General features: G+C 68.8%; 113 protein-coding genes and 1 tRNA gene (2 of these 114 running past the window's edge). 43 read left to right on the top strand and 71 right to left on the bottom strand.

All coding sequences use genetic code 11. From position 1 onward, the window contains the following. From FHW84_RS14715 to FHW84_RS14650, 14 genes are all read right to left on the bottom strand, one after another. A protein-coding gene (locus FHW84_RS14715; RefSeq protein ID WP_167256720.1) for a protein phosphatase CheZ crosses the window boundary here: on the bottom strand, positions 1-597 show its 5' portion. 36 nt of this gene lie to the left of the window's left edge; 597 of the gene's 633 nt are visible here — the first part of the coding sequence; it begins with the start codon at positions 595-597; its stop codon lies beyond the left edge, outside the window. After that, positions 594-1,001, bottom strand: coding sequence for a chemotaxis response regulator CheY (cheY, locus tag FHW84_RS14710; protein WP_167256719.1), 408 nt, complete (start codon positions 999-1,001; stop codon positions 594-596). Before cheY ends, FHW84_RS14715 begins: the two co-directional genes overlap by 4 nt. Positions 1,002-1,049: 48 nt before the next feature. Continuing rightward, on the bottom strand, positions 1,050-1,847 hold the full coding sequence (locus tag FHW84_RS14705; protein WP_167256718.1) for an RNA polymerase sigma factor FliA: 798 nt from the start codon (positions 1,845-1,847) through the stop codon (positions 1,050-1,052). Next, positions 1,844-2,806, bottom strand: a complete 963-nt coding sequence (locus tag FHW84_RS14700) for a MinD/ParA family protein (protein WP_243868124.1) — start codon at positions 2,804-2,806, stop codon at positions 1,844-1,846. The genes FHW84_RS14705 and FHW84_RS14700 overlap by 4 nt, the downstream gene beginning before the upstream one ends. Continuing rightward, positions 2,803-4,152, bottom strand: a complete 1,350-nt coding sequence (flhF, locus tag FHW84_RS14695; protein ID WP_167256717.1) for a flagellar biosynthesis protein FlhF — start codon at positions 4,150-4,152, stop codon at positions 2,803-2,805. The genes FHW84_RS14700 and flhF overlap by 4 nt, the downstream gene beginning before the upstream one ends. 32 nt (positions 4,153-4,184) lie before the next feature. Beyond that, positions 4,185-6,284, bottom strand: a complete 2,100-nt coding sequence (gene flhA / locus FHW84_RS14690) for a flagellar biosynthesis protein FlhA (protein WP_167256716.1) — start codon at positions 6,282-6,284, stop codon at positions 4,185-4,187. A 21-nt stretch (positions 6,285-6,305) separates the two neighbouring features. Continuing rightward, positions 6,306-7,439, bottom strand: coding sequence for a flagellar biosynthesis protein FlhB (flhB, locus tag FHW84_RS14685; RefSeq protein WP_167256715.1), 1,134 nt, complete (start codon positions 7,437-7,439; stop codon positions 6,306-6,308). Positions 7,440-7,454: 15 nt separating this feature from the next. Next, the gene (gene fliR, locus FHW84_RS14680; RefSeq protein ID WP_167256714.1) at positions 7,455-8,225 is read right to left on the bottom strand and encodes a flagellar biosynthetic protein FliR; all 771 of its coding nucleotides are present in this window, start codon (positions 8,223-8,225) and stop codon (positions 7,455-7,457) included. After that, entirely contained in the window at positions 8,222-8,491 is a 270-nt protein-coding gene (gene fliQ / locus FHW84_RS14675; protein WP_167256713.1) for a flagellar biosynthesis protein FliQ, read from the bottom strand. Before fliQ ends, fliR begins: the two co-directional genes overlap by 4 nt. A 184-nt stretch (positions 8,492-8,675) precedes the next feature. Next, positions 8,676-9,416, bottom strand: a complete 741-nt coding sequence (gene fliP / locus FHW84_RS14670; RefSeq protein ID WP_167256712.1) for a flagellar type III secretion system pore protein FliP — start codon at positions 9,414-9,416, stop codon at positions 8,676-8,678. Further along, positions 9,416-9,787 carry a flagellar biosynthetic protein FliO gene (fliO, locus tag FHW84_RS14665; RefSeq protein WP_243868123.1) on the bottom strand — a complete coding sequence of 124 codons (372 nt, stop codon included), beginning with the start codon at positions 9,785-9,787 and terminating at the stop codon, positions 9,416-9,418. The genes fliP and fliO overlap by 1 nt, the downstream gene beginning before the upstream one ends. Beyond that, positions 9,787-10,074, bottom strand: a complete 288-nt coding sequence (gene fliN, locus FHW84_RS14660; protein WP_231504260.1) for a flagellar motor switch protein FliN — start codon at positions 10,072-10,074, stop codon at positions 9,787-9,789. The genes fliO and fliN overlap by 1 nt, the downstream gene beginning before the upstream one ends. A gap of 59 nt (positions 10,075-10,133) precedes the next feature. After that, positions 10,134-11,150 carry a flagellar motor switch protein FliM gene (gene fliM / locus FHW84_RS14655; RefSeq protein WP_167256711.1) on the bottom strand — a complete coding sequence of 339 codons (1,017 nt, stop codon included), beginning with the start codon at positions 11,148-11,150 and terminating at the stop codon, positions 10,134-10,136. Between the two features lie 7 nt (positions 11,151-11,157). Further along, positions 11,158-11,673, bottom strand: a complete 516-nt coding sequence (locus FHW84_RS14650) for a flagellar basal body-associated FliL family protein (RefSeq protein ID WP_167256710.1) — start codon at positions 11,671-11,673, stop codon at positions 11,158-11,160. Positions 11,674-11,928: 255 nt separating this feature from the next. Here FHW84_RS14650 and FHW84_RS14645 point away from each other — a divergent pair, with 255 nt between their 5' ends. Continuing rightward, complete coding sequence (locus tag FHW84_RS14645; protein WP_167256709.1) at positions 11,929-12,183, top strand: type II toxin-antitoxin system HicA family toxin; 255 nt, start codon at positions 11,929-11,931, stop codon at positions 12,181-12,183. Next, a complete protein-coding gene (locus FHW84_RS14640; protein ID WP_167256708.1) occupies positions 12,180-12,521 on the top strand; it encodes a type II toxin-antitoxin system HicB family antitoxin in 342 nt (113 codons plus the stop codon). Before FHW84_RS14645 ends, FHW84_RS14640 begins: the two co-directional genes overlap by 4 nt. A gap of 9 nt (positions 12,522-12,530) precedes the next feature. On the opposite strand, the gene FHW84_RS14635 is transcribed toward FHW84_RS14640, so the two are convergent. From FHW84_RS14635 to flgB, 26 genes are all read right to left on the bottom strand, one after another. Beyond that, positions 12,531-13,553, bottom strand: coding sequence for a flagellar hook-length control protein FliK (locus FHW84_RS14635; RefSeq protein WP_167256707.1), 1,023 nt, complete (start codon positions 13,551-13,553; stop codon positions 12,531-12,533). A gap of 31 nt (positions 13,554-13,584) precedes the next feature. After that, complete coding sequence (gene fliJ / locus FHW84_RS14630) at positions 13,585-14,019, bottom strand: flagellar export protein FliJ (RefSeq protein WP_167256706.1); 435 nt, start codon at positions 14,017-14,019, stop codon at positions 13,585-13,587. Continuing rightward, positions 14,016-15,374 (bottom strand): flagellar protein export ATPase FliI, encoded by a 1,359-nt coding sequence (gene fliI, locus FHW84_RS14625; protein WP_167256705.1) that lies wholly within the window; start codon positions 15,372-15,374, stop codon positions 14,016-14,018. The genes fliJ and fliI overlap by 4 nt, the downstream gene beginning before the upstream one ends. Continuing rightward, a complete protein-coding gene (locus tag FHW84_RS23405; RefSeq protein ID WP_167256704.1) occupies positions 15,371-16,012 on the bottom strand; it encodes a FliH/SctL family protein in 642 nt (213 codons plus the stop codon). The genes fliI and FHW84_RS23405 overlap by 4 nt, the downstream gene beginning before the upstream one ends. Further along, positions 16,012-17,001 carry a flagellar motor switch protein FliG gene (gene fliG / locus FHW84_RS14615; RefSeq protein WP_343203607.1) on the bottom strand — a complete coding sequence of 330 codons (990 nt, stop codon included), beginning with the start codon at positions 16,999-17,001 and terminating at the stop codon, positions 16,012-16,014. The genes FHW84_RS23405 and fliG overlap by 1 nt, the downstream gene beginning before the upstream one ends. A gap of 7 nt (positions 17,002-17,008) precedes the next feature. After that, entirely contained in the window at positions 17,009-18,709 is a 1,701-nt protein-coding gene (fliF, locus tag FHW84_RS14610; protein ID WP_167256702.1) for a flagellar basal-body MS-ring/collar protein FliF, read from the bottom strand. Positions 18,710-18,761: 52 nt separating this feature from the next. After that, positions 18,762-19,088: a flagellar hook-basal body complex protein FliE gene (gene fliE / locus FHW84_RS14605; protein WP_167256701.1), complete on the bottom strand. Its 327-nt coding sequence runs from the start codon at positions 19,086-19,088 to the stop codon at positions 18,762-18,764. Between the two features lie 552 nt (positions 19,089-19,640). After that, entirely contained in the window at positions 19,641-21,122 is a 1,482-nt protein-coding gene (locus FHW84_RS14600; RefSeq protein ID WP_343203605.1) for a sigma-54 dependent transcriptional regulator, read from the bottom strand. 368 nt (positions 21,123-21,490) lie between these two features. Continuing rightward, positions 21,491-22,054, bottom strand: coding sequence for a PilZ domain-containing protein (locus FHW84_RS14595; RefSeq protein WP_167256700.1), 564 nt, complete (start codon positions 22,052-22,054; stop codon positions 21,491-21,493). Positions 22,055-22,274: 220 nt separating this feature from the next. Beyond that, positions 22,275-22,553 carry a flagellar protein FliT gene (locus tag FHW84_RS14590; protein ID WP_167256699.1) on the bottom strand — a complete coding sequence of 93 codons (279 nt, stop codon included), beginning with the start codon at positions 22,551-22,553 and terminating at the stop codon, positions 22,275-22,277. Continuing rightward, positions 22,550-22,969, bottom strand: a complete 420-nt coding sequence (gene fliS / locus FHW84_RS14585) for a flagellar export chaperone FliS (protein ID WP_167256698.1) — start codon at positions 22,967-22,969, stop codon at positions 22,550-22,552. The genes FHW84_RS14590 and fliS overlap by 4 nt, the downstream gene beginning before the upstream one ends. Positions 22,970-22,984: 15 nt before the next feature. Further along, positions 22,985-24,376 (bottom strand): flagellar filament capping protein FliD, encoded by a 1,392-nt coding sequence (fliD, locus tag FHW84_RS14580; RefSeq protein WP_167256697.1) that lies wholly within the window; start codon positions 24,374-24,376, stop codon positions 22,985-22,987. Between the two features lie 63 nt (positions 24,377-24,439). Further along, positions 24,440-25,576 carry a flagellin gene (locus FHW84_RS14575; protein ID WP_167256696.1) on the bottom strand — a complete coding sequence of 379 codons (1,137 nt, stop codon included), beginning with the start codon at positions 25,574-25,576 and terminating at the stop codon, positions 24,440-24,442. Further along, positions 25,567-25,791, bottom strand: a complete 225-nt coding sequence (locus FHW84_RS14570; RefSeq protein ID WP_167256695.1) for a hypothetical protein — start codon at positions 25,789-25,791, stop codon at positions 25,567-25,569. Before FHW84_RS14570 ends, FHW84_RS14575 begins: the two co-directional genes overlap by 10 nt. Positions 25,792-25,852: 61 nt before the next feature. Beyond that, positions 25,853-26,995: a flagellin gene (locus tag FHW84_RS14565; RefSeq protein ID WP_167256694.1), complete on the bottom strand. Its 1,143-nt coding sequence runs from the start codon at positions 26,993-26,995 to the stop codon at positions 25,853-25,855. Positions 26,996-27,242: 247 nt separating this feature from the next. Further along, positions 27,243-28,433, bottom strand: coding sequence for a flagellar hook-associated protein FlgL (gene flgL, locus FHW84_RS14560; RefSeq protein ID WP_167256693.1), 1,191 nt, complete (start codon positions 28,431-28,433; stop codon positions 27,243-27,245). An 11-nt stretch (positions 28,434-28,444) separates the two neighbouring features. Then, positions 28,445-30,322 (bottom strand): flagellar hook-associated protein FlgK, encoded by a 1,878-nt coding sequence (gene flgK, locus FHW84_RS14555; protein ID WP_167256692.1) that lies wholly within the window; start codon positions 30,320-30,322, stop codon positions 28,445-28,447. A 48-nt stretch (positions 30,323-30,370) separates the two neighbouring features. Beyond that, complete coding sequence (flgJ, locus tag FHW84_RS14550) at positions 30,371-31,348, bottom strand: flagellar assembly peptidoglycan hydrolase FlgJ (protein ID WP_167256691.1); 978 nt, start codon at positions 31,346-31,348, stop codon at positions 30,371-30,373. Between the two features lies 1 nt (position 31,349). Continuing rightward, a complete protein-coding gene (locus FHW84_RS14545) occupies positions 31,350-32,453 on the bottom strand; it encodes a flagellar basal body P-ring protein FlgI (protein WP_167256690.1) in 1,104 nt (367 codons plus the stop codon). A 224-nt stretch (positions 32,454-32,677) separates the two neighbouring features. Next, entirely contained in the window at positions 32,678-33,364 is a 687-nt protein-coding gene (gene flgH, locus FHW84_RS14540) for a flagellar basal body L-ring protein FlgH (RefSeq protein ID WP_167256689.1), read from the bottom strand. 9 nt (positions 33,365-33,373) lie between these two features. Then, positions 33,374-34,159 carry a flagellar basal-body rod protein FlgG gene (gene flgG, locus FHW84_RS14535; protein WP_167256688.1) on the bottom strand — a complete coding sequence of 262 codons (786 nt, stop codon included), beginning with the start codon at positions 34,157-34,159 and terminating at the stop codon, positions 33,374-33,376. 43 nt (positions 34,160-34,202) lie between these two features. Further along, positions 34,203-34,943, bottom strand: a complete 741-nt coding sequence (gene flgF / locus FHW84_RS14530; RefSeq protein WP_167256687.1) for a flagellar basal-body rod protein FlgF — start codon at positions 34,941-34,943, stop codon at positions 34,203-34,205. Between the two features lie 113 nt (positions 34,944-35,056). Further along, the gene (flgE, locus tag FHW84_RS14525) at positions 35,057-36,277 is read right to left on the bottom strand and encodes a flagellar hook protein FlgE (protein WP_167256686.1); all 1,221 of its coding nucleotides are present in this window, start codon (positions 36,275-36,277) and stop codon (positions 35,057-35,059) included. A 63-nt stretch (positions 36,278-36,340) separates the two neighbouring features. After that, a complete protein-coding gene (locus FHW84_RS14520) occupies positions 36,341-36,994 on the bottom strand; it encodes a flagellar hook capping FlgD N-terminal domain-containing protein (RefSeq protein WP_167256685.1) in 654 nt (217 codons plus the stop codon). Positions 36,995-37,007: 13 nt separating this feature from the next. Next, positions 37,008-37,427 carry a flagellar basal body rod protein FlgC gene (flgC, locus tag FHW84_RS14515; protein ID WP_167256684.1) on the bottom strand — a complete coding sequence of 140 codons (420 nt, stop codon included), beginning with the start codon at positions 37,425-37,427 and terminating at the stop codon, positions 37,008-37,010. Continuing rightward, the gene (gene flgB, locus FHW84_RS14510; RefSeq protein ID WP_167256683.1) at positions 37,427-37,825 is read right to left on the bottom strand and encodes a flagellar basal body rod protein FlgB; all 399 of its coding nucleotides are present in this window, start codon (positions 37,823-37,825) and stop codon (positions 37,427-37,429) included. The genes flgC and flgB overlap by 1 nt, the downstream gene beginning before the upstream one ends. Before the next feature lie 238 nt (positions 37,826-38,063). Here flgB and FHW84_RS14505 point away from each other — a divergent pair, with 238 nt between their 5' ends. The 7 genes from FHW84_RS14505 to FHW84_RS14475 all read left to right on the top strand — a co-directional run bounded on the left by FHW84_RS14505 (position 38,064) and on the right by FHW84_RS14475 (position 45,926). Next, on the top strand, positions 38,064-39,809 hold the full coding sequence (locus FHW84_RS14505; RefSeq protein WP_167256682.1) for a ShlB/FhaC/HecB family hemolysin secretion/activation protein: 1,746 nt from the start codon (positions 38,064-38,066) through the stop codon (positions 39,807-39,809). A gap of 102 nt (positions 39,810-39,911) precedes the next feature. Continuing rightward, positions 39,912-41,531, top strand: coding sequence for a filamentous hemagglutinin N-terminal domain-containing protein (locus FHW84_RS14500; RefSeq protein ID WP_167256681.1), 1,620 nt, complete (start codon positions 39,912-39,914; stop codon positions 41,529-41,531). Between the two features lie 207 nt (positions 41,532-41,738). Next, complete coding sequence (locus FHW84_RS14495) at positions 41,739-43,049, top strand: methyl-accepting chemotaxis protein (protein ID WP_167256680.1); 1,311 nt, start codon at positions 41,739-41,741, stop codon at positions 43,047-43,049. Then, positions 43,046-43,732: a flagellar basal body P-ring formation chaperone FlgA gene (gene flgA, locus FHW84_RS14490; RefSeq protein ID WP_167256679.1), complete on the top strand. Its 687-nt coding sequence runs from the start codon at positions 43,046-43,048 to the stop codon at positions 43,730-43,732. Before FHW84_RS14495 ends, flgA begins: the two co-directional genes overlap by 4 nt. Positions 43,733-43,817: 85 nt before the next feature. Next, positions 43,818-44,126 (top strand): flagellar biosynthesis anti-sigma factor FlgM, encoded by a 309-nt coding sequence (flgM, locus tag FHW84_RS14485; RefSeq protein ID WP_167256678.1) that lies wholly within the window; start codon positions 43,818-43,820, stop codon positions 44,124-44,126. After that, entirely contained in the window at positions 44,123-44,566 is a 444-nt protein-coding gene (locus FHW84_RS14480; protein WP_167256677.1) for a flagellar protein FlgN, read from the top strand. Before flgM ends, FHW84_RS14480 begins: the two co-directional genes overlap by 4 nt. Before the next feature lie 94 nt (positions 44,567-44,660). Further along, positions 44,661-45,926: an HDOD domain-containing protein gene (locus tag FHW84_RS14475; protein ID WP_243868122.1), complete on the top strand. Its 1,266-nt coding sequence runs from the start codon at positions 44,661-44,663 to the stop codon at positions 45,924-45,926. A 105-nt stretch (positions 45,927-46,031) separates the two neighbouring features. Here the strand turns inward: FHW84_RS14475 and glpK are convergent, their stop codons facing one another. From glpK to rsmD, 10 genes are all read right to left on the bottom strand, one after another. After that, a complete protein-coding gene (glpK, locus tag FHW84_RS14470) occupies positions 46,032-47,531 on the bottom strand; it encodes a glycerol kinase GlpK (protein WP_167256676.1) in 1,500 nt (499 codons plus the stop codon). A 12-nt stretch (positions 47,532-47,543) separates the two neighbouring features. Continuing rightward, on the bottom strand, positions 47,544-48,392 hold the full coding sequence (locus FHW84_RS14465) for an MIP/aquaporin family protein (RefSeq protein WP_167256675.1): 849 nt from the start codon (positions 48,390-48,392) through the stop codon (positions 47,544-47,546). A gap of 58 nt (positions 48,393-48,450) precedes the next feature. Further along, entirely contained in the window at positions 48,451-49,938 is a 1,488-nt protein-coding gene (gene glpD / locus FHW84_RS14460; RefSeq protein WP_167256674.1) for a glycerol-3-phosphate dehydrogenase, read from the bottom strand. 82 nt (positions 49,939-50,020) lie between these two features. After that, positions 50,021-51,046 (bottom strand): TMEM43 family protein, encoded by a 1,026-nt coding sequence (locus tag FHW84_RS14455; RefSeq protein ID WP_167256673.1) that lies wholly within the window; start codon positions 51,044-51,046, stop codon positions 50,021-50,023. Beyond that, entirely contained in the window at positions 51,043-51,897 is an 855-nt protein-coding gene (locus FHW84_RS14450; RefSeq protein WP_167256672.1) for an MBL fold metallo-hydrolase, read from the bottom strand. The genes FHW84_RS14455 and FHW84_RS14450 overlap by 4 nt, the downstream gene beginning before the upstream one ends. Positions 51,898-51,969: 72 nt before the next feature. Next, positions 51,970-53,706, bottom strand: a complete 1,737-nt coding sequence (ggt, locus tag FHW84_RS14445) for a gamma-glutamyltransferase (protein WP_167256671.1) — start codon at positions 53,704-53,706, stop codon at positions 51,970-51,972. Next, on the bottom strand, positions 53,703-53,960 hold the full coding sequence (locus FHW84_RS14440) for a YfhL family 4Fe-4S dicluster ferredoxin (RefSeq protein WP_167256670.1): 258 nt from the start codon (positions 53,958-53,960) through the stop codon (positions 53,703-53,705). Before FHW84_RS14440 ends, ggt begins: the two co-directional genes overlap by 4 nt. A 130-nt stretch (positions 53,961-54,090) precedes the next feature. Next, on the bottom strand, positions 54,091-54,594 hold the full coding sequence (locus FHW84_RS14435; protein ID WP_167256669.1) for a hypothetical protein: 504 nt from the start codon (positions 54,592-54,594) through the stop codon (positions 54,091-54,093). 330 nt (positions 54,595-54,924) lie between these two features. Beyond that, entirely contained in the window at positions 54,925-55,428 is a 504-nt protein-coding gene (gene coaD / locus FHW84_RS14430; protein WP_026636784.1) for a pantetheine-phosphate adenylyltransferase, read from the bottom strand. 53 nt (positions 55,429-55,481) lie between these two features. Further along, positions 55,482-56,042, bottom strand: a complete 561-nt coding sequence (gene rsmD / locus FHW84_RS14425) for a 16S rRNA (guanine(966)-N(2))-methyltransferase RsmD (RefSeq protein WP_167256668.1) — start codon at positions 56,040-56,042, stop codon at positions 55,482-55,484. A 104-nt stretch (positions 56,043-56,146) separates the two neighbouring features. Between rsmD and ftsY the strand changes: the two genes are divergently transcribed. From ftsY to FHW84_RS14365, 12 genes are all read left to right on the top strand, one after another. Further along, complete coding sequence (gene ftsY / locus FHW84_RS14420; protein WP_167256667.1) at positions 56,147-57,292, top strand: signal recognition particle-docking protein FtsY; 1,146 nt, start codon at positions 56,147-56,149, stop codon at positions 57,290-57,292. 15 nt (positions 57,293-57,307) lie between these two features. Then, a complete protein-coding gene (locus tag FHW84_RS14415; RefSeq protein WP_343203604.1) occupies positions 57,308-58,393 on the top strand; it encodes an AsmA family protein in 1,086 nt (361 codons plus the stop codon). Between the two features lie 11 nt (positions 58,394-58,404). Then, on the top strand, positions 58,405-59,436 hold the full coding sequence (mutY, locus tag FHW84_RS14410; protein WP_167256779.1) for an A/G-specific adenine glycosylase: 1,032 nt from the start codon (positions 58,405-58,407) through the stop codon (positions 59,434-59,436). 12 nt (positions 59,437-59,448) lie between these two features. Further along, on the top strand, positions 59,449-59,727 hold the full coding sequence (locus tag FHW84_RS14405; protein WP_167256666.1) for an oxidative damage protection protein: 279 nt from the start codon (positions 59,449-59,451) through the stop codon (positions 59,725-59,727). A 73-nt stretch (positions 59,728-59,800) separates the two neighbouring features. Further along, positions 59,801-59,876, top strand: a tRNA-Phe gene (locus FHW84_RS14400). Positions 59,877-60,163: 287 nt separating this feature from the next. After that, positions 60,164-60,340 carry a type II toxin-antitoxin system HicA family toxin gene (locus FHW84_RS14395; protein ID WP_167256665.1) on the top strand — a complete coding sequence of 59 codons (177 nt, stop codon included), beginning with the start codon at positions 60,164-60,166 and terminating at the stop codon, positions 60,338-60,340. 18 nt (positions 60,341-60,358) lie between these two features. Further along, positions 60,359-60,787, top strand: coding sequence for a type II toxin-antitoxin system HicB family antitoxin (locus FHW84_RS14390; RefSeq protein WP_167256664.1), 429 nt, complete (start codon positions 60,359-60,361; stop codon positions 60,785-60,787). 55 nt (positions 60,788-60,842) lie between these two features. Beyond that, positions 60,843-61,088, top strand: coding sequence for a 2-hydroxyacyl-CoA dehydratase (locus tag FHW84_RS14385; protein WP_167256663.1), 246 nt, complete (start codon positions 60,843-60,845; stop codon positions 61,086-61,088). Positions 61,089-61,122: 34 nt separating this feature from the next. Continuing rightward, a complete protein-coding gene (locus FHW84_RS14380; RefSeq protein ID WP_167256662.1) occupies positions 61,123-61,497 on the top strand; it encodes a DUF4180 domain-containing protein in 375 nt (124 codons plus the stop codon). Positions 61,498-61,850: 353 nt separating this feature from the next. Further along, positions 61,851-62,279 (top strand): PepSY domain-containing protein, encoded by a 429-nt coding sequence (locus tag FHW84_RS14375; RefSeq protein ID WP_167256661.1) that lies wholly within the window; start codon positions 61,851-61,853, stop codon positions 62,277-62,279. A 376-nt stretch (positions 62,280-62,655) separates the two neighbouring features. Then, on the top strand, positions 62,656-64,308 hold the full coding sequence (locus FHW84_RS14370; RefSeq protein ID WP_167256660.1) for a M28 family metallopeptidase: 1,653 nt from the start codon (positions 62,656-62,658) through the stop codon (positions 64,306-64,308). Between the two features lie 173 nt (positions 64,309-64,481). After that, on the top strand, positions 64,482-64,745 hold the full coding sequence (locus tag FHW84_RS14365) for a hypothetical protein (RefSeq protein WP_167256659.1): 264 nt from the start codon (positions 64,482-64,484) through the stop codon (positions 64,743-64,745). 164 nt (positions 64,746-64,909) lie between these two features. Here the strand turns inward: FHW84_RS14365 and ybaL are convergent, their stop codons facing one another. The 3 genes from ybaL to FHW84_RS14350 form a co-directional block, all read right to left on the bottom strand. Then, complete coding sequence (gene ybaL / locus FHW84_RS14360; RefSeq protein WP_167256658.1) at positions 64,910-66,568, bottom strand: YbaL family putative K(+) efflux transporter; 1,659 nt, start codon at positions 66,566-66,568, stop codon at positions 64,910-64,912. Between the two features lie 323 nt (positions 66,569-66,891). Then, on the bottom strand, positions 66,892-68,703 hold the full coding sequence (recQ, locus tag FHW84_RS14355) for a DNA helicase RecQ (RefSeq protein ID WP_167256657.1): 1,812 nt from the start codon (positions 68,701-68,703) through the stop codon (positions 66,892-66,894). A 95-nt stretch (positions 68,704-68,798) separates the two neighbouring features. After that, positions 68,799-69,140 carry an MGMT family protein gene (locus FHW84_RS14350; RefSeq protein ID WP_167256656.1) on the bottom strand — a complete coding sequence of 114 codons (342 nt, stop codon included), beginning with the start codon at positions 69,138-69,140 and terminating at the stop codon, positions 68,799-68,801. 111 nt (positions 69,141-69,251) lie between these two features. On the opposite strand from FHW84_RS14350, the gene FHW84_RS14345 reads away from it, so the two are divergent. Next, positions 69,252-69,656: a hypothetical protein gene (locus FHW84_RS14345; protein WP_167256655.1), complete on the top strand. Its 405-nt coding sequence runs from the start codon at positions 69,252-69,254 to the stop codon at positions 69,654-69,656. 4 nt (positions 69,657-69,660) lie between these two features. Here the strand turns inward: FHW84_RS14345 and FHW84_RS14340 are convergent, their stop codons facing one another. Both FHW84_RS14340 and FHW84_RS14335 read right to left on the bottom strand, forming a co-directional pair. After that, on the bottom strand, positions 69,661-70,779 hold the full coding sequence (locus tag FHW84_RS14340; RefSeq protein WP_167256654.1) for an inorganic phosphate transporter: 1,119 nt from the start codon (positions 70,777-70,779) through the stop codon (positions 69,661-69,663). A 10-nt stretch (positions 70,780-70,789) separates the two neighbouring features. Next, positions 70,790-71,419: a pit accessory protein gene (locus tag FHW84_RS14335; protein WP_167256653.1), complete on the bottom strand. Its 630-nt coding sequence runs from the start codon at positions 71,417-71,419 to the stop codon at positions 70,790-70,792. Positions 71,420-71,573: 154 nt separating this feature from the next. Between FHW84_RS14335 and FHW84_RS14330 the strand changes: the two genes are divergently transcribed. Further along, positions 71,574-72,896 (top strand): hemolysin family protein, encoded by a 1,323-nt coding sequence (locus FHW84_RS14330; protein ID WP_167256652.1) that lies wholly within the window; start codon positions 71,574-71,576, stop codon positions 72,894-72,896. Positions 72,897-72,906: 10 nt separating this feature from the next. On the opposite strand, the gene FHW84_RS14325 is transcribed toward FHW84_RS14330, so the two are convergent. Then, entirely contained in the window at positions 72,907-73,668 is a 762-nt protein-coding gene (locus FHW84_RS14325; RefSeq protein ID WP_167256650.1) for an RNA methyltransferase, read from the bottom strand. Positions 73,669-73,806: 138 nt separating this feature from the next. Between FHW84_RS14325 and FHW84_RS14320 the strand changes: the two genes are divergently transcribed. Then, complete coding sequence (locus FHW84_RS14320) at positions 73,807-74,610, top strand: inositol monophosphatase family protein (protein ID WP_167256648.1); 804 nt, start codon at positions 73,807-73,809, stop codon at positions 74,608-74,610. Positions 74,611-74,719: 109 nt separating this feature from the next. Here FHW84_RS14320 and hda read toward each other — a convergent pair whose 3' ends face one another. The 4 genes from hda to FHW84_RS14300 form a co-directional block, all read right to left on the bottom strand. Continuing rightward, positions 74,720-75,415 (bottom strand): DnaA regulatory inactivator Hda, encoded by a 696-nt coding sequence (gene hda / locus FHW84_RS14315; protein WP_167256646.1) that lies wholly within the window; start codon positions 75,413-75,415, stop codon positions 74,720-74,722. Further along, the gene (locus FHW84_RS14310) at positions 75,412-76,587 is read right to left on the bottom strand and encodes an AI-2E family transporter (protein ID WP_167256645.1); all 1,176 of its coding nucleotides are present in this window, start codon (positions 76,585-76,587) and stop codon (positions 75,412-75,414) included. The genes hda and FHW84_RS14310 overlap by 4 nt, the downstream gene beginning before the upstream one ends. 88 nt (positions 76,588-76,675) lie before the next feature. Next, a complete protein-coding gene (locus FHW84_RS14305) occupies positions 76,676-77,236 on the bottom strand; it encodes a CDP-alcohol phosphatidyltransferase family protein (protein ID WP_167256642.1) in 561 nt (186 codons plus the stop codon). A gap of 25 nt (positions 77,237-77,261) precedes the next feature. Further along, positions 77,262-78,239 (bottom strand): DUF2066 domain-containing protein, encoded by a 978-nt coding sequence (locus FHW84_RS14300; protein ID WP_167256641.1) that lies wholly within the window; start codon positions 78,237-78,239, stop codon positions 77,262-77,264. 94 nt (positions 78,240-78,333) lie between these two features. Here FHW84_RS14300 and purM point away from each other — a divergent pair, with 94 nt between their 5' ends. The 3 genes from purM to FHW84_RS14285 all read left to right on the top strand — a co-directional run bounded on the left by purM (position 78,334) and on the right by FHW84_RS14285 (position 80,875). Further along, a complete protein-coding gene (gene purM, locus FHW84_RS14295) occupies positions 78,334-79,362 on the top strand; it encodes a phosphoribosylformylglycinamidine cyclo-ligase (RefSeq protein WP_167256639.1) in 1,029 nt (342 codons plus the stop codon). Positions 79,363-79,437: 75 nt separating this feature from the next. After that, positions 79,438-80,103: a phosphoribosylglycinamide formyltransferase gene (gene purN, locus FHW84_RS14290; protein WP_167256637.1), complete on the top strand. Its 666-nt coding sequence runs from the start codon at positions 79,438-79,440 to the stop codon at positions 80,101-80,103. A gap of 58 nt (positions 80,104-80,161) precedes the next feature. After that, complete coding sequence (locus FHW84_RS14285) at positions 80,162-80,875, top strand: DUF3108 domain-containing protein (RefSeq protein WP_167256635.1); 714 nt, start codon at positions 80,162-80,164, stop codon at positions 80,873-80,875. An 84-nt stretch (positions 80,876-80,959) separates the two neighbouring features. On the opposite strand, the gene murA is transcribed toward FHW84_RS14285, so the two are convergent. After that, on the bottom strand, positions 80,960-82,219 hold the full coding sequence (murA, locus tag FHW84_RS14280; protein WP_167256634.1) for a UDP-N-acetylglucosamine 1-carboxyvinyltransferase: 1,260 nt from the start codon (positions 82,217-82,219) through the stop codon (positions 80,960-80,962). A 40-nt stretch (positions 82,220-82,259) separates the two neighbouring features. Beyond that, positions 82,260-82,499 carry a BolA/IbaG family iron-sulfur metabolism protein gene (locus FHW84_RS14275; protein ID WP_026636810.1) on the bottom strand — a complete coding sequence of 80 codons (240 nt, stop codon included), beginning with the start codon at positions 82,497-82,499 and terminating at the stop codon, positions 82,260-82,262. A gap of 248 nt (positions 82,500-82,747) precedes the next feature. On the opposite strand from FHW84_RS14275, the gene FHW84_RS14270 reads away from it, so the two are divergent. The 12 genes from FHW84_RS14270 to ptsP all read left to right on the top strand — a co-directional run bounded on the left by FHW84_RS14270 (position 82,748) and on the right by ptsP (position 92,953). Continuing rightward, positions 82,748-83,761, top strand: a complete 1,014-nt coding sequence (locus FHW84_RS14270; RefSeq protein ID WP_167256632.1) for a KpsF/GutQ family sugar-phosphate isomerase — start codon at positions 82,748-82,750, stop codon at positions 83,759-83,761. 112 nt (positions 83,762-83,873) lie between these two features. Beyond that, the gene (locus tag FHW84_RS14265) at positions 83,874-84,419 is read left to right on the top strand and encodes an HAD family hydrolase (RefSeq protein ID WP_167256630.1); all 546 of its coding nucleotides are present in this window, start codon (positions 83,874-83,876) and stop codon (positions 84,417-84,419) included. Further along, positions 84,416-85,018 carry an LPS export ABC transporter periplasmic protein LptC gene (gene lptC, locus FHW84_RS14260; RefSeq protein ID WP_167256628.1) on the top strand — a complete coding sequence of 201 codons (603 nt, stop codon included), beginning with the start codon at positions 84,416-84,418 and terminating at the stop codon, positions 85,016-85,018. Before FHW84_RS14265 ends, lptC begins: the two co-directional genes overlap by 4 nt. 4 nt (positions 85,019-85,022) lie before the next feature. Next, a complete protein-coding gene (lptA, locus tag FHW84_RS14255) occupies positions 85,023-85,610 on the top strand; it encodes a lipopolysaccharide transport periplasmic protein LptA (RefSeq protein ID WP_243868121.1) in 588 nt (195 codons plus the stop codon). 3 nt (positions 85,611-85,613) lie between these two features. Continuing rightward, on the top strand, positions 85,614-86,333 hold the full coding sequence (lptB, locus tag FHW84_RS14250) for an LPS export ABC transporter ATP-binding protein (protein ID WP_167256624.1): 720 nt from the start codon (positions 85,614-85,616) through the stop codon (positions 86,331-86,333). 149 nt (positions 86,334-86,482) lie between these two features. Then, positions 86,483-87,943, top strand: a complete 1,461-nt coding sequence (locus FHW84_RS14245; protein WP_167256622.1) for an RNA polymerase factor sigma-54 — start codon at positions 86,483-86,485, stop codon at positions 87,941-87,943. A 145-nt stretch (positions 87,944-88,088) separates the two neighbouring features. Continuing rightward, positions 88,089-88,415 carry a ribosome-associated translation inhibitor RaiA gene (gene raiA, locus FHW84_RS14240; protein WP_167256620.1) on the top strand — a complete coding sequence of 109 codons (327 nt, stop codon included), beginning with the start codon at positions 88,089-88,091 and terminating at the stop codon, positions 88,413-88,415. Between the two features lie 154 nt (positions 88,416-88,569). Further along, positions 88,570-89,520, top strand: a complete 951-nt coding sequence (hprK, locus tag FHW84_RS14235; protein ID WP_167256618.1) for an HPr(Ser) kinase/phosphatase — start codon at positions 88,570-88,572, stop codon at positions 89,518-89,520. A gap of 5 nt (positions 89,521-89,525) precedes the next feature. Continuing rightward, positions 89,526-90,428, top strand: coding sequence for an RNase adapter RapZ (gene rapZ, locus FHW84_RS14230; protein ID WP_167256616.1), 903 nt, complete (start codon positions 89,526-89,528; stop codon positions 90,426-90,428). A 37-nt stretch (positions 90,429-90,465) separates the two neighbouring features. Beyond that, positions 90,466-90,858 carry a PTS fructose IIA subunit family protein gene (locus FHW84_RS14225; RefSeq protein WP_167256615.1) on the top strand — a complete coding sequence of 131 codons (393 nt, stop codon included), beginning with the start codon at positions 90,466-90,468 and terminating at the stop codon, positions 90,856-90,858. Then, positions 90,851-91,120 (top strand): HPr family phosphocarrier protein, encoded by a 270-nt coding sequence (locus FHW84_RS14220; RefSeq protein ID WP_167256613.1) that lies wholly within the window; start codon positions 90,851-90,853, stop codon positions 91,118-91,120. Before FHW84_RS14225 ends, FHW84_RS14220 begins: the two co-directional genes overlap by 8 nt. A gap of 102 nt (positions 91,121-91,222) precedes the next feature. Then, positions 91,223-92,953, top strand: coding sequence for a phosphoenolpyruvate--protein phosphotransferase (ptsP, locus tag FHW84_RS14215; protein ID WP_167256611.1), 1,731 nt, complete (start codon positions 91,223-91,225; stop codon positions 92,951-92,953). Between the two features lie 104 nt (positions 92,954-93,057). Here ptsP and FHW84_RS14210 read toward each other — a convergent pair whose 3' ends face one another. Continuing rightward, complete coding sequence (locus FHW84_RS14210; RefSeq protein ID WP_167256609.1) at positions 93,058-93,939, bottom strand: LysR family transcriptional regulator; 882 nt, start codon at positions 93,937-93,939, stop codon at positions 93,058-93,060. Positions 93,940-94,026: 87 nt separating this feature from the next. On the opposite strand from FHW84_RS14210, the gene FHW84_RS14205 reads away from it, so the two are divergent. Further along, positions 94,027-95,052, top strand: a complete 1,026-nt coding sequence (locus tag FHW84_RS14205) for a putative sulfate exporter family transporter (protein ID WP_167256607.1) — start codon at positions 94,027-94,029, stop codon at positions 95,050-95,052. Here the strand turns inward: FHW84_RS14205 and tsaB are convergent, their stop codons facing one another. Beyond that, entirely contained in the window at positions 95,053-95,742 is a 690-nt protein-coding gene (tsaB, locus tag FHW84_RS14200; RefSeq protein ID WP_167256605.1) for a tRNA (adenosine(37)-N6)-threonylcarbamoyltransferase complex dimerization subunit type 1 TsaB, read from the bottom strand. A 222-nt stretch (positions 95,743-95,964) separates the two neighbouring features. On the opposite strand from tsaB, the gene FHW84_RS14195 reads away from it, so the two are divergent. The 3 genes from FHW84_RS14195 to FHW84_RS14185 all read left to right on the top strand — a co-directional run bounded on the left by FHW84_RS14195 (position 95,965) and on the right by FHW84_RS14185 (position 98,320). Next, complete coding sequence (locus tag FHW84_RS14195; RefSeq protein ID WP_167256603.1) at positions 95,965-96,396, top strand: YciI family protein; 432 nt, start codon at positions 95,965-95,967, stop codon at positions 96,394-96,396. A gap of 30 nt (positions 96,397-96,426) precedes the next feature. Next, positions 96,427-96,849 (top strand): VOC family protein, encoded by a 423-nt coding sequence (locus tag FHW84_RS14190; protein WP_167256601.1) that lies wholly within the window; start codon positions 96,427-96,429, stop codon positions 96,847-96,849. Positions 96,850-97,060: 211 nt separating this feature from the next. Next, entirely contained in the window at positions 97,061-98,320 is a 1,260-nt protein-coding gene (locus FHW84_RS14185; protein WP_167256599.1) for an RNA polymerase sigma factor, read from the top strand. A gap of 65 nt (positions 98,321-98,385) precedes the next feature. On the opposite strand, the gene FHW84_RS14180 is transcribed toward FHW84_RS14185, so the two are convergent. From FHW84_RS14180 to hrpA, 7 genes are all read right to left on the bottom strand, one after another. Beyond that, complete coding sequence (locus FHW84_RS14180) at positions 98,386-100,311, bottom strand: ATP-dependent DNA helicase (RefSeq protein ID WP_167256597.1); 1,926 nt, start codon at positions 100,309-100,311, stop codon at positions 98,386-98,388. Between the two features lie 80 nt (positions 100,312-100,391). After that, on the bottom strand, positions 100,392-100,916 hold the full coding sequence (locus FHW84_RS14175) for a tetratricopeptide repeat protein (RefSeq protein ID WP_167256595.1): 525 nt from the start codon (positions 100,914-100,916) through the stop codon (positions 100,392-100,394). 2 nt (positions 100,917-100,918) lie between these two features. Next, positions 100,919-103,246, bottom strand: a complete 2,328-nt coding sequence (gene mrcB, locus FHW84_RS14170; RefSeq protein ID WP_167256593.1) for a penicillin-binding protein 1B — start codon at positions 103,244-103,246, stop codon at positions 100,919-100,921. Between the two features lie 115 nt (positions 103,247-103,361). Beyond that, the gene (locus FHW84_RS14165; RefSeq protein ID WP_167256591.1) at positions 103,362-104,207 is read right to left on the bottom strand and encodes an NAD-dependent epimerase/dehydratase family protein; all 846 of its coding nucleotides are present in this window, start codon (positions 104,205-104,207) and stop codon (positions 103,362-103,364) included. Positions 104,208-104,218: 11 nt separating this feature from the next. Then, positions 104,219-105,931, bottom strand: coding sequence for a hypothetical protein (locus FHW84_RS14160; protein ID WP_167256589.1), 1,713 nt, complete (start codon positions 105,929-105,931; stop codon positions 104,219-104,221). An 86-nt stretch (positions 105,932-106,017) separates the two neighbouring features. Next, a complete protein-coding gene (locus FHW84_RS14155; RefSeq protein WP_167256587.1) occupies positions 106,018-108,153 on the bottom strand; it encodes a bifunctional (p)ppGpp synthetase/guanosine-3',5'-bis(diphosphate) 3'-pyrophosphohydrolase in 2,136 nt (711 codons plus the stop codon). Positions 108,154-108,203: 50 nt separating this feature from the next. After that, positions 108,204-109,991, bottom strand: the 3' end of a protein-coding gene (hrpA, locus tag FHW84_RS14150) for an ATP-dependent RNA helicase HrpA (protein ID WP_167256585.1). It continues 2,274 nt past the right edge of the window; only the last 1,788 of its 4,062 coding nucleotides appear in the window; its start codon lies beyond the right edge, outside the window; the stop codon is at positions 108,204-108,206.

Genomic DNA, 109,991 nt, shown 5'->3' with positions numbered 1-109,991 from the left:
GTCCTGGCTGTTCACCTTGGCCGCGGCCACCGGCGCTTCGCCGCCGGCCAGCGCGCCGGTGAGGCGCACCAGTTCCAGCAGCGAGGACTCCACGCTGCCGATAAAGGTGGACACTTTCTTGATGCGCTGGCCGGACAGGTCCTGCCACGACTGAGCCATCACCATGTCCGACAGCCCTTCGCGGCACTGCCCGGCAAACTGCCGCGCCTGCGTCGCCAGCTCCGCCGCTTCGCCACCGCCGGCCAGCACGGCATCGGCGCTGCTTTCCAGCGCGCTGGCCTGCGGGCGCATGCGCTCGGCGAAATCGATGCTGCGATGGGCGGCCTTGGCGCTCATCTCCAGCACGTCGTGCAGATGCTGGCGCGCGTCGGCCACGCTGCCGGGCACGCCTTCCTGGGCCAGCTCGCCGCCGAGGCGGCGCACGGCTTCGTGCAGGTCGCGGGCCAAGAGGCCCAGCGCGCGGAACAGGTGCTGCTCGCGCTGGCGCACCATGGTGTCCAGCGCCATCTCGAAGGCGGCGCCGTCGGGGCTGGCCAGCAGCTCCTGCACTTCCTGCGGCAACGCCGCGCTCATGGGGGTAATCATCACGGCGCTCATGCGCTTGCTCCTTGCGCGGCGAGCCGCTCGAAGATCTTGTCCAGCTTTTCCTTCAGCGTGACCGCGGTGAAGGGCTTGACGATGTAACCGTTCACGCCGGCCTGGGCGGCGGCGATGATCTGGTCGCGGTTGTTCTCGGCGGTGACCATCAGCACCGGCAGGCCTTTCAGCGCGGGCTCGGCGCGGATCGCGCGCAGCAGGTCGATGCCGGTCATGTTCGGCATGTTCCAGTCGGTCACCACCATGTCGAACGACTGCTGCTTGAGCACCGCCATGGCATTGACGCCGTCGTCGGCTTCCTGGATCAGCGCATTGGTGAAGCCCAGCTCCACCAGCAGGTTGCGCACGATGCGCCGCATGGTGGAGAAGTCGTCCACCACGAGGATTTTCATGTTCTTGTCCAACGTCGGCTCCAGGGGTCCTAGTGGGGTTTGAGGGGTGTGGTTCGGAGCTCAGCGCGTCGCCGCGGCCGCGGACTTCGTGCCGCCGCGGCGCCCGCCGCCGGCGCCCTTGGCGTCTTCGGCTTCGCGCCAACCGGTCATCCGCGCCCGCAACCGGATCAGCGCCTGCCCATGGATCTGGCACACCCGCGATTCCGTCACGCCGAGCACGGCGCCGATCTCCTTCAAATTCAGTTCCTGCTCGTAGTACAGCGACATCACCAGCTGCTCGCGCTCCGGCAACCCGCCGATCGCTTCCACCAGCGCCCCGCGCATGCCTTCCTGCTCGAAGCGGTCCTGCGGCCCCAGGCCTTCCTGGTCGGCCACGTCGAGCGCGGCGCCGTCCTCGTCGTCCTCCGGCGCGGAGAGGCTGAGCAGGCGCGCGCTGGCCGCGTCGGCCAGGATCTGGTGGTACTCCTGCGCGTCGATGCCCAGCCGCCGGATGACCTCGGCGTCGGTGGCGTCGGCGCCCGTTTCGTTCTCGATCTGGCGCACCACCTCCGACACTTCGCGCAACTTGCGGTGCACCGAGCGCGGCGTCCAATCGGTCTTGCGCAGCTCGTCCAGCATGGCGCCGCGGATGCGGATGCCCGCATAGGTCTCGAAGCTGGCCATGCGGTCGGTCGCATAGTTCCGCGCCGCTTCCAGCAGGCCGATCATGCCGGCCTGCACCAGGTCGTCCACGTCCACGCTGGGCGGCAGCCGGCCCATCAGGTGATAGGCGATACGGCGCACCAGCGGAGCGTGCCGGCGCACCATCTCCTCCGTGCTTTCGCGTTGCAGTTGCAGATATTCGGAAGCCACGCTCATCTCACACCCCCCTCGCGTACCGGGTCCGGCGCCATGGCGACCTGCCCTCCAAAAAAGGCGATGCGGTCGCGACCCGTGCGCAGGGGTTCTCCCCATGTATCGACCGCACCCGCCATTTGCTTGAATCCCCGTGCGGACCGGCTGGCCGGCCACAGATCCACCACCGCGCCCTGGCGGCGGATGGCCTGGCGCAGGTGTTCGTCGTAAGGAACCGCGCCCATGAAATCCAGCGCCACGTCCAGAAACCGGTCGCACACGCGGGCCAGCTTCTCGTACAGCTGCCGCGCCTCGCCGGCGTGGCGCACCATGTTGGCCACCACGTGGAAGCGCCGTACGCAGAAGTCGCGGCTGAGCACCTTGGTCAGCGCGTAGGCGTCGGTGAGCGAGGCCGGCTCGTCGCAGACCACCAGCACCACGTCGTCGGCCGCCGCGGCGAACATCACCACGTTGTCGGCCACGCCGGCGGCGGTGTCCACGATCAGGAATTCCGGCGGATCGGGCAGTTCGTCGAAGGCGCGGATCACCGCGGCGTGCTCGCGCGTATCCAGCTGGGCCAGGCGGCGCGCGCCGGAGCCGGCCGGGATCACCTTCAGCCCGTGCGGCGCCGGCAGCATCAATTCGCCGAGCGAGCAGCTGCCGTCCAGCAGGTGGCCGATATGCCGCGACGGCTGCAGGCCGAGCAGCACGTCCAGGTTGGCCAGGCCCAGGTCCGCATCCAGCAGCGCCACCTCGCGCCCGGCCATGGCCAGCGACATGCCGAGGTTCACCGCCACGGTGGACTTGCCCACGCCGCCCTTGCCGCCGGCCACGGCGATCGCGCGGCAGCGGCGCGGCGGAGCGGCGGGCAGCGAATGGCCCGCGCCTGCGGAGAGCGGGCGCACGTCATCGTTGCCGGAAGAATGAAAAGCCGAGAACAGATTGCTCAGGCCCCAGGCCTGGTCCATCGCCAGCGTGGTCATCGTGCACCCGCCACGGCCAGGCCGAAGCGCTCGGCCATATAGCCTTCGTCCACCGCCGGCGCATTGCCCTTGAGCACCTGCGCGGCGCGGCAGACCAGCACGCGCGCATCGGCGGTGGCGAGGTCTTCGGGCACGCGCTGGCCGTCGGTGGTGTAGTCCAGCGGCAGCCGGTGGCGGATCAGCGCGGACAGCGCGCCGCCCAGGCTGGGCGCTTCGTCGAGCTTGGTGAGGATGCACGCCTGCGGCTGCTGCGGCAGGAAGGCGCGCACCATGTCGTCGATCGCCTGTGCCTGCGCATTGGCGGCCAGCACCAGGCAGGTGCGCAGTTCGCCGGCGGCGCGCAGCAGTTGCATCTGCTGCTCCAGGCGCGGATCGCTGCCGGCCACGCCGGCGGTGTCGACCAGCACCACGCGGCGGCCGCGCAGCACGTCGAGCACTTCGCGCAGGCTTTCGGCATCGTGCGCGGGAAACACGCGGGTGCCGAGCAGGCGGCCGTAGTGCTCCAGCTGCGCGGCGGCGCCGATGCGGTAGTTGTCGGTGCTGACCAGGGCCACCTGCGAAGCGCCATGGCGCAGCACGGCGCGCGCGGCGAGCTTGGCGATGGTGGTGGTCTTGCCCACGCCGGTCGGTCCGACCAGGGCCACCACGCCGCCGCTGGCGGCGACGTCGTAGCCGGTGACGGCGAGGCTGCGGCTGAGCACGCCCAGCGGCAGATAGCGCGCCTGGTCGGCGCTGAGGCGGTCGGGCAGTTCGTCGGCGAGGCGGCGCGCCACGTCCGGCTCGATGCCGATGCGCGTCATGTCGCGCAGCACGCGGCCGCGCAGCGGATGGCGGCGCTGCAGGTCGTTCCATGCGAGCGAAGCCATCTGAGATTCCAGCAGTTCGCGCAGGCTGCCCAGCTCGGCGCGCATGCGCGCGGTGTCGAGCGCGGCCTGCTCCACCATCGGATGCAGCGGGGCCGGTTCGGCGGGTGCGGCGGCGGGTTCGGGTTTTGCCGCGGCGACCGGTGCGGCGGCGACGGGCGCGGCAACCGGCGCTACCGGTGCACGCTGCGCGGGCGCGGCAACGGGAGCCACCGGCGCGGGCGCCGGCGCACGCCGCGGCTTGGGCGGCAGCACCGGCGGTTCCGCCGCGCGCTCGCGCACGATGCGCACTTCGGTCGGCAACGGTTCGCCCGAGCGCGCGGCCTCGCGCACCAGGGACTCGTCATAGTCGACGGCGGCAATGATCTCCACGCCCTCGTCGAGACGGCGCGTGGAAAGAATGACCGCGTCGGGGCCTTGTTCCTCGCGCACTTCGCGCATGGCCTGGCGCATGTCCGCAGCTACGAAACGCTTGATCTTCATCGGTCGGTTCGATCCCTAGTTCCAGCGCCGGATCAGCGTCCCAGCGCCTGCACCAAACGCACCCGACGGTTGTCGGGCACCTCGTTGTAGGCCAGTACGTGCAGGTTCTGTGCCACGTGGCGGGTGAAGCGCGCGAGCCACGGCCGCAGCTGCGGCGCGACCAGCAGCACGGCCGGTTCGCCGCCCATTTCCTGGCGGCGCGCGGCGTCGGCGACGCCGCTCTGCAGGCGGTCGGCCAGGCCCGGTTCCACCGCGGCGCCCGCCACGCCGCCATTGGCCAGCGAACCGAGCAGGATCTGCTCCAGTTCCGGCGCCAGCGTGATGACCGGGATCTCGGTGCCCAGGCCGGCGATCTCCTGCACGATCTGGCGGCCCAGCGCCACGCGCACGGCGGCGGTGAGCGCGCCGGGATCCTGACTCTGGCCCGCGTGTTCCGCCAAGGATTCGACGATGGAACGCATGTTGCGGATCGGCACCCGCTCGGCCAGCAGGTTCTGCAGCACCTTCACCACCACGCCCAGCGACATGCGCTTGGGCACCAGGTCTTCCACCAGCTTCGGCGCGGCGGCGGCGAGGCGGTCCAGCAGCTGCTGCACGTCCTGGTGGCTGAGCAGTTCGTGCGCGTGGCCCTGCAGGATGTGCGACAGATGCGTGGCCACCACGGTGGCGGGGTCGACCACGGTGTAGCCCAGCGCCTGCGCGTTGTCGCGCTGGCCGGATTCGATCCACACCGCTTCCAGGCCGAAGGCCGGATCGCGCGTGGCGATGCCTTGCAAGCTGCCGTGCACGCGGCCGGGATTGATCGCCAGCAGGCGCTCGTTGTGCACCTCGGCCTCGCCCATCGGCACACCCATCAGGGTGATGCGATAGGTGTTGGGGCCCAGGTCGAGGTTGTCGCGAATGTGCACCGGCGGCACCAGGAAGCCCAGCTCCTGCGACAGCTTGCGGCGCACCGACTTGATCCGCCCCATCAGCTCGCCGCCCTGGTTCTTGTCCACCAGCGGGATCAGGCGATAACCCACTTCCAGGCCTACCGGATCGACGCCGGCGACATCTTCCCAGCCCAGCTCCAGGCGCTCGGCCGGCGCCGCGGCGGGCGCGGCTTCGGCGATGGCTTCCTCGGCCAGCCTGGCGCGCGTCTCGCGCTCGCGCTTGAGCATCATCCACGCGGAGCCGCCGCAGATCGCGCCCAGCAGCAGGAAGGCGATGTTCGGCATGCCGGGCACCAGGCCCATCACGCCCAGCACCACGCCAGCCACCGCCAGCGCGCGCGGCTGGCCGAACACCTGGCCGAGCACCTGCTTGCCCATGTCCTGGGCGCGCGAGACGCGGGTGACGATCACCGCGGTGGCGATCGACAGCATCAGCGCCGGCACCTGCGCGACCAGGCCGTCGCCGATGGTGAGCAAGGTATAGGTCTTGGCCGCGTCGCCGGCGCTGAGGCCGTGCTGCATCACGCCGACGAAGAAGCCGCCGACGATATTGATCACCAGGATCAGGATGCCCGCCGTGGCGTCGCCGCGCACGAACTTGGAGGCGCCGTCCATCGAGCCGTAGAAGTCCGCTTCCTCGCGCACTTCCTGGCGGCGCTCGCGCGCCTGTTCCTGAGTGAGCAGGCCGGCGTTGAGGTCGGCGTCGATCGCCATCTGCTTGCCGGGCATGGCGTCCAGGGTGAAGCGCGCGGTCACTTCGGACACGCGCGTGGCGCCCTTGGTCACCACCACGAAGTTGATGATGGTGAGGATGGCGAACACCACCAGGCCCACCGCGAAATTGCCGCCGATGACGAACTCGCCGAAGGCCTCGATCACCTTGCCCGCCGCGCCCGGGCCGTTATGCCCGTGCAGCAGCACCACGCGGGTGGAGGCGATGTTCAGCGCCAGGCGCAGCAGGGTGGCCATCAGCACCACGGTGGGAAACGCGGCGAATTCCAGCGGCCGCATCACGTAGATCACCGCCAGCAGGATCACCAGCGACAGCGCGATGTTGAAGCTGAACAGCATGTCCAGCAGGAACGGCGGCATCGGCAGCATCACCATCGCCAGCGCGGCCAGCATCACGATGGGCGCACCGGCCCCGCGGCGGGTGATCTGCTTGAAGGTGTCGAACGCGCTTGCGCTTGCGGCAGCCATGGAGCGGTGTCCTGGAAAGAATCAGCGGTAAGGGCCGAGCAGGTCCGGATCGACCTGCGGCGAAGGAGGCACGGGCGGCGCGTCGCCATGCGCGACGGCCTGGCGCAGCTGGAACACATAGGCCAGCACCTGCGCCACGGCGACGTAGAGCGCGGCGGGAATCTCGCGGCCGAGTTCCGTGGTGGCGTAGAGAGCACGCGCCAGCGGCGGCGCTTCCACCATCGGGATGCGGTGCCCGGCGGCGACCTGGCGGATCTGCATGGCCAGCACGTCGGCGCCCTTGGCGACCACGCGCGGCGCGCGCATGCGGCTCTCGTCGTATTTCAGCGCCACGGCGAAGTGGGTGGGGTTGGTCACCACCACGTCGGCCTTGGGCAGCTCCTGCATCATGCGGCGGCGCGCCAGCTGGTGCTGCACCTGGCGGATGCGGCCCTTCAGTTCCGGATTGCCTTCGCTTTCCTTGTTCTCGTCGCGCAGCTCCTGCTTGGTCATGCGCAGGCGGCGGCCGTGGTCGTAGCGCTGGTAGGCCGCATCGATGCCGCCGATCAGCGCCAGCATGGTGCCGAACAGCAGCGCGGCATGACCCAGCTGCGACAGCGACAGCGCGATGCCTGCGCCGACCGTGCCGCGCCCGGTGGCCTGCATGGCGTCCTGCCGGTGCCACAGGAACCAGGCCAGCGAGGCGCCGATAAACACCAGCTTGAGCAGCGATTTCGCCAGTTCCACCGCGCCGCGCATCGATACAAGACGACCGAGGCCGGCGATGGGATCGAGCCGGTCGAATTTCGGCTCGAGCGCCTGCGCACTGAAACTGAGGCCGCCCAGCAGCAAAGGGGCGGCGAACGTGGCCAACATCGTCGCCACCGCGACCGGCGTGATCAGGGCCATTGCTTCGCGCAGCGCCGCAGCGAGCACGCGCGCCGGCAGCTCGCCGGAGAACAGCGCTTCGCGGCTGTAGCCGAAGCCCAGTTCGTAGACACGCTTGGCGTGCACGAACGCGCGCTCGCCGCCGCTCATCAGCGCGGCGACACCCGCCAGCACCACCAGGGCGCCCGACAGATCGCGCGAACGCGGAACGTCGCCCTTCTCCCGCGCTTCGCGCAGGCGTTTCTCCGATGGTTTTTCGGTGCGTTCCTGGTCGTCGCTCTCGGACACGTCAGGCTCCCATCCTTATTGACCCAGCAGTTCGCGCATCAGAGACCACGCGCTTTCCTCGAGCGAGCCGAACGCCCCTGGCAACGCGCGCAACGACAACCACAAGGCGATAAAGCCCAGGCACAAGGTGATCGGAAAACCCACCGCGAACAGATTCATCGACGGCGCCGCGCGGCTGATCGCGCCGAAGCCCATGTTCACCACCAGCAGCGCCGTCATCGCCGGCAGGGCGACGCGCACGGCGCCGGAAAACAACTGGCCACCGAACACCGCCACCGCACGCAGCCCGTCCGGCGAGATCGCCCCGGTGCCCGGTGGCAGCGTGCGGAAGCTTTCGGCCAGCAATGCGATCAGGCGCAAATGGCCGTCCATCGCCAGGAACAGCAAGGTCACCAGCAGCAGATAGAACTGGTTGAGCACCGGCGAGCTGCCGCCGCCCTGCGGGTTCACCACTTCGGCGAACCCTAAGCTCATGCTCTGCGCCACCAGCTGCCCGCCGAACGCAACCGCCTCGAAGGTCAGCCGCAGCACGAAACCCACCGCCGCGCCGATCAGCAGCTGCCCCGCCATGGTGGCGATGCCGCCGGCGCTCATCGGGTCGATCCGCGCCGGCGCCAGCGGCGCCAGCACCATGGTCAGCAGCATGATCAGGCCGACGCGGATGCGCGCCGGCAATACCGTGGCGCCGAACACCGGCGCCACCAGGAACAGGCCGGCCACGCGGCCCATCGCCCACAGCACGCTGCCGAGCAGGATCGGCAGCTGGGCGAGATCCAGCGTGGTCACCGCACCGCTCCGGGCAATCCTTCGATCAGGTGCCGGGTGAACTGCACCAGGGTGCGCAGCATCCACGGCCCCGTGATCAGCGCGACCAGCGCCATCGCGATCAGCTTCGGGATGAAGCTCAAGGTCATTTCGTTGATCTGCGTCGCCGCCTGGATCACGCCGACCAGCACACCGACCGCCAGCGCGGTAAGCAGCAAAGGGGCGGCGACGAGCATCGCGACGTAGAGTGCGTGCTGGCCGAATTCGATGACGGACTCGGGGGTCATGCGCTGGTCCTCCGCTTCTGCCCCCTCTCCCCTCCGGGGAGAGGGTTGGGGTGAGGGGCCGGGCGGAGCGAGATGTTGAGGGCCTGCCGCGGACTGCAGCTCGCACGTACCAGCCCTGTGGCGAGCCCCGCCCCCTCACCCCGGCCCTCTTCCCGGAGGGGAGAGGGAGAAGATCGCGTCGCACTCATGAGAAGAAGCTCCCCGCCAGCGTGCCGAGCAACAGCGACCAGCCGTCAACGAGCACGAACAACATGATCTTGAACGGCAGCGAGATGATCATCGGCGACACCATCATCATGCCCATCGACATCAGCACGCTGGCCACCACCAGGTCGATGATCAGGAACGGGATGAACAGCAGGAAGCCCATCTGGAAGGCGGTCTTCAGCTCGCTGGTGACGAAGGCCGGCATGGCTACGCGGAACGGCACCTCGTCCTTGCCGGCATAGGGCTGCTCTTTCGCCAGGCGGGTGAACAGCTGCAGGTCGGCGTCGCGCGTCTGGTCCAGCATGAAGCGCTTGAATGGCGCGGCGGCGGCGGGCAGCGCCTGCTCGGCGGCGAGCTCGCCGTCCATATAGGGCTTCACGCCGTCGGCGTAGGCACGCTCCAGCACCGGCGACATCACGAACAGGCTGATGAACAGCGCCAGGCCCAGCAGCACCTGGTTCGGCGGCGTGGACTGCGTGCCCAGCGCCTGCCGCAGAAAGCCAAGCACGATGATGATGCGCGTGAACGAGCTCATCATCAGCAGGATCGCCGGCAGCAGGGTCAGCACCGTCATCAGCGCCAGCATCTGTAGCGACAGCGTCCAGCTCTGGCCGCCGCCGGCGGCGTTCTGCACGTTCAGCACCGGGATGCCGGCGACCGGATCGGCCAGCAGCGGCAGCGGCGCCAGCAGCAGCAGGGCGAACAGGAAATATTTCATCACTTGCGCTTCCAGAAGCCGAGCAGGTCCGCGAAGGCGGGCATCGGCGGCGATGGCGGAGTCTCGGCGGCGGGCGCGTCGCCTTCGTAGACGTGCAGCGTGCGCATGCCGCCCTGCCCCACGCCGACCAGCAGGCGCTTGCCATCCGCCTCCAGCAGCAGCACGCGCTCGCGCGTGCCCAGCGCGAAGGATTCGACGCAGCGGATGCGCCGGCCGCCGGACTGCGCGCGCCCCTGCGCGCGGCGGCCCAGCCAGCCGGCGGCGAAGATCAGCGCGATGATGCCGATCAGGCTCAGGCACACGCGCAGCAGTTCCCCGCCCACGCTGGGTTCGGCCGCGGGCGCGGCGGCCATGGCAAGCAGGAGCATCATCAGCGCAGCTTCCGCACGCGCTCGGCAGGGCTGATCACGTCGGTGAGGCGGATGCCGAACTTCTCGTTGATCACCACCACTTCACCGTGCGCCACCAGGGTGCCGTTGACGAACACGTCCAGCGGTTCGCCCGCGGCGCGGTCCAGTTCCACCACCGAGCCCTGGTTGAGCTGCAGCAGGTTGCGGATGCTGATGCGCGTGCGGCCGACTTCCATCGCCAGCGTGACCGGCACGTCCAGGATCAGGTCCAGGTTGACGTCGCCGTTCTCGCCGGCCACGCCCAGCATGGTTTCGTATTCCGGACGGCCGGCCGGATCGAGCAGGGTGGCGGAGTCGTTGGTGGTGCTCATGCGTTGGGATTCCCGGTGGAGAACTCGGCGGACGTGCGCGTTTCGCGGCGGCCGGCGGGGGTCTGGAAGCGGACGGCCTTGTGGCCGCTGGCGCGGCCGAGCTGGCCGCGGAAGATCGGTACGTCCTCGGCGAATACCGTGCACAGCTCCGGCAGGTTCACCGGGATCACGTCGCCGGGACGCAGCTTGAGAAAGTCGCCGATCTGCATGTCGGCTTCGAGCAGCAGCGAGCTCAACTCCACTTCGGCGTCCAGCACTTCCTGGTGCAGGCTCTGCAGCCAGCGCTCGTCGCGCTCGACGCGGTCGCTCTGCACGCCGGCGTCCAGCAGCACGCGGATCGGCTCGACCATGGAGTACGGCAGGGTGAGGTGGATCTCGCCGCCGCCGCCGTCCACTTCCACGTGGAAGCGCGACACCACCACGGTTTCGGTCGGGCTGACGATGTTGGCGAACTGCGGATTGATCTCCGAATTCAGGAACTCGAAGTTCAGCGGCAGCACCGGCGACCAGGCCTCGACCATGGCGGTGAAGATTTCCGCCAGCACGATCTGGATCACCCGCGTCTCGGTCGGCGTGAAGTCGCGGCCTTCGATGCGCGCGTGGTAGCGGCCGTCGCCGCCGAAGAAATTGTCGATCACGCTGAAGACCAGGCGCGGCTCCATCACGATCAGCGCGGTGCCGCGCAGCGGCTTCACGCGCACCAGGTTGAGATTGGTCGGCACGGCCAGGCCGTGCACGTATTCGACGAACTTGGACATCTTCACGCCCAGCACCGAGACCTCGCAGGTCTTGCGCAGCACGCCGAAGATGCCGGTGCGGAAGTAGCGCGCGAAGCGGTCGTTGACCATCTCCAGCGTGGGCAGGCGGCCGCGCACGATGCGGTCCTGCTGGGTGAAGTCGTACGACAGCACGGCATCCTTCGGCGGCGGCTCGTCGCCGCCGGTCGGCACATCGCCGCCGTTGACGCCGTTGAGCAGGGCGTCGATTTCTTCCTGGGAGAGCAGATCGCTCACGGCTGCCTCACTGCATCACGAAGCTGGTGAAATACAGCGCTTCCACGCCGGGGCGGCCGGTGCGGTCCTCGACGATCTTCTGCACCGCCGCCAGCGCCTTGGCCTGCAGCTTCTGCTTGCCGGCGGTGTCGGACAGCGCGGTGTAGTCCTGCGCGGAGAACAGCATCACCAGGGCATTGCGGATCACCGGATCCGCTTCCTTGGCGGCCTGCAGCGCGGCCGGGTCGTGCGACATCAGGGTGACGCCGACCTGCAGGTAGCTGAGCCCGTCGGCCTTCTGGAAATTGACCACGAAGGCCGGGTCCATCGGCATGAACACCTCCGGCCCTTCCTTCTTCTTCTCGACCTTCGCTTCGCTGCCCGCGGCGCCCTGCGCGGCGTGCCCGCGCAGCGTGTACAGCGCGTAGCCGCACACCGCCGACACCAGCACCAGGGCCGCGGCAAGAATCAGGACGGTGCCCCGCCCATGGCCCGCCTTGGGGGCGGGGGCGGCGACGGCGGGAGTGGGCTCGGCGTTCGACATGCAAGACCTCGGGTGGACACGGTTCCTTGTCGGCAGCGCCCCGGGGGCGGTGCCTGGCGGAGGTCTTGTAGCAATCGGCATGCCATCGGAAGAAATGGCTTGGTGGCGCGGTTTGCGGCGCCCATGGGCGGAGATTGCGGCGTTTTATTGACGCGCGGCGGGGGGACGTCGCGACGCCGCCATGGCGGCGCATTTTCGGATTCGCGCGACGTATTTTCGGATTTGTGTGATACCATATTTCGGTACCATCTCTGCATGAAAAACAAACATGCAAGGACGCTGAGCCTGATCTTCAACCGCCCCGCTTCCGGCAACGTGAAGTGGGCGGAGGTGGAGGCTCTTTTCAGGGAGCTGGGCGCGAGGATCAGCCAGGCGGAAGGCTCCCGCGTGGCGGTCGTGCTGGCCGGGGAGGTCCACGTGTTCCACCGCCCTCACCCGCGGCCGGACATGGACAAGGGCGCGGTGGCCGGCGTCCGCAAATGGTTGGAGTCTCTTGGAGTGAAGCCATGATCAATGTCATGACCATCGACGGCCACAAGGCCGTGATCGAATACGACCCGGAGCTCGAGATGTTCCGCGGCAAGTTCACCAGCCTCAACGGCGGCGCCGATTTCTACGCCACCGACGTGGCCGGCCTGGCGCGTGAGGGCAGCACCTCGCTGCGCGTGTTCTTCGAGACCTGCCGCGCCAACGGCATCGAGCCGTACAAGAACTTCTCCGGCAAGTTCCAGGCGCGCATCCCGCCCAAGCTGCACGAGCGCGCCGTCACGGCGGCGGCGGCGCGCGGCGTCAGCCTCAACCAGCTGCTGCAGATCGCGCTGGAGCACGAAGTGCTCAGCCCGGCCTGAAGCTGGAGCTCAGGCGAACGTATCCAGCAGGCCGACGGCGACCGTGCGGGCGCCGACGCCTTCGACCGGATCCGCTTCCGCGGCCAGCGCATCCTGCGGCTCGCCCGCGTGGCCGGCGCCGCGCTCTCCCGCACTTTGCTGCCCCACCTGCGCCTGTCCCAGCGACAGGCCATGCCCCGCCAGCATCAGGTCGAGCTGACCCAGCGTCTGCTGCACGGCGGTGACGGCCGCCGGATGCTGCGCGGTAAAGCTGACGTCGACGCGGCCGTGTTCGGCCACGCTCACTTTCACGTCGAGCTGGCCCAGTTCCTCCGGGCGCAGGCGGATGCGCGCCTGCTTGATCTCCTGGCCGCCCAGCCAGGCGACCTGCTGGCCGAGTTCCTGCGCAAAGCCCGGGCTGCCGGCGGGCGCATCCATCTTCAGGCTGTGCGCGGCAGGTGCGGCGTTCGGCGCAGGTGCATGCAGCGTCATCGGAGCGGCGAGCGCTTCGACGTTGCCCGGTTCGGCGGACTTGTGCGTTTCCGGCGCAGGCGACGCACTCGCCGCCGCAAGCAGTGCGCTGGCGTCGACACCGGTGGACGGCACGGGCGCCGCGGCGCCTGCATCCTTCGCGGCATCCGTCACCAATCCAGGCAATCCACGCGGCGCACCGCCCTTGCCCGCATCGGCCGATACCGCCTGGCCCTGGCCCGCACCGGCGATCTTCACCTGCGCCGCCACGCCCTGCCCCAGCATCGCGAGCACCGCCGCCGCCAGCGCATTGCCATCGCGCTCGGCCGGGTCGGTGATCGCTTCGTCCTTGCCGGCGAGCGGACCGCCGGCCTCCACGGGGGCCAGCGCCACCTTCGCCGGCAGCACCGGTGGCGCGATGGCTGCCGGCAAGGCGGCGCCCGCCTGCTGGCGCATCACCTGGTTGAACTGGCGCTCGAAACCTTCCTGGCCGGAGGCGGCATCGGCTGCGCCGGTCTGCGCACCCTTGCCGGCGGCGGCAGGCGCGCCGGAGGCGACGGGCTTGGGCGTGGAAGTAGGCATGGATACGTTCGGAGTCATGGAAGGAAGCCTGCTAGCTGCGGCGCCGCGGGTTGCGGTGCTGCATGCGTTCGTCGATGTCGTTCTGTTCGCGGCGCTCTTCGCTCTTGCGTTCCTGCTCGCGCGCCTGGCCGATCACGCTCTCCAGCGCACGCTCGCGCGCATGCGCGGCACGCCAGGCGGCGCCGGCCTGGTCGAGCAGGCGGCGCTGGCGCTCCACCTCGAACAGCTGCTGATTGATGGCGCGGTCGATGCGCTCCACGAACTGCTGCCGGTTGAGCAGCGCCGCCACCGAAACCGCGGCCGCGCCGTCCAGCGCGTACTCCGCGCGATAGCGGCGCAGTTCGGAAAGCTGGTGCTCGGCCGCGCGCAGGCGCTCCTGCTGCTCGGCCAGGCGCAGCGCGGCGGTTTCGCGCTTTTCCTTGGCGTGATCGGCAGCCGGCGCCAGGCGGGCGGAACGCGGCTTCATGCGGCGGCCTCGGCAGCGAGCTCCTGCAGCGCCTCGATCGCCTGCGCCAGCGGCATCGGATCGTCCACTTCCTGCTGCAGGAAACCGCGCAGCTGCGGCCACATTGCAATGGCCTTGTCCACCTGCGGATCGGAACCCTTCTGGTACGCGCCCACCGCGATCAGGTCGCGCTGCTGGCGATACGCCGAATAGACCTGCCGGAACTGCTGCGCCGCGCGCAGGTGCGTGCGCTCCACCACCGCCGGCATCACGCGGCTGATCGAGGCTTCGATATCGATGGCCGGATAGTGGCCGGCTTCGGCCAGGTCGCGCGACAGCACGATATGGCCGTCCAGGATCGCGCGCGCCGCATCGGCGATCGGATCGTGGCGGTAGTCGTCGCCCTCGGTCAGCACCGTATAGAACGCGGTGATCGAACCGCGCCCCTCGGCATCGTTGCCGGCGCGCTCGACCAGGGCCGGCAGCAGGGCGAACACCGACGGCGGATAGCCCTTGGTCGCCGGCGGCTCGCCGATGGCCAGCGCGATCTCGCGCTGCGCCTGCGCGTAGCGGGTGATCGAATCCATCAGCAGCAGCACGCGCTGGCCGCGGTCGCGGAACCACTCGGCAATCGCGGTGGCGTACTGCGCGCCGCGCAGGCGCTTCAGCGGCGGCGCATCGGCCGGCGCGGCGACGATCACCGCGCGGGCGCGGCCTTCCTGGCCCAGCGTGTGCTCGACGAATTCCTTCACCTCGCGGCCACGCTCGCCGATCAGGCCCACCACCACCACGTCGGCGTCGGTGTAGCGCGTCATCATGCCGAGCAGGGTCGATTTGCCGACGCCGGAGCCGGCGAACAGTCCCAGGCGCTGGCCGCGGCCCACGGTAAGCAGCGCATTGATCGCGCGCACGCCCGTATCCAGCGGCGCGTCGATCGGCTTGCGCGCCATCGGATTGATCGGTTCGCGCTTGAGCGAGGCGTGCTCGTCCACGTCGAGGGGGCCGGCGCCATCCAGCGGCACGCCGTCCGCGCCGATCACGCGGCCCAGCAGCGCGGCGCCCACCGGCAGGCCGCCGGTATGCGAGCACGGGCGCACGCGCGCATTCGGCAGCACGCCGTGCATCTCGGTCACCGGCATCAGCAGCAGGCGGTCGTCGGCGAAACCGACCACTTCGGTATCCAGCTGCACGCCGCCCGCGGCGGCCACCAGGCAGCGCGCGCCGAGCGGCGCTTCGCAGCCTTCGGCTTCCAGCGTCAGCCCGACCACGCGGCGCAAGCGCCCCTCCACCACCAGCGGCGCAGCCGCCTCGGCGCGGCGTGCGCGGCGGGCCAGGCGCTGGCGCCAGCGTTCGGTGGTGGCGGAGCCGCGGCTCATGCCATTTCGGTCTCGGGATCTTCGCTGGCTTCGTCGCCGAACACCGCGTCGGCGATGGCGGCGAGCCGCGTTTCCACCTTGGCGTCCAGGCGCGAGCTTTCGCTTTCCAGCAGGCAATCGCCGCGCTGCATGTCCGGGTCGGGCAGCAGCTGCCAGTGCGGCTCCGCCGCCTCCAGCTCGCGCAGCAGGGCCAGATCGTCCGGATGCAGATACACGCGCAGGTTGCGCGTCGCCGCCGGCAGGGCCAGCGCGGCTTCGCGCACCGTGCGTACGATCAGCGCGGGCGAGGTTTTCAGTTCATGCCCCACCACACGGCGGGCGATCACCAGCGCCAGCCGCGCCAGTTCCTGTTCGGTCGCGTCGTCCAGCGCTTCCAGCGGCCGCGCGGCGGCGTGCAGGATGCCGTCGAGCAAGGCGAGCTTTTCGCGCAGCTCCGCGTCCGCGGCGGCGCGCCCTTCGGCCAGGCCTGCCGCGTAGCCCGCGTCGCGCGCTTCGCGCTCCAGGCCTTCCAGATCGGCCACGGTCGGCAGCGCCGCCTGGGCTTCCGCCGCCTCCGCCGGCTTGGGCTCGCCCACCTCGGGCAGCTCCCACCGGCGGAAATCCTTCAGCTGTTCGCGCGAGAGAAAGGAAGCGGCCATCAGACGAAGTCGTCACCGCCGCCGGTAAGGCTGATCTGCCCGGTGTCGGCCAGCCGGCGGGCGATCTGCAGCACTTCCTTCTGCGCGGCGTCGACTTCGCTCAGGCGCACGGGGCCCTTCACTTCCAGGTCGTCGCGCAGCATGTCGGAGGCGCGCTTGGACATGTTCGAGAAGATGCGTTCGCGCACGCCGGGCTCGGCTCCCTTCAAGGCGGTGACCAGGCGCGCCGACGGCACTTCGCGCAGCAGCATCTGCATGCTGCGGTCGTCCAGCTCCGCCAGGTCCTCGAACACGAACATCAGTTCTTCGATGCGGCCGCCGAGCGCCGCATCGTGGCCGCGGATCGCGCTCATCAGCTCGGTCTCGCGGCTGGTCTCCATCGCATTGAGGATGTCCGCCGCCGCCTTCAGGCCGCCGACGGTGGCGGACTTCAGCTTGTTGGTATTGCCGGAGAACTGGCGCTCCATGATCTCGTCCAGTTCGTTCAGCGCATGCGGCTGCACGCCGTCGAGCGTGGCGATGCGCATCACCGAATCGCTGCGCACGCGCGGCGGCAGGTAGCCGATCACTTCGGCGGCCTGGTCCGGCTCCAGGTGCGCCAGCACCAGGGCGATGATCTGCGGATGCTCCTGCCCGATCATCTCGGCGATCGCGCGGCTCTCCATCCACTTCAGCGATTCCAGGCCCTTGCTGCTGCGGCCGAGCAGGATGCGGTCGATCAGGCCGCCCGCCTTGCTCTCGCCCAGCGCGTTGACCAGGATCTTGCGGATGTATTCCTCGGTGCCCACGCCCAGTGAGGTGTGCCGGCCCATGTCCTCGGTGAGGCGGCCGAGTACGTGCTCGACCTGCTCGCGCGAGACATTGCTCAGGCCTGCCATGGCCTGGCCGACGGCCTGCACGTCGCGGGCATTGAGATGCTTCAGCACTTCGGCCGCGTCCTGCTCGCCCAGGGTGAGCAACAGGATTGCCGCGCGCTGGGCGCCAGTGATTTCGATATTAGCCGCCATCTTCGCCCACCCAGCTCCTGACCACCTGCGCCACCTGCTTGGGGTTCTCGGTGACCATGCGCTTGGCCATCGCCACGCGCGCTTCGTAGTTCATGCCCGGCGGCGGGCCCAAACGCCCCGGCGCCACGTCGTCGTCCATATCGTCGATGCGCACCGATACCGTCGGCACGCCGCCGGCGCCGGCAGGCAACGCCTGCAGCGCGGTGCCTGGCGCGCCCTTGAACACGCCGCGCAGCAGCGGGCGCAGCAGGCCGAAGGCGATGATCAGCGCGACCAGCACGCCGCCGCCCTGCTTGATCAGGTCCATCACGCCGGGGCGCTGCCAGAACGGCGTCTCCGGCAGGGGTTCGTTGCCCGGCGCCTTGTGAAAGGGCTGGTTGATCACGCTGACGCTGTCGCCGCGCTGCTGGTTGAAGCCGACCGCGTTCTTGGCCAGGTCGGTCAGGTGTTCCAGCTCCTGCGCGGTGAACGGCACGCTCTTGCTGTTGCCCTTGTCGTCGGTGGTGGCCTTGTTGTCCACCGCCACCGCCACCGTGAGGCGCGCGAGGCGTCCGGCCGGATCGCTGACGTGGCTGACGGTGCGATCGAGTTCGTAGTTGCGCGTGGCGCTGCTGGAACTCTCGCCGCCTGCATTGGTATTCGCCGTGGCCGCCGTGGCGTTGGCATTGCCCGCGCCGGCATTGGGCTTGGCCGCGGTCGGCTGCGCCACCGTGGTCGGCGGCTGGTTGCTCAGCGCGCCCGGCACGCCGCCGTTGCTGGAGCCGTCGCGGCGCTGCTCGCTGCTGACCTGTTCGCTGCGCAATGCGGGGTTGTCGTGATTGTAGGTTTCGGTGGCCTTCTCGGTCTGGCTGAAATCCAGGTCCGCATAGACCTGCGCGCGCACCTTGCCCGGGCCGACCAGCGGCGTGAGCAGTTCCTCGATGCGCTGCGCGTAGGTGTTCTCCATCCGCGTAGCCAGGCGCAGGCGGCTGTCGCCGACCGCGCCGGCGCTGTCCGGATCGGTGACGGTGAGCAGTTGGCCTTGCTGGTCGACCACTGAAACCTGGCGTGGATCCAGCTCCGGCACGCTCGACGCCACCAGGTGCACGATCGCCGCCACCTGCGAGGCATCGAGCTGGCGGCCCGGGAACAGCGTCACCAGCACCGAGGCGCTGGCCTGCTTGTTGTCGCGAATAAAGGCCGACGGTTTCGGCAGCGCCAGATGCACGCGCGCCGCGCGCACCGACTGCAGGCCGGCGATGGTGTTGCCCAGGTCCGTTTCCAGCATCTGCTGATAACGCGTGCGTTCGGCCAGGTCGCTCATGCCGAACGGCGAATCCGCGCCGGGCACGGTGGCGCTGGTGCCCGCGCTGCCTTGCGGCAGGCCTTGCGCGGCGAGGCGCAGGCGCACGGCGGCAAGATCCGCCGCCGGCACCGAGATCGATGCGCCATCCGGTCCCAGTTGATAGGGCGTGTTGGACGTCTGCAACGCCTGGGTAATGGCGGAAGCATCCTTGGAATCCAGGCCCGCATACAGCAGCGCGAAGTTGGGCCCACGCGACCACAGCACCACCGCGACGCCGAACGCCACGGCCGCGGCCACGGCAACCAGCAGCAGCAGCTGCCGCGTCGCCGGGCTCTGCGCGAGTTGCTTCAGCGGGTCCAGGCGCTTGCCGTTCGGGTCGGTCTGCGCGATGGCGTTTTCGGCCATGAAAACTGCTCGTTATCGGTGGAGTGGGATGGCGGGCGGACGCTGCGGTCCGTTACACCGGCATGTTCATGATGTCTTTGTAGGCATCGACGAGTTTGTTGCGCACTTCGGTCATGGCGCGCAGGGAGAGGTCGGCCTTCTGCACGGCGACCATGGTGCGGCCGAGGTCGGCGCCGGCGTCGCCGCGTTCGAAGGAGGCCGCCAATTTTCCGGCTTCCATTTGGGTCTGGCCGACGGTGGCGATCGATTGCTTGAGCAGGGCGCCGAAGTCGCTGGTTTGGGCTGGGATTACGCTGCGCGATGCGGTTTCGGGTGTCGGCATGGTGGCGGACATTTGCCGCATTTGGGATAGCAGGCTGTTGACGTCGATTGTGGGCATGACGGAATTCCAGCGCGTCCTTTGATGACTAGGGGGATGGATGCACAAGGTGTGCCATCACCAAAAAGTGGGTTGCGCGTGCGTTGCTCGTCATCCCAGCGTAGGCCGGGATCCAGTCGCGACTAGGGGCGGTTGTCGCGATTTGGCCGCTTATGCAGCGGGCATTTCGGACGCCTGCCGGCGCCCGAGTCACTTTCTCTTTGCTGGCCCAAAGAGAAAGTAACCAAAGAGAGAATGGCCTGAGAGCAAAGGCTCGCGACGCGACTAGAAGGAGCGGTGGTCGGCTGCGGTAACCTGATTAACCTGGGTCTACACGAAACACCAGTGCGGTTTCGTAACGCGTCCTTCAACGTGCCGTGGCCGAGAGGACGTTCAAGGAACGAGGCCAGCTTGTGCTCTTCGTTCCTGTATGCGGCGCCACATCACTTCTCCCTCTCCCCTCCGGGGAGAGGGTCGGGGTGAGGGGCCGGGCGGAGCGAGGAGATGGAGTTTTTTGCGCTCTGATAGAACGATCCAAATCCGGCGCGCACTGGGCGCGCCGGATTTGATTGATCAAGGCACCTGCAAACCCGCCTGCAGACCGTATTTCCGCAGCTTCTCCACCAGCGTGGTGCGCTGCATGCGCAGCAGCTTGGCTGCGTGGGCGACGACGCCGCCGGTGGCGTCGAGCGCCTGGCGGATCAGGCCTACTTCGATATCCGAGAGGTGATCCTTCAGATCCAGGCCGCCTTCCGGGAGGATCGCCGCCGAAGGCTCGTGGGCAACCGAGGCGGCGATCGGGGTGGCGATCACGGGAGCGCGGCCTTCCATGACCGCCAGCAAGGCGGCGCCGGTGACTTCTTCGCCGACGGGAACGCCGCGGTATTTCTCGGGCAGGTCGCCGGCGCGTACTTCGCACGACGGATAGAGGATGGCCATGCGCTCGACCAGGTTGCACAGCTCGCGCACGTTGCCGGGCCAGGTGTGGCTGCGCAGGGCGTTCATCGCGCTGGCGCTGAAGCGCACGCCGCCCAGGCCGCGGCGCAGCAGGCGCTGGTTGAACTCGGTGATCAGTTCCGGCAGGTCTTCCAGATGCTCGCGCAGCGGCGGCATCTCCAGCGGGAACACGCTCAGGCGGTAATACAGGTCTTCGCGGAAGCGGCCGTCGGCGATGGCCTGCTCCAGGTTGCGGTGCGTGGCGGCGATGATGCGCACGTCGCAGCGCTGGGTGCGGTTGCCGCCGACGCGTTCGAACACGCGCTCCTGCAGCACGCGCAGCAGCTTCACCTGCATCGGCAGGCTCATGTCGCCGATCTCGTCGAGGAACAGCGTGCCGCCCTCGGCCAGTTCGAAACGGCCCTTGCGTGCGCTGATCGCACCGGTGAAGGCGCCCTTCTCGTGGCCGAACAGTTCGCTTTCCAGCAGTTCCGCCGGAATCGCGCCGCAGTTGATCGCGATGAACGGCTTGTCGCGGCGCTGCGAGGATTCATGGATGGCGCGCGCCACCATTTCCTTGCCGGTACCCGATTCGCCCAGCACCAGCACGGTGGAATCGAACGGCGCGACCTGGCGCACCAGCGCATTCACGCGGCCCAGCGCATTGGAGCCGCCGACGATGCGATGCATGCCCGACTGTCCCGTGGCGCAAGCGGACTGGCCGCCCTTGAAGCTCAGCCGCGATGGCGCCGAGCAGCGGCGCAGCGCGTCGAGCAGCGGTTCGTAGCGCAGCGGGAACGAGAGCAGCTCCACCGAGCGCGAACGCGAACCCGGCAGCGCGCCGGGCAGCTGCGCGGCGAGCGGGGAATCGTTCGCCACCAGCAGCGGCAGATGCAGCGCCAGGTCGCCCAATGTGTCGAGCTGGCGCTGGAAATCGTCGAGGTCCACCACGTCGCCGATATAGATCGCGCACCAATCGCCCTTGCCGCTTTCAGCGGTATCGTTACCGGCGAAACGCGGGCGATACCCCAGGAATTGCAGCGCCGATCCGATGGTATCCGCCCGGACGGCATCCGCTTCGATGACCAGTACGTCGATGTCTTGGACTTCGTTTTGCACGCTAAACCCCCTGCCCATGGTGGTGACCGGCGTTCCCATGCCCTGTCACTCGTTTTTCTGCTGACCCATAGCGTCAACGCTCCGACGTCGACGCCGTTGGGCTATACGCAAAATCGGGGCCAACGAGGTGGCGGGTCTATGACGGGGGGGCTGGATGGGGTCGGTTTTCCGACTACTCCCTAGTACTGAAAACGTATTCGTGAGGCCTGCGAATCGTCTTAAACCGTTGAGTGACCGGCGCTAAATGAATGGATGCTGACGCCGCAGGCCTGGGCACACCGCACATGCCAAGTGTCAGACACGTCAAAAAACTGAACTTTTGGGGCCTCGGTTTTGTGATATCGATCACATTGCCTTCACGAACTGCTTCAGGCCGCTGGCCCATGCCCTTGCCGGGTGACTGCCACTCTGCGTCGGTGATGGCGAAAAACCATCCGTTCCAGCCCTTCGCCCAGCGCGTCGGAATGATTCTCAAACGTCAGGAACACGCGGCCGTCGGGGAAACGGCGTTCCACGCGCACCGGCAGTTCCAACGGAAAACTCGGGCAAGCATCGAGGCGGATGCGCAGCAGCGCGCCCTCGCCGGCCGGCGCCAGCGCCGGCGGCACCAGGGCGCCCACGGCGTTGAAGCGCAGGGTGTGGCGGGGCCGGGTCAGCGCATCGGGAATCAATACGCGGTTGATGATGTGGATCAGCGCGGTGAGCTTGGCGTCCATCCGCGCAAGATCCTGCACCAGCGGGCTGTCCTCGTCGGAAACCTCGGCATTGCGCTCGTCCAATACGTCCAGCATGCCCAGCGCGGCCAGGTTGCGTTCGGCATAGCCGGCGGCCATGCGCTCGTCCAGCGGCAACGCGAGCGGCTCCAGCTCGGCCAGCCAGTCGCCCTCGCAGGCGAGCAGTTGCTGGAATTCGTCCCAGGCGCTGGCATTCATGTGTGGCGTTCTCCGGCGATGCCGCCCGATCGGGCGTAGGTTGGGGTGAGCCGCAGGCGACTGCGAAGGCAGGATGCCGTAGCGAACATCCGCATAGCGGATGGCCCGAAGGGCGGGTTGCTGATGCAGCCCGTAACCCCAACGTGGCGAGGCGCATGAAGTTGCCGGCGTCGGGGTTCGCCTGCGGCTCAGCCCAACCTACACGGATGATTCCGCGACGTCAGTTGCTGGTGTAGGCGGCGATGGCCTGCGAGCGGCCATGCGCCGCCTGCCATTCCTGCGCCACTTTATCGCGCTCGCGCTCCACCACCTCGCACAGGCGGCGGTTGTAGTCGATCAGGGCGCGCAGGGCGGTCGCGTCGCCGCGGCTGGCCGGCAGCACCTGTTCGAGCACGCGCTCGCGTTCGTCCTGGATCGCGGCGAAGCGTTCCCAGTCGCCCTGCTCGGCCATTTCCAGCATGCCGCGGCTCAGCGCCATCACCTGTTCCAGGCCGTTCACAGCGCGGCCTGCGCGGGACGCTGCGGGCTGCGCGCGTCCATCGGAATGCCGTTCCAGGCGCGGCGCAGCTTCTGCATCAGGTCGGAGACCTCGTCCAGCGCGCGCGGGTCGTCGTGCAGGTTGGCGTGCAGCAGCCGACGGCCCATGTAGTCGTACAGCGCGCCGAGCTGGCCGACCAGCGGCGTTTCCACCGCCGGATCCAGGCTGCCGCGCAGCTCGCTGATGATGTCCAGGCAGCGCGAGATCAGCTCGCCCTTGGCGGCCACCTCGCCGTGCAGCATATGGCCGCGCGCCTTGGTCAGGCGTTCGATCGCGCCGTCCATCAGCATGGTGATGAGGCCGTGCGGGTCGGCGGTTTCCACCGTCCCGTGCGAACGCACCTGCTGGTAGGCGCCGGCGCCGTATCCGAATCCCATGGTCTGGCTCCTCGCTTACTTGCTGCTCTTGGTGAGCGCGTCGAACTGCTGCGTCAGGTAGCTGCTGGTGCTGTTGAGCTTGGTCAGCAGGGTGTCCAGCGCGGTGAAGCGCTTGGTGTACTGGGTGGTCAGCGCGTCCATGTCGGAGTTGAGGTTGTCCTGGCGCGTGCCCAGGTCCTTCAACTGCTTGTTGAGATTGTTGGTGCGCGTGGTCAGCACGCCGGTGCTGGCGGTCCAGTCGGTCAGCGGGCTGTTGAGCTGGGTGGCCATGCCGCTGGTGCCGGAGAACAGGCCGCTCACCTTGGTGCCGCCGTCGCTCAGCGCGGTGGATAAGGCGCCGCTGTCCAGCTTCAGCGTGCCGTCGATCTGCAGGGTGATGCCGATCGAATTGAGCATGGCGCCGTTGCCGCCCGGCCCGCTGACGATGTTGGAAAGCGTGCTCTTGATGCTGTTGAGCGTGGCGTCGCCGATCAGCGCGCCGGTATTGGCGCCGCTCGGGTCGTACGCGGTGAGCGATTGGTACATGCCCACGAAGTTGTTGTACGCGGTGACGAAGTTGCCCACCGCGGTGGACGCCGCCGAGCTGTCGGTGCTGACCGACAGCGTGGCCGTGCCCGGCTTCCACAAGCTCAGGGTGATGCCGTCGATGGCGCCGGTCACCGTATTGCTGGCGCTGGTGGCGGCCAGGCCGTCGATGGTGAATTTCGCGTCCTGCGCCGCGGTCAGCACGGACATGCCGTTGCTGCTGGACGCCGGGTCGTAGTTGAGCGCCGCCAGGCCGCCGTCGCCGCCGCTGCTGCTCACCGTGAAGGCATTGGCCTGGCCGGTGGCGGTGCTGCTCAGCACCAGGTGCGCGCCGTCCGAGCCGGTGACGATGGTGGCGGTGACGCCGGGGTTGCCGCTGCTCTTGTTGATCGCGTCGCGGATCTGCGACAGCGAGGAACCGTCGCTGCCGATGTCGATGCTCATCGACTTGCTGCCGACGCCGATGGTGAGCGTGCCGGTGCCGACCTTGGCATCGCTGCTGGCCACGCCGGCCGACTGCACTTTCAGCGCGGTGGCGAGCTGGCTCACGTTGAGGTTGTAGCTGCCGTTCATCGCGCCGGTGGTGGAGCTCACGCTGAACACGCTGGCGTCGCTGGTCGCGGCCTTGCGGGTCTGGAACGAGGTGCCGTCGCTCAGGCCCTTCAATGCGGTCTGCAGGGCGGCGAGCGCCGAGCTGACCTGGCCCAGCGCGGAGATCTGCGTCTTCGCCGTGCTGGTCTGGGAATCGATCTGGTCCTGCAGCGGCTTTTTCTTGGCCGCCACCAGCTGGCTGACCAGGCCGTTCACGTCCAGTCCCGAACCCACGCCGGCGGCGGTGAGCGGGCCGGTGGAGGAAGAAGTGGAAGAGGTGGTGATAGCCATGGTCGGAAGGATTTCCTTATGAAAAGGGACGGCCGCGTTTTATGCGCGGCCGTCCATCGGGAGTTACTGCAGGAGCTTCAGCACGCTCTGCTGGCTGGAGTTGGCCTGGGCCAGCACCGACACGCCGGCCTGCTGCAGGATGTTCGCACTGGACATGTTCGCGGTCTCCGCGGCGAAGTCGGCGTCCTGGATCTGGCTGCGCGACGAGTCGAGGTTCTGCGAAATGGTCTGCAGGTTGGAGATGGTGGACTGGAAGCGGTTCTGCACGGCGCCCAGGTCCGAACGCAGGTTGCTCACCGACTGCAGGGCGGCATCGACGCGGCGGATGGCGTCGTTGGCGCCGGACACCGTGCTGATCGAAGCGTCGGACAGGTGCTTGCTGTCCAGCGCGTGCGTGGCCTTGTCGGCGGCGGCGAAGCCCAGGGCGGTGGCGCCGGAAGCGTCGACGTCGGCGCCGAAGGCGGCGACCGAGATCTTGCCGGTGGCGTCGGCCGAAGCCTGCGCGTCCACGCCGGCGTCCTTGAAGCCCGCATTCAGCGCGTCGGTGGCGTCCTGCGCGGTGTTGAACACCGTGCCGCTCTTCAGCGTGACGCTGGTGGTGCCGATCTTCACCGTCTGGTCGGCGGCAAGGGTCAGCGGATAGGTCGGGGCCGTGCCGCTGGCGGTCACCGCGGCGGTGTCGACCTGGCCGACCTGGTTGGTCTTCATGCCGACGCTGAAGTTGACGCTGATGGTCTCGCCGACGTTGGCGCCGACCTGGAACGCCACCGTGCCGGCGCTGCCGTCCAGCACCTTGGTGCCGTTGAAGTTGGTCTGCTGCGCGATACGGGTCACTTCGGCCAGACGCTGCTGCACTTCCTTGTCGAGCGCAGCGCGGTCGGTGGTCGAGTTGGAGCCGGTGGCCGACTGCACGGCCAGCTCGCGGATGCGCTGCAGGTTGTTGGTCACTTCGTCCAGCGCCGACTCGGTGGTCTGCGCCATCGAGATACCGTCGTTGGCGTTGCGCACGGCCTGGTTCAGGCCATTGATCTGGGTGGTGAAGCGGGTGGAGATGGCCAGGCCCGCCGCATCGTCCTTGGCGCTGTTGATGCGCATACCCGAGGACAGGCGCTCGATGGCGGTGCTCAGCTTGCTCTGCGTCTTGGCCAGGTTGTTCTGGGCATTCAGCGAGCTGATGTTGGTGGTAACGCTCATGACCATGGGAATTCACTCCGTTGGGGTCGAAGCCGGAAAGAGGCCGGCGGTTGGTTCAGCGGGAATTCCTGCTGGAACGTCCGCCTCAGGTACTGTTTCGACCGGTTCCCATGGAACTTGAGCAGGCTGGCGATTTGGGCTAGGAACGGCCACGTCCGGCCACGCGCCGCCCCGGCGGCGAGGCCGCACAGAATGGTGGTGGTGGAGAGCGTGATCGTCATGGCCGTGTGGTTTCCTTGAGTGGTGGATGGCCGCGCCCCATGCGCGGCCATCGCTGATCGCTTACTGCAGCAGTTTCAGCACGCTCTGCTGGCTGGTATTGGCCTGCGCCAGCACCGACACGCCGGCCTGCTGCAGGATGTTCGCGCTGGACATGTTCGCGGTCTCCGCCGCGAAGTCCGCGTCCTTGATCTGGCTGCGCGACGAATCGAGGTTCTGCGAAATCGTCTGCAGGTTGGTGATGGTGGAATGGAAGCGGTTCTGCACCGCGCCCAGGTTCGAGCGCAGGTCGCTCACCGATTGCAGGGCGGCGTCGACGCGGCGGATCGCGTCGTTCGCCCCCTCGGTGGTGGCGATCGAGATGTCCGACAAGTGCTTGCTGTCCTTGCCGACCACCACTTTGTCGGCCGCCGCAAAACCGAGTTCGGTGGCTGCCGAGGTGTCGATGACGGCGTCCAGCTTGCTCGTGGCGATGGTGAACTTGCCCTTGATGTCGACCGAGACCTGCGCATCCACGCCCGCGCTTTCGAAGCCGGCCTTCAGCGCGGCGACGATCTCGTTGCCGAACTTGAACACGGTGCCTTTCTTGAGCGTGACGTTCGCGCCGTCGAACTTCACCGTCTGATCCGCAGAGAGCGTCAACGGGAATTTCGGCTCCGTGCCGCTCGCCGTCACGGAAGCCGTTTCGATCTGGCCGATCTGACTGGCCTTCATGCCGACGCCGAAATTGACGCTGATGGTCTCGCCCACATTGGCGCCGACCTGGAACGCCACCGTACCGGCGCTGCCATCCAGCACCTTGGTGCCGTTGAAGTTGGTCTGCTGCGCGATACGGGTCACTTCGGCCAGGCGCTGCTGCACTTCCTTGTCCAGCGCGGCGCGATCGGTGGACGAATTGGACCCGGACGCCGACTGCACCGCCAGCAGGCGCATGCGCTGCAGGTTGTTGGTCACTTCGTCCAGCGCCGACTCGGTGGTCTGCGCCATCGAGATGCCGTCGTTGGCATTGCGCACGGCCTGGTTCAGGCCATTGATCTGGGTGGTGAAGCGGGTGGAGATGGCCAGGCCCGCCGCATCGTCCTTGGCGCTGTTGATGCGCATGCCGGATGAAAGGCGCTCGATGGCGGTGCTCAGCTTGCTCTGCGTCCTGGCCAGGTTGTTCTGGGCATTCAGCGAGCTGATGTTGGTGGTAACGCTCAGGCTCATGGTGCTTGCACTCCAATGGATTCGGAACCGTCGAGGACGGCGGTTCGGATTCCCATGGGAATGCCAGCAGGAACGCCGCCGCCTCAAGGAGGGCGTCGGCGGCAGCGGCATGGAGCTGCAGCGGATCGAGGGCAAAGCGCCACGCACGGATACCAGCGGCGGACGATCGGATACGGCGGCGCGGCGGACGGCGCCGCCAACCTTCGTTTCCGCTCGTGCGCGTTCGCTGCTCATCCCCGCGTCCGCATCACTTCAGATAATCGAACAGCGTGGATGACTGCACCTTGGTGTAGGTCATCTGCGCGGCCTGCAGCGCGGTGTTCTGCAGATTGAGCTTGCTGATGGCGTCGTAGTAGTCCAGGTCCTGCACGTCGCTCAGCGCCCCCTGGTACTGCAGCGACAGGTCGCCGTTGAGCGACTGCTGCTGGTCCAGCGCATTCATGCGTCCGCCGATGGCGGCGCGCGTCTGGGTGACGGTGTCGATGGCCTGGTCGAGGTTGGAGAACTGCGCATTGAGCGCGTTCTTCATCGCCGGCCCGCCCCCGGTGGTCTTCAGCGCGCCGATGATGTTGTCCAGCGTGCTGAAGATGTCCTGCTTGCCCGAAGGCCCCACGCTGAAATTGTCGCCCGCCGCCGGCGTGCCGCTGATGCCCACCTGCACGCCGCGGAAGGCCACCACCGCGTTGCCGTCGTCGGCATAGGTGCCGCTGCCGATCACGTTGTTGGAGGCGTCGCGCACCTCATAGGCCGTGGCCGAGGTGAAGGCGATGGTGTAGTTGCCGTTGTCCCACTGCGTGCGGTCGGCCACGCTGATGGTGCCGGCCACCGCGGTGCCGGTATTGGCGGCGCCGGAAGACACCTGAAAAGTGCCGTTGCCGGTGAGGATATTCATGAACACCGCCGAGCCGGGGTCGCCGGTGGCGACCTGCATGCCGGGGCCGGCGGCGACCATGCGCTGGCCTTCGTCGCCGTTGTAGACCACCGCGCCGCCCTGGGCCGAGAACGGCTGCCCGCCGGTGCGGTTGCCGGCGAACAGATAGTCGCCGTTGCCATCCTTGCCGTTGGCCAGGCCCATCAGCTGGGTGCGGATCTGGCTCAGCTCCGCGGCGATGTCGGCGCGGGTCTGGTCGGTCTGCGTGCCGTTGATGCCTTGCAGGACCAGGGTGCGCACGCGGGTCAGCGCGTCCGAAGTGGTCGACAGCGCCTGGTCTTCCAGGCCCAGCCGCGCATTGGCCGAGGTGATGTTGCGCTGGTACTGCGCCACGTCCGCGTCCATGTGGCCCAGTTCCAGCGCGCGCGCCGCGCCCACCGGATCGTCCGAAGGCTGGTTGATGCGCTTGCCGCTGCTGATGCGGTTCTGCAGGTCGGACAGGCTGGCCTGCCCGTCGAGCATGCTGCTGACCGACTGCTGGGCCATCCAGCTGGTGGAGACTCTCATCGGATGCTCCTTCAGTTGCGCACGGCGCTGAGCAGCGCGTCGAAGATCTGGCTGGCGGTGGAGATCACCTGCGCCGAGGCCTGGTAGGCCTGCTGGTAGCGCACCAGGCTGGCGGCCTCCTCGTCGATGTTCACGCCGGACACGCCCTGCTGCGATTGCAGCGCCTGCTGGTACACCGCGTTCTGCGTGGTCAGCGCGTCCTTGGCCAGGGAACCGGCGCTGCCCACCTGGCTGGTCAGCTGCCCGTAGGCGCGGCCCACGCTGGTGGCGCCGTTGTCGAGCACGCCCAGGTTCGCCACCTTGCCCAGCGCCAGCGCGTTGCCGTTGTCGCCGCGCGCATTGCTGTTGGCCTTGAGGGTGAACGTGTCGTTCGCCGCGGGCGTGCCGTTGAGGGTGAGGCTCCAGCCGTTGGCATTGATCGGCTGGCCGGGCGTATACGTCTGCGCCGCGCCGCCATTGATGGTGTAGCTGGTCGGCGAGGTGAACACGATATTCGCCGTGCCGAGCAGGCCCGCATTGGACGGATCGGTGACCGCGATGCCGCCGATGCTGCCGCTGCCCGTGTTGGCCGCGCCGGCCGAGCCGGCCAGCGGCGCCGCGGCGGCGATCTTGTTCGGGTCGGTGATGGCCGCGCCGAAACCCGCCGCGGCCGCGGCGGTGGGGCGCACCTGGAAGCTGTCGCCGGCGCTCGGAGCGCCGCCCACCACCAGGCTCAGGCCATCGGCCTTGAACGGATCGGCGGCGGTGCCGGTGCCGGTCATCGCCACCGCGTTGCCCGCCGTGTCGCGCAGGCTCCAGGCGCTTCCGTCGTAGCGCAGCACGTAGTCCTTGGTGGTCAGCGCACCGACGTCGGAGATGCTGGCGCCCACCGTGCCCGTGCCCTGGTTGGCCGAGCTGATCTGCACCTGCGGCGCGCCGACGTTGAAGAAGGCGCCGCCCATAGTGCCGTTGAGGTCCATGCCCTGCGCATGCTGGGCATTGAAGGCGCTGGCCATCGCCACCGCGGCGCGGCCGAGCTGGTTCTGCGCGGGGTCCAGCACCTGGCTGCGGAAATCCAGCAGCGCGCCGAGCGAACCGCCGCCGACCTGGCCGGTGATCACGCTGCCGCTGTCCTTGCCGACGATCTCCAGCCGTGTCGGATCGTATTGATTCGGCGCGGTGGCCAGCGCGTAGGCATTGGAGCCGTTGACCAGCGCCTGGCCGTTGCCGACGAACAGGCTCACCGTGTGGTCGTCCTGCTGCACCACGCTGACGCCCACTTCGCCGGAGACTTTCTTGATCAGCGCATCGCGCTGGTCGAGCAGGTCCGACGGCTCACCCTTGCCGCCGGCATAGGCGGTGCGGATCTGTTCGTTGAGCTTGGCGATGGAAGCGCTGTCGCTGTTGATCGAGTCGACCGTGTCGCTGATCTGGCGCTGCACCTGGGTGTTCAACTGGTTGAACTGGCCGGACAACGCCTGGAAGGTGCTGCCCAGCGCATTGGCGCGGGCCAGCAGCACGCCGCGCGCGGCCGAGTCGGCCGGCGCGTTGGAGACGTCGCCCAGCGCGCCGTAGAACGCGTCCAGCGAGGTCTGCAGGTTGGTGCTGCCGGACAGCTGGTTGTTGATCTGCCCGGTCAGGCTCTGGTACGTGGCCGCGCGGCTCTGGTCCGACGAGGCGGTCCACAGCGCGATATTGAGGTACTGGCTGTAGGCGCGCTGCACCGCCACCGTATTGACGCCGGTGCCGACGTAGAAATTGCCCAGCTGCTGCGCCTGCCGCGCGTTGAACTGCACGGTCTGGCGGCTGTAGCCGTCGGTGTTGACGTTGGCCACGTTGTGGCTGACGGTGCTGAGGCCGATCTGCGAGGCCAGCAGGCCCGAGACGCCGGTGGAGAGCAGGTCAGCCATGGTGGGCGGTCCTTGTAGCGGTACGTGTCATAGGGAATGGGGAGCACGTCATGGCGACTGTGACGGCAAACCGTCGCCCGACTTGAGCGCGGCCAGCGCATCCAGCCCCTTGCGCATTTCCGGGCTGTTGGCGATCGCCTCGAGCTTGGCCGCGTAGGCCGGGTCGGTGGCATAGCCGCCGTGCGCCAGCGCCCTGGCGAAACCCTTGATGTCCTCGCCCTTGCCGATGGCATTGGCGTAGCGTGGGTTGTTGGCCAGCACGTCGGCGTAGTCGGAGAACGAATCGCCCGGGTTGCCGTAGGCGCGGAACTGGTCGCGCTTGCGCACCGCCACGCCGCCTTCGTATTCCAGCGTGGGCACGCTGACCTTGTCGCCGTCCCAGCTGCGCCCGGCCTTCATGCCGAACAGGTTGTTGCTGCTGCTGCCGTCGTGGTGCGCGGGCAGATGCTTGCCCCAGCCGGTTTCCAGCGCCGCCTGGGCCAGCAGCGCGCGCACCGACACGCCGAGCTTCTTCGCCGCGGCTTCCGCATGCGGCGCCAGCGCCTGCACGAAGTTCACCGCGTCGCCGGTGCCCGGCATCCACTCGGCCACCTTGCCAGCGACCTTGCCGGCACCGTGCGCGAGCTGGTCCAGCGTGCTTTGCCAGCTCGATGCGGCATCGGCGGAGGCATCGGTGCTGCCGCTGTCCTTGCCGCCATCTTTGCCGCCGAGCTGGCGCATCAGCATCTGCGCGATCCCCAGGCCATGGCCGCCGTTGGACAGGCTCAATGACAACTGGTGATCGAACAGATCGCGGTAGGCATTGCCCTGCTCGCTGTCGCCGATGCCGCCGCCGGGGCTGGCCTCGCGCATCGACTTCAGCATCATCTGGGTAAAGATCGCTTCGAACTGCCTGGCGACCTGCGGCAATGCCGACTTGCCGTCGCCAGCCGCCTGCGCGCGCAGCTGCTGGAAGCCCGAGAGCTCCGTCCAGGTATTGAGCGCGCCGTTGGCCGCGCCGATGATGCCGCCGTCGCCGACGGCCATCTCAGATCACCACCAGTTCGGCGCGCAGCGCGCCGGCCTGCTTGAGCGCCTGCAGGATCGAGATCAGGTCGGTCGGCGAAGCGCCCACCTGGTTCACCGCGCGCACGATCGTGTCCAGGCTGGCGCCGGGACCGAACTTGAACATGTGCCCGCCGTCCTCGCTGACCTGCACGCTGCTGCTGGGCACCACCACGGTCTGGCCGCCGCGGCTGAACGGCGCCGGCTGGCTGACCTGCGGCTGCTCGCTGATGGTGACCTGGATGGAACCGTGCGCCACCGCGGCGGCACTGACCTTGACGTCCGAACCGATCACCACGGTGCCGGTGCGCGAATTGACCACCACGCGCGCCGGCGCGTCGCCGGGCTGCACCTCCAGCGCCTGGATCATGCCCAGCCATGACACGCGCTGCGCCGGATCGGCCGGCCCGCGCACCGCCACCGAGCCGCCGTCCACCGCCTGGGCGGTGCCGGCGCCATAGGCGCGATTCACCGCTTCGGCAACGCGCGCGGCGGTGGTGAAGTCCGGCGTATTGAGATTGAGCACCAGGTCGCCGCCCTGCCCGAACGAGGACGCCACGCTGCGCTCCACCGTCGCGCCGTTCGGCACGCGGCCGCTGGCCGAGATATTCACCTGTACACTGGAACCGCTCTTGCCCTGCGCGCTGATGCCGCCGACCACCACGCTGCCCTGCGCCATCGCATACACATTGCCGTCGGCGCCGCGCAACGGCGTCATCAGCAGCTCGCCGCCGCGGATGCTCTTGGCATTGCCGATCGAAGCCACCGTCACGTCGATCGCCTGCCCCGGCTTGGCGAACGGCGGCAACTGCGCCGTCACCGTCACCGCCGCCGCATTCTTCAGCTGCGGCCGCACATTCGCCGGCACCGTGATGCCGAACTGCTGCAGCATGTTTTCCAGGCTCTGCGTGGTGAACGGCGCCTGGGTGGTCTGGTCGCCGCTGCCATCGAGGCCGACTACCAGGCCGTAGCCGATGAGCTGATTGGTGCGCACGCCGGCTACTTGGGCGAGGTCGCGGATCTTGTCGGCGTGTGCGGAAGCGACGCACAGCAGCAGTACAAGGAAAAGAATGACGCGTGAGCGCATACGACCCAACCAAGGCCTAGAGACCAGCCCCCTCTCCCCTCCGGGGAGAGGGTTGGGGTGAGGGGCCGGGCGGAGCGAAGCGTCGAAGGCTTGCTCAAGCCCCTTACGCGAACGCCTGGCACCGATCAATGCAGTCGCGAGCACCCGCCCCTCACCCCGGCCCTCTCCCCCGTTTACAAATTTTGTGTACGGGGGAGAGGGGGAAAAGCGCGCTGTCGTATTCATCAGAACGGCATCCACTTGGAGCTGAAGAATCGCGACAGCCAGCCCTGCGTATTCGCATCCGCCAGCGTGCCGCGTCCCGTATAGCCAATGCGCGCATCCGCCACGCGCGTCGACGGCACGCTGTTGTCCTGCCCGATATCCTGCGGCCGCACGATGCCGGAGATACGCACCAGCTCCTGCCCCTGGTTGATCGTCAACCACTTCTCACCGCGCACCAGCAGATTGCCATTGGACAGCCTCTGCGCCACGGTCACCGTGATCGAGCCCGTAAGCTGATTGCTCTGGCTGCTGTTGCCGCTGCCGTCGAAGCTGCGGTCGCCGTCGGTGCCGAAGCTGACATCCTTGCCGCCGATGCTGACCGGGCGGCCCAGGAAGGTGGGCGCGGCGAGGTTGCTCTTGTCCTTCTTGCTGGTGCTGGTCGAGGCTTTCTTGCTGGCCTGCGTGCTCTCCACCAGCGAGATGGTGAGGATGTCGCCCACGCGGTGCGCGCGCGGGTCATTGAACAGCTCCATGTTCTGCGCTTCGTGATAGATCGAGCCATCCGCGGCCGGCGGCGCCACCGGTTCCTGCGGCGGCGTGGCGGCCCAGGCGGCATCGTCGCCGCGCGGCGCGGGCATGGCGCAACCGGCGAGCTGGGCCAGGGCGATGAGCGCGCCGCACAGGCGCAGGCGACGGAAGTTCGACATGGCCTTGGCTCAGGTCTTGTTGGTGAGGAACTGCAGCATCGAATCCGCGGCGGAGATCGCCTTGGAATTCATCTCGTAGGTGCGCTGCGTTTCGATCATGTCCACCATCTGCTCGACCACGTTGACGTTCGAGCTTTCCAGCGAACCTTGCGTGACCGTGCCCAGGCCGTTGAGGCCGGGCTGGCCGATCTGCGGCGCGCCGCTGGAGGCGGTTTCCAGATAAAGGTTGTCGCCGCTCGGCTGCAGGCCGGCGGGGTTGATGAAGTCGGCCAGCTGCACCGTGCCGATGGTCTGCGGCGCGGCCTGGCCCGGCAGGGTGGCGCTGACGGTGCCGTCGGTGCCGATGGTCACGCTCTGCGCGTTCTGCGGAACCACGATGGCCGGATCGAGCTGATAGCCCGACGCGGTGACCAGCTGGCCGTTCTGGTCCAGGTGCAGCGAGCCGTCGCGCGTGTACGCCACGGTGCCGTCGGGCTGGGTCACCTGCAGGAAGCCGCGGCCCTGGATGGCCAGGTCCAGCGCGTTGCCGGTCTGCTGCGGATTGCCCTGGGTGAACAGCTTCTCGCTGCCGACCACGCGCACGCCGGTGCCCAGCATCAGGCCGGACGGCGACTGCGTCTGCTCGGTGGTCTGGCCGCCGGGCTGGCGCACGTTCTGGTACATCAGGTCCTGGAACGAGGCGCGCGAGCTCTTGAAGCCGGTGGTATTGGCATTGGCCAGGTTGTTGGAAATCACGTCCATGCGCGTCTGCTGCGCATCGAGACCGGTCTTGGCGACCCACAGGGAAGAAAACATTGCTTCGCTCTCCGCGCGGCGCGTGCCGCTTGCAGGAAAAAAATCAGCCCACTTGCAGCAGGCGCGTGGCCGACTGCGCGTTGTCGTCGGCGGTGCGGATCGAACGCACCTGCAGTTCGTACTGGCGCGACAGCTGGATCATCTGCACCAGCGTCTGCGACGGATTCACATTGCTCGATTCCAGTGCGCCGGCCTTCACCGTCACCGCCGGGTCGGCCTGCGCGGTGCCGCCGTTGGCCAGGTGCATCAGGCCGTCGTCGCCCTGCTGCAATTGATCGGCCGCGGGATTGACCAGCTTCAGCTTGCCGATCACCGAGGACGTGTCCGGCCCCTGCCCTTTCGGCACCACCGAGATGGTGCCGTCGGCGCCGATGCTGACCTGGGTGGCGTCCGGCACGGTGATCGGGCCGCCGTCGCCCAGCACCGGATTGCCGCGTGCGTCGGTGAGCAGGCCGTCGGCGGTGAGCTGCAGCTGGCCGGCGCGCGTATAGCCTTCGCCGCCGTCGGCGCCCTGCACCGCCATCCAGCCGTCGCCCTGCACCGCCACGTCGAGCGGGCGGCCGGTATCCATCTGCGCGCCGGCGTGCATGTCCAGGCCGATGCCCTGCGCCACGCCGTTGATGCGCGAGTTCATGCCCTGGCCCTGCACGGGCAGCGGCTTGAACGCCGACATCTGCGCCTTGAAACCGACCGTGTCGGCATTGGCCAGGTTGTGCGCCACCTCGGTCTGCGCACGCATCATCTGCGTGGCGCCGGTCATGGCTACATAGACGGAACGGTCCATGGTGGTTCTCGCGATTCGATGCGTGGGCTTTGCGTGTCGTTGCGGCTGATGCCGCAACGACACGGCACTTTTCACTGGACCCCGGCCTTCGCCGGGGTGACGCGCTATGCGCGTCAGTTGCGGATGTTGATGATGGTCTGGGTCAGCTTGTCGTCGGTGGAGATCACCTGCGCATTCGCCTGGTAGTTGCGCTGCGCCTTGATCATGTTCACCAGCTGCGCGGTGAGGTCGGCGGTGTTGGACGCTTCCAGCGCGCCGGACTGCACGTTGCCGAAGTTGCCGCTGCCGGCCGCGCCCATCACCGGCGTGCCGGAGTCGTACGAGGCGGCCCAGTTGGTGTTGTCCATCTGGCGCAGGCCCTGCGGGTTGGCGAAGTTCGCCAGCGCCAGCTGGCCGAGCGACTGCGACTGGCCGTTGGAGAACTTGGCCTGCACCACGCCGTCGCTGGAAACGTCGATGCTCGACAGCGTGCCGGTGGGATAACCGTCCTGGCTGATCGAGGTCACCGCATAGTTGTTGCCGAACTGGGTGGCCTTGGTCACGTCCAGGGTGATCGCCATCGGGTCGGAGCCCGGACTGGCGCTGATCGCCGGGAAGGTCAGCTTGCCGCCGGCCGGCGTGGCCAGCGCGCCGGTGCTGGTGAAGCTCAGCTGCTGGGTGGCGCCGGTGTCCTTGCCGTCGATGAACAGGTGCGCATCCCAGGTGTTGGCGGTGGCGTTGCGCACGAAGTACACGGTGCCGTTATGCGTGGCGCCGAGCGAATCGTAGGCGGTGAACGGCGTGGCCTGGTTGTAGCTGGTGGCGTCCTTCGGGTCGAAGGCATTGGCCGGCGGAGTGGCATCCGACGGCAGGTTCAGCGCCAGCTGCACGCTGCCGGTGGCCTTGGCCGCGTTCTGCGAGGTGATCAGGCGCAGGTCGGTCATGGTGCTGGTGTCGAAACCGCCGGCATTGTTGGCCGGGAACACCTGCAGGTTCTGCCCGGCGCTGTTCACCACATAGCCGTTGGCGTCCTGGCGGAACGCGCCGGCGCGCGTGTAAGAGAGGCCCTTGCCGTCCTTCAGGGTAAAAAAGCCGTCGCCACTGATGGCGAAATCCAGCGCGTTGTTGGTGTTCTCCACGTTGCCCGCGGTGAACTGCTGCGCCACGTTGGTCAGGCGCACGCCGCTGCCGACCTGGGTGGCGCTCAGGTTCTTGCCGGCCACGCTGTAGAGCTCGGCGAATTCCGCGCGCGACCCCTTGAAGCCGGTGGTGGAGGTATTGGCGATATTGTTGGCGGTGACTTCGAGATCCGACGAGGCCGCCTTCAAGCCGCTCAGTGCGATGTTGAATGCCATGCTGTGCTCCCCTGTGGAGACTGTGTGTGCGGGGCCGCCCGGCCCCCGATATGTCAATCGATGTCAATCGATGCGCGCGACCTGGCCCAGCAGCACGCCGCCGAAACCGGCGACCTGCAGATACGCCCCCTGCTCGCCGGCCATGCCGACGCTGTCGACCTTGCCGCTCACGTAGGCCTGCACCGCGGTGGTGCCCACCTGCGCCTTGATGCCGTAGGTGCCGTTCGGCAGCGGCTGGCCGTTCTCGTCCTTGCCATCCCAATGGAAATCCGCCAGGCCCACGTCGGGCTTGCCCAGGTCGATGGTGCGCACCACGTTGCCGGCGGCATCGACGATCTGCACCGAGGCGGTCTGGCCCGCATCGCCGACATTGATCGCGCCGTCGACGCCCGCCGTGCCCTCGAGCTTGGCGGCGTTGGACGGCACCGTGACGGTGCGCCCCACCAGGTCGCTGGCCTGCAGCAGCTGGTTGCCCTGGAGCGCGGTGCTCAGCGTGTCGAACGAGGTCTGCAGCGACTGCGTGGCCGACACCTGCGCGATCTGCGCCAGCTGGCTCACCATCTGCGAGGAATCCATCGGCTGGGTCGGGTCCTGGTTACGCATCTGCTGGGTGAGCAGGCTGAGGAAATCGGCCTGGCTCAAGGTGCTGCCATTGCTCTTCTTGACCGCCTGCGAGGCGGAAGAGCCGGTGGTGGTATTGATCGCGATATCGGCCATGTCGGGGTTCCGCTTACTTGCCCAGGTCCAGCGTCTTCTGCATGAGCTGACGCGTGCTGTTCATCACCTCGACGTTGTTCTGGTACGAACGCGAGGCGGAAATCATGTTGACCAGCTCGTCCACCGGATTGACGTTGCTGGCGTAGACGTAGCCGTCGCCGTCGGCGAGCGGATTGCCCGGCTCGTAGCGGCTTTCCACCGCGGCCTGGCTTTCGGTGACGCCGAGCACCTGCACGCCCTGCGCGCCTTCCTGCTCCTTCGCGGCGAGATTGCGCTGCACGGTGGCGAACAATGGTTCCTTGGCGCGGTACGCCGCTTCCGGCGAACCGGCGACGCTGTCCGCGTTGGCGATATTGCTGGCCACGGTATTGAGCCGCAGCGACTGCGCGGCCATGCCGGAGCCGGCCACGTCGAAGATCTTGAACAGGGACATCAGCTCTGCCCTCCGGTGATGGCCGTGCGCAGCATGTGGATCTGCGCGGTGATGAAGGACAGGCTGGCCTGGTAGTGCACGCTGTTGGCGGCGAAGTTCGCCTGCTCCACCTGCGTGTCGACGGTGTTGCCGTCCATCGTGGGCTGCAGCGGCACGCGATAAGCGAGCTGCTCATTCGCCTGGCTGGCCGGATCGATGTGTCCGGATTCCGTCGCGGCCAGCGGCAGCTTGCCGTCGCCGCCCGCGCTCATCAGCGCCTGGCGGAAATCCACGTCGCGTGCCTTGTAGTCCGGCGTGTCCGCGTTCGCCAGGTTCCCCGCCAGCACTTCCGCACGCTTCTGCCACAGGCCGAGCGCCTGCGTATGGATGCCGAACAGCTTGTCGTTGATCTGGCTCATGGCCTTGAGACTCCAGGCGGAAACTCCGCGGAGGGACTTGAGCAAGACGCGTGCCATAGGCTCGCGAAGCCTTATGGGGCCTGGGTTTGCGGGGGATCGGCGCGAACTTCGATGGAGCGCCCGTCGGAATTCCGACACCGCCTTGGGAGCATTCCGACTATTGGAAAAATCCTGCCGAACGGCCGCGAGCAATTCCGCACACTGCGCCGCTCATTGATTTCATTCAGGATCGAACGGCGTGTCGGCATCACGAACCTCCCATCATCCAGTACCCAACGCGGATGGCCGTCATCGTCTGCTGTCGCGCTATTCCCCCCTCGCGCTGGCCCTGGCCTGCGGCCTCGCGCATACCGGCACGGCGCTCGCGCAGACCGCGCAACCGGCGCAGGACGGCCAGGAAACCGAGCGCCGCCTGCGCCGCGAACTGGAACGCACGCAGGACGAAGTCGAACAGAACAGCCGTGCGCTCAACGGCAGCAAGGCACGCAAGCACGCCCCCTTCGCGCCGCCGCAGGAAGCCGGCTGCGTCGCTGTGACCGACGTGGGCTGGAGCGGCATCCTGCCGTTCCCGTGGCTGCCGGGCGCCGTCGCACCGCGCGGCATGTGCCTGGGTCCGGAAGGCCTCAAAGCCCTGCAGCGCTATCTCACCGGCCAGCTGATCGAGCGCGGCTACGTGACCAGCACGGTGCAGATTCCGGAGCAGGGCCTGGCCGAAGGCCGGCTCGATATCCGCGTGATTCCCGGCCGCGTCGGCAAGCTGCTCGACAAGGCCACCGGCCAGCCGCTGCAGGCACGCAACTCCTTCCCGATGCGCGAAGGCGATGTGCTCAACCTGCGCGACCTCGACCAGGCGCTGGAGAACCTGCGCCGCACACCCGGCCAGGCCGGCGCGACGCTTACGCTGACGCCCGGCGACGAGCTCGGCACCAGCGACATCACCGTCGACCGCAACCGCAGCAAGGATCGCTGGCATGCCGTGCTCACCGCCGACAATGGCGGCCAGGACGCCACCGGCCAGAACCAGCTCGGCCTGATCGGAATTGTGGACGCGCCGCTGGACCGCGACGATCTGTTGCTGCTGACCTACAGCAACAACATGAATATCCGCAATGACGAGCAGAAATCGCGCGGCCTCGGCCTCAGCTGGTCGATGCCGGTCGGCTATTGGAACGTTTCGCTCGGCGCCAATACTTCGTATTCGAAGCAGACGCTCGACGCCCAGGAGTACGGCAAGTTCCCCTACACCAGCAAGACCAATTCGATGCAGCTGGGCGTGGATCGGGTGGTGAACCGCAACTCCAACAGCCGCGGCACGGTCAAGCTGCAGCTCAGCCGCCTGACGGATTCCAGCAGCGTCGCCGGCGAACAGGTGGCGGTGCAGCGGCGCGACATCACCGGCTACGGCATCGGCTACGAATACCTGCGTTTCATCGGCCAGACTTCGCTGCAAGCCAACATCGGCCTGCGCGGCAGCCTGCCGGGCCTGTCCGCGCGTCCCGGCTATGTGGTCGGCCGCACCAGCTGGAACGGCAGCTATCGCCTGGGCACGGCCAGCCTCGACGTGAACGCGCCTTTCGCCATCGGCGGCGAACGCTTCACCTACGAAGGCAACCTCTCCGGCCAGCATGCCTTCACCCCGCTGCCGGGGACCGAGTACCTGTCGATCAACAGCCGCTATTCGGTGCGCGGCTTCGATGGCCGCTATGTGTTCACCGGCGAGAACGGCTGGGTTTCGCACAACAACGTGGTGTGGAACAGCCGCGGCAAGCTGGGCAATCCCTATGTCGGCGTGGATGCCGCGCGGCTCAGCGGGCCGTCGCTGGCCGACCGCGGCGCCCAGCGCTTCAGCAGCGTGAGCCTGGGCCTGCGCGGACAGGTCGCGCGCTTCGGCTACGACGTGTCGGTGGGACGCGTGCTAAGCAAACCGAAGGCAGTGCCCGACGGCGGCTTCAACGTGTCGCTGCGCATGACCGCGCGCTTCTGAGCGCCGGATCTGTTCGTCGCCGGCCGCAGTGGTCGGCGCGGTATTCCGGTGCGCCAGGGAAAGGTTGCCGGTACAGGGGATCTTCAAACACAAGGCATTGCAATGTCCAAATCAAGCAAGAAGAAACCGGGTCGCCGCGAGCTGTACGCGGCGATCGCGCTGGTGCTGCCGATAGGTGGCGCCATGGCATCGGCGCCCGACGGCACCCAGGCCCCGGTGGTCGATATCGCCGCACCGAACAGCGCCGGCGTATCGCACAACCAGTTCGCCCAGTTCGATGTCGGCACCCAGGGCAAAGTGCTCAACAACAGCCAGAATGGCGCGCACACCGAGCTGGCCGGCACTATCGCCGGCAACGCGAATCTGACCAATGGCGCCGCCTCGGTGATCATCGCCGAGGTCACCGGCAGTGCCGCATCGCAGCTCAACGGTGCTCTGGAAATCGGCGGCCAGAAGGCTGCCCTGATCGTCGCCAATCCCAATGGCATCAATGCCAACGGCGCCAGCTTCATCAACGCTTCGCGCGTCACGCTCACCACCGGCACGCCGCAGCTCAACGCTCAGGGCCAAGTGGCTTCGATCGATGTGGCCAAGGGCGTCATCAACGTCGCCGGCACGGGCATCGATGCCCGTGGCGTCGAGATGGCGGACCTGATGGCGCGCAGCATCGCGCTGAATGCCGAATTGCAGGCCAAGCAGCTGCGCGTGGTCACCGGCCACAACCGCGTGAGTTATGGCAGCAATGGCAACTCGATCGTCACCACTGATATCGCTGGCACGGGAACGGCTCCGACCGTGGCCCTGGACGTGGGCTCGATGGGCAGCATGTACGCCAATGCGATTCGCATGCAGGGCACGGAAACCGGTGTAGGCGTGAATATCGCCGGCAAGGTCAAAGCCATCGACTCGGTCAACCTGACCAGCGGCGGCAACATGCATGTCCTGGAGGGCGGCAAAGTGATGTCGGATCACGACATTCATCTGGCCGTGGCTACCTCGCTGACCAACGACGGCATCATCGCCGCCAAGCGCGATATCCATGCCGAGGGTCAGAGCTTCCTGTCCACCGGCAACGCCTGGTTCGCGGCGGGGCGCAATGTCAACAGGCGGTTCAGTTCGTCCTCCGACGAGGGCAATAACGGTGTGCGGCCGGACGATGTGCCGGGTCGCAACTCGTGGGTGGAGCCGCCCGCCGAACAGCCGCCGGTACAGCAGCCGCCCGCCGAACAGCCGCCGGTTCAGCAGCCGCCCGCCGAACAACCGCCGGTTCAGCAGCCGCCCGTCGAACAGCCGCCGGTACAGCAGCCGCCCGCCGAACAGCCGCCGGTTCAGCAGCCGCCCGCCGAACAGCCGCCGGTACAGCAGCCGCCCGCCGAACAGCCGCCGGTTCAGCAGCCGCCCGCCGAGCAGCCGCCGGTTCAGCAGCCGCCCGCCGAACAGCCGCCGGTTCAGCAGCCGCCAGTCGAACAGCCGCCGGCCCACAAGCCGGTGGCTCAGCAGCCCACGATCGAACAGATCATCCTGGGCCAGCTGCTGGACATGCTCTACGGCCGTCCGTCGTACGGGTACGCGCCGTGGGCCTTCCCGGCCATCGGCTTCGCGCCGTGGAGCCAGCCGTCCTACGGCTATTCGCCGTGGATGCCGCAGGTCTTCCGTCCGCGCCCGGTGTTCTCGCCGTGGCGCCCGATGGCCTATGGCTATGGCCGCCCGCACTGGCGTTAAAGCGCTGAGCAACGGCAACTGATCCGGATAGCGCGGATCGGCGCCGGAACGACGAAGAACGGCCGGAGTGCAGACTCCGGCCGTTTTTTACGCGCGGGACATCCTGCAAGCTGCGCTTCGACCCGTGGCACACCCCTTGCTTCCTCAAGTTCCGCCATCTCCGGACGATCTCTACGCAGACGCGTAGACCCAAGGAACACCTTATCCATGAGCCTTATCCCGGCCAAAGCCATCGCCGACCTTGCCCAGGCCGCCGCCAGCGGCGACACCTCGAAGGCCGAGCAGCTCGCGCGCCGCCACCCGCGCCTGGCCGAGGCGCTGGCCCCGCTGCTGGCGCGCATCGCGCCGCGCGAACCGGCCGCCATCGCGCTGCAGGCGGTGGAACAGCAAAGCCTGGTGATGGGCACCGCGCAGACCGTGCTGCGGGCGCAGGAATCCCTGCACCAGGCCACCGGCGAGGCGCGCGACAGCGTCGGCCGCTTGACGGAGCAAGGCGCCGGGATCTCGACATCCCTGCAGCAGGCCGCCGGCGAGCTGGCGCAGGCCACCGCGCACAACCGCCAGGGCGCCGAGACCGTCACCGAACTCGATGGCCAGCTGCGCCTGCTGCGCAGCGCGCTGTCGGCAATGAACCGCAACCAGAGCAAGCTGGCCGAGCAGGTTGCGCAGATCCGCAAGCTCACCTCCACCGTGCAGGAGGTCGCGCATCAGACCAACCTGGTCGCGCTCAACGCCGCCATCGAGGCGGCGCGCGCGGGCGAAGCCGGCCGCGGCTTCGCCATCGTCGCCGACGAAGTGAAGCAGCTGGCGGAAAAGACCACCCAGGCCACCGACCAGATCGAAGCGGTGACCGCGTCCATCGGCGCGTTCTCGCAGCAGCTCGACGGCGACGTGCGCCAGGGCGTGCAGCGCCTGGAGCGCGCGCAGGACCGCGCCGGGCATACCGCCGGCACTCTGGAGCGCGAGGGCGAGGCGCTGCGCGCCATCGCCGCGCGCGTGCAGGGCTCGCAGCAGGGCTGCGATGCGCAGAACGCGCGCATCGCCGCGGCCCAGGCCACGCTGGGCGCGCTGCAGCGGCGCAGCATGGAGGCGATCCGTCAGGCCGAGTCGCTGGACCGCGCCGCCGTGCTGTCGCACCGGCTGTGCCTGGGCTGGCTGGACCACGCCGACACCGCGTCGGTGGCCAGCCTGAGCCTGAGCCTGCGCGAGTCCATCCAGGGCCTGCGCCAGGCGATGGAGCTGGCCCTGCACGAACCGGCCGCGCTGGACCGGCGCTGGTTCGACACCGCCACCTTCGACCGCGCCCTGGCCCGACTGGGCGCGCAGCGCGCCGAACATCCGGCCGCCGCCACCCTGCTCGAAGCCGGACAGCGCCTGTCCGGCCACGCCGGCAATTTCGTGCGCCTGCTCGGCGAGGGCCAGACCGCCCAGGCCGCGCAGTTGTCCGACCAGGTCGAGCGCGAGCGCGAATCCATCCATCAGCAGCTCAGCCAGCTGCTGGCGCAAGCCGAGGCATGAAGCACCGCGCGCCGCCCTTGCTGCTGCTCCTGCCGCTGCTGGCGGCGGGCCCGGCGCATGCCGCCGCGGACGAACCGCGGCGGGTGGCCGAGCAATGGCTGCGCCAGCATTTCGAGCAGCCGGGCAACCGCGTGGTGGCCGCGGCGGAGCCGGCGGATACGCGCCTGCAGCCGCCGTCCTGCGCCCAGCCCTGGCAGGCCGCCCTGCCCGATGGCGCGCGCGCCGCGCCGCGCATGAGCGTGGAAGTGCGCTGTCCGAGCACCGGCTGGCGCATGCAGGTGCCGGTGAAGCTGCAGCTGTTCCGCACCGTGCTGGTGGCGAACAAGCCGCTGCAGCGCGGCGATGGCGTCACCGCCGCCGACGTGCGCGGCGAGGAGCGCGACGTCACCCGCCTGGGCTACGGCTATATCGACGGCCTGGACCAGGTCGCCGGCCGCCTGCTGTCGCGCCCGCTGGGCGCCGGCGCGGTGCTGGCGCCGGCCGCGTTCGGCGGCCGCCAGACCGTGCGCGCGGGCGACCGCGTGCAGCTGATCGCCCGCCTGGACGGCATCGAGGTGCGCGCCTCCGGGGTGGCCCTGGGCGGCGGCGACACCGGCGCCCGCCTGCGTGTGCGCAACGACAGCTCCGGCCGCACCGTGGACGCCATGGTGCGCGACCCCGGGGTGGTGGAAGCCCTGCCATGACCCCGCCCTCCGACCCCGCTAAAGTTCACCCGCCCGCCGCCGATAACCGGTTTGAAGGGTCGACAAGCCCTCAAGGACACGCCTCATGAACACCACCATCACCTCCAATGGATTGCCGGTACTTCCCCAGGCCAAGGGCAACCAGAATGCCCAGGCCCAGGCCAGCCCGCCGGCGACCGAGGCCGCTCCCGCGGCCAAGGCGGACGACAGCGTGAAGCTCACCGAGTCGGCACGCGCGCTCACCGCCGCGCAGGGAGACAAGGCTCCGGCCATCGACACCAAGCGCGTGGAGCAGATTCGCGCGGCGATCGCGGACGGCAGCTACCGCGTCGACGCCGGCAAGATCGCCGACGGCCTGATCTCCATGGAAGGCCAGCTCAGCGGCAAGCCATGAGCGCCGGCCTGCACCACGAGATGAGCGACGCCTTCGACGCCGTGCTCGGCGAGATGCGCCACAGCGCATCCCGGCTGACCGCAGCACTGGCCGCCGAACGCGATGCGCTGGAGCGCGCCGACGCCGACGCGCTGCATCTCGCCGGGCAGGACAAGCAGGCGCAACTGGATCGCCTGGAACAACTGGATGCCGAGCGCCAGCAGCTGGCGCGCGCCATCGCCGCCGCCACGCCCGCGCAAAGCGCGGCCTGGAACGGCGTGATGGCCGCGCTCGCCGACTGCCAGCGCGCCAACCGGAACAACGGCCAGATCGTCGGACAGCGCCTGCGCCAGGTGCGCCAGGCCCTGGCGGTGCTGACCGGCGGCGCCGAGTCGGGGGTGTACGGCCCCGGCGGCACCTTGCGCATCGATTACCGCTCGCTCTCGCTGGCGGAAGCCTGACCTTGAAACGCCCCACCTGAAGGACCTGCCGCACGCGGCGGGCGAACCCCCACGGCCCTGCCCCGGCGCAGGACCATCGCTGGCCGACCTCTCCATGACCGATACCGCTGTAGAAGCCGCCCAAGCCCACGCCGCCGCCCTGGCCGGCACCGCCGCCAGCTCGCCGCTGCCGGTAGTGCGCATCCCGATGCTCGACCGCGACCGCCAGCTGATGGCGTACGAGCTGCTGCTGCAGGAAGACGGCGAGGACGAGGCCGCGCTCGGCCACCGCCTGCTCTCCACCATCATCGACGGCTCGGTCACCCAGTGGGCCCGCGGCAACCGCGTGTTTGTGCGCCTGCCGCGCGAGCTGGTGCTGGAACAGGCCGACCAGGTGCTGCGCCACCCGCGCATCGGCCTGGTCGTTTCGCCGCAGGCCATCCACGACGTGCTGCTGCTGGAGCGCCTGCGCCAGCTGTCGGCGCGCGGCTGCGCGCTGCTGCTGGACCTGGACGGCGAAGCCGGCGACCTGGACGAACTGCGCGTGCTGCTGGATCTGTCGCGCTACGTGCGGCTGGATGCCAGCCGGCTCGAAGAAGCCACCTTGCGCGAGCGCTGCGAAGCGCTGCACGCGCGCGGCCTGCACGTGGTGGCCGGCCACGTGAACGACCACGACACCTGCAACCGCTGCATGGCGCTGCCGTTCGCCGGCATCCAGGGGCCGTACCTGCTGCGTCCCGAGAAAGTGGACATGCCGGTGCTCACCGCCAACCGCCTGAGCGTGCTGCGCCTGCTGCGCGCGCTGGACGAGGACGGCAACGGCCCGGTGGAGCTGGGCCAGATCATCCGCAACGACGTGATCCTCAGCTACAAGCTGCTGGGCTGCGTGAACTCCGCTTATTTCGCACTGCCGCGCCAGCTGAAGTCGGTGGAGCAGGCGGCGATCTTTTTCGGCCTCACCCGCATGCGCAACTGGATCAGCACCATGGCGCTGAGCGGCATGGACGACCGTCCGCCGGAACTGCTGCGCGCCGCGCTGATCCGCGCCCACATGTGCGAGCAGCTGGCGCAGAACCTGTCGCGCGAGCAGCGCGAGATGGCCTTCACCACCGGCCTGTTCTCGCTGCTGGAAAGCCTGATGTGCGCGCCGATGGAACTGCTGCTGCAGCATCTGCCGCTGGCGCCGGACATCCGCGCCGCCCTGCTGGAACAGCAGGGGCCGTTCGCGCCGCTGCTGGAACAGGTGCAGCGCTGGGAAGCCGGCGAGCTGCGCGGCGGCGAAGCCTCGCCGCAGCATATCCGGCGCATGGCGGCGGCGTATCTGGAAGCGATCCGCTGGGCGGACCATGTGCATTCGTTTGCGGAGCAGAAGCCGCATTGAACAGCGTAGGTTGGGGTGAGCGCAGCGAACCCCAACGTCTCCGCTACGCATGCGCCCCTGTTGGGGTTCGCCTTCGGCTCACCCCAACCTACGCGGGTGTGACGATCAGTCCGGCGTGAACTCCATCGTCGCCCGCACCGCCTTCTTCCAGCCGCTATAAAGCTTCTCGCGCTTCTCCTGCGCCATCGACGGCTTGAACTCCCGGTCCACCGCCCAGCGCCGCGCGATCTCCTCGCGGCTTTGCCAGAAACCCACCGCCAGCCCGGCCAGATACGCCGCGCCCTGTGCGGTGGTCTCCTGCACCTTCGGCCGCAGCAGGGTGACGTCGAGAATGTCCGCCTGGAACTGCGCCATGAAATCGTTGGCGATGGCGCCGCCGTCCGCGCGCAGCTCCTTCAGCTCGATGCGCGAGTCGCTCTGCATCGCTTCGAGCACGTCGCGGGTCTGGTACGCCATCGATTCCAGCGCCGCGCGGATGAACTGCTCTTTGGTGGTGCCGCGCGACAAGCCGAACACCGCGCCGCGCACGTCGCTGCGCCAGTACGGCGCGCCCAGGCCGACGAAGGCCGGCACGAAGTACACGCCCTCGCTGTCGCGCGCGCGCTCGGCGTAGTCCTGCGAATCGCTGGCCTTGCCCAGCATGCGCAGGCCGTCGCGCAGCCACTGGATCACCGAGCCGGCGACGAAGATGCTGCCTTCCAGCGCGTATTCGACCTTGCCGTCGACGCCCCAGGCGATGGTGGTGAGCAGGCCGTTCTTCGATGCCACCGCTTTCTCGCCGGTGTTCATCAGCATGAAGCAGCCGGTGCCGTAGGTGTTCTTGGCCAGGCCCGGCTCGAAGCAGGCCTGGCCGAACAGCGCGGCCTGCTGGTCGCCGGCGATGCCGGCGATCGGCACTTCGCGGCCGAAGAAATGCTTGGGCAAGGTCTGGCCGTAGATCTCGCTGGAGGACTTCACCTCAGGCAGCATCGCGCGCGGAATGTTCAGCATCCGCAGCAGCTCATCGTCCCACTGGCGCCGGTAGATGTCGTAGATCAGCGTGCGCGAGGCATTGGTGTAGTCGGTGACGTGGACCTTGCCGCCGGTGAGGTTCCAGATCAGCCAGGTGTCGATGGTGCCGAACAGCAGCTCGCCGCGTTCCGCGCGCTCCTGCGCGCCGTCGACGTGGTCGAGGATCCAGCGCACCTTGGTTCCGGCGAAGTACGCGTCGATCAGCAGGCCGGTCTTGCCGCGCACCAGCTCGTCGTAGCCTTCCTGCTTCAGCCGCTCGCAGATCGCGGCGGTCTGGCGGGACTGCCACACGATGGCGTTGTGGATCGGCTGGCCGCTGCTCTTGTCCCACACCACCGTGGTCTCGCGCTGGTTGGTGATGCCGATGCCGGCGATGCGCGCCGGGTCCACGCCGGCCTGGTTGATCACCTCGGTCATGGTCACCAGCACGCTGGTCATGATCTCGCGCGGGTTGTGCTCCACCCAGCCGGGCTGCGGGAACACCTGCGGGAATTCGCGCTGCGCGGTGCCGACGATGTGGCCGTCGTGGTCGAACAGAATGGCGCGCGAGCTGGTGGTGCCCTGGTCGATCGCCAGGATGTAGGTCTTGTCCATGGAACGCCTCGCTCAGGCCGACGTGCTGGAAGAGGAAACCGGCTTGCCCTGCGCGGCGGCCGCGCGCGCCGCTTCCAGCTCGCGCACGCGCGCCGGCAGGAACGGATGCACCAGCAGCTGGTACGCGCCGGCACCGACCACGCCGCCGATCAGCGGACCGGCGATCGGCACCCACCAGTAGTTGTCCGGACTGGGCAAGGCGGAGCCGCCCCAACCCGCGAAGAAAGCGAATACGCGCGGGCCGAAATCGCGCGCGGGGTTGATCGCCCAGGCTTCGAGATAGCCCATCGAGGCGCCGATGGTCGCCACCAGCAGGCCGATCATCAGCGCGCCGGAATTGGCGCCGGGCGCCATCTCGTTGAAGCGCTCGGTGATGGCGAAGATGCCGAACAGCAGGAAGGCGGTGAGGATCACCTGGTCCAGCAGCGCATGCATCGGCGTGATCGCCAACCCCGGATGGGTGAAGAACACGCCGGCCGCTCCGCCGGCTTCGCGGGTGAGCCCGTGCGTCTGGTTGTAATGATCGATCACCGGCCCGAACAGCACGTAGACGATGGCCGCGCCGAGAAACGCGCCGATCACCTGCGCCACCGTGTACGGCAGCACCTTCTTCCAGGGAAAGCCGCGGAACAGCGCCAGCGCCAAGGTCACCGCCGGGTTGGCATGCGTGCCGGACACCGACGCGGTGGCGTAGATGGCGATGGTCACCGCCAGGCCCCAGGCGATGCACACGCCCCAGTAGGCATTCTGGTACGGGCTGGGGTCGTACAGCACGTACATGCACGCCACCGAGTCGCCCAGGCCGATGATGATGAACATCGCCAGCGCTTCCGAAATCAATTCACCGATCGTCTGCCGCATTCCACCGCTCTCCTCAGGATGCGCCGGGCCGTCCGCGCCCGGCGTGTGAATCGGAATCTCAGTTCTTGGCGAAATACGCGTCGAGCCGCGCCGCGCCTTCCGCACCCACGTGCAGGCCCAGCTTGGTGCGCCGCCACAGCACGTCCTCGGCGCAGCTGGCCCATTCGTAGCGGCGCAGATAGTCCACTTCGCTGGCGTAGAGATCGGCGCCGAAATGCTCGCCGAGTTCCGCCAGCGAAGCGGCATTACCGATCACGCGCACCGACTGGCTGCCGTAGGTATGCGCAAGGCGCCAGGCCATCGCCTCGCCCAGCCAGGGACGCGTGGCGCGCAGCTGCTGCGCCAGGCCGTCGACGTCCTGGATATCGCCGCCGGGCAGCGGATGGCCCTTGCCGGTCCAGGCGGGTTCCTTGTTGCCGAGCAGGGGCGCGAGCTTGTCCACCGCTTCCTCGGCCAGCTTGCGGAAGGTGGTGAGCTTGCCGCCGAACACGTTGAGCAGGGGCGCGCCCCTGGCCGGCTCGATCTCCAGCAGGTAATCGCGCGTCACTTCCGAGGCCTTGCCGCTTTCGTCGTCGAGCAGCGGACGCACGCCGCTGTAATTCCACACTACGTCGGCCGGCGCGATGCTGCGCTTGAAGTAGCGGTTGACCGCGTCGCACAGGTACGAGATTTCCTCCGCATCGATGCGCGGATGCGCCGGGTCGGCGCGGTATTCGACGTCGGTGGTGCCGATCAGGGTGAACTCGCGCTCGTAGGGAATGGCGAACACGATGCGCCGGTCAGGTTGCTGGAAGATGTATGCGTAGCGATGCTCGTACAGCCGGGGCACTACGATATGGCTGCCCTTGACCAGGCGCAGGCTGCGGTCGTGGCCTTCGGCGGCGACGTCGTCGAGGAAATCGACGGCCCACGGACCGGTGGCATTGACCAGCGCGCGCGCCGCCACTTCGGTGATCCTGCCGTCCGCGCCCTGCAGGCGCGCCAGCCAGCGGTCGCCGCTGCGCCGCGCGCTGACGCAGCGCGTGTGCGTCATCACGCGCGCGCCGCGCTGCACGGCGTCCATCGCGTTGAGCACCACCAGGCGGGCGTCCTGCACCCAGGCGTCGGAGTAGACGAAGCCGGTGAGGAACTCCTCGCGCAGCGGCTGGCCCACCGCATGCCGGGACAGGCGCACGCGGCGCGAGCCGGGCAGGCTGCGGCGGCCGCGCTGCAGATGGTCGTAGAGGAACAGGCCCAGGCGGATCATCCACGCCGGACGCAGATGCGACTGGTGCGGCAGCACGAAGCGCAGCGGCCAGATGATGTGCGGCGCCACGCGCAGCAGCACCTCGCGCTCGGCCAGCGCCTTGCCCACCAGGGCGAATTCGAACTGCTCCAGATAGCGCAGGCCGCCATGGATCAACTTGGTGCTGGCGCTGGAGGTGTGCGCGGCCAGGTCGTCCTGCTCGCACAGCCAGACGCTCAAGCCCCGGCCTACCGCATCGCGCGCGATGCCGGCGCCGTTGATGCCGCCGCCCACCACCAGAACATCGACTTGCTCCGCCATGCCTCGTCCCGTGTGTGCGGTGGGGTCAACGTCCAAGATCCGTCATTCCGGCTTTCACCGGAATGACGAGATTGAGCGGCATTCAGTGAGCCGCCCGTGCATGCAGCCGCCACACCACCACGGCGAGCCCCGCCACCGCGAGCACGAACCAGTACGCGCTGGCCTGCAGGTCCTTGCCCAGCCACATGACCCCCGCCACGGCGCCGGCGAGCAGCACGCCCGCGCCCAGCGCGATCAGCGGCGCGTGATGGTCGGACATCCGGCTGCGCAGCAGCAGGAAGATGCCCAGGCTGACCAGCAGCACCGCCAGCACGCGCCGCGCCACGGCAAAGACCGGCGGCTCCGGCACGTCCGGCAGCACGTCGACCAGGCGGCGTTCGCCGACCTGCACGTCATAGCCCTTGCCGTCGGCGGCGTCGCTGGCCGGCACCAGCAGGTCGCCCTGCGGACGGGCGAAGACGGTGAGCACCTGCACCGGGATGGCTTCCCAGCTCACGCGCAGGTCGCCCAGCCGCGGATGCTCGGGGCTGGCGCTGGTCACCAGGTAATCGCCGTAGCTGGAAAAACTCGCGGCGAGATTGGCCGGCAGCGTCTTCAGGTCGGGACCGATCAGATCGCCGCCCGGCAAGGCATGCAGCAAGGCGGGAGCGAGCGCATAGCCGCCGATCTTCACCAGGCCGGCATCGAACTGCTTGCCCTGGATGGGAAAGGCGCCCGGGTTGGCGTGGCCGGCGGGCTTTTCGAAACGGCTGGCGTCGAGCGGGCGGTCGACCCAGTCCTGCTCGTAGTGCACGTCGCTGCCGACGCGCACTTCGCGCCACTGGAACATCTCCACGTGGCGCACCAGCACCGGCGTGGCCACGCGCTGGTTGAATTCGGGATCGAGCGGCGCATCCACCACGTTGAGACGGCCGCTGACGCGGACCATATAGCGGTCCTTGCCGACATCGGGGCGCGCATCGCCCTGCACGTCCAGCACCTGGCCGCCGTGGCGCTCGGACGCGACGCGATGCTCGATCGCCGCCTGCTCGGTCATCGCCACCAGCCCGAGCCCCGCCAGCACCAGCACCGCGCCGGCAAGCCCCGCCAGCCACTGCCGCGCGCTCATGCGCGCACCAGCCCGGCGAGCTCGCGCCGTTCGTCGGCGGTGCCGTAGCGGCCGCGCTCGTCGCGCACCACGCGCGCGATGGCGCAGTCGTGGTCGTGGGTGAAGAACAGTTCGATGCCGCGCGCGAGCTTGTCTTCGAGGAAGGCGCGCTTCTCGTCGATGATCTCTTCGGGGTAGCGGTCGTAGCCCATGGTGATCGGCAGGTGCACCCAGAAGCGGCCGGGGATGAGGTCGGCGCAGAACACCACGCCGCCCACTTCGGCCAGCATCAGCCCGGGCGTATGGCCGTCCGAATAGCTGAAGCGCACCGACGCGCTCAGCGTCGCGGAATGCTCGCCTTCGACCAGCTCCAGCCGCCCGCTGTCTTCCAGCAGCGCCTGCAATTCGGGAATGAACGAGGCGCGGTCGCGCGGATGCGGCTGCTGCGCGCGGCGCCAGTGTTCGGCGCCCACCACGTAGGTGGCCTTGGGGAACAGCAGGCTGGGCGGCTCGCCTTCTTCCCACGCGGCGAGCAGGCCGCCGGCGTGGTCGAAGTGCAGGTGCGACAGCACCACCACGTCGATGTCCTGGTGCGACAAACCGGCCTGGGCCAGCGAGTCGAGCAGCACGTGGCGTTCTTCCACCACGCCGTAGCGTTCGCGCAGCGCGGGCTCGAAGAAGGCGCCGATGCCGGTTTCGAACAGCACGTTGCGGCCGTCCAGCCCCCTGGCGAGCAGGCAGCGGCAGGCCAGCGGGATGCGGTTCTGCGCATCGGGCGCGATCCAGCGCGACCACAATGCCTTCGGCGCGTTACCGAACATGGCACCGCCGTCGAGCTGCTGGGAGTTACCGGTGAGCGACCACAACTGCATGGAAATCCCCTGCCCTACCACTTGTCTCATGGCACCGGCGCGCGCCCCCTTAGCAGCGCGCCGGCGTTCCTCTTACTGCACCTTGCCCAGGCCCGACGGCCGGCGCGGATCGCTGGCCGCGCCGAGCTTGCCGCTCTTGAGGTCCCAGGTGACCACGTTCATATAGCCCCACGGCGAGCGGGATTTCAGCGTATGGCCCATGCGGGTCAGCGCGTCGGCGGTGGCGGCGTCGAACACGCCCTCCTCCACGTCCACGCGGTCCGGCATGTACTGGTGATGGAAGCGCTTCTGCCCGGCGATGCCGAGCGCGTCCTTGCCGTCGATGAACGCCATGATGCCTTCCAGCACCTGGGTGATGATGGTGGAGCCGCCCGGCGAGCCGATCACGCCGACGCGGTCGGCGCCGAACACGATGCTCGGCGTCATCGACGACAGCATGCGCTTGCCCGGTGCCGGCGCGTTGGCGGCGCTGCCGAGCAGGCCGTAGACGTTAGGCATGTTCGGCACCAGGGCGAAGTCGTCCATCTCGTCGTTGAGCAGCACGCCGGTGCCGTCGGCGACGAAGGTGGAACCCAGGGTGTAGTTAACCGTGAGCGTGATCGAGGCGATATTGCCCTCGCGGTCGATCACCGAGAAATGCGTGGTGTGCATGCCCGGATCGACACCGGTGCTCGCCGGCAGCATCGCGGAAGGCGTGGCCTTGTCCGGCAGGATGGTCTGGCGCAGGCCGGCCGCGTAGTAAGGCGACAGCAGCATGTCCAGCGGCATCTTCACGAAGTCCGGGTCGCCCAGGTAATCGTTGTGGTCGCGGAAGGCGCGGCGCATCGCCTCGATCACCAGATGCGTGCGGTGCGCGTCGTCCAGCTTGGCCAGGTCGAAGCCGGAAAGAATATTGAGGATCTCGGCCACCGCCACGCCGCCCGAGGAAGGCGGCGGCGCGGTGACGATGCGGTAGCCGCGGTAGTCGACCACGATCGGCGCGCGCTCCTTCACCTGGTAGCTCTCCAGGTCCTTGGCGCTCCAGTGGCCGCCGGCCGCGTTCACCGCGGCGACCAGCTTCTGCGCCACGTCGCCGCGATAGAAACCGTCGTGGCCCTGCTCGCCCAGCCGTTCCAGCGTGCGGGCCTGGCCGGGATCGCGCCAGGTCTCGCCCTTGCCCGGCACCTTGCCGCCCGGCAGGAACTTGGCGGCGGAAGCGGGCCAGCGCCGGATGTCCTTCTGGCGTTCCTCGATGGCGTTGAGCAGGCGGCTGTCCGGCTCGAAACCGTCGCGGGCCAGGCGCACCGCCGGGGCCAGCGACTCCTTCAGCGGCAGCTTGCCGTAGTGCCTGGCCAGCCAGGCCAGGCCGGCCGGTTCGCCGGGAATGCCGGCGGAGAGCGGGCCGTTGAGCGCGGCGTCGCGGTTGGGCGAGCCGTCGGCGCTGAGGTAGTCCTTGGCGTTCACCGAAGCCGGCGCGGTCTCGCGCGCATCGATGAAGATGTCCTTGCCGTCGGCAGCGCGGTGCAGCACCGCCATGAAACCGCCGCCGATGCCGGAGCTTTCCGGTTCCACCACCGACAGCGCGGAGGCCACCGCGATCGCCGCGTCGAAGGCGTTGCCGCCCTTGGCGATCACTTCGAGGCCGGCCTCGGTGGCGTGGAAGTTGGCGCTGGCGATGGCGGCCTTGCCCGGGCCCTTCAGCGCGGTTGGCGTTTTCGCCGCGGCGGGAACGTTATGCGGACCATCCGCACAGGCGGCGCCACTGACCAGCAGCAGGCCCAACAGCACGGCGCGGGCGCGCAGCGCCGGCCACTTCACGGAAAACCTCATGCCTGCCCCTCGTTCATCAACTGGCGGTACTTGAGCTGAAGCTGTTCCTGCGTCTCGGTGTGCTCGGGGTCGACCAGGATGCATTCGACCGGGCAGACCTCGATGCATTGCGGTTCGTCATGATGCCCCACGCACTCGGTGCACAGCGCCGGGTCGATCACGTAGTACTCCTCGCCCAGCGAGATAGCCTTGTTCGGACAGACCGGTTCGCATACGTCGCAGTTGACGCAGGTATCGAGGATTTTCAGGGACATCGCGCGAGTGTACACGGTAGCGCCGGATGCCGCGGCGCAGCAATCGGCCCGGGGCCCGGGATTTCGCCCAATAAAAAACCCGCGGCGTCTGCACGCCGCGGGTTCTTGCCGCGAAGGCCGCAGCCCTGGCTTACATCGCCACGAAGCGCAGCTTGGCGCCGGTCGGCTGCAGCGCGGTGGTGACGCGCGCCTCGTCGGCCTGGTCGCCGATGAACAGGATGATCACGTCCTTGAAGGAACCCGGCTTGGCATCCTTGAAGGCTTCGATGATCAGGTCGGCGGTCTTGGCCGATTCCGGACCGGCGAACACCAGCATATTGCCCGGCAGCACGCCGCGGGCCACGGTGTCCTGCACGTTCGACAGCTGGCGGTCGCGCTTGGCCTTGTCGTCGTCGCTGTCGCCGGCGTTCACCAGGTAGGGGTACGGGCGATCGGCGGTCATGCCCTGCATGTTCTTCTGCACGATCTGGCCGAGGTACGCGTTCCAGGCCTTGGCGTCGTTCGGGTCGGTCGGCTTGGAAACCTGCGCGGTCTGCGTGGTGGCCTGGCTGGCGTTCTCGTCCTCGCCCTTGTTGCAGCCGGCGAGGGCCAGCGAGCCGAGCGCGATGGCGGCAAGGAGTGCGTACTTGTACATGGTGGTCACCCTGGAGTTCTTGGAAGTCTGGAGGTGGATCCCGGAAGACAGGACCCTCCGGTGCCGCTGACGGGAACGCTGCCCCTGTCCGCAGGATGGCCGGGAGCATACACGAGCGCCCCCGATGCAAACCACGCTTAGGGAACCTCTGATCTATTCCTACGTGCCCGTCACCGCACTGTATGCGCGTCTCGCTTCGCCCCGGTGGCGAAGGCAGACTGGCCGTCTGTCGAGACGCCGGGGCGAAGCGAGACGCGCATACAGTGCGGCCCCAACGAGTTAGATTTAAATGATGGGGTGACGGGTGCGTAGGAATAGATCAGAGGTTCCCTAGATACGGCGCTGGCGCATCGCCTGCTGCACGGCCGGGTGCACGAAACCGGAGATGTCGCCGCCGAGGCGGCCGATCTCGCGCACCAGCGAAGACGAGATGAAGCTGTACTGCTCGGCCGGGGTGAGGAACAGCGTTTCCACGCCGGGAATCAGATGGCGGTTCATGCTGGCCAGCTGGAATTCGTATTCGAAGTCCGACACCGCGCGCAGGCCGCGGATGATCACGCCGGCGTGGATTTCGCGCACGAAGTCCGCCAGCAGGCAGTCGAAGCCGCGCACTTCCACGTTGCGCAGGTCGGCCAGGGCCAGACGCGCCAGCGCGATGCGCTCGTTGAGGCTGAAGCCCGGGCCCTTGCCGCCCTTGTTCTGGCTTTCGGCCACGGCCACCACCACGCGCTCGAACAGCGGCGCGGCGCGCGCGACCAGGTCGGCGTGTCCGTTGGTGATCGGATCGAAGGTGCCCGGATAGACGGCGAGACGCGTATTGACCGGCGGATTCACGTGGGCTTCGACGCTGCGGCGAAAAGGACCGGTAGCTTAGCGCCTGGGCTGGCTCAGGCAACCCGCCGATAGAGTGCGTAGTGCACCTCGCCGGCATGGCCCTCGCGATGCAGCTGCCACGCAGGCGGCAGGCTAAGCGTCTTGCCGCGCGGCGATTCGACGTAGATCCACGCCGAAGGCGACAGCCAGCCGCCGCTTTCCAGCCGCCTGGACAGCGGCTCCCACAGCTCCAGCGCGAAGGGCGGGTCGAGGAAGACCACGCCATACGGCCGCGCCGGGCCTTGCAGGTAAGCCCCGGCATCCGCCGCCGCCACCTCGCCGCCGGCCGCCTTCAAGCGGACAAGGTTGCCGCGCAGGGCCTGCGCCGCGCGCGGATCGCGCTCCACGAACTGCGTGCGCGCCGCGCCGCGCGACAGCGCCTCGATACCCAGCGCCCCGGTCCCTGCGCACAGATCCAGGCATTCCGCACCGGCGATCACCGGCGCCAGCCAGTTGAACAGCGTTTCGCGCACCCGCTCGGCGGTGGGGCGCAGGCCCGGCAGTCCGGGTACGTCCAGACGGGAATTGCGCAGCGTGCCGCCGATGATGCGGATGCGCCCGGCCGCGCCGCTCATGTGAACCGCGGCCGCGCCGCGATGCGCGGGGTGCCGGCTGGGAGTCGGGGAGGAAAAGTCGGGGGTGGTAGCATGGGCGGCATTGTCTTCGAATCCCCGCCGCAATGCTCAAGTTCTGGAAGAAGAAACCCGCCGAGACGCCCACGCCGCCGCCGGCCGAGCAGGCTGCAGACGAGCAGGCCGCCGGCGCTCCGGCCGCGGCCATTCCGCACGACGCGGATACCGGCTCGCTGGATAACCCCGCGCTCGGCGAGGCACTGTCGGAAGCCGCCCCGCCGGCCGAACCCGACACCGAGGAACACCCCTTCGAAGTCCCCGCCGCCGAAGCCGCTCCGGCCAAGCGCAGCTGGCGCGAACGCCTGTCCGGCAGCTCCTTCGCGCGCGGCCTGAGTTCGCTGTTCAGCCGCAACCCCAAGCTCGACGACGCTTTGCTCGACGAGCTGGAAACCACCCTGATCACCGCCGACGTCGGCATCGAAGCCAGCACCTCGCTGGTGGAAGACCTGCGCAAGCGCATGCACAAGCGCGAGTTCGGCGACGCCGCCGCCCTGCTGGCCGCGCTGCGCAAGGAACTGGTGACCCTGCTGGCGCCGGTGCAGCAGCCGCTCGACGTCAGCGGACGCAAGCCCTTCGTGGTGCTCACCGTGGGCATCAACGGCGTCGGCAAGACCACCACCATCGGCAAGCTGGCGCGCCGCTACCGCGACGAGAACCGCGCGGTGCTGCTCGCCGCCGGCGATACCTTCCGCGCCGCCGCGGTGGAACAGCTCAAGACCTGGGGCGCGCGCAACAGCGTGCCGGTGATCGCGCAGGACCAGGACGCCGATTCGGCCAGCGTGATCTTCGATGCGCTGCAGGCCGCGCGCTCGCGCGGCGCCGACGTGCTGATCGCCGACACCGCCGGCCGCCTGCATACCCAGGGCGGCCTGATGGACGAGCTGGGCAAGATCGCCCGCGTACTGAAGAAGCTCGACGCCGACGCGCCGCACGAGGTGCTGATGGTGATCGATGGCACCACCGGCCAGAACGCGGTGAGCCAGGTGCGCCAGTTCCGCCAGATCGTGGGCGTGACCGGCCTGGTGGTGACCAAGCTGGACGGCACCGCCAAGGGCGGCGTGGTGTTCGCGCTGGCCCGCGAGTTCGGGCTGCCGATCCGCTATGTCGGCCTGGGCGAAAGCGCCACGGACCTGCGCGTGTTCGACGCCCAGGATTACGTGGACGGCCTGCTGCCGGCCAGCATCGGTGCCTGACGGTATGCGCCAGCCATGCGAGTGACCCTGCCGCGCTGGCTGCGCATCGCGCTGTGGAGCGTCGGCGGCCTGGCGCTGGTCGGGCTGCTGACCGCGGTGATCTCGCTGTACCTGCTGCTGCAGCCGAGCCGCTTCACCGCGCTGCTGCAACGCGAAGCCAGCAACGCCGGCCTGGTGCTCAATCTCGCCAGCCCCGCCAGCCCCACCTTGTTCCCGCGCCCCGCGCTGGAACTGCAGGGGCTCACGCTGAGCGCGAAAGACGCCAGCATGCCCATCCTGCTCGCCGCGCGCGGGCGCCTGCAGCTGCCGTGGCGCGCGCTGCTGGGCAAGGAGACGGTGATTTCGCGGCTGGAGATCGATTCTCCGCGCGTGGACCTGGACGCACTGGAAGCCTGGGCCGCCAGCCTGCCGCCGCGTTCGGCCGGCGAGCCGCCGCAGATTCCGCGCATCGACGCCGGCGTGCGCGTGACGCGCGGCAGCCTGGTGCGCGGCAATCAATTGCTGCTGGGCGACGTGTCGCTGGATACCGGCAGCCTGATCTCCGGCCAGCCGTTTCCGCTGTCGATTTCCGCCAAGGATGCAGCGGGCGAGCCGTTGCAGCTGGATCTGTCGGCGACGCCGCGCCTGAAGGGCGACACGCTGCAACTGGATGCGCTGGGCGTGCACTTCTCCCAAGGCAGCACGCTCACCTTGCAACTGTCCGGCGACGCACACTGGCACGGCGCCGCCGATGCCTCGCTGCGCCTGCGCGGCAAGCTCGATCACGCCGAGGCCGGCGTCTACGACACCTCGCTGGTGCTGACTCCCGCCAACCAGGTCGACCCGCTGCTGCTGGCGGTCAAGCTCGACGGCCCCGGCAACCACGCCGACCTGCGCCTGCCGCCGCTGGCGCTGGCCGACTGGTGGGCGCAGCTCAACCATCCGCAGGGTCCGCGCCTGAGCGTGCCGCCCGGCAGCGGCACCGCCGAGATCGCCAAGCTGGAAAGCGGCGGCGTGAGCATCGAAGGCCTGAGCATCAAGACCGGCGTCGCCCCGGTGTCCGCGGCTTCCGCGGCCGCGCCCGCCGACAGCAAGTCCGCCGCGCCGCGCGCACCGAAATGAGCAAGCTCGCGATGCCCGATTTCGCCACCCGGCTGCTGGCGTGGTTCGACCGCCATGGCCGCCACGACCTGCCCTGGCAGCATCCGCGCGATGCCTACCGCGTATGGCTGTCGGAGGTGATGCTGCAGCAGACCCAGGTCGGCACGGTGATTCCCTACTTCCAGCGCTTCATCGGCGCGCTGCCGACGCTGCGCGACCTGGCCGCGGCGGATGAGGACACGGTGCTCGCACTGTGGTCGGGCCTGGGCTACTACCGCCGCGCCCGCTTTCTGCATCGCGCCGCGCAGCTGTGCGTGGAACAGCACGGCGGCGAACTGCCGCGCGATTTCGATGCGCTCGCTGCCCTGCCCGGCATCGGCCGCTCCACCGCCGGTGCCATCCTGGCGCAGGCGCACGGGCTGCGCTTCGCCATCCTCGACGGCAACGTCAAGCGCGTGCTGACACGCCATCTCGGCATTCACGGGCATCCCGGCCAGAGCGCGGTGGAAAAAGAACTGTGGCGGCATGCGCAGGCGTACACGCCGGCCGCGCGCGTCGCCGACTACACGCAGGCGATCATGGATCTGGGCGCCACCGTCTGCGTGCGCTCGAAGCCGAAGTGCGAGGACTGCCCCGTCGCCGCCGACTGCGTGGCGAAACGCGACCAGCTCACAGCGCAACTGCCCAGCGCCAAGCCCGGCAAGGCCGTGCCCACGCGCTCCACCGTAATGCTGCTGCTGCGCGACGAACGCCGCCGCGTGCTGCTGGAACGCCGCGGCCCGCAGGGCGTATGGGCCGGCCTGTGGAGCCTGCCGGAAGCCGAGGGCACCGAAGAGGCCTGGCGCAAGGCGCAGCAGCTGGCGCGTATCGACGACGCCCAGGCGCTCGCGCCCTTCGTGCACGTCTTCAGCCATTACCGCCTGCAGGTGGAGCCGCTGCTGTTCGACGGCGCGACAGCGCATCGCGCCATCGCCGATAATCCCGCGCTGCGCTGGTGCGACACCGGCGACCTCGCCGCGCTGGGCCTGCCCGCTCCCGTGCGCACCCTGCTGCAAAGTCTTTAAGGAAACTCCGCGATGAGCCGTACCATCCGCTGCGCCAAGCTCGGCATCGAAGCCGAAGGCCTGGACTTCGCCCCCTGGCCGGGCCCGCTCGGCCAGCGCATCTACGCGGAAATCTCCAAGCCCGCCTGGCAGGAATGGCTGGCGCACCAGACCATGCTGATCAACGAATACCGCCTCAACCCGCTGGACCCGAAGGCGCGCAAGTTCCTGGGCGAGGAAATGGAAAAATTCCTGTTCGGCGGCGACGTCGCACAGCCGGAAGGCTATGTGGCGCCCGACGCGGATTCTTGACGGCCGCGGCGAACTTCGGTTTAATGCGCGGCTCCACGCAGTACCGATGACCTTCCTGGTCGTCAGCACTTCTGGCCGAGTAGCTCAGTTGGTAGAGCAGGGGATTGAAAATCCCCGTGTCGGCGGTTCGATTCCGTCCTCGGCCACCATCTCAAGCGGTTTTCCAGCGTTGCGCTGAAGCAGCCGCAAAAATCCCATGCTTGCTCAATATCGGATCGTTCGTTCGACGAGCGGTGCGTCGCACTCGCGTCGTCGCGCATACCCGTCGAACGAAGCGCATGCGCATCGGATAGTTCGCGTCCTGCCCGGTGCAGCGTAAGCGCAAGCCCAAAAGCAGGCCTGGTTACGCCGATCGGCCCGCGCCGGCCTCTAGCCTGTCGCTGTTCGCCCCCCCCCCCGCCCATTGACCGATACACACTATGTGTGTATAAAAGCCATGAACAGCGCCGACCTTCTCAAGCTCCTCCGATCCAAAGGCTTCTTTCTGGTCGGCGTCCGCGGCAGCCACCACAAGCTGCGCAACGCGGCCCGGATCACGGTGATCATTCCTCATCCCAAGAAGGACCTGGGCAAGGGACTGGTCGCCGCCATACTCAAGCAGGCTGGCCTTTGAGCCTTGCCCGAGGTGCCTATGCGTTACCCCGTCGTCATCGAAACCGGCAACGATAAAACCGCCTTCGGCGTCATCGTCCCCGACTTCCCCGGTGTATTCAGCGCCGGCGACACGCTGGACGAGGCCCTGGCCCAGGCCGAAGAAGCCATCCTGTTCGCGCTCGAAGACGTGGTGAGCGAAGGCAAGGACTTTCCCGCCGCGTCGAATCTCGCCGACCTGATCTCGGGCAAGGACCCCAGGGGCGGCCCAAGGCATTTCCCGGCCACCCGATGGGCCTGGCACGTCATCGACGTCGACACCTCCAGGCTCACCGCCAAGGCCATCCGCGTGAATATCACCGTGCCGGAGCCGCTGCTCAAGATGATCGACCGCTATGTCGCCGAACATCCCGGCGAATCGCGCAGCGGCATCCTGGTGCGCGGCGCCCAGGCCATCATCAACCGCTAGCATCCGGCGATGCGGCTGCTACATTCCCCTCCTCCCGACAAGAATCCCCGCAGCAATGCCTACTCGCATTTCTGACGATATCTGGCGTCAGTTCCAGGAAGAACTCGCAGCTGTCGATCGCAAACCTTCCGCGCCGCTGTCGCGCGACGAACTGGCCCGCCTCAATCCGGAGCAGCGCCTGGCGCTGGCCAGGACCGAGTTCATGGACATCAAGCGCAAGTACGGCTTGAAAGTGGACGACGTGCTCACCTTCCTCCCGGAAGAGGAAGTAGTGACTTATCTGCAGCAGCTGATGAACTGAGCCGCGCGCCACGCCCCACGGAAGGATCAGGAACATGCTCGAAGGCATCTCCACGCTCGCCGGCACCCGTGTGCTGGTCTATGCCGCGCAAGGTCCGCTGCTGGCGCAGGAGCGCGACGCGAACGATCTGATCGCCGAGGCCGGCGTGCACGAGGCCACGTGGGTCGCCTTGCCCGCCGAACGTCTGCACGAAGACTTCTTCCGCCTCGACACCCGCCTGGCCGGCGCTATGCTGCAGAAGTTCGTCAACTACGGCGTGCGTGTCGCGGTGATCGGCAACATCGATGCGTGGCTGGAACGCAGCAAGGCGCTGCGCGATTTCGCGCATGAGACCAATCGCGGAGCGATGTTCTGGTTCGTCGGCGATATGGCTGCGTTCGAGCACAAGCTGCAGAACTTCCCGGCCTGAACCGCGCGGCACCCGGCTCGCCTAATAGGACTTATCTGATTCCGGGCGTCGAGCCTCATCGGCACGATGCTCACGTGCCCGCGGCGAGGTCAGTTGCACGTGCCCCCTTGCCAGCCCGATCCTCGCCGCGGGCCACCTTCCTACTGCCGGGGATGGCCGGTACTGGCGAGCACGCCAGCGGCGGCGAGGTCGTCGGAGCGACTCGCCGCCTGGATTTTTTCCTAACTATCCAAGCAGCGCGCTATTCAGCGCATCTTTCGCTTCGTGTACGCGGCGTCCTCGTTCACCCGAGGTTGCGTCCGCCGAAGGAAGACTCGACGGGCTCCATTCCCCACCGCAAAGAGGAGACGTCGATGAAGCTTCATCCTTCTTCATTGGCCACCGCACTGGCGCTCGCCGTAGCGCTGGCCGCTCCGCTCGCGATGGCGCAGGACGCGCTGACCGAACGGCAGGTGCACAACCAGCTCGAGCAGCAGGGCTACAAGAAGATCCACGATCTGAAATTCCGCGACGGCATGTGGCGGGCCCGCGCAAAAAGCGCGGATGGCCGCAGCGTCACCGTCAAGATCGATCCGCGCACCGGCGAGGCGTATCCCGACGAACAAGTCTCGCGCCTCAGCGAAACAGACGTGCGCGCCTCGCTCTCCACCGCCGGTTACACCCACGTGCACGACGTGGATTTCAAGGATGGCCTGTGGCGCGCCAAGGCGGAGAACCCCGCCGGCGCCGACGTGAAGCTGCAGATCGATCCGCATACGGGCAAGGTGATCGGTACCGACTGATCCCGCGCGAATCAACCTCCCGCATATGCAAAGCGCCGGTGGCTCACGCCCCGGCGCTTTGCATATCTGGATATCCATCCCCGAAAGCCGTTCGCGCGATGCGCCGGACGGCGAAATAAATAGGCGGCGTTCACGGCCATGTGGATTGCGTCGAGCCTGCTATCCCTAGCCCCCTGTCGACACGCCGCGGGAAGTCGAACACTTAGCTCCCCGGCGCGCATGGTAGGGAGCCTGTGCGCAGGCGTTCTGTGATGCAGTTCCATACGGCAGGAACTGTCTCTAGGACTCTTTGACATTATCTCGATCCAAAAAGAAACGGGACCGGCGCGCGTACCACGCTCTATGATTGAGTCCGTTTTCCCCACAGGTAACGCCCGTGAAACGACTCGCCCTTTCGCTACTCGCCCTGTCCATTTCCAGCGCCGTGCTGGCGGCCGAAGCGCCGAGCTTCGATCCGCATCGCCTCTCGGCCGACGTGAAGACGCTTTCTTCCGATGCGTTCGAAGGCCGCGGCCCCGCCACCGCCGGCGAGACCAAGACCGTCGATTACCTGATCGCCCAGTACAAGGCCGCCGGCCTGCAGCCGGGCGGCGACCTGAAGAATGGCAAGCGCGCCTGGACCCAGGCCGTGCCGCTGCTGCGTGCGGAGATCGCCGGCGCGCCGGCGCTGTCGGTATCGGTCGACGGCAAGCCGCAGGCACTGACCCAGGGCGAGCAGATCGCCGTGCGCGCCGCGATGGACGGTTCCAAACAGGTGGCGATCAAGGACGCCCCGCTGGTCTTCGTCGGCTACGGCGTGAAGGCGCCGGAGCGCCACTGGGACGACTTCAAGGGCGTGGACCTGCACGGCAAGATCGCCGTGGTGCTGATCAACGATCCGGATTTCGAGACCGGCCAGGGCGATTTCGGCGGCAAGGCCATGACCTACTACGGCCGCTGGACCTACAAGTACGAAGAAGCCGCACGCCAGGGCGCGGCCGGCGTGCTGATCGTGCACGAGACGGAGCCGGCGTCCTACGGCTGGAACACGGTGAAGAACTCCAACACCAATGCGATGTTCGACATCGTGCGCGACAAGCCGGCCGAGACGCATCCGCAGGTGGAAGCGTGGATCCAGCGCGATTTCGCCGTGGATCTGTTCAAGCGCGCCGGCCTCGACTTCGATGCGCTGAAGAAGCAGGCGCAGACGCGCGAGTTCAAGCCGGTGACGCTGAAGGGCGAGAGCTTCTCCGCCAGCTACAAGGTGGACAGCAAGGTCATCACTTCGCACAACGTCGTCGGCCACATCGACGGCGCCAAGCATCCGGACGAGACCGTGATCTACAGCGCGCACTGGGATCATCTGGGCGTCGGCGCACCCGATGCCAAGGGCGACAAGATCTACAACGGCGCGGTGGACAACGGCACCGGTACGGCGGCGCTGATCGAGCTGGCGCGCGCGTTCAAGAGCGCACCCAAGCCGGAGCGCTCCATCGTGTTCCTCAACGTCACCGCGGAAGAGAAAGGCCTGCTCGGCTCCGAGTACTACGCGGCCAATCCGCTTTACCCGCTGGGCAAGACGGTGGGCGTGATCAATCTCGACGCGCTCGACCCGCACGGTCCGGCGCGCAACTTCACCATTTCCGGCAGCGCCAGGCTGGATCTGCTGGACGACCTGATCGCCACCGCCAAGCGCTGGAACCTCAGCTACTCGCCGGACCCGAAGCCGGAAGCGGGCCACTTCTTCCGCTCCGATCATTTCTCCTTCGCCAAGCGCGGCGTGCCGGCGATCTCGTTCGGCTCGGGCAACGACTGGGTCGACGGCGGCCTGGCGGCAGGCAAGCAGGCCGAGGACGAATACACCGACAAGCACTACCACCAGCCCTCGGACGAGTGGGAGGCCGGCTGGTCGTTCACCGGTATGGCGCGCGACCTGCAGATCCTCTACACGCTGGGCAGCGAGCTGGCCAATTCGAACCAGTGGCCGGACTGGAGCAAGGACTCCGAGTTCCGCGCCGCCCGCGACAAGACCGCCGCCGACCGCAAGTAAGCGGCGCTCACCGCAGCACGCGAACGGCCCGCCTCGGCGGGCCGTTTGTTTTCCATCAGCGGATGAACGGAGATTTCACGAAGAGCCACAAAGCCGTCTTCGCCGAATCACGATCCGGTCATAGGCCGCGCGCACGCTATGCGGACACCGTCCCCCACGGCAAGAACCGCTTCATGCTGGCCCAATACGTATTCCCCGCCAAGGCAGGGCTGTTCCGCATCGTCCGCCACGGACGCCGCTGGCGCAGCATGTTCGACATGCAAGAGACCGGACGCTACGACAGCGCCGAGCAGGCACTGGCCGCGCTGCGCGAGGCGTGGCCGCAGGCGCGGCTGCCGGTATCGCTGGAAGAGTGGCGTTATCTGCGCCAGGCCGCGGCGATGACGCATGGGCGCGATCCGGATGAGCCGGGAGAGCGCTGGCGCATGACGGGCTAAAGCTTCTGCCCCCTCTCCCCTCCGGGGAGAGGGTTGGGGTGAGGGGTCGAGCGGAGCGTAGAAGCTGGAGCGGAAAGCGAGCCACGCCTTGTCGATCCTCTTCCGCGAGCACCCGCCCCTCATCTGCCTGCCGGCATCTTCTCCCCGGCGGGGAGAAGAGTTCTCTATACAGGCGCCAGACCTTCGGTCATCGCCCGCGCCAGCTCCCGTTCGCCCATCACCACCATATCCGCGCCCTGCTTCTGCAGATGCTCGCGGCACTCCTCCGAATCCGCCCGCGCAATGATGCGCAGCCTTGGATTCAACTGCCGCGCCGCGCGCACCACCTCGCCGCTCTCGAACGCCTGCGGCAAGGTCACCAGCAGCGCCTTCGCTTCCGGCAGGTTGGCGGCGCCCAGCACTTCGTCGCTGGAGGCATTGCCCACCAGGGTCTCGATGCCCTGCTGCTGCAAGGTATCGACGTGGTCTTTTTCCTCTTCCAGCACCAGCAGCGGCAGGCCGGTGGCATGCACCGCTTCGCCCAGCAGCTGGCCGAGCTTGCCGTAGCCGGCCACCACCACGTGCCCGCTCAGCTCGGTCGGCTGCAGCGGCACGGCGGTGGTGCCGCCCTGCTCCGTCTCGGCGGCGGCCGCGCGCGCATCCATCCGCGCCTTGGCGCGGTCGAGCAGCTTGAACAGCAGCGGATTGATCAGGATGGACAGGATCGCCGCGGCCAGCAGCACGTCCTGCGCTTCCTTGGTCACCAGGTTCTGCGCCACGCCCACGCCGATCAGGATGAAGGAGAACTCGCCGATCTGCGCCAGGCTGGTGGCGATGGTGAGCGCGGTGGTCATCGGCTTGCGGAAGGCCAGCACGATGCCCAGCGCCGCCACCGACTTGCCGATCACGATGATCGCCAGCGCGGCCAGCACCACCAGCGGCTCGGACAGCAGCACCTGGTAATTGAACAGCATGCCGATGGAAACGAAGAACAGCACGGCGAACGCATCGCGCAGCGGCAGGGTTTCCTCGGCGGCGTCGTGCGCGAGTTTCGATTCGCCCATCATCATGCCGGCGAAGAACGCGCCCAGCTCGAACGACACGCCGAACAGCCCCGCGGCGCCGAACGCAACGCCCAGCGCGATCGCCAGCACGGCCAGGCGGAACAGTTCGCGCGAACCGGTCTGCGCGATCACCTGCAGCAGCCAGGGGATCAGCCGCTTGCCCACGATCAGCATCACCGCCACGAAGGCCACCACCTTGCCGATGGTGATGCCGACGGTCATGGCGATCTCGCCGAAGGACATCGACTGCCCGGCATTCAGCGACGCGCCGATCGCCGGCAGCAGCACCAGCGCCAGCACCATGGCGAGGTCCTCGACGATCAGCCAGCCCACCGCGATGCGCCCGCGCTCGGTCTCCATCAGCCGGCGCTCTTCCATTGCGCGCAGCAGCACCACGGTGCTGGCCACCGACAGCGCCAGGCCGAACACGAAGCTCTGCACCATCGGCCAGCCCAGCGCCCAGCCCAGCAGCATGCCCAGCACCGTGGCCACCGCCATCTGCCCGAGCGCGCCGGGGATGGCGATGGATTTGACCGAGAGCAGATCCTTCAGCGAGAAGTGCAGGCCGACGCCGAACATCAGCAGCACCACGCCGATCTCCGCCAGCTGGTGCGCCAGATGGCCGTCGGCGACGAAGCCCGGGGTGAACGGTCCGCACACCACGCCGGCGAGCAGATAGCCGGCCAGCGGCGGCAGGCGCAGGCGGTGCGCGATGGCGGCGAAGAAGAAGGCGAGCACGATGCCGCCGACGATGGTGCCGATAAGAGGGGCGTCATGCATGGCGGCGGTCCTTCCGGTGATGAGCGGGTACCCGGGCGCTGAGGGAGCGCGGGGGCGCCGCGGTGGACAAGCGGGCTCGTCGTGGCGCGTCTAGGTGTTGTAAGGGCTTGGGGCGTGCGGCACAAGCGCGAAGGCGCATTTTCGGCCTTGCCTCAACCTCCACTCTCGTCATCCCGGCGCAGGCCGGGATCCAGTGGCGATATCACTCGATGGTCGCCGCAGGCTCCGCTGGTGATGCCGGCTGGCTTCCCGCGTTCCATGAGCGCTGTCGCCACTGGATCCCGGCCTACGCCGGGATGACGAGCAAGAGCCGCACGTCGCCATCACTCCTGCGCGTTGATCACCGCCAGGAAATCCCGCCCGTACCGCTCCAGCTTCGCCTTGCCCACGCCGCTGATCGAGCCCATCTCCGCCTCGTTCGCCGGCAGCTCGCGCAGCATCGCGAGCAAGGTGGCGTCGTGGAAGATCACATAAGCCGGCACGCCATGCTGCTTCGCGAGTTTCGCGCGCAGGGCGCGCAGTGCATCCCACATCGGCTGCTCGTAGGCTTCGATGCCCAGGCTGCTGCCGGTGACCAGCTGGCTGTCGCGGCGGCGGCGCGAGCGGCGTTCCGGCCGCGTGTCCTCGCGCAGCAGCACTTCGCGGTTGCCGGTCAGCACCTCGCGGCTGCTGCGGGTGAGGCGCAGCGTGCCGTACTCGCCTTCCGCTTCCAGCAGTCCCGCGGCGAGCAGCTGGCGGAACACCGAACGCCACTGTTTTTCGTCCATGTCGGCGCCGATGCCGAAGGTGCTCAGGTGATCGTGGCGCAGCTGGCTCATGCGCTCGCTGTCCACACCGCGCAGGATGTCGATCACGTGGCCGGAGCCGAAGCGCTGTCCGCTGCGGTACACCGCCGACAGCGCCTTCTGCGCGGGTACGGTGGCGTCCCAGGTTTTCGGCGGCTCCAGGCAGTTGTCGCAGTTGCCGCAAGGGCCCGCATAGGTCTCGCCGAACGCGCCGAGCAGGCGCACGCGGCGGCATTCGGTGGCTTCGGCATAGGCGAGCAGCGATTCCAGCTTCTGCCGCTCCACGCGCTTGCGCTCGTCGGCGGATTCGGACTGGGCGATCATCTGGCTCATCGTCACCACGTCGGACAGGCCGTAGATCATCCAGGCCTCGGCCGGCAGGCTGTCGCGCCCCGCGCGGCCGGTCTCCTGGTAATAGCCTTCCATGCTGCGCGGCAGGTCCAGGTGCGCGACGAAGCGCACGTCCGGCTTGTCGATGCCCATGCCGAAGGCCACCGTGGCCACCATCACCACGCCGTCCTCGCGCAGGAAGCGCTGCTGGTTCGCCGCGCGCGTGGCCGCGTCCAGCCCGGCGTGATAAGGCAGCGCGGCAATGCCGGCCTCGGCCAACCACTGCGCGGTTTCGTCGACCTTGCGGCGACTGAGGCAATACACGATGCCGGCTTCGCCGCGATGGCCCTCGAGAAAATCCGTGAGCTGGCGCTTCGCGTTGTGGCGCAGGGCCACGCGGTAGCGGATGTTGGGGCGGTCGAAGCTGGACAGGAACTGGCGCGCGTCCTGCAGCGCCAGGCGCTCGACGATCTCCTCGCGCGTGCGCGGGTCGGCGGTGGCGGTGAGCGCGATGCGCGGCACCTGCGCGAAGCGCTGGTGCAGCACCGCCAGCTCGCGGTACTCGGGACGGAAATCGTGGCCCCACTGCGATACGCAGTGCGCTTCGTCGATGGCGAACAGCGCCACCTCGGTGCGTTCCAGCAGGCCGAGGAAGCGCGGCGTGAGCAGGCGCTCCGGCGCCACGTAGAGCAGATTCAGCTCGCCGGCCAGCAGTTGCCGCTCCACTTCGCGCTGGTCCTCGGCGGACAGGCTGGAGTTGAGATAGGCAGCGGCGACGCCGGCCTCGCGCAACGCGTCGACCTGGTCCTGCATCAGCGCGATCAGCGGCGACACCACGATGCCCGTGCCCTGCCGCAGCAGGGCGGGAATCTGGTAGCACAGCGACTTGCCGCCGCCGGTCGGCATCAGCACCAGGGCGTCGCCGCCCTCCGCCACCTGCTCGACGATGGCTTGCTGCTGGCCGCGGAAGCTGGTGTAGCCGAAGACGCTGTGAAGAATGTCGAGGGGAGAGGAAGACATTCCCCGAATGCTAGCAAATGCGGCCCGCGGCGCCCCGGGCGTGCGGTGCTTCATCGTGTAGGCGAGCTCCGATTTCGCGGTCGGCGCGGCGAGCGTCAATCGCCCGGCATGCCCCACAGCGCGCGGTCAATATCCGCATCCAGCCCGAAGCGCGACAGCGGCACCTTGCCGTTCTTCACTTCCACGCCCTCGGCGCGCAGGCGCCTGGACTGCTCGCGAAACCCGCGGCTGCCCGGCGGAAACGCAATCTGCCCGCTGGAACGCAGCACGCGGAACCACGGCAGTTCCATGCCATCGGGCACCTCGCCCAGCACACGCCCGACCAGGCGCGCCCGCCCGGGCAGGCCGGCGCGGGCGGCGATGGCGCCGTAGCTGGCGACGCGGCCCGGGGGAATGGCGGCGATGGCGGCGAAAATGCGGGCGTGCTGTTCGTTCATGGCGTGTCCAGGGTGAGACGGCATGAAGGCCTATAGCGGTAAGTCTTAGCGCGCGCCGTCATAAAGTCGTGGCAGAGTAGCGGAACCCGTTCTGCTGCCGGGAGCCGCCTCATGCATCACTTCGAAGCCGTGCGTTCCCATATCGGCGCAAAGCACGAGCTGCGCCACAACGGGCCCTATCTGATCAGCTTCGACCTGCCGCTGCCGCGCGGGCGGCACCAGGGCATCTACCTGGCCGAGCTGGAAGACGAAGCCGGCCGCCGCTTCCTGCGCGTCTCCACCCCGATCGGCCCGCTGGCCGGCGCCGACGCGCGCCGCTGCCTGCGCTTCAATTGGGAGCAGCGCGTGGGTTTCCTCGCCGTGGCCGACCTGGACGGCTCGCCCTTCCTGCACCTGTGCGAGAACCGCCCCTACGAGCTGCTCTCGATCGAAGAACTGCAGCGGGTGATCCACGAGCTGGGCGAACTGGGCGACGAGCTGGAACAAGTCGTCGCCGACGGTGGCGACGACTTCTGAGCTATCAAGACAGCGCCTGCGCCAACCGCACCGCGCCGTAGGCCAGCAGCGCCGTGACCGGCAGGGTGAGGATCCACGCCCACACCATCCGCTCCACCACCGACCAGCGGATCGCATTCCAGCGCTTGGCAGCGCCCACGCCCATGATCGAAGCCGACACGTTGTGCGTGGTCGACACCGGCACGCCCAGCGCCGAGGCGGTGAGGATCACCGCGGCCGAGCTGCCTTCGGCGGCGAAGCCATTGATGGGATGCAGCTTCACCATCTTGTGGCCCAGCGTCTTGATGATGCGCCAGCCGCCGCCGGCGGTGCCGCCGGCCATGGTCAGCGCGCACACCACCGCCACCCACGCCGGCACGTCGAAGCCGCCGTCGGCCGAGCCATGGATGCGCAGGAAACCCAGCCACGACGGCAGGCTGTCGAACTGGCCCGCGGCGGTGGCGCCGGCCAGGGCCAGGGCGATGATGCCCATGCTCTTCTGCGCGTCGTTCATGCCGTGGGCCAGGCCCATGGCGCTGGCCGAGACGATCTGCGCCTTGCCGAAGAAGCTGTTGACGAAGGGCGTGCGGCCGAGCCGGCGCAGCGGGCCGCTCTGGCTGGAGAACCAGCCGAGCAGCGCATACAGCGCGCCCATCAGCAGGAAGCCCATGACGAAGCCCAGCAGCGGCGACACCACCATCGGCACCACCACCTTGGGGATCACGCCCTTGCCCTGCCACCAGTGATCGCCGCCCTGCGACCAGATGATGGCGGCGAAGTTGTCGCCCGAGGCCGCGATCGCCGCGCCCACCAGGGCGCCGACCAGGGCATGGCTGGAACTGGACGGCAGGCCCAGCCACCAGGTCAGCAGGTTCCACACCGTGGCTGCGCCCAGCGCGCAGATCAGCAGCTGGGAACCGGCCGCCACCACGTGGGTGTCGATCAGGCCGGCGGCGATCGTCTTGGCCACCGCGGTGCCCCACAGCGCGCCGATCAGGTTGGTGATGGCGGCCAGGATCACCGCCTGGCCCGGCGTCAGCACCTTGGTCGCCACCACCGTGGCGATGGAGTTGGCGGTGTCGTGAAAACCGTTGATGTAGGTGAAGACCAGTGCGATCAGCACCACCGCGAAGACCATGCTCATCGCGGGCGCCTCAGGAGTTCTTGAGCACGATGGAATACACGATGTTGCCGACGTCGCGGCACTTGTCGATGGCTTTCTCGATCAGCTCGAACAGGTCCTTGGCCAGCATGGCGCGCATGGCGTCGCTGCCTTCCACGTACAGCGTGCGGTACGGCGCCAGCAGCATGCGGTCGCCTTCGGATTCCAGCGTCTGCAGGCGGTCCTGCAGCTTCTTCACCGGGTCGATGCGCAGGCCGCGGCGCAGCTCGCCGATCATTTCCGACACCACCGCACTGGCCTGCTCCAGCACCTGGGCGCGCTGGGCGAAGTCCACGTCGGACAGGCGCGCGGCGACGATCTCGTAGCGCTCGGCGAACTTCTCCACCGTCTTGGGGATCTTGTACAGCGCCGAGTTCAGCGCCTCGATGTCCTCGCGGTCCAGCGCGGTGACGAAGGTGTTGACCAGTTCCTCGCTGATCTGCGCGGCCAGTGCTTTCTCCCGCGCCCGGGCCGAGGCGAAGGCGGCCATCACCGGGGCGCGGTCGCTATGGGTCACCAGCTCGTGCAGGGCGCGGGCGCTTTCCCGCACCGCCTCCGCGCTTTGCTCGAGCAGGCCGTAGAACTTGTCGCCTTTGCCGAAGATCGTCTGCAGTGAAAACATGCGCGGAATGCCTGGAAGCCGATGGGAAGAAAGGAAAATTGACGGATATGTTACAGGACAGGCTTAAGCCCCGGCAGCAAGCCCCCGCTGCCGGCCCTGCCCCCGCAGGCCTTACACTCCCGGCCATGCCCCGACCCGCTACCGCTTCCCCCCGATGCTGACCGAGATCGCGACCGTCTTCGTGCTCGCGCTGGCCAACGGCTTCTTCGCCCTCTCGGAAATGGCCCTGGTCGCCTCCCGCAAGAGCCGCCTCAAGCAGATGGCCAAGACCAGCCGGCGCGCCCGCGTCGCGCTGCGCCATGCCGAGGCGCCCGAGCATTTCCTGTCCACCGTGCAGGTGGGCATGACCCTGGTGATCCTGGTCACCGGCGCCATTGCCGGCGACGCCCTGGGCGACCACATTGCCGAGGCCATCCACGGTGGCCGGGCGGCCTGGCTGGAGCCGTACGCCAAGGTGATCGGCCTGGTGCTGGGCTTCGCCCTGATCTCCTTCATCCAGATCGTGATCGGCGAACTGGTGCCCAAGCGCCTGGCGCTGTCGGCGCCGGAGAAAGTCTCCGGCTTCGTCGCCATGCCGATGCTGGTGCTGTCGCGCATCGCCGCGCCGTTCGTGTGGCTGCTGAATTTCTCCAGCAGCCAGCTGCTGCGCCTGCTGCGCGTGGCCAAGCGCGGCAGCGATGCGGTGACGGAAGAGGAAATCCGCCTGCTGGTGGCCGAAAGCGCCGAGCAGGGCGTGCTGGACGCCGACGAGCACAACATGGTCAACCGCGTGCTGCGCCTGGGCGACCGCACGGTGGACAGCGTGATGACCCCGCGCACCCGCATCGCCTGGCTGGACGTGGCCGCCACGCCGGAAGAGAACGACGAAGTGCTGCGCGACACGCCGTATTCGCGCTATCCGGTCTACCGCGCCGACGAAAGCGACGTGGTCGGCGTGGTCGAGGTGAAGCACCTGCTGCGCAATTTCCGCCACGGCTCGCCGGACCTGTTCGGCCGCATGGCCAAGCCGCTGTTCGTGCCGGCCACGGCGCGCGCGCTGGACCTGCTGGAAGAATTCCGCGACGCCGAGACCCAGCTGGCCCTGGTGGTGGACGAATACGGCGACATCGAAGGCCTGGTCACCCTCAACGACCTGCTCTCGGCCGTGGTCGGCGCCAGCCAGCGCGGCAGCCAAGGCGGCGAGGAAACCGCGCCGATCGTGCCGCGCGAGGACGGCAGCTGGCTGGTCGACGGCTCGATCTCCACCGACGACCTGCGCGAACTGCTGCACGTGGACCACCTGCCCGGCGAGCAGGAACACGAATACCGCACCGCCGCCGGCATGGTGATGGCCGTGCTCGGCCATATCCCGCAGACCGGCGAGGTGTTCGCCTGGCAGGGCATCCGCTTCGAAGTGGTGGACCTGGACGGGGCGCGCATCGACAAGCTGCTGATCACGCCGGCGCGGCCGATCGAACTCGCCGACGACGAGCAGTAAGCCGCGCGGCTCAGTCCTTGGGTTTGTCCTGCGCGATCTTCGCCATCCGCTGCGCGTCGGCGAAGATGCCGTGCAGGATGCGCAGCTCGCGCTCGTCCATCTGCGCGCGCTGGAACAGCTTGCGCAGCCTCAGCATGATCGTGGTCGGCGCGCGGCCCTTGTGGAAGTCGATGTCGTCCAGCGTCTCGGCCAGGTGCTCGTAGAAGCGCTCCATGCGCGCGGCGTCGGCCGGCGGCTCGGCATCGTCGCGCACCGGCGCCGCCGGCACGTCGCCGCCGAGCAGGGCCACGCGCAGTTCGTAGGCCATCACCTGCACGGCCTGCGAGAGATTCAACGAACTGAAATCGTCCACGCTGGGAATGCGCACCATCGCGTGGCAGCGCGCCAGTTCCTCGTTCTCCAGGCCGGTGCGCTCGTTGCCGAACACCAGCGCCACCTGTTCGCCGCGGCCGGCGGCGGCCAGCACGCGCGTGGCGGCTTCGCGCGGGGAGAGTTCTTCCAGGTCCACGCCGCGCCGGCGCGCCGACAGGCCCAGGGCCAGGCTGCAGCCGGCCAGGCCGTCGACCAGGCCGTCGTGCACGCCGGCTTCGGCCAGCACCTCGTCCGCGCCGGCGGCCAGGGCCGAGGCTTCGGCGTGGGGAAAGCGGTGCGGGGCGACCAGGGTCATGCGGCCGAAGCCCATGGTGCGCATGGCCCGCGCCGAGCTGCCGATGTTGCCCGGGTGCGAGGTGCGCACCAGGACGAAGCGGACGAGGGAGGCCAGATCGGTCATGAGTGGCAGGGACGGCGGGCGGCAAAGGGGGCGCAAGGATAACGGGAACCGGCCCGCGGCGCGGCCGTTCCCTGGCTCCCGTCTCGCCGCCCTGCTAGACTTCGCGGCCGCTCCCCGTTCTTTCGAAAAGCCGAAGCCATGCCCAGACCCGCCGTCAACGTCGCGGTGCGCGCCGCTCGCGCCGCTGGAAACGTGATCCTGCGCTATATGAACCGCATCGACGGTCTCAATATCGTGGAAAAACAACGCATGGACTTCGCCTCGGAAGTCGACCGCCTGGCCGAAGCCGAGATCGTCAAGGAACTGCGCCGCGCCTACCCGAGCCACGCCATCCTCGCCGAGGAAAGCGGCCAGATGGGCAAGGGTCCGCTGACCTGGGTGATCGACCCGCTCGACGGCACCCACAACTATCTGCGCGGCATCCCGCATTTCTCCGTGTCCATCGCCCTGCTGGAAAAGGGCGAGCCGGTCTACGGCGTGGTGTTCGATCCGCTGCGCGGCGAGCTGTTCACCGCCAGCAAGGGCGACGGCGCCTACCTCAACGACCGCCGCATCCGCGTCAGCCGCCGCGAGGACCTGGGCGGCGCGATGATCGCCACCGGCTACCCCTACCGCCAGCGCCAGCATCTGGAAGCGCAGCTCAACATGACGCGCGTGCTGCTGGGCCAGGCCGAGGACATCCGCCGCTCCGGCTCGGCCGCGCTGGACCTGGCCTACGTGGCCGCCGGCCGCTACGACGGCTATTTCGAGATCGGCCTGAAGCCGTGGGACATGGCCGCCGGCGTGCTGCTGGTGCGCGAGGCGGGCGGCCGCTACGGCGATTTCGCCGGCCGCGACGGCATCCCGGCCAGCGGCAACATCATCGCCGGCAACCTGCACGTGGTGCAGGCGATGACCGAGATCATCGGCGCGCAGTCGACGCCTGGCCTGCTGAAAGCGTAGGCGTAGGTTGGGGTGAGCCGAAGGCGAACCCCAACATCATCACGTCCAAACGCACCGCAATGTTGGGGTTCGCCTTCGGCTCACCCCAACCTACGCCGGTAGGTTCAAGTCAGCCCTGATCCTTGAGGAAGCCGCGCAGGAACGGCACGGTGATGCGCCGCTGCGCGGCGAGCGAGGCCTTGTCGAGCTTGTCGAGCAGGTCCAGCAGCGCGCCCAGGTCGCGCGCGTAGCGGGCGAACAGCCAGTCGAGCACGGTGTCGTCCAGCTCGATGCCGCGGCCGGCGGCCTGGCCCTTCAGCACGGCGCGGCGCTCGGCGTCATCCAACGGCTTCAGCACCGCCTGCTGGCAGGCACCCAGGCGCGAGCGCAGGTCCGGCAGGCCCAGGCCGAGCTGGGCGGGAATCGCTTCGGCGGCGAACAGCATGGCCAGGCCTTCGGCGCGAGCCTGGTTGTAGACGTCGAACAGCGCGTGCTCGGCCTCGCGGTCGCCGGCGATGGCACCCAGGTCGTCCAGCGCCAGCAGCTCGCTGCCCGCTACGCCGCGGATCGCCGCGGCGCGCTGGCCGATCGTGGCCAAGGGCAGGTACTGCACGGTGCGGCCGGCTTCGCTCGCCGCCTGGCAGGCGGCCATCAGCAGGTGGCTCTTGCCGCTGCCGGCGGAGCCGCTGAGGTAGAGCCAGGGTGTGCGCGGCGTCATCGCCAGTTCGCGCACGGCAGCAACGGTGGCTGCGTTGGAACCGTCATGGAAATGCTCGAAGCGCTGGCGCCGCGGCCAGCGCAGCGCAAGAGGCAGCTGCGGGATCATGCTTGCGGGTCGTCCCGATCCTTCCGGGTGTGTTCTTTCACATCCACCTCGATGCCGTCCTCGCTCTGCTCTACCGCCACTTCCATTTCCGCGATCACCGGGTCCTGCCGCCCTTCCTCCGTATACAGTCCGCTATGCCGGTATCGCTGGCTGAGATAGCGCAGCACCACCAGGATCACGGATGCCGCCGGCAGCGCCAGCAGGATGCCGAGGAAGCCGAACAGATAGCCGCCGGCCAGCACCGCGAAGATCACCGCCACCGGATGCAGGCCGATCTTCTCGCCGACCAGGCGCGGCACCAGCACATAGCCTTCCAGCAGCTGGCCGATCACGAACACCACCACCACCAGCGACACGTGGGTCCAGTCGCCGTACTGCACCAGCACCGCGATCAGCGCCGAGCCGAAGCCGACGATGAAACCCAGGTAGGGCACGAAGCTGAGCAGGCCGGCGACCATGCCGATCAGCGGCCCCACCGACAAGCCGAGCAGTGACAGGCCCGCGCCGTAGAAGATGCCCAGCGCCAGCATCACCAGCAGCTGGCCGCGCACGAAGGCGCCCAGCACCAGGTCCGATTCGCGCGCCAGGTGGGCGATGGTCGGCTCGATCGAGCGCGGCAGCATGTCGTCGACCCACGCCACCAGGCGGTCCCAGTCGCGCAGCAGGTAGAACGCCACCACCGGGATCAGCACCAGGTTGGTCATCCAGGCGATCACGCCCAGGCCCGAGCGGGTGACCTTGCCCAGCACGGTGGATACGACGCCGCCGAGCGAGCCCAGGTGGTCCTTCAGCTCGGCGATCAGGCGGTCGGTGTCGAAGGCGTTGGGGTCCAGCCGCAGCTTGGCCTGCAGCCAGGGCAGCGCGGTGGTGCGCACCCAGTCCACGTAATGCGGCAGGCTCTGCACCAGGTTCTCGACCTGGCGCGAGATCAGCGGGATCAGCAGCAGCAGCGCGCCCACCGTCACCAGCAGCAGCACGAAGAACACCACGCTCACCGCCACCGTGCGGCCCATGCCCAGCCGCTCCAGGCGGTCGGCCAGCGGGTCGCCGAGATAGGCGAACATGCCGGCCACGGCAAACGGCATCAGCACCGGCGCCAGCAGCCAGAGCAGGTAGAGGATCACTGCGGTGATCGCCAGCATCTGCCAGCGGCGGGAAATGTCTTGGGTCATTCGTCGCGGCTCGTCGTGGGAGGTGGCGAGGGCGGCTTGCCAGGCGGCATGGCCTCACGCGCAAGTGTGACTGATGCGCGCGGCGCTGTCAGCGCAGTGCCGCGCGGGCCCGGCGCGACCAGCGCCAGACGTAGTCCGCGCCGCTGGCCAGGCACAGCGCGGCGACCAGCCAGGCCAGCAGGTTCATCGCCGCCAGCCGCCAGCCGGCGCTCCCGGCCAGGATGCCCAGCAGATAGACGATCTGCAGCAGGGTGCAGGCCTTGGAGACCAGGCTGGGCTCCGGCTGCAGCGGGCCGATCAGCAGCCGCCAGGCCAGCGCGCCGGTGGCGATCACCGCGTCGCGCCCACATACCAGGGCCGCCAGCCACCACGGCGCGAGGCCGGTCAGCGCCAGCAGTACGAAACAGGTGACCAGCAGCAGCTTGTCCGCCGCCGCATCGAGGATGCCGCCGAGCCGGCTCTGCCAGCCGCAGCGCCGCGCCAGGAAACCGTCCAGGCCGTCGGTGAAGCCGGCCAGCGCGACCAGGCCCAGGGCCAGGCGCGGCTCGCGCGCCAGGATGGCCCAGCCGATCGGCGGGACCAGCAGGATGCGCAGCAGCGTGATCGCGTTGGGCAGGTGGCGCCAGGGTGAGAGCGGCCCGCCAGGCATCGCCGCGCTCTCTGCCGCCGAAGACTCAGTGCACCCAGCGCAGGCTGGCGTCGGCGCCGCTGTGGGCGTCCGCTTCGAGCAGGCGGCCGCCGGCGGTCAGGCTGCCGGCCATCACGTTGAGCGGCAGGCCGGTCTTCACGGCGAACAGGATGCCGTCGTTCTGCGCGCTCAGCGTCACCACCTCGCGCACCATCGGGTCGGCGCGCAGCGTCGCCAGCAGGTTGGCGTAGTCCAGCGCGGAAGCCACGCCGCTCACCCACAGCTTGCCCGCGACATTGCCGGAGCCGATCACGTTGAGCTGCTTGCCCAGGCGGTCGGACAGCGCGTTGCCGGCGTCGACCAGGGTCTGCTGAGTGGGTGCGCCGGTGCTGTTCCACTTCTGCTGCGGGCCGCCGGAAACCAGGTTCCAGTCCGCGCCGTCGGCGCGCAGCTGGCCGAGCAGGACCAGGCCGGTCTTGTACTGGCGGGCCAGGCCGAAGATCTGGTCGGGCTCCGCGCTGGCCACCGAGGGAGCGTCCGCGCTCTTGCCGGGGTCGGCCAGCACCACGTTGTAGCCGCGCTGGGCCACGGCCTGGGACAGCGGCGCCAGGGCGTCCTTGTCCATCACGTTGCCGCTGGCGTCGCGCACCAGCAGCAGCACCGGCGGCTTGCCGGTGGTGCCGGCCACGCCCATCTGCGAGACCGCCCGCTGCACCGCGCCGGAGTCGAAGCTGACCTGCAGCGCCAGCCCGCCGGCGGCGCGCTGGTACTGGTACTGCTGCACGATGCCGGAGGCCGATTTCAGGGTGTCGTCGTAGCCGGGCTTGCCGCGCAGGTCCTGGCCGCCGGCGGTGCGCGCCAGCACCTGGCTGAGCGCCACGCCGAAAGCCTCGTCGCGCTTGGCCTCGCTGGTGTCGGCGACCGGCACGGTGACGGTATAGGGCGAGACCTGGCCCTGGGCGTGCGCCGCGGGAAGCAGGAAGGCCAGCAGAAGGCCGACGAACAGCAGGCGTGACAGGCGCATAAGCTCGGAAGGCTGGCGGGGAAAACGCTCCGCAGTCTGCCCAATCCGGCCCCCAGCGTCTATCATTGGGCGTTTCTCCACGCCGGTTCCTGCCATGTCCGACGCACTCACCTACCGCGCCGCCGGTGTCGATATCGACGCGGGCAATGCCGTGGTCGAACGCATCAAGCCCCTGGTCAAGCGCACCTTCCGCCCCGAAGTGATGGGCGGCCTGGGCGGCTTCGGCGGCCTGTTCGACCTGGCCGGGCGCTACAAGGAGCCGGTGCTGGTGTCCGGCACCGACGGCGTCGGCACCAAGCTCAAGCTCGCCCAGCAGCTGGGCCGCCACGACACCATCGGCATCGACCTGGTCGGCATGTGCGTCAACGACGTGCTGGTGCAGGGTGCGGAGCCGCTGTTCTTCCTGGACTACTTCGCCACCGGCAAGCTCGATGTCGACACCACGGTGGCCGTGGTCGGCGGCATCGCCAAGGGCTGCGAACTGGCCGGCTGCGCGCTGATCGGCGGCGAGACCGCCGAAATGCCCGACATGTACCCGCCGGGCGAATACGACCTGGCCGGCTTCACCGTCGGCGCGGTGGAGAAATCCGCCCTGCTGAGCGGCGAGGCTATCGTGGCCGGCGACGTGATCCTGGGCGTGGCCTCCTCCGGCCCGCATTCCAACGGCTATTCGCTGATCCGCAAGATCGTCGAGCGAGCCGGCAGCCCGCTGGAGCTGGACCTGGGCGGCGTCACGCTGGCCGATGCGCTGATGGCGCCGACCACGATCTACGTCAAGCCGATGCTGGAACTGCTCAAATCCGCGCCGGTGCATGGCATGGCCCACATCACGGGTGGCGGGCTGAAGGAAAACATCATCCGCGTGGTACCCGACGGCCTGGGCCTGGCGCTGGACGCCGCCGCCATCGTGCTGCCGCCGGTGTTCGACTGGCTGATGCGCGAAGGCAAGGTGGCGCGCGAGGAAATGTGGCGCACCTTCAACTGCGGCGTGGGCTTTACCGTGATCCTGCCGCGCGACGCCGTGGCCGCCGCCGCCGCGCTGCTGCACAAGCATGGCCTGGCCAGCTCGGTGATCGGCGAAGTGGTGCCGGCGCAGGGCGACGAGCGCGTGCACATCGGCTGAGCCGGTCCGCTCTTTTTCTCTTCCATCGCCGCGCGGTCCCCTGCGATCGCGCGGCCTGAATACCCGGCCCCGCGCATGTCCTCTCCTCTCCGCATCGCCGTCCTCGCTTCCGGACGCGGCAGCAACCTGCAGGCCCTGATCGCCGCGCGCGACGCCGGCAAGCTGCCGGTGGAGTTCGTGCTGGTCGGCAGCGACAAGGCGCAGGCCGGCGCGCTGGAGCTGGCCGAGGCGGCGGGCATTCCGCGGCTGGTGCTGAATCCGAAGGCGTATCCGTCGCGCCGCGCGTTCGATCTGGACTTGTTCTCGCGCATCGAAGCCACGGGCGCCGACCTGCTGGTGCTGGCCGGCTACATGCGCATTCTCGACGGCGAGGCGCTGCACCCGTGGGTGGGGCGGATGATCAACATCCATCCCTCGCTGCTGCCGAAGTACCGCGGCCTGCATACGCATCGCCGCGCGCTGGAAGCGGGCGATCCGGAACACGGCGCCAGCGTGCATTACGTGACCGCGGAGCTGGATGGCGGGCCGGTGATCGCACAGGCGCGCATCGGCATCGAGGCCGGCGATCACGAAGACCTGCTGGCGCAGCGGCTGCTCGCCTATGAGCACCGGTTGCTGCCGGCGGTGGTGCGGATGATTGCCGCCGGGCGGCTGGCTTATGCGGCGCCGGATGGCGTGGCGCTGGATGGCGAGCGCTTGTCCTCGCCGCTGGAACTGCGCGGGGACGAGCTGGTCCGCTGACGCGGTCTTCATCGACGCCCAACGAGTCATTCAGCCGGCACGCGTAGACTGCCCCGCCATGGCTACCCTCACCTCTCCCCGCAAGTTCCTGGCCGGTCTCGCGCTGGCCCTCTCCGCTTCCGCCGCGTTCGCCGCCACCACGCCCACGCCGTTCACCGCCACCTACCAGGTGCTGCAGGGCGACCAGGTGATCGGCGAAGCCACCATCAGCCTCAAGTCCACCGCGCTTGGCTGGGAATACAGCAACCAGACGCGCGGCACCGGCGGCCTGGCCGCGGCGCTGGGCGCCAGCTCCAGCGAGATCACACGCTTCCGCTGGAACAACAACGCGCCGGAAACCGTGGCCTACGACTACCGCATGAACGCGTCGATCAAGAGCAAGCAGCGCACCACGCGCGTGGACTGGAACAGCAAGCAGGTGAGCGTCGACGACGGCAAGGGCGCGGAAACCTACGCCGCCGCGCCGGGCATGGTCGACCGCAACACCGCGCCCTACGCCATCGGCCTGGCCCTGCACGACGGCAAGCAGGCGGTGACCCTGCCGGTGGCGGTGAAGCGCAACGTCGAGAACCAGCAGTTCAAGGTCGCCGGCAACGACGACGTGAAAGTGCCGGCCGGCAGCTTCAAGGCGCAGCGCGTGGAGCGCACCGACAAGGACCAGAGCTTCAGCGCCTGGTACGTGCCGCAGAAATACCTGGTGCCGGTGAAGCTGACCCAGAGCGACGGCGGCAATCTCACCCTGCAGCTGGTGAGCTACCAGGCCGGCCGATAAAAGCAGGCGATAAAAAAGGGAGCGCGCGGACAGCGCACTCCCTCCATCAAAAAAGCCGGCAGCGATGCCGGCTTTTTTGTCGCCTCAGGACGGCAGGCGGCGGATCTTCGCGCCGAGCACGCCGAGCTTTTCCTCGATGTTCTCGTAGCCGCGGTCGATGTGGTACACGCGGTCCACCGTGGTGTCGCCGTCCGCGACCAGGCCGGCCAGCACCAGGCAGGCGGAGGCGCGCAGGTCGGTGGCCATGATCGGCGCGCCACTCATCTTGTCCACGCCCTTGATGATCGCGGTGTTGCCTTCCAGGCGGATGTCCGCGCCCAGGCGCTGCAGCTCGTGCGCGTGCATGAAGCGGTTCTCGAACACCGTCTCGGTGATGACGCCCACGCCCTCGGCCACGCAGTTGAGCGCGGTGAACTGCGCCTGCATGTCGGTCGGAAACGCCGGGTACGGCGCGGTGGTGATGTTCACCGCCTTCGGGCGGCGGCCCTGCATGTCCAGCTCGATCCAGTCCGGGCCGGTGTTGATGTGCGCGCCGGCTTCTTCCAGCTTGGCCAGTACCGAGTCCAGCGTGTTGGCGCGCGCGTTGCGGGCGCGCACCTTGCCGCCGGTCATCGCCGCGCCGACCAGGAAGGTGCCGGTCTCGATGCGGTCCGGCAGCACTTCGTATTGCGCGCCGTGCAGGCGCTCGACGCCGTGGATGGTGAGGGTGGAGCTGCCGGCGCCCTCGATCTGCGCGCCCATGGCGATCAGGCAGTTGGCGAGGTCCACCACTTCCGGTTCCTGCGCCGCGTTCTCGATGATGCTGGTGCCCTGCGCGAGCGCCGCGGCCATCATGATGTTCTCGGTGCCGGTGACGGTGACCATGTCCATCACGATGCGGGCGCCCTTCAGGCGGCTGGCCTTGGCCTTGATGAAGCCGTTTTCCACGCTCACCTCGGCGCCCAGCGCCTGCAGGCCGCGGATGTGCTGGTCCACCGGGCGCGAACCGATCGCGCAGCCGCCGGGCAGCGAGACCTCGGCCTGGCCGAAGCGTGCCACCAGCGGGCCCAGCACCAGGATCGAGGCGCGCATGGTGCGCACCAGGTCGTACGGCGCCACGTGGCGATCGGTGGAGCGCGGGTCGACGTGCATCTTCATGCGGTCGTCCAGCACCAGCTGCACGCCCATCTGGCCGAGCAGCTCGATGAAGGTGGTGACGTCGTGCAGGTGCGGCACGTTGCTGATGGTCACCGGCTCGTCGGCGAGCAGGCAGGAGGCGAGGATCGGCAGCACCGCGTTCTTGGCGCCGGAAATACCGACCTCGCCATTGAGCGGCACGCCGCCGCTGATCAGGATCTTGGCCATTCTTGTCCTTGGGGGTGTTCTTGGAACCGGGCGACGGCCGTCAGCGGCGCGCCGCGGCTTCCTCGGGGGTCAGGGTCTTCAGCGCCAGGGCGTGGATCGCACCGCCCATCAGCTCGCCCAGCGTGCCGTAGACCAGGCGATGGCGCGCGAGGGGGAGCTTGCCGGCAAACTGCGCCGCCACCACTTCCGCCTCGAAATGCACGCCGTCGTCGCCGGAAACCTGCGCCTGCGCACCGGGCAGGCCTTGTTCGATCATTGCCTGTATGGTGGCAGCGTCCATCGGGAATCCAGTCGTGGGTCACCGGCGCCTGGGCTTGCGGAATCCCTCATCAGGACCACATCGGCGCCGACCGTGACGATAAAATGCGAATATGCCATGGTAATGGAAATCCGCTGTCACAGAAACGATGCGCGGCCCTTCGGCCCGGTTTCGTCCCAGCCAAGCCTTTGAATCACACGGGAAGCCTTGGCTGACCGTCGCCCGCCGTCACCGGCACCACCGCCGCACGGCCCGCCACCCGAGAACGCATGAACGCCCACGTCGCCCCGCCCGCCAAGCCCGCCCTGCTCGACGCCGATGCCCTGGTGCGCAGCGCCCGCACGGTGATCGCCACCGAGGCGGCTTCGATCCGCGCGCTGGAACCGCGCATCGGCCCCTCCTTCGTGGAGGCCTGCCGCATGATCCTGGGCTGCGCCGGGCGCGTGGTGGTCACCGGCATGGGCAAGTCCGGCCACGTCGGCCGCAAGATCGCCGCCACCCTCGCTTCCACCGGCACGCCGGCGTTCTTCGTGCATCCGGGCGAGGCCAGCCATGGCGACCTGGGCATGATCCTGCCGCAGGACATCGTGCTGGCGCTGTCCAATTCGGGCGAGACCGACGAGGTGCTGTTCATCCTGCCGGTGCTCAAGCGCCAGGGCATTCCGCTGATCGCCATCACCGGCAACGAGCGCTCCTCCCTGGCCGACCAGGCCGACGTGCACCTGGACGCGAGCATCTCGGCCGAAGCTTGCCCGCTGGGCCTGGCCCCGACCGCCAGTACCACCGCTGCGCTGGTGATGGGCGACGCCCTGGCCATCGCCCTGCTGGAGGCGCGCGGCTTCACCTCCGAGGACTTCGCCCGCTCGCATCCGGCCGGCAGCCTGGGGCGCCGCCTGCTGCTGCACATCGGCGACGTCATGCACACCGGCGAGGGCATTCCGAGGGTGGCGCCGGACGCCTCGCTCACCGCCGCGCTGATGGAAATGACCCGCAAGCACCTGGGCATGACCGCCGTGGTCGACGCCGAACAGCGCCTGCTCGGCGTATTCACCGACGGCGACCTGCGCCGCGCCCTGGACGACGAGGACGTCGACCTGCGCGGCGCCACCGTGGCCGAGCTGATGACCCGCGGCCCCAAGACCATCGGCGCCGACAAGCTGGCGATCGAAGCCGCGCAGATGATGGAAAAGCATCAGATTCACGCCCTGCTGGTGGTGGACGAGGCGCAGCGGGTGGTCGGCGCGCTGAACATTCATGATCTGCTCCGCGCGCGCGTGGTGTGATGCCTGGCTGGCGCGGGCAGCCGCGCCGCCGGACAACGCTTCGCCGCCCCATGCGTTCTGCCGGCCGGGCCGTTGACCCGGCCCTCCCCCGAGCCCCTGACCAGACTTCCCCGTGGCCCATTACCTCGACCATCTGCCCGCCGAACTGCTCGCCCGCGCCGCCAGGATCCGGCTCGCGGTCTTCGACGTGGATGGCACCCTCACCGACGGCCGCCTGTGGTACGGCGAGGACGGGCGCGAGACCAAGGTCTTCCACGTGCATGACGGCCTGGGCCTGAAGCTGCTGCAGGCGCACGGCGTGCAGGTGGCCCTGATCACCGCGCGCATCAGCCACCCGGTCGCGCTGCGCGCCGAGGAACTGAACATCGCCCACGTCTACCAGGGCCAGCGCGACAAGCTCGCCTGCTTCCGCGAACTGCTGGCCGCGCTGGGCCTGGAGGCCGAGCAGGCCGCCTTCGTCGGCGACGACCTGCCCGACCTGCCGCCGATGCGCCAGGCCGGCCTGGCCGTGGCCGTAGCCAATGCCCACCCCTGGGTGGCCGAGCAGGCGCACTGGCGTACGGCCAAGACCGGCGGCATGGGCGCCGCGCGCGAAGTGTGCGACCTGATCCTGCTCGCCCAGGGCAAGGCCGAGCAGGAACGGGGGCGCTGGCAGTGAGTCTTCGCGATTACCTGCGCGACCGTCGGCTGACGGTCGCGATCGTCCTGGTCGGCGGCGCCGCCGTGCTCAGCCAGCTGCTGCTGTGGTGGCTGGGGCCGGCGCCCAAGCCCAACGACTTCATCGGCCCGCCGCGTTCCGGCTACACCCTGGCCGACTTCAAGGGCTATGTGTACGGCGAGGACGGCCACCCGACCTTCCGCGTCACCGGCCCGCGCCTGGACCGCCGCGAAGGCGACGACTCGCTCTACCTCGACTCGCCCAAGTTCGAGCTCCCGGCCAAGCAGCCCGGCGTGCCGGACTGGAAGGGCGAATCCCGCTACGGCTGGGTGGACAAGAGCGGCACCCTGCTCAAGCTGCAGGGGCCGGTCTACATGCACCGTCCCGCCTACGGCGACACGCCGCAGGCCGAGCTGCATACCTCCGAGGTCACCGCCTGGCCCAAGGAGAACCGCATGGAAACGGCCGAGCCGGCACAGTTGACGCAAGGCGACAGTAGAATGAGCGGCGTCGGCATGCGTGCCAACCTCACTGACAATCACCTGGAGCTGCTCGATGACAGCCACGGCTCGTTCCCGCCGCGCAAACGGAAGTCCTGACCTCATGCGTAGCCGCCTCCTGTTCGCGCTGGCCACCCTCGCCCTGCTGCCGGCCCTTGCGCTGGCCAAGAAGGACGACCGCAGCCAGCCGATGAATTTCACCGCCAAGTCGACCAACGCCTACAACGCGCCCAACAGCATCACCACGCTTACCGGCAACGTGAAGCTGACCCAGGGCACCCTGCTGATCACCGGCGCCGAGGCCAAGGTCTACCTGGACAAGGACACCCAGATCTCGCGCGTGGTGGTCACCGGCAGCCAGGCGCACATCCAGCAGCTGGACGAGAACAACAACCTGATGCAGGGCGACGCCGCCCAGCTCGACTACGACAACATCAACGGCATCGCCGTGCTCACCGGCAACGCCAAGGTGACCCAGCAGGGCCGCGGTGAATTCCACGGCGACAAGATCACCTACAACACCGACACCAGCCTGATCACCGGCGAGTCCGGCGGCGACGGCCTGGTTCACGGCACCTTCCTGCCCAAGCCCAAGCCGGCCGCCGCGGCGCCCGCCGCCAAGCCGGCCGCGCCGGCACCGGCCAGTTCGGCCCCCAAGCCGGCCACGGCGGCTTCGGCCGCGGGTAAGTAATCGATGCTGTCCGCCGAAGGCCTGCAGAAACGCTTCCGCGCGCGCCAGGTGGTGCGCGACTTCGCTTTTTCCATCCGCGAAGGCGAGGTGGTGGGCCTGCTCGGTCCCAACGGCGCCGGCAAGACCACCTGCTTCTACATGGTGGTGGGCCTGATCGAGGCCGACGCCGGCACCATCAAGCTCGACAAGTACGACATCACCGGCCTGCCGATGCATGCGCGCGCCAAGCTGGGCATCGGCTACCTGCCGCAGGAACCGTCGGTGTTCCGCCGCCTCACCGTGGCCGACAACATCATGGCCGTGCTGGAGCTGCGCGAGAACCTCGGCGCCAAGCAGCGCGCCACCGAACTGGAAAGCCTGCTCGACGAGCTGAAGATCGCGCACATCGCCGACCAGCGCGGCATCAGCCTCTCCGGCGGCGAGCGCCGCCGCGTGGAGATCGCCCGCGCGCTGGCCGCCGAGCCGCGCTACATGCTGCTGGACGAACCCTTCGCCGGCGTCGACCCTATTTCGGTGGGCGAGATCCAGCGCATCGTGCGGCACTTGAAGGAGCGCGGCATCGGCGTGCTGATCACCGATCACAACGTACGTGAGACGCTGGGCATCTGCGACCGCGCCTACATCCTCAACGACGGCGAAGTGCTGTCGCGCGGCACGCCGGCGCACATCCTGGCCGACGAGAAAGTACGCGAGGTCTATCTGGGCCGCGAATTCAGGCTATAAGGCTTTCCTGATGGCCGCGGTGCGCGCGCCGTCACATTCAGCCATTCGGCCTACGCGAGGATCGGCGGGAACCTATGGCCGCTCCTCCCCCTAGGGGTTAGGATGACCCGAAGCTCATCCAAGCCTTTGGGCTCATTCAAAACAGTGGCATGAAACCCGGACTGCAGTTTCGCCTCAATCAACAGCTCACCCTGACGCCGCAATTGCAGCAGGCGATCCGCCTTCTGCAGCTGTCGCAGCTGGAGCTGGAGGCCGAGCTGCGCCAGATCGCCGAGAGCAACCCGCTGCTGGAGTTCTCCGAGGACGCCGCCAACGAGGGCGACAGCGAAGGCGATGGCGAGGCCGCCACCTTCGACGCTCCCACCGAGGCCGCCACCTCCGCCAACGACGGCGACAGCGGCGACGAGCCGGCCGACTGGAGCGAATCCGGCGGCAACGCCGAAGAACCCATCGACTTCTCCTCCGCCGGCGGCAGCCGCAGCAGCGGCGGCGACGAGGACCACTTCGAACCGCAGAACGCCGCGCCGGAGACCCTGCAGGAACACCTGCTGTGGCAGCTCAACCTCACCCACATGAGCCTGCGCGAGCGCACCATCGCCGCGATCATCATCGATGCGCTCAATGCGGACGGTTATCTGGGCGAGACGCTGGAATCGGTCACCGCCGCGGTGCCGGCCGACCTCAAGGCCACCGTCGAGGAAGTCGACGCCGTGCGCCGCCAGGTGCAGCGCTTCGATCCTACCGGCGTGGCCAGCCTGGACCTGCGCGACTGCCTGCGCGTGCAGCTGGAGCAGTTCGATCCGGACCTGCCTCAGCGCGAGCTGGCGCTGCGCATCGTCGACAGCGAGCTTGAGCTGCTGGCGCGCAACGACATCGCCCGCCTGTCGCGCCGACTGCGCGCCAGCGACGAGGAAACCCACGCCGCGGCCATGCTGATCCGCAGCCTGGACCCGCGCCCTGGCGCCGCGCTCGACGTCACCCCGGTGGAATACGTCGCGCCCGACGTCTACGCGCGCAAGGACAGCGGCCGCTGGCGCGTCAGCCTCAATCCCGACTGCCAGCCGCGGCTGGGCCTGAACCAGCATTACTGCAACCTCATCGCGCAGGCCCGCGGCGAAGACGCCAGCTGGATGCGCGGCCAGCTGCAGGAGGCCCGCTGGCTGATCAAGAGCCTGGAATCGCGCGCCGAGACCCTGCTCAAGGTGGCCGAGGCCATCGTGCGCCGGCAGAGCGCCTTCCTCGACTACGGCCCCGAGGCCATGCATCCGCTGGTGCTGCGCGAGGTGGCCGAGGAAGTGGGCATGCACGAGTCCACCATTTCCCGCGTCACCACCCGCAAGTACATCCATACGCCGCGGGGCACCTTCGAACTGAAGCACTTCTTTTCCAGCGGCGTGTCCACGGAAGACGGCGGCAGTGCATCCGCCACCGCCATCCAGGCCATGCTGCGCAAGCTGATCGACGCGGAAGACCCGCGCAAACCCCTGTCCGACCAGGCCATCGCCGAGGAACTGCACCGCAAGGGCATCCAGGTGGCGCGCCGTACGGTCGCCAAATATCGGGAGGCCATGCGAATTCCCAGCTCCAGCGAGCGCCAGCGGGCAGGTTGACCAGCGCGCAAGTGCGCCTGGACGGGAACTTGGCGGGATGGAAAGCGTCCCCATACCAAGAGATGACTGTGATGTGTCGGCGACCATCCGGCACCGGCGCATCGACCCACGCCGCGTCATGCGGCAGTACCAGAGGAGGCGCACCATGCAAGTCCAGCTCAGCGGCCAGAAGATCGAGATCACCCAGGCCCTTCGCGAACGCGTGAACGGCCACTGTGAGCGACTTACCCGCCTCGAAAGCAGACTCCTCGAATTGAGCGTCGTCCTCTCCGTCGACAAGCTGCAGCAACGCTGCGAAGGCACGCTCAAAGTCCCCGGCGCCGCACCGCTCCACGCGGAAGCCACCGAATCGGACATGTACGTCTCCATCGACAACATGTTCGACAAGCTGGTGGCGCAGCTGCGCAAGCACCGCGACAAGGTGTGCGACAAGCACCAGCGCGAAGTGCGCGAGGAACGCCAGTACGGCTGAACCTCGCCGGCCCGCCCCGCCCGCCGGGGCGGGCCGCTCCCAAGCCCGGCCCCAGCCCGTGCCGTCTTGCGGCGCACCAAACCGTCCGAACTGGCACAATGTGCGCCATCGCCGCCGGCCCCTGCCGGGCATCACGCGGTGCAAAGGATTCGGTTTGGACCGGCTTACCGCCCGACAACTCTACGATGGCGTGCACGAGCGCATGGCCCTGCGCTGGGTGGCGGGCATGCGCGGCGAATCGCGGGTGCTCGAGCGCGGCGTGACCGCATCGCGGCGTCCTTCGCTGATCGGCTATCTCAACGTCATCTATCCGAACAAGATCCAGATCATCGGCACCGAGGAGCTGAATTTCCTCGACGCCCTGGATTCGCGCCAGCGCTGGGAAGCGATCAACAAGATCGCCGCCTACCAGCCGGTGGCGATGATCGTCACCAAGGACCAGGCCATTCCCCCCGACCTGCGCGAGGTGGCCGAGGAAACCAACACCCCGCTGTGGATCAGCTCCAAGCGCGGCCACGAGCTGCTCACCTGGATGCAGTACCACCTGGCGCGCATGCTGGCGCCGAAGGTCACCCTGCACGGCGTGTTCCTGGAGGTGTTCTCCATCGGCGTGCTGATCACCGGCGAATCCGGCTCCGGCAAGAGCGAGCTGGCGCTGGAACTGATCAGCCGCGGCCACCGCCTGGTCGCCGACGACGCCACCGAATTCACTCTGATCGCGCCGGACGTGATCGACGGCACCTGCCCCGAGCTGCTGCAGGATCTTCTGGAAGTGCGCGGCCTGGGCGTGCTCAACGTGCGCGAGATGTTCGGCCACACCGCGGTGAAGCCGTCCAAGTACCTGCGCCTGGTGGTGCACTTGAAGCCCATGCGCGAAGGCGAGGACACCGACGGCCTCACCCGCCTCACCGGCGACGTCGGCCACCGCGACATCTTCGAGGTGGCGGTGCCGATGATCACCATTCCCGTCGCGCCCGGCCGCAACCTCGCGGTGCTGGTGGAAGCGGCGGTGCGCAACCATATGCTGAAAAGCAAGGGCATCGATCCCGCCCAGACCTTCATCGACCGGCAGGCCCACCAGATGCGCCGCCTGCCCCCGTGGTGACACGCATGAGCAATGCTTTCCTGACTTCCGACATCCACCAGCCCGACGCGATCCACCTGATCGTGCTCACCGGCATGTCCGGCGGCGGCAAGACCGTCGCGCTGCGCGCGCTGGAAGACCTGGAGTTCTACTGCGTCGACAACCTGCCCACCGCCCTGCTGCCCGAGCTGGTGGCCGCAGTGAGCCACGGCGCCGTGGCCGGGCGCCGCCAGAACATCGCGGTGGGCGTGGACGTGCGCAACCGCGGCGAGGATTTCCTGCGCATGCCCACCGTGCTGTCCGAGCTGGCGGCGGCGGGCGTGCAGGTGCACCTGGTCTTCATCGACTGCCGCGACGAAGTGCTGATCAAGCGCTATTCCGAAACGCGCCGGCGCCATCCGCTCTCGGTGCTGGGCCTGTCGCTGTCCGACGCCATCGCGGAGGAACGCAAGCTGCTGCGTCCGCTGATCGCCATCGCCGAGAAGGTGATCGATTCCAGCGAATTGAACGTGCACCAGCTGCGCCGTCTGATCGCCACCGACTACGCCCAGGCCACCGACGGCCTGACCCTGATGTTCACCTCCTTCGCCTACCGCCGCGGCCTGCCGCTGGACGCCGACTTCGTGTTCGACGCGCGCTGCCTGCCCAATCCGCACTGGGAACCGCGCCTGCGGCCGCTGTCCGGCAAGGACGCGCCGGTGCGCGAATACCTGGAAGCGCAGCCGCTGGTGGAGGAATACTTCGACGACACCGTGCGCTGGCTCGACGCGTGGCTGCCGCGCTTCGCCTCGGACGACCGCAGCTACGTCACCGTGGCGATCGGCTGCACCGGCGGGCGGCATCGTTCGGTCTACCTGGTGGAGCGGCTTGCCGCCCACTACCGTGCGCGGCACGAAGGCGCCCTCACCTTCCATCGCGAGCTCGAGTGATGAAGGCTCAATCCTTACTTAGCGCAGGAGTCCGGCCATGAGCGTCGGCGTGCTGCTGATGACCCACGAGGCGGTCGGCCATGCGCTGATCTCCGCCGCCCACCACGTGCTGCCCAAGCTGCCGTTGCAGGTGGAGGCCGTGGAAGTGCCGCCCTCGGCCGATCCGGACGTGATGCGCACCCTCACCGCCAGGCATGCGCGCGAGCTGGACACCGGCGACGGCGTGCTGGTGCTGGCCGACCTGTACGGCGCCACGCCGTGCAATATCGGCCTGTCGCTGGGCAAGCTCGGCGTCCACCTGCGCTGCGTCTCGGGCCTGAACCTGCCGATGCTGCTGCGCGTTCTCAACTATGCCGAAAAGCCGCTGGACGAACTGGCGGAAGTGGCTGCCAGCGGCGGCCGCGGAGGAATCTTCATCGACCATGCTTGAAAAAGAGATTGTCGTATCCAACAAACTGGGGCTGCACGCCCGCGCATCGGCCAAGCTGGTGCAGCTCGTGCAGGGTTTCAAATCCACCGTGTGGCTGATCAGCAAGGGCCGCGAGGTCAATGCGCAAAGCATCATGGGCGTGATGATGCTGGCCGCCGGCATCGGCACCCCGCTCACCGTGCGCGCCGAAGGCGCGGACGAAGAGCAGGCGCTGGACGCGGTGGTGGACCTGTTCGACCGGAAGTTCGACGAAGGAGCCTGATGTGGAGTTGCCCATGGCGCAGAGGACACGAAGCTTGAACCGCCGCACGCCGCAAGGCGCGCCGCACGCTTCGTTGCCGGTCCGCCGCCATGGAGCCGCCGCATGAGGCACGTGCTGCCCGGCTCCAACGCCTCCCGCGGCATGGCCCTGGGCCGCGCGCGGCTGGTGCAGCCGAGCCGCTATCTGGTCGACACGCGTCCGCTGGCCGAGGACGAAGTCGACGCCGAGCTGGAAAAACTCCACCGCGCGCTCGACACCGCCCGCCAGGAACTGCGCGAACTGCGCGGCAAGCTGCACGGCGCGCTGGCGCGCGAAGTCAACGAATTCATCGACGCGCACAGCCTGCTGCTGGACGACCAGGAACTGCTGCGCGGCCTGGACGACCTGGTCCGCATCGGCCACTACCGCCCCGGCGCCGCGCTTAAGAAACAGCGCGACCGCCTCGCCGCGGTGTTCGAAGCGATGGACGACCCCTACCTGCGCAGCCGCAAGGAAGACGTCGACCAGGTCATCAACCGCGTCATCTCCGCCCTGCAGCGCCAGACCAGCCGCGAGGAGCGCAAGCTCGCCGCGCGCGTGGGCGAGATCCTGATCGCCGACACCATCGCGCCGGCCGACATGGCGCAACTGGCCGGCAATGGCCTGCTCGGCGTGGTGGCCAGTTCCGGCAGCCCGTATTCGCACAGCGCCATCCTGGCGCGCAGCCTGGACCTGCCCATGCTGGTCGGCGTGCGCGACGCGCTCGCCACCATCCACGACGACGACCTGATCCTGCTCGACGCCGAACGCGGCGAAGCGGTGGTGCATCCCACTGCGCAGGACCTGGCCCGCTACCGCGCCTGGCAGCGCGAGGCACAGCAGGAAGGCCGCCGCCTGGCCTCGCTGGCGAATGCGCCCACGCGCACCCGCGACGGCACCGACATCCGCCTGCTCGCCAATGCCGAGACCAGCGCCGACATCGCCATGGCGCGTTCGCGCGGCGCCGACGGCGTGGGCCTTTACCGCACCGAATTCCTGTTCCTGCGCCACAAGGGCCTGCCGTCCGAGGACGAGCAGTTCATCGCCTACCGCGACCTGGTGCTGGGCATGGGCGGCCTGCCGGTGACCATCCGCACGCTGGACCTGGGCGCGGACAAGGCCGACGCGGCGGGACTGGCATTGCGCGGCGAAGAAAACCCCGCGCTGGGCGTGCGCGGCGTGCGCCTGTCGCTGCGCTATCCGGCGGTGTTCACCACGCAGATCCGCGCCATCCTGCGCGCCGCCTGCTACGGCCCCGTGCGCGTGCTGGTGCCGATGGTCACCCAGCCGGACGAACTGATCGCCGTGCGCACGCTGTTCAAGCTGGCGCGCCAGGACTTGAAGCGCGAGAACATCGACCTGCCGGAAAAACTGCAGCTCGGCGCAATGATCGAAGTGCCCGCGGCGGCCATCAACGTGCGCTCGCTGCTGGAGCACGCGGACTTCCTCGCCATCGGCACCAACGACCTGGCGCAGTACGTGCTGGCCTCGGACCGCGGCAACGACGCGCTCGACAATATCTACAACCCGCTGCAGCCGGCCCTGCTGCGGCTGATCTCCTACGTGATCACCAGCGGCCGCCGCGCCGGCAAGCCGGTGAGCCTGTGCGGCGAGATCGGCGGCGACACCAAGTTCACCGCCCTGCTGCTGGCGCTGGGCCTGTGCGAATTCAGCATGCACTCCAGCCAGCTGCTGCACGTGCGCGACCGCATCGCGGCGCTCAACCACAAGGGTCTGCGGCGGCTGGCGCCGGCGATCCTGCGTTGCCGGACGCATGAGGAAGCGGAAGATCTTTTGTCGCGCATCACCTGCTGAAGCACGTGGACGGCGAGCGTAGGTTGGGGTGAGCCGAAGGCGAACCCCAACATGTCTACACGCCGCCGCATCGTTGGGGTTCGCTGCGCTCACCCCAACCTACGTCAGGCTCGCGCGTTGACCAGAAACGCATCCAGCAAGGCCCCGCGATACTTCTCCCGCTGCGTCAGCAGGAACAGCTTGCGCCGCAGATCCAGGAACGGCGTGTGCAGCGCTTCCAGGCGTCCGGTCGCCAATGCGTCGGTCACCGCCACCGCCGGCAAACAGGCGATGCCCAGCCCCGCCACCACCGCCTGCTTGATCGCTTCGATCTGATCCAGCTCCAGCACGGTCTCGCCCGGCGGCAGCTGGGCCAGCACGCGTTCGTTGCTGGCGCGCGTGGCCGAGCCGGGTTCGCGCAGCACCCAGCGCGCGCCGGCGAAGTCCTGCGGACGCAGCTGGCCGCGGCGGGCCAGCGAGTGGTCGGGCGAGGCGCAGACCACCAGCAGGTCGTCGCGCCACGGCTCCATCTCCAGCGCCGGATGCACCACCGGCCCTTCCACGCAGCCCACGTCCAGTTCGTGCGCGAGCAAGGCGGCGGCGATCGCATCGGTATTGGCCACGCGCAAACGGATCGCCACCTGCGGATGCGCCCGCACGAAATCCCCCAGCAGCGCGCCGACCAGATAATTGCCCACCGTATTGCTGGCGCCGATGCGCAGCTCGCCCGCCAGCGAGGCGGCGCCGCCGCGGCCCAGGCGGCCGAATTCGGCGTAGCGCTCCAGCAGCTCCTGCGCCAGCGGCAGCAGCTCGCGGCCGCGGGTGTTCAGCCGCAGCCGGCCCCGCTCGCGGGCGAATACCGGGGCGTCCAGCTGCCGCTCCATCTCGGCCAGGGCCATGCTCGCGGCCGGCTGGGTCAGGTGCAGGGCCTCGGCGGCGGCGCGGACGCTGCCCAGGCGGGCGATCTGCACGAAGACCTCCAGCTGGCGCGGGCTGATATTGATCATCAGCTGATCTTATTCCATCGATCAGATATTTAAAGTTTTCCTGATCGAAAGGCCCCGGGACAATGCCTCGACTTCGAGGACACCCGCATGGCCGCCACCACCATCCCCACCACCCCCGCCCCCTCCTTCGGCCAGCGCGCCCCAGGCCTGCTGCTGGCGGTGCTGGTGGCCCTGGCGGCGCTGGGCCTGGGCCGGGTCGCGCCGCTGGTGGGCGGGCCGGTGTTCGGCATCGTGCTGGGTATCCTGGTGCGCAACGTGTTCGCGCCGGGCGGCACCTATACCCCGGGCATCCAGTTCGCCGGCAAGCAGGTGCTGCAGTGGTCGATCATCGCGCTGGGCTTCGGGCTGAGCCTGGACCAGGTGGCCCGCACCGGCCTGGAATCGCTGTCGGTCACCCTGGTCACCATCACGGTGGCCTTCCTGGCCGCCTGGGGCCTGGGCCGCGCGCTGAAGGTGCAGGACAAGCTGAAGATCCTGATCGGCGTCGGCACCGCGATCTGCGGCGGCTCAGCCATCGCCGCGGTCACGCCGATCATCAAGCCGGACGAGCACGACACCGCCTTCGCCATCTCCACCATCTTCCTGTTCAACCTGGTCGCGGTGCTGCTGTTCCCGCTGCTGGGCCATGTGCTGCACCTCTCGGACCTGGGCTTCGGCCTGTGGGCCGGCACGGCGATCAACGACACCTCCTCGGTGGTCGCGGCCGGCTACAGCTTCAGCAAGGCGGCGGGCGACTACGCCACCATCGTCAAGCTCACCCGCGCGACGCTGATCATCCCGATCTGCCTGGTGCTGGCCCTGCTGGTGGCCTGGCGCGAGAAGAAGCAGGGCCAGAGCGACTTCAGCCTGAAGAAGATCTTCCCCTGGTTCATCCTGTGGTTCCTGGTCGCCTCGGGCCTGCGCACGGCCGGCCTGATTCCGGCCGCGATCCAGCCGGCGATCCATATGGCCGCCGAATTCCTGATCATCGTGGCGCTGACCGCGATCGGCCTGTCGGCCAACCTGCGCCGCATGGCCTCGACCGGCGCACGGCCGGTCCTGCTGGGCCTGGGCGTATGGGCGGCAGTGTCGGTCAGCAGCCTGCTGGTGCAGCTGGCGATCGGCCAGCTTTGATCAGGCCTTGCCCTGCTCGACCAGGGTGAGCGCCACCTTGTCGCGCAGATAGACCGGCAGGGCCAGTTCCGGCGCCTGCGCATGGCCGGCGCGGAATTCGCGCACCGCCAGTTCCGCGATGTGCTCGGCCTGCGGATAGCAGTCGCCGCGTTCGGACAGCACGGGCGCCGCGATCCGCTCCAGCAGCACGCCCGCATAGGTGGCCCAGCCCGAACCCACCACATGCCAGCCCTCGGCCCGCGGCAGGCGCAGCGCTTCCGGCGGGCAGACCCGCTCCTCGTCCAGCGCCACCAGGCCGCCGAAGGCGTCGCGCCGGTAAGCAGCTGCATAGACCTCGCCCATGCGCGCGTCGATCACCGCCAGGATCGCGCCCTCGCTTTCCGGCGCCTCCAGCGCCAGCGCGGCCAGCGACGACACCGTCACCACCGGCCGGTCCAGCGCCAGCGCCATGCCCTGCGCCAGCGAGATGGCCAGCCGCACGCCGGTGAACGCACCCGGCCCGCGGCCCACCGCGATCGCATCCAGCGCATGGCGGCCCAGGCCGGCCTCGGCCAGCAGGCTGTCGGCCATGGGCAGCACCAGTTCGGCGTGGCGGCGGGGCGCGATTTCGCTGCGGGCGATGACCCGGTCGCCATGGACCAGGGCGACGGAACAGGCTTCGGTGGAGGTTTCGATGGCGAGCAGATTCATAGGGGCACCATGGTAGCCGCTGGCGTCATGCCAGGTCGCCATCACAGCGCCCGCACCGGGCACGCCGCGGGCACTTCCGGGCCCATTCCGGGCAACGCGGCGGCGGGCGCCGGTTCGCTTCCGAATCCTTCGCGGCCGTGTCGATTTCCCTCCCGGCCGTTCGTCGCCTAGGCAAGAGACCCATCCATGGGCTCCAGGCCAACCCGAAGAGGAGATACCCCCATGCGTTTCATGCTGATGGTCCGCGCCACCCAGGATTCCGAAGCCGGCGCGATGCCGAGCGAAGCGATCCTCACCGCCATGGGCAAGTACAACGAGGAACTGGTCAAGGCCGGCGTCCTGCTCGCCGGCGAAGGCCTGCATCCGAGTTCGCGCGGCGCCCGCGTGCGTTTCGCCGGCAGCCAGCGCACCGTGATCGACGGCCCGTTCGCCGAGACCAAGGAGCTGATCGCCGGCTTCTGGCTGATCCAGGTGAAGTCGCTGGAAGAAGCCATCGAGTGGGTGAAGCGCTGCCCGAATCCGTTCGAAGGCGAATCCGACATCGAGATCCGCCGCGTGTTCGAAGCCGAAGACTTCGGCGCCGAATTCACTCCCGAGCTGCGCGAGCAGGAAGAACGCCTGCGCGCCCAAGTCGCCGCCCGTCCCGCCCACTGATCCTTTTCACTCACCCCAGGAGCCGCACCCATGATCGTCCAGCCCTATCTCCACTTCGAAGGCCGTTGCGATGAAGCCATCGAGTTCTACAAGCAGGCCGTCGACGCCAAGGTCGACATGCTGATGCGCTACAAGGACAGCCCCGTGTCGCCGCAGGAAGGCTGCACGCCGGCGCCGGGCTTCGAGGACAAAGTGATGCACTCGGCCTTCCGCATCGGCGAGACCACGGTGATGGCCACCGACGGCTTCAACAGCGGCAAGACCGCCTTCAGCGGCTTCTCGCTCTCGCTCACCTGCGCCACCGACGCCGAGGCGCGCAAGCGCTTCGACGCGCTGGCCGAAGGCGGCACTGTCACCATGCCGCTGGACAAGACCTTCTTCACCTCCAGCTTCGGCATGCTCACCGACAAGTTCGGCGTGGACTGGATGATCCTCACGATGCAACAGCAGTAAAAACTCCCCTAGTGAACCCTTCTCCCTCCGGCGACCCGAAGGTAGTCCCCGTGGGAGAGAAGGTGCCGGCAGGCGGATGAGGGTTCGGCCGGAGCGGTGCACATCACCCTTGCGCTCCGCCCGCACCCTCACCCCAACCCCTCTCCCAGGGGAGAGGGGCCTCATCAACCGTCTTGCGTCCTGAGACGGCGGGGTGCTCTGATCGCCCCCCATGACCGCCTCCGACATCCATCGCACCATCGACGCCGTCTGGCGCATCGAATCGGCCAAACTCATCGCCGGACTCGCGCGCATGGTGCGCGACGTCGGCCTGGCCGAGGAACTGGCCCAGGACGCGCTCGTCGCGGCGCTGGAGCAATGGCCCAGCAGCGGCGTGCCGGACAACCCCGGCGCCTGGCTGATGACCACCGCCAAGCACCGCGCCATCGACCGCCTGCGCCGGCACAAGCTGCTGGAGCGCAAACACGAGGAAATCGGCCGCGACCTGGAAGCGGAGCAGGAACTGGCTTACTCCGAGGTGGAACTCGCCGCCGACGACCATATCGGCGACGACATGCTGCGGCTGGTGTTCACCGCCTGCCATCCGGTGCTGTCGATGGAAGCGCGCGTCGCGCTCACCCTGCGCCTGCTTGGCGGCCTCACCACCGACGAGATCGCGCGCGCCTTCCTGGTGCCCGAACCCACCGTGGCGCAGCGCATCGTGCGCGCCAAGCGCACGCTGGCCGAGGCCAAGGTGCCGTTCGAAGTACCGCGCGGCGAGGAACTGCACGAGCGGCTGGCCTCGGTGCTCGGCGTCATCTATCTGATCTTCAACGAAGGCTATTCCGCCACCGCCGGCGACGACTGGATGCGCCCCGCGCTATGCGAGGAAGCGCTGCGCCTGGGCCGCGTGCTGGCCGAGCTGGTGCCGCGCGAACCGGAGGCGCATGGCCTGTCCGCGCTGATGGAAATCCAGGCCTCGCGCGCCAAGGCGCGCACCGGCCCCACCGGCGAGCCGATCCTGCTGCTGGACCAGAACCGCGCGCAGTGGGACCGCTTGCTGATCAGCCGCGGCCTGGCCTCGCTGGAACGCGCCGAGCGCCTGTCCGAACAGCGCGGCATCTACACCAGCCAGGCCGCCATCGCCGCCTGCCACGCGCGTGCGCGCACCGCCGAGGCCACCGACTGGCGGCGCATCGCCACGCTGTACGCGGAGCTGGCGCAGATCGCGCCCTCGCCGGTAGTGGAATTGAACCGCGCGGTGGCGGTGTCGATGGCCGCGGGTCCGGCGGCGGCGCTGGTGATCGTGGAAGGCCTGGTCAACGAGCCTTCGCTGAAGAACTACCACCTGCTGCCCAGCGTGCGCGGCGACCTGCTGCGCAAGCTCGGCCGCATGGACGAAGCCAGGCGCGAATTCGAACGCGCCGCTTCGCTCACGCGCAACGTGCGCGAGAAAGAACTGCTGATGGAGCGCGCCCGCACCTGCGAGTAGGTTGGGGCGACAACCCCAACATCGGCACGATATGCGCTACGCGATGTTGGGGTTATCACCCCAACCTACGTCGTCGCGCTCTCCGCGAAGAATGCCTGCACCTCGCCCAGCTCCTTGGTCCGCGGCATCGGCGGCAGGCTGGCCATGAACAGCCGCCCATAGCCCTTGCTGCTCAGGCGCGGATCGCACAGCACCAGCACGCCGCGGTCGCGCACGTCGCGGATCAGCCGGCCCACGCCCTGCTTCAGCGCGATCACCGCATTGGGCACCTGCCAGCCCATGAAGGGATTGATGCCGGACTGCTCCAGCGCCTCCAGCCGCGCCTGCAGCACCGGGTCGTCCGGCGCGGCGAACGGCAGCTTGTCGATCACCACCACGCTCAGCGCCTCGCCGGCCACGTCCACGCCTTCCCAGAAACTGGCCGCGCCGAGCAGCACGCCATGGCCGCTGGCGCGGAAATCCTCCAGCAGCCGATGCCGCGGCGCCGTGCCCTGCACGAACAGCGGCCACGGCACGCGGCCTTCCAGCAGCTCGGCCGCGCGGCGCAGCGCGCGATGCGAAGTGAACAGCAGGAATGCGCGGCCGTTCGATGCGTGCAGCACCGGCAGCACCGCATCGACCACGCGTTCGGTGTAGTCGCGCGCGGCGGGGTCGGGCAGGCCCGGCGGCAGATAGCACAGCGCCTGGCGCGCGTAATCGAACGGGCTTTCCAGGCTCAGCGTGACCGGATCGTCCAGCCCCAGCTGCCGCGCGAAATGCCCGAACTGCCCCGCCACCGACAAGGTGGCCGAGGTATGGATCCACGCCGCCTGTGCGCGCTCGCGCAAGGCGCGCATCGGCGCGGCAAGGTCCAGCGGCGTGGCATGCAGTGCGAAGCCGCGCGGGAACAGCTCGTACCAGCGCACATCCTGCTCGTCCGCCTGCTCGACGATGCGGTCCAGCCGCTCGCTGTACAGCGCCGCGCGCTCATGCGCATTGGCGAAACCGCGCGAGCGTTCCGCCTGCGAGGCCAGCACGTCGGTCAGCGCGGCCAGCAGCTCGCGCACGTCGTGCAGCGACTCCGACACCGCGGACGATTGTTCCAGCTGATGGAACGGCCCGCGTTCCGGCAGCGCATCCATCGCCAGGCGCAGCTTGCGCACCGCCTCGCGCAGCGATTCCACCGGCTCCAGCACCAGCCCGATCGCGCCGGTGATGCCATTGCATTCGCCCAGCGCATCCTGCGCCAGCTCGGTGAGCTGCCGCGCGCTGATGCTCTGCGAAAAGAACTGGCCGGCGAGTTCCGGCACCTGGTGCGCCTCGTCCAGGATGAACGCCTGCGCGCCCGGCAGGATCTCGCCGAAGCCTTCCTGCTTCAGCGCCAGGTCGGCGAACAGCAGATGGTGATTGACCACCACCAGGTCAGCCTCTTGCGCCTCGCGCCGCGCCTTCACCACGTGGCAGTCGTCGAAGAACGGACACTCCACGCCGATGCAGTTCTCCGGCGTCGAGGTGACGCGCGGCCACATCGGCGATTCCTCCGGCACGTCGGCCAGCTCCATGCGGTCGCCCTGCCGCGTGCGCGCCGACCACGCACGGATCGCCGCCAGCTGCGAAGCCTGCACGCGGTCGAACGTGGCGCCTTCGCGCACGGTCTGGTCGAGGCGATACAGGCACAGGTAATTCGCGCGCCCCTTGAGCAGCGCCGTCTTCAGGCGCGCGCCGAGCACCGAACGCACCTTCGGCAGGTCGCGGAAATACAGCTGGTCCTGCAGCGCCTTGGTGCCGGTCGAAACGATCACCCGCTCGCCCGACAGCAAGGCCGGCACCAGGTAGGCATAGGTTTTACCGGTGCCCGTGCCAGCTTCCGCAATCAGCGTCTCGCGCTCGGCAATCGCATGCTCCACCGCGCGCGCCATCGCCTGCTGGGCGGCGCGCGGAGCGAAGTTGGGCAGTTCGCGGGCGAAGGGGCCATCCGCGCCCAGCAGCGCGGATATGTCGGTGTCGGTCATGCGGGCAAGTATCGCCGACGGGGAACGCACACGTCATGCGGCATCTACTCCCTCTCCCCGGAGGGGAGAGGGAGCAAGCCTTAGTAACGCGGCACGCCTTCCACGTGGCACTGCTTCACCCACTTCCCCGCCGTAGCCGCGGCGCCCTGGTCGCCCGCGCGATCGCGCAGCTCTTCGATGGTCTGCCAGTTGCGCGCGCACAGCGGTCCCAGGCGCGGACCGATTTCCCAGGACTTGCGCGCGAGCTGTTCGGCGGTGGTGTAGTCCTTCAAGCGGATCGCAAGCTCCGCGCGGTCCTGCAGCAGGTCCGGCGAATTCGGGCTGAGCTTGATCGCCGAGTCGAGCTTCGCGGCCGCCGCATCGAACTGCCCCGTGCGCACGTCGGCCTGCGCGGCATCCTGCAGCGACGCCACGCCCGGATCGCGCAGCGGATGCACGTCGATCACCGACTTCTCCTTGTCCCCCGCCGCCTGGATCGACGCCAGGATGTCGGCGTCCGAACGCGTCGGGCGAGTCGCCTGCGACGGTGCGGCAGGCTGGTTGCAGGCGGCCAGCGCGAGCGTGGCCAGGACGGTGGAAGCGAGCAGCAGACGGCGATACGGCATGATCAATCTCGGATGGGAGCGGTAGAGGCCGGCGCCGGCGACTTGTTGTCGTCGCCGCCGAACCAGTTCTGGACACGCTGCCAGAAGCAGCCTTCGGAATCCTGCGCAAGGGTACCGGCAACCACCGGAATCTGCCGCGCGCCTTCGCAGGAGGGATCGGTGCGCTTGCCATCGGCCGGGTTCACCCAGGCCATCTCCAGGCCTTCGCCCGGCGCCGCGGGTAGCGGTTTGGACGGCAATTTGCGGAACAGTTCCTGCCACGCGCGCAGGCTGCCGGTGGCGCCGTACAGGCCGCTGGGCTTGTTGTCGTCGCGGCCCATCCAGAACACGGCGAGGTGATCGGCGGTGAAGCCGGCGAACCAGCTGTCGCGCATTTCGTTGCTGGTGCCGGTCTTGCCGGCCGCATTGAGGTTGGGCAGGGTCTTGCCGATCGCCGCCGCGGTGCCGGAACGCACCACCTGCTGCATGGCCCAGGTCACCTGGCGCACGGCGAGCTGGTATTCGCCGTTGCCGGTCTTCACTTCGTAGCGCTTGACCGTCTTGCCGTCGGCGTCGACCACGCCGCGCACCGCCACCAGCGGCAGCGCATGGCCGTCGGCGGCGATGTACTGGTACAGCTGCGCCACCTGCAGCGGCGGAATGCCCTGCGCACCGAGCAGCAGCGAGGGGCTGGGATTGACGTCTTCCAGGCCGAACGATTCCAGGAACGACTTGATGCGCGGCAGGCCCACTTCCAGGCCCAGATGGATCGTCGCCAGGTTCCACGAATGCACCAGCGCGTCGAGCATCGGCACCGAGCCGTGCACGTCGCCTTCGTCGTTCTTCGGCGTCCACTGCGTACCGTCGGGCTGGCGCATGCTGATCGGCGTGTCTTCCACCGGCGAGCCGAGGTTCCAGCGCTCCGGCTGCGCCAGCGCCACCAGGTACACCAGCGGCTTGATCAGCGAGCCGATGGAACGGCGCGCATCGATGGCGCGGTTGAAGCCCTGGTCGCCCGGGTCCTTGCTGCCGACGATGGCCAGCACGCTGCCGGTCTGCGCGTCGGTGACCACCGCCGCCGCCTGCGCCGCTTCGCCGCGCTTGCCCAGGCCCGCCATCGCGGTGGTGATGCCCTGCTCCGCATACAGCTGCGCGGCGGGGTCCAGCGTGGTGAAGATGCTTAAATTTCCGGCGCTGAGCGTGGCGTCGTCGAAATCGTTGGTGATCTGCGCGCGCACCAGCTGCATGAAGGCCGGGAAGCGGTTATGCGGCAGCTGGCCGTTGCTGACGATGCCCAGCGGCGTCGCTTCGGCGGCCTTGGCCTGCTCCGGCGGCAGCAGGCCGGTGCTGGCGAACTGCTCCAGCACCAGGTTGCGGCGCGACAGCGCGCGGTCCGGATAGCGGCGCGGGTCGTAATAGCTCGGGCCCTTCACCATGCCGATCAGCAAGGCCATTTCCTGCGGGCGCAGGTCTTCCATGCGGCGGCCGAAATAGAACTCCGACGCCGCGGCGAAACCGTGCACCGCCTGCGCGCCCTGCTGGCCCAGGAACACCTGGTTGACGTAGGCCTCCAGGATGCGGCCCTTGTCGTAGTGCGCTTCGATCAGGATCGACATCAGCGCTTCGTTGAATTTGCGCGTGAAGTTCTGATCGCGGTCCAGGAACAGATTGCGCACCAGCTGCTGGGTCAGCGTGGAACCGCCCTGCACGGTATGGCCGGCGCGCAGGTTGGCGAAGCTGGCGCGCAGGATCGCGCTGAAATCGATGCCGATGTGGTGCTTGAAGTCGCGGTCCTCGACCGCCTGCAGGCCGGCGATCAGCATCGGCGGCACGTCGGCCAGGCGCACGATGCGGCGCTCTTCCTGCTGCGAGCCGTACACCGTGGCGATGCGCGCCGGGTCCAGGTGCGCCGTCTCGATCGCCTTGCCGCTGGCGGCGTCCTTCACCGACACCACCGCGCTCTTGTTCAGCGCCACGCGGATGCGGTGCGGCAGCTCGCCGCCGTCGGGACCGGCGAAGCCGCGCGAGGAAATCACATAAGTGGAACCGTCCTTGGCCCAGGTGCCGGCGACCTGGCCGTGGCCGTCATTGCCGTAGCCGGCGAAGGTCAGCTCCAGTTCCAGCGCGGCCGGCGTCATCGGCGCACCGGCTTCCAGCGCCAGCGGGCGGGCATAGACGCGGGTGGGCACGGCGAAGACCAGATCGTTGAAGCGACCCTGCACGCGCTTGTTCAGTACCAGGGTGTACGGCAGCACGAAGCCGAAGAACAGGCCCAGGCCGATCCAGAATGGAATGCGCACCCAGGGCCAGATAGCGCTTGCAAGCGAGCGGAGTCGGGTCAGAAAGGCCAACGGGGGGAATCCTGAACGGTAAGGGGACGATCATAGGGGGTGCTTCCCGGCGCGCATATGAACGCAAACGGCCGGATCCGGGCGTAGGTTGGGGTGAGCGCAGGCGAACCCCAACCTACGCCTGGCGGTCTGCCATGCCCCAGCACGCCGCATCCGGCCGGAACGGCCGCGGCGAAATGCCCAGCAGCTGCTGCACGGCGCTGTTGTCGGCGATCAGGTCGCTCTCCAGCCGCGCCAGCGGTCCGCGCAGGCGCGGCACCGCATGGCGGCCCAGCCGCAGCAGCCAGGCCGGCAGAGGTACCGGCAGCGTGGCCACCGGCAGGCTGCGCCGCACGCGGGCGAACATCTCGCCGGCATGCAGCCGCTCGCCGCCGCCCAGCGGGATCACCTTGCCGGCGGCCAGCGGCGTATCCAGCGCGGCCAGCACGGCCTGGGCGATATCGTCCGCATGCACCGGCTGGCGCTGGCCGCGCCCGGCCGGCAGCGGAAACACCCGCGTGCGCACGGCGCGGCGGGCGATCGGGGTAAGGCTCTTGTCCAGGCCGGCGCCGTACACCAGGGTGGGCCGGAACACCGTCCAGGCGCAGCCGCGGCGCTCGCAGATCGCCGCCAGCGCCGCTTCCGCATCGCGCAGCTGGCGCGACAGCGCGCGCTCGGCCGGCACCGCGGATTCGCGCTTGCTTTCCGCGCTCATCGAACTGGTGGCGATCACCCGCGGCGCGCCTTCGAACGTGGCGCCGAGCAGCCAGTCGGCCAGCCCCTGCAGGGGGCCGAAGCTCACAATGGCCGCGATCTCGCCGATCGCCGGCACGTCGTGCGGCAGATCGCCCCGCAGCCAGGTCACGCCCGCGCCGTCACGCGCGCGGCGGCTCACCGCCACTACGTCCGCGCCGCGCTCGCGCAGTCGCGGCAGCAGGAAATGCCCGATCTGGCTGCTGGCGCCGAAGACGAGGACACGCATGCAGATACGGCTCAGCCGCCGGCCTGCAGGCGCGCGGTGATGCTGCTCAGCCGCGGATTGCCCGGCGCCAGCTTGCGCGCGTGGTCCAGCGCCTGCGCGGCGGCGGGGCGGTCGCCGCCGGAAAGGCGTTCTTCCGCCTGATCCATCCACGCATTGGCCAGCCGCTGGCGCAGTTCCGCCTGGCCGGCTTCGCCGGGCGCCAGGTCGCCGAGATCGTTGAGGCGCTCGCCGGCCTGCTGCAGGTTGCCGTTGGACAGCGCCTGGTTGAACTGCTGCACCACCGTCGCCGGCAGCTCCTGCAGGCCGCGGCGCGCGGCCTCGTTATTGCCGTCGATGGCCAGCGCGCGGCGATACAGGTCGTAGGCGCTGTCGCCGGGCGGCAGCATCACGTTGCCGTTGCGCGCAGCCGCTTCGGCCTGGCGCACCAGGCGCGCCAGCTCGGCGTTCTGCTGCGGGGTGAGTTCGGCCTGCGCATCCGCCTGCGGCAGCGCGCCGGGCACCACGCCCTCGCCGGGGCGGTGCGCGGTGTCGTTCAGATGCGCGCGCGCCGCGGCCAGCTCGGCCGATTTCGGCGCCAGCTCGGCGGCCTGGTCCAGCAGGCGGCTGGCCTGGGCCGTGTCGCCGCTGTCCTGCGCGGCATTGGCCTGCACCACCAGCGCCTGCGCCACCTGGCCCAGCCCGGCCTTGGCCTGGGCGTTGTCCGGATCCAGCGCCAGCGCGTCCTTGAAATGCGCCAGCGCAGTATCGCTGCCGTTGCCGCTGATGCGGCCCGCGCGCAGCGCGGCCTGGCCCAGGCGGATCGCCTCGGACAGCTGGCCGTCGTCTTCCTTCTGGTCCTGCACCAGCGCGGCGCGCAGCGAAGGCAGCTCGCCGTAGTTGGGCAGCAGCGCGGCGAGGCGGTCGACGCTGGCGCTGGCGGCGGCGCGGTCGCCGGCGTCGATTTCCTTGTGCGCCTGCGCGGCCAGCGCGTCGCCCACCTTGTCCAACCCATGCGAAGCCACCGCATTGCCGGGGTCGGCGGCGAGGATGCGCTTGTACAGCGCGCCGGCATCGGCCGGGCGGCCGTCGCTCATGGCCTGCTGCGCCTGGTCGACCAGGGTGCCGGCTTCGAAGCTGGCGCCGCGCGCCTTGGCGATCGCCTGGCTCAGGCGGTCCACGTCGCTGCCGCCGCCGAGCAGTTCGCGCGCGGCATTGGTGGCCTGCTCCGCTTCGTCCGGCTTGCCGGCGGCCAGCGCGGCATCCGCCTTGGCCACTTCGGCCAGGCCGACCTTGCGCAGGCCGTCGCGGGCGCGGTCGTTGTCCGGTTCCAGTGCGCGCGCCGCTTCGAACAGTTCGCGCGCGCTGGTGCCGTCGTTGCCGTCAAGGCGGCCGTCGTGCAGCGCCTGTTCGGCGCGGCCGAGCACGTCGTTGAGTTCTGTGGTGGGCAACAGGCCGCGCACGCGGTCCTGTTCCAGATAGAAAGTGACGCCGACGCCGATCGCCACCAGCAGCAGCAGCGGCCATAGCCAGCCGCGCTTGCCGGAGGATGCGCGCGACTCGCGCGCGACGCGGCCTTCGTTCGCATGGGCGCGGCGCTGGCCGGCATCCACGGTCACCTTGGGCAGGCCGTCGTCCGGTTTGCGCGTGTCGCGCGCATCGGCGGCGTCGAGCTGATCGAGGTTGCCCAGGGTGGGTTCCGTGCGCCCCTGCGGATCGGATTCGTGCTGGTCTCTGCGTCCGTTCATGGTCCACGCAATCGTTTCGACCGCGGGAGCTTAGCACCGCGCCATGGCGCCGCCGCGTGCCTGCCGCCGCGCCGAAAAGGCAGGCTTCAGCCGCCGCCGACGCGCCTGGCGTCCGCCACGTTCGGCAGGGCCGCCACGCGGGCCAGCAGGGTGGAGAGCTGCTCGAAATCGCGCACGCGCAGGGTGAAGCGCATTTCCACCTCGCCGGTGCGCACGAACACCCGGCTGGACGAGGCGATGATGTGGGTGCCGGCGTTGCTGATTACGCTGGTCACGTCCTTCTGCAAGCCCTTGCGATCGTAGCCGCGGATTTCCACGTCCACTTCATAGGCCTGGGCCGCGGCCTTGCCCCACTCCACCTCGATCACCCGGTCCGGATCGCGCCGCGCCAGCCGCGCCAGGCTGGAGCAATCGGCGCGATGCACCGACACCCCGCGCCCGCGCGTGACGAAGCCGCGCACCGGGTCGCCCGGCAACGGCTGGCAGCAGCGCGCCAGGGTGGTGAGCAGGTTGCCCACGCCTTCGATGCTCAGCGCGCTGTGATCGAGCGTGCTGTGGCGCGAAGCCACCGGCAGCTGCGACTGGGTCATCTCCACCGGCGGCGTCTCGGCTTCCTGCAGCACGCGGGCGATCTGGCCCGGCGTGATCTCGCCCAGCGCCAGCGCCACCAGCACGTCGTCCAGCTGCTTGAGATGGAAATGCGCCGGCAGCTTGCTGAGATCCGGCGCGGCCAGCGCGAGGCGCTTCAGTTCGCGCTCGAACATCGCGCGCCCGGCGGCGAGGTTGGCGTCGTGCGCGCTGCGGCGGAACCAGGCGCGCACCTTTTCGCGGGCGCGCGAGGTGTTGAGGTAGCCGTGATGCGCGGACAGCCAGTCGCGGCTCGGATCGCCCAGCTTGGCGGTAAGAATCTCGATGCGATCGCCGCTGTGCGGCTGGTGGGTGAGCGGCACGATGCGTCCGTTCACCTTGGCGCCGCGGCAGCGATGGCCCACTTCGGTGTGCACGTGATAGGCGAAATCCAGCACGGTGGCGCCGCGCGGCAGGTCGACCACTTCGCCACGCGGGGTGAGCACGTAGACGCGGTCTTCCATCAGCTCCGTATGCAGTTCCGCGGCCAGGTCGCCTTCGCTCTCGGCCTTCGGTTCCAGCAGGCGGCGCATCCAGGCGATCTTCGCCTCGAACTCGCTGTCAGCGCTGCCGCCTTCCTTGTAGCGCCAGTGCGCGGCCACGCCCAGCTCGTTGACGCGGTGCATCTCGTGCGTGCGGATCTGCACTTCCAGCGTCTTGCCGTGCGGGCCGATCACCGCGGTGTGCAGCGAGCGGTAGTCGTTGCCCTTGGGCCGCGCGATGTAGTCGTCGAATTCGCCCGGCAGGTGCGGCCACAGCGTATGCACCACGCCGAGCGCGCCGTAGCAGTCCGCCACGCTGTCGACCAGCACGCGGACCGCGCGGATGTCGTACAGGTCGGAGAACTCCAGCGATTTGCGCTGCATCTTTTTCCAGATGGAATAGATGTGCTTGGGCCGCCCGGCCAGCTCGGCGCGGATGCCGGCGGCGTCGAGCGAGCGCCGCAGCTGGTGCAGCGATTCGCGGATAAAGCTCTCGCGGTCGGTGCGCCGCTCGTCCAGCAGCCTGGCAATGCGGCGATAGGTGTCCGGCTGCAGATAGCGGAAGGCCAGGTCTTCCAGCTCCCACTTCAGCTGCCAGATGCCGAGGCGGTTGGCCAGCGGCGCGTGGATGTCGCGGGTCAGCCGCGCCAGTTCCACCCGCTCCGCTTCGGCCAGCGCGCCGGCGCCGCGCATGCGCGCCAGCTGCCGCGCCAGCAGCACGAACACCACGCGCAGGTCGCGGATGATCGCCAGCAGCAGCCGGCGCAGGCCTTCCGAGCCGCTCTGCGGCGCCTGCTGCGCATGCAGCGCCCAGACTTTCTCCGCCGCCAGCTGGCCCTGCACCAGGCGCTGCAGTTCCGGCGCCAGGGTGGGTTCGATGGCGGCCCAGGCTTCGGGCTTGACCCGCGCCAGCTCGAACCACAGCGCCGCGGCCTGGGTCTGCGCATCGCAGCCGAGCATGGCCAGCAGGTCGAGCACGTCCACGCATTCGGCTTCGCGCAGCGCATGCCCGGCGCAGGCCTGCAGCGCCTGCGCCAGCACGGGCGCCGGCGCGGCGGCGCGGTCGCGCCACTGGGCCAGGCTGGGTGCTGCGGTGGGGGCGGCTTGGACCACGCGGGACGTCCTTAAGCGGATGCGCTCATTCTAGGGCCTGCGCCCGCGTTTCAGCCCAGCGCTTCCAGCGCCCGCGCCAGCCGCTTGGCCGAGACCGGTTCGGCCGTCTTCAGCTCCTGCGCGAACAGCGACACCCGCCATTCCTCGATCAGCCAGCGCAGCTCCGCCAGCACGGCCGGCTCGGCGCCCGCCGCGCGATGCTTGAGGTATTCGCGCCAATACGGCAGCACCTGCAGCATGCGCTGCTGGTCCTTGGCCGGGTCCTGGCGCAGGCGTTCGGCGCGCAGGCGCATGGCTTTGAGGTAGCGCGGGAAGTGCGCCAGCCGCGCGGTCGGCAGCTCGCGCAGGAAACCCGGCTCCAGCAGATGCACCAGCTGTTCGCGCAGGTCGTCGTAGCTGGCGCGGGCGAAGCCGATCAGCGGCGGCTCCAGCCAGGGCTTCAGCTCGGCCTGCGCCTCGATAATCGGCTCGGCCAGCTTCAGCCGCTCCACCGCCGCGCCGAACAGCTCGCGGTGGGCCTGGGTGTGCAGGGCTTCGAACGCACCGGCGGTGCGCGCATCCAGCGCGTGGCGTTCCAGCAGATCGGCGAAGCCGCCTTCGGCGAGGTCTTCGCGCAGGCTGTCGACGCTGCCCAGCGGCGCGTATTTCAGCGCCAGCGGATTGCCCACCGGCAGCCGGCGGCGCACCTGCTTCATCTCGCTGGCCAGCGCGTTGCGCAGCAGGCGCACCACGCCGCCGCGATGCGCCTCGCGCGCCTCGTCGCTGCGCTCGAACACGCGCAGCGCCACGGCGTCGCCCAAGTCAACCAGCGCCGGGAAGGCCATCAACCCGCCGTCGGAACGCACCTGGGCCGGGATGTCCTCGAAATCCCAGCGGGTGACGTCCTCGCGGGTCAGTTCCAGATCGGTCTTGCGCGAGAACGCCTCGCGCGCCTGCCCTTCCCACTGCCCGCGCAGCGCGGCCAGGTCGCGGCCGGCGGCGAGGGTGCGGCCGTTCTCGTCGTGCAGGCGGAAGCGCATGCGGAAATGCGCGGGCAGCGCGGCCGCGTCGAACTCGTTCGCGGCGACGTCCACGCCGGTGGCGCGCTTGAGGAAGGCGGCCAGCGCCTTCGGCAACGGCTCGTCGCGCGGCGCTTCCGCCTCGACGAAGGCGCGCGCGAAATCCGGCGCCGGCACGAAGTTGCGGCGCAGCGGCTTGGGCAGGCCGCGGATCAGTTCGGCGACCTTTTCGCCGAGCAGGCCGGGGACCAGCCATTCGCAGCGCGCGGCGGGCAAGGCGTTGAGCATCGCCAGCGGGAGATGCAGCGTGACGCCGTCGGCGTCGTCGCCCGGGACAAAGCGGTATTCGAGCCGATAACGCTGCGGTGGAATATCCAGCGAAGCAGGGAAGGCTTTCGGATCGAGCCCGGCACCACCCGCCATCACGTCGTCCAACGACCAGCGCAACGCCGCCTGTTCGGCGGGCCGCGCACGGCTGTACCACGCATCCAATCCACGGCTGCTGGCAATGTCCTGCGGCAGCTTGCCTTCGAAGAAGGCGGCGAGATCGTCCTCATGCCGGATCAACCCTTCGCGGCGCTGCTTCGCCTCGATGCCGCGCGCATCCTCCATCACGCGCAGGTTCGCGCGCACGAAGTCGGCACGCGCATCGATATCGCCGCGCGCCAGCGCCTCGCGCAGGAAAATCTCGTGCGCCAGCGGCGGGTCCTGCTGCTGGAAGGTGACCGGCCGGCGCTCGACCAGGGTCAGGCCGAACAGGCTCACCTGCTCGTAGGCCACCACGGTGCCGCGCTTGCGCGACCAGTGCGCGTCGCGGCAGCTGGCCTTGAGCAGATGCGC

This window comes from Dyella sp. SG562 (assembly GCF_011759495.1).
GTDB classification, from domain to species: Bacteria; Pseudomonadota; Gammaproteobacteria; order Xanthomonadales; family Rhodanobacteraceae; genus Dyella_D; species Dyella_D marensis.
This window is presented reverse-complemented; position numbering and strand designations above follow the sequence as displayed.

Excerpts from the sequence above, each read along its gene's own strand:
- FHW84_RS14705 (WP_167256718.1), bottom strand. The coding sequence starts at position 1,847 with ATGAGCGTGGCTTCCGAATATCTGCAACTGCAACGCGAAAGCACGGAG.
- FHW84_RS14700 (WP_243868124.1), bottom strand. The coding sequence starts at position 2,806 with ATGACCACGCTGGCGATGGACCAGGCCTGGGGCCTGAGCAATCTGTTC.
- flhF (WP_167256717.1), bottom strand. The coding sequence starts at position 4,152 with ATGAAGATCAAGCGTTTCGTAGCTGCGGACATGCGCCAGGCCATGCGC.
- flhA (WP_167256716.1), bottom strand. The coding sequence starts at position 6,284 with ATGGCTGCCGCAAGCGCAAGCGCGTTCGACACCTTCAAGCAGATCACC.
- fliQ (WP_167256713.1), bottom strand. The coding sequence starts at position 8,491 with ATGACCCCCGAGTCCGTCATCGAATTCGGCCAGCACGCACTCTACGTC.
- fliP (WP_167256712.1), bottom strand. The coding sequence starts at position 9,416 with ATGAAATATTTCCTGTTCGCCCTGCTGCTGCTGGCGCCGCTGCCGCTG.
- fliO (WP_243868123.1), bottom strand. The coding sequence starts at position 9,787 with ATGATGCTCCTGCTTGCCATGGCCGCCGCGCCCGCGGCCGAACCCAGC.
- fliN (WP_231504260.1), bottom strand. The coding sequence starts at position 10,074 with ATGCTGGGCGTGGCCGGCGAGAACGGCGACGTCAACCTGGACCTGATC.
- FHW84_RS14650 (WP_167256710.1), bottom strand. The coding sequence starts at position 11,673 with ATGTCGAACGCCGAGCCCACTCCCGCCGTCGCCGCCCCCGCCCCCAAG.
- FHW84_RS14645 (WP_167256709.1), top strand. The coding sequence starts at position 11,929 with ATGAAAAACAAACATGCAAGGACGCTGAGCCTGATCTTCAACCGCCCC.
- FHW84_RS14640 (WP_167256708.1), top strand. The coding sequence starts at position 12,180 with ATGATCAATGTCATGACCATCGACGGCCACAAGGCCGTGATCGAATAC.
- FHW84_RS14635 (WP_167256707.1), bottom strand. The coding sequence starts at position 13,553 with ATGCCTACTTCCACGCCCAAGCCCGTCGCCTCCGGCGCGCCTGCCGCC.
- fliJ (WP_167256706.1), bottom strand. The coding sequence starts at position 14,019 with ATGAAGCCGCGTTCCGCCCGCCTGGCGCCGGCTGCCGATCACGCCAAG.
- fliI (WP_167256705.1), bottom strand. The coding sequence starts at position 15,374 with ATGAGCCGCGGCTCCGCCACCACCGAACGCTGGCGCCAGCGCCTGGCC.
- FHW84_RS23405 (WP_167256704.1), bottom strand. The coding sequence starts at position 16,012 with ATGGCCGCTTCCTTTCTCTCGCGCGAACAGCTGAAGGATTTCCGCCGG.
- fliF (WP_167256702.1), bottom strand. The coding sequence starts at position 18,709 with ATGGCCGAAAACGCCATCGCGCAGACCGACCCGAACGGCAAGCGCCTG.
- fliE (WP_167256701.1), bottom strand. The coding sequence starts at position 19,088 with ATGCCCACAATCGACGTCAACAGCCTGCTATCCCAAATGCGGCAAATG.
- FHW84_RS14595 (WP_167256700.1), bottom strand. The coding sequence starts at position 22,054 with ATGAATGCCAGCGCCTGGGACGAATTCCAGCAACTGCTCGCCTGCGAG.
- fliS (WP_167256698.1), bottom strand. The coding sequence starts at position 22,969 with ATGGGATTCGGATACGGCGCCGGCGCCTACCAGCAGGTGCGTTCGCAC.
- fliD (WP_167256697.1), bottom strand. The coding sequence starts at position 24,376 with ATGGCTATCACCACCTCTTCCACTTCTTCCTCCACCGGCCCGCTCACC.
- FHW84_RS14575 (WP_167256696.1), bottom strand. The coding sequence starts at position 25,576 with ATGGTCATGAGCGTTACCACCAACATCAGCTCGCTGAATGCCCAGAAC.
- FHW84_RS14570 (WP_167256695.1), bottom strand. The coding sequence starts at position 25,791 with ATGACGATCACGCTCTCCACCACCACCATTCTGTGCGGCCTCGCCGCC.
- FHW84_RS14565 (WP_167256694.1), bottom strand. The coding sequence starts at position 26,995 with ATGAGCCTGAGCGTTACCACCAACATCAGCTCGCTGAATGCCCAGAAC.
- flgL (WP_167256693.1), bottom strand. The coding sequence starts at position 28,433 with ATGAGAGTCTCCACCAGCTGGATGGCCCAGCAGTCGGTCAGCAGCATG.
- flgK (WP_167256692.1), bottom strand. The coding sequence starts at position 30,322 with ATGGCTGACCTGCTCTCCACCGGCGTCTCGGGCCTGCTGGCCTCGCAG.
- flgJ (WP_167256691.1), bottom strand. The coding sequence starts at position 31,348 with ATGGCCGTCGGCGACGGCGGCATCATCGGCGCGGCCAACGGCGCGCTC.
- FHW84_RS14545 (WP_167256690.1), bottom strand. The coding sequence starts at position 32,453 with ATGCGCTCACGCGTCATTCTTTTCCTTGTACTGCTGCTGTGCGTCGCT.
- flgH (WP_167256689.1), bottom strand. The coding sequence starts at position 33,364 with ATGTCGAACTTCCGTCGCCTGCGCCTGTGCGGCGCGCTCATCGCCCTG.
- flgG (WP_167256688.1), bottom strand. The coding sequence starts at position 34,159 with ATGTTTTCTTCCCTGTGGGTCGCCAAGACCGGTCTCGATGCGCAGCAG.
- flgF (WP_167256687.1), bottom strand. The coding sequence starts at position 34,943 with ATGGACCGTTCCGTCTATGTAGCCATGACCGGCGCCACGCAGATGATG.
- flgE (WP_167256686.1), bottom strand. The coding sequence starts at position 36,277 with ATGGCATTCAACATCGCACTGAGCGGCTTGAAGGCGGCCTCGTCGGAT.
- FHW84_RS14520 (WP_167256685.1), bottom strand. The coding sequence starts at position 36,994 with ATGGCCGATATCGCGATCAATACCACCACCGGCTCTTCCGCCTCGCAG.
- flgC (WP_167256684.1), bottom strand. The coding sequence starts at position 37,427 with ATGTCCCTGTTCAAGATCTTCGACGTGGCCGGCTCCGGCATGGCCGCG.
- flgB (WP_167256683.1), bottom strand. The coding sequence starts at position 37,825 with ATGAGCCAGATCAACGACAAGCTGTTCGGCATCCATACGCAGGCGCTC.
- FHW84_RS14500 (WP_167256681.1), top strand. The coding sequence starts at position 39,912 with ATGTCCAAATCAAGCAAGAAGAAACCGGGTCGCCGCGAGCTGTACGCG.
- FHW84_RS14495 (WP_167256680.1), top strand. The coding sequence starts at position 41,739 with ATGAGCCTTATCCCGGCCAAAGCCATCGCCGACCTTGCCCAGGCCGCC.
- flgA (WP_167256679.1), top strand. The coding sequence starts at position 43,046 with ATGAAGCACCGCGCGCCGCCCTTGCTGCTGCTCCTGCCGCTGCTGGCG.
- flgM (WP_167256678.1), top strand. The coding sequence starts at position 43,818 with ATGAACACCACCATCACCTCCAATGGATTGCCGGTACTTCCCCAGGCC.
- FHW84_RS14480 (WP_167256677.1), top strand. The coding sequence starts at position 44,123 with ATGAGCGCCGGCCTGCACCACGAGATGAGCGACGCCTTCGACGCCGTG.
- FHW84_RS14475 (WP_243868122.1), top strand. The coding sequence starts at position 44,661 with ATGACCGATACCGCTGTAGAAGCCGCCCAAGCCCACGCCGCCGCCCTG.
- glpK (WP_167256676.1), bottom strand. The coding sequence starts at position 47,531 with ATGGACAAGACCTACATCCTGGCGATCGACCAGGGCACCACCAGCTCG.
- FHW84_RS14465 (WP_167256675.1), bottom strand. The coding sequence starts at position 48,392 with ATGCGGCAGACGATCGGTGAATTGATTTCGGAAGCGCTGGCGATGTTC.
- glpD (WP_167256674.1), bottom strand. The coding sequence starts at position 49,938 with ATGGCGGAGCAAGTCGATGTTCTGGTGGTGGGCGGCGGCATCAACGGC.
- FHW84_RS14455 (WP_167256673.1), bottom strand. The coding sequence starts at position 51,046 with ATGAGCGCGCGGCAGTGGCTGGCGGGGCTTGCCGGCGCGGTGCTGGTG.
- FHW84_RS14450 (WP_167256672.1), bottom strand. The coding sequence starts at position 51,897 with ATGCAGTTGTGGTCGCTCACCGGTAACTCCCAGCAGCTCGACGGCGGT.
- ggt (WP_167256671.1), bottom strand. The coding sequence starts at position 53,706 with ATGAGGTTTTCCGTGAAGTGGCCGGCGCTGCGCGCCCGCGCCGTGCTG.
- FHW84_RS14440 (WP_167256670.1), bottom strand. The coding sequence starts at position 53,960 with ATGTCCCTGAAAATCCTCGATACCTGCGTCAACTGCGACGTATGCGAA.
- FHW84_RS14435 (WP_167256669.1), bottom strand. The coding sequence starts at position 54,594 with ATGTACAAGTACGCACTCCTTGCCGCCATCGCGCTCGGCTCGCTGGCC.
- rsmD (WP_167256668.1), bottom strand. The coding sequence starts at position 56,042 with ATGAGCGGCGCGGCCGGGCGCATCCGCATCATCGGCGGCACGCTGCGC.
- ftsY (WP_167256667.1), top strand. The coding sequence starts at position 56,147 with ATGCTCAAGTTCTGGAAGAAGAAACCCGCCGAGACGCCCACGCCGCCG.
- FHW84_RS14415 (WP_343203604.1), top strand. The coding sequence starts at position 57,308 with ATGCGAGTGACCCTGCCGCGCTGGCTGCGCATCGCGCTGTGGAGCGTC.
- mutY (WP_167256779.1), top strand. The coding sequence starts at position 58,405 with ATGCCCGATTTCGCCACCCGGCTGCTGGCGTGGTTCGACCGCCATGGC.
- FHW84_RS14405 (WP_167256666.1), top strand. The coding sequence starts at position 59,449 with ATGAGCCGTACCATCCGCTGCGCCAAGCTCGGCATCGAAGCCGAAGGC.
- FHW84_RS14395 (WP_167256665.1), top strand. The coding sequence starts at position 60,164 with ATGAACAGCGCCGACCTTCTCAAGCTCCTCCGATCCAAAGGCTTCTTT.
- FHW84_RS14390 (WP_167256664.1), top strand. The coding sequence starts at position 60,359 with ATGCGTTACCCCGTCGTCATCGAAACCGGCAACGATAAAACCGCCTTC.
- FHW84_RS14385 (WP_167256663.1), top strand. The coding sequence starts at position 60,843 with ATGCCTACTCGCATTTCTGACGATATCTGGCGTCAGTTCCAGGAAGAA.
- FHW84_RS14380 (WP_167256662.1), top strand. The coding sequence starts at position 61,123 with ATGCTCGAAGGCATCTCCACGCTCGCCGGCACCCGTGTGCTGGTCTAT.
- FHW84_RS14375 (WP_167256661.1), top strand. The coding sequence starts at position 61,851 with ATGAAGCTTCATCCTTCTTCATTGGCCACCGCACTGGCGCTCGCCGTA.
- FHW84_RS14365 (WP_167256659.1), top strand. The coding sequence starts at position 64,482 with ATGCTGGCCCAATACGTATTCCCCGCCAAGGCAGGGCTGTTCCGCATC.
- ybaL (WP_167256658.1), bottom strand. The coding sequence starts at position 66,568 with ATGCATGACGCCCCTCTTATCGGCACCATCGTCGGCGGCATCGTGCTC.
- recQ (WP_167256657.1), bottom strand. The coding sequence starts at position 68,703 with ATGTCTTCCTCTCCCCTCGACATTCTTCACAGCGTCTTCGGCTACACC.
- FHW84_RS14350 (WP_167256656.1), bottom strand. The coding sequence starts at position 69,140 with ATGAACGAACAGCACGCCCGCATTTTCGCCGCCATCGCCGCCATTCCC.
- FHW84_RS14345 (WP_167256655.1), top strand. The coding sequence starts at position 69,252 with ATGCATCACTTCGAAGCCGTGCGTTCCCATATCGGCGCAAAGCACGAG.
- FHW84_RS14340 (WP_167256654.1), bottom strand. The coding sequence starts at position 70,779 with ATGAGCATGGTCTTCGCGGTGGTGCTGATCGCACTGGTCTTCACCTAC.
- FHW84_RS14335 (WP_167256653.1), bottom strand. The coding sequence starts at position 71,419 with ATGTTTTCACTGCAGACGATCTTCGGCAAAGGCGACAAGTTCTACGGC.
- FHW84_RS14330 (WP_167256652.1), top strand. The coding sequence starts at position 71,574 with ATGCTGACCGAGATCGCGACCGTCTTCGTGCTCGCGCTGGCCAACGGC.
- FHW84_RS14325 (WP_167256650.1), bottom strand. The coding sequence starts at position 73,668 with ATGACCGATCTGGCCTCCCTCGTCCGCTTCGTCCTGGTGCGCACCTCG.
- FHW84_RS14320 (WP_167256648.1), top strand. The coding sequence starts at position 73,807 with ATGCCCAGACCCGCCGTCAACGTCGCGGTGCGCGCCGCTCGCGCCGCT.
- hda (WP_167256646.1), bottom strand. The coding sequence starts at position 75,415 with ATGATCCCGCAGCTGCCTCTTGCGCTGCGCTGGCCGCGGCGCCAGCGC.
- FHW84_RS14310 (WP_167256645.1), bottom strand. The coding sequence starts at position 76,587 with ATGACCCAAGACATTTCCCGCCGCTGGCAGATGCTGGCGATCACCGCA.
- FHW84_RS14305 (WP_167256642.1), bottom strand. The coding sequence starts at position 77,236 with ATGCCTGGCGGGCCGCTCTCACCCTGGCGCCACCTGCCCAACGCGATC.
- FHW84_RS14300 (WP_167256641.1), bottom strand. The coding sequence starts at position 78,239 with ATGCGCCTGTCACGCCTGCTGTTCGTCGGCCTTCTGCTGGCCTTCCTG.
- purM (WP_167256639.1), top strand. The coding sequence starts at position 78,334 with ATGTCCGACGCACTCACCTACCGCGCCGCCGGTGTCGATATCGACGCG.
- purN (WP_167256637.1), top strand. The coding sequence starts at position 79,438 with ATGTCCTCTCCTCTCCGCATCGCCGTCCTCGCTTCCGGACGCGGCAGC.
- FHW84_RS14285 (WP_167256635.1), top strand. The coding sequence starts at position 80,162 with ATGGCTACCCTCACCTCTCCCCGCAAGTTCCTGGCCGGTCTCGCGCTG.
- murA (WP_167256634.1), bottom strand. The coding sequence starts at position 82,219 with ATGGCCAAGATCCTGATCAGCGGCGGCGTGCCGCTCAATGGCGAGGTC.
- FHW84_RS14275 (WP_026636810.1), bottom strand. The coding sequence starts at position 82,499 with ATGGACGCTGCCACCATACAGGCAATGATCGAACAAGGCCTGCCCGGT.
- FHW84_RS14270 (WP_167256632.1), top strand. The coding sequence starts at position 82,748 with ATGAACGCCCACGTCGCCCCGCCCGCCAAGCCCGCCCTGCTCGACGCC.
- lptA (WP_243868121.1), top strand. The coding sequence starts at position 85,023 with ATGCGTAGCCGCCTCCTGTTCGCGCTGGCCACCCTCGCCCTGCTGCCG.
- lptB (WP_167256624.1), top strand. The coding sequence starts at position 85,614 with ATGCTGTCCGCCGAAGGCCTGCAGAAACGCTTCCGCGCGCGCCAGGTG.
- FHW84_RS14245 (WP_167256622.1), top strand. The coding sequence starts at position 86,483 with ATGAAACCCGGACTGCAGTTTCGCCTCAATCAACAGCTCACCCTGACG.
- raiA (WP_167256620.1), top strand. The coding sequence starts at position 88,089 with ATGCAAGTCCAGCTCAGCGGCCAGAAGATCGAGATCACCCAGGCCCTT.
- rapZ (WP_167256616.1), top strand. The coding sequence starts at position 89,526 with ATGAGCAATGCTTTCCTGACTTCCGACATCCACCAGCCCGACGCGATC.
- FHW84_RS14225 (WP_167256615.1), top strand. The coding sequence starts at position 90,466 with ATGAGCGTCGGCGTGCTGCTGATGACCCACGAGGCGGTCGGCCATGCG.
- FHW84_RS14220 (WP_167256613.1), top strand. The coding sequence starts at position 90,851 with ATGCTTGAAAAAGAGATTGTCGTATCCAACAAACTGGGGCTGCACGCC.
- ptsP (WP_167256611.1), top strand. The coding sequence starts at position 91,223 with ATGAGGCACGTGCTGCCCGGCTCCAACGCCTCCCGCGGCATGGCCCTG.
- FHW84_RS14210 (WP_167256609.1), bottom strand. The coding sequence starts at position 93,939 with ATGATCAATATCAGCCCGCGCCAGCTGGAGGTCTTCGTGCAGATCGCC.
- FHW84_RS14205 (WP_167256607.1), top strand. The coding sequence starts at position 94,027 with ATGGCCGCCACCACCATCCCCACCACCCCCGCCCCCTCCTTCGGCCAG.
- tsaB (WP_167256605.1), bottom strand. The coding sequence starts at position 95,742 with ATGAATCTGCTCGCCATCGAAACCTCCACCGAAGCCTGTTCCGTCGCC.
- FHW84_RS14195 (WP_167256603.1), top strand. The coding sequence starts at position 95,965 with ATGCGTTTCATGCTGATGGTCCGCGCCACCCAGGATTCCGAAGCCGGC.
- FHW84_RS14190 (WP_167256601.1), top strand. The coding sequence starts at position 96,427 with ATGATCGTCCAGCCCTATCTCCACTTCGAAGGCCGTTGCGATGAAGCC.
- FHW84_RS14185 (WP_167256599.1), top strand. The coding sequence starts at position 97,061 with ATGACCGCCTCCGACATCCATCGCACCATCGACGCCGTCTGGCGCATC.
- FHW84_RS14180 (WP_167256597.1), bottom strand. The coding sequence starts at position 100,311 with ATGACCGACACCGACATATCCGCGCTGCTGGGCGCGGATGGCCCCTTC.
- FHW84_RS14175 (WP_167256595.1), bottom strand. The coding sequence starts at position 100,916 with ATGCCGTATCGCCGTCTGCTGCTCGCTTCCACCGTCCTGGCCACGCTC.
- FHW84_RS14165 (WP_167256591.1), bottom strand. The coding sequence starts at position 104,207 with ATGCGTGTCCTCGTCTTCGGCGCCAGCAGCCAGATCGGGCATTTCCTG.
- FHW84_RS14160 (WP_167256589.1), bottom strand. The coding sequence starts at position 105,931 with ATGAACGGACGCAGAGACCAGCACGAATCCGATCCGCAGGGGCGCACG.